The sequence below is a fragment of the Anaeromonas frigoriresistens genome (assembly GCF_016820655.1).
Lineage (GTDB): Bacteria > Bacillota > Clostridia > Tissierellales > SIT17 > Anaeromonas > Anaeromonas frigoriresistens.
This window is the reverse complement of the sequence record NZ_WSFT01000053.1, coordinates 346030-461372: the sequence shown is the minus strand read 5'-3', so window position 1 is coordinate 461372 and position 115343 is coordinate 346030. Positions and strand designations below refer to the sequence as shown.

127 protein-coding genes and 1 other annotated feature (2 of these 128 only partly in view) are annotated in these 115343 nt (G+C 28.8%); of the genes, 121 read left to right on the top strand and 6 right to left on the bottom strand.

Annotated features, from left to right (window positions below; translation table 11 throughout):
* The 16 genes from GOQ27_RS16480 to GOQ27_RS16405 form a co-directional block, all read left to right on the top strand.
* Positions 1–651: the 3' portion of a response regulator gene (locus GOQ27_RS16480; protein ID WP_203367968.1), read on the top strand. It extends 36 nt beyond the left edge of the window; 651 of the gene's 687 nt are visible here — the last part of the coding sequence; its start codon lies off the left edge, out of view; it ends in the stop codon at positions 649–651.
* Positions 652–662: 11 nt separating this feature from the next.
* The gene (gene pnpS / locus GOQ27_RS16475) at positions 663–2423 is read left to right on the top strand and encodes a two-component system histidine kinase PnpS (RefSeq protein WP_203367967.1); all 1761 of its coding nucleotides are present in this window, start codon (positions 663–665) and stop codon (positions 2421–2423) included.
* 91 nt (positions 2424–2514) lie between these two features.
* Entirely contained in the window at positions 2515–3921 is a 1407-nt protein-coding gene (locus tag GOQ27_RS16470) for a sigma-54 interaction domain-containing protein (RefSeq protein WP_203367966.1), read from the top strand.
* Positions 3922–4116: 195 nt separating this feature from the next.
* Complete coding sequence (gene ord, locus GOQ27_RS16465; protein ID WP_203367965.1) at positions 4117–5160, top strand: 2,4-diaminopentanoate dehydrogenase; 1044 nt, start codon at positions 4117–4119, stop codon at positions 5158–5160.
* 8 nt (positions 5161–5168) lie between these two features.
* Positions 5169–5483, top strand: a complete 315-nt coding sequence (gene ortA / locus GOQ27_RS16460) for a 2-amino-4-oxopentanoate thiolase subunit OrtA (protein ID WP_203367964.1) — start codon at positions 5169–5171, stop codon at positions 5481–5483.
* Positions 5476–6894, top strand: coding sequence for a 2-amino-4-oxopentanoate thiolase subunit OrtB (ortB, locus tag GOQ27_RS16455; RefSeq protein ID WP_203367963.1), 1419 nt, complete (start codon positions 5476–5478; stop codon positions 6892–6894). The genes ortA and ortB overlap by 8 nt, the downstream gene beginning before the upstream one ends.
* Before the next feature lie 14 nt (positions 6895–6908).
* A complete protein-coding gene (locus tag GOQ27_RS16450; RefSeq protein WP_203367962.1) occupies positions 6909–7283 on the top strand; it encodes an ornithine aminomutase subunit alpha in 375 nt (124 codons plus the stop codon).
* On the top strand, positions 7273–9483 hold the full coding sequence (gene oraE / locus GOQ27_RS16445; protein WP_203367961.1) for a D-ornithine 4,5-aminomutase subunit OraE: 2211 nt from the start codon (positions 7273–7275) through the stop codon (positions 9481–9483). Before GOQ27_RS16450 ends, oraE begins: the two co-directional genes overlap by 11 nt.
* Positions 9455–10837 carry a GlmL-related ornithine degradation protein gene (locus GOQ27_RS16440; protein WP_350445932.1) on the top strand — a complete coding sequence of 461 codons (1383 nt, stop codon included), beginning with the start codon at positions 9455–9457 and terminating at the stop codon, positions 10835–10837. The genes oraE and GOQ27_RS16440 overlap by 29 nt, the downstream gene beginning before the upstream one ends.
* A gap of 65 nt (positions 10838–10902) precedes the next feature.
* Positions 10903–11967: an ornithine racemase Orr gene (gene orr, locus GOQ27_RS16435; RefSeq protein WP_203367960.1), complete on the top strand. Its 1065-nt coding sequence runs from the start codon at positions 10903–10905 to the stop codon at positions 11965–11967.
* A 57-nt stretch (positions 11968–12024) separates the two neighbouring features.
* A complete protein-coding gene (locus GOQ27_RS16430; RefSeq protein WP_203367959.1) occupies positions 12025–12354 on the top strand; it encodes a DUF4870 domain-containing protein in 330 nt (109 codons plus the stop codon).
* 61 nt (positions 12355–12415) lie between these two features.
* On the top strand, positions 12416–13363 hold the full coding sequence (locus GOQ27_RS16425; protein ID WP_203367958.1) for an NAD-dependent epimerase/dehydratase family protein: 948 nt from the start codon (positions 12416–12418) through the stop codon (positions 13361–13363).
* Positions 13364–13408: 45 nt separating this feature from the next.
* Positions 13409–14440 (top strand): low-specificity L-threonine aldolase, encoded by a 1032-nt coding sequence (ltaE, locus tag GOQ27_RS16420; RefSeq protein ID WP_203367957.1) that lies wholly within the window; start codon positions 13409–13411, stop codon positions 14438–14440.
* A 55-nt stretch (positions 14441–14495) separates the two neighbouring features.
* Complete coding sequence (locus tag GOQ27_RS16415) at positions 14496–15767, top strand: replication-associated recombination protein A (RefSeq protein ID WP_203367956.1); 1272 nt, start codon at positions 14496–14498, stop codon at positions 15765–15767.
* 131 nt (positions 15768–15898) lie between these two features.
* Complete coding sequence (locus GOQ27_RS16410; RefSeq protein WP_203367955.1) at positions 15899–16990, top strand: PfkB family carbohydrate kinase; 1092 nt, start codon at positions 15899–15901, stop codon at positions 16988–16990.
* On the top strand, positions 16984–17898 hold the full coding sequence (locus GOQ27_RS16405; protein ID WP_203367954.1) for a pseudouridine-5'-phosphate glycosidase: 915 nt from the start codon (positions 16984–16986) through the stop codon (positions 17896–17898). Before GOQ27_RS16410 ends, GOQ27_RS16405 begins: the two co-directional genes overlap by 7 nt.
* A gap of 29 nt (positions 17899–17927) precedes the next feature.
* Here the strand turns inward: GOQ27_RS16405 and gdhA are convergent, their stop codons facing one another.
* Positions 17928–19265, bottom strand: coding sequence for an NADP-specific glutamate dehydrogenase (gdhA, locus tag GOQ27_RS16400; RefSeq protein ID WP_203367953.1), 1338 nt, complete (start codon positions 19263–19265; stop codon positions 17928–17930).
* Between the two features lie 246 nt (positions 19266–19511).
* Between gdhA and GOQ27_RS17560 the strand changes: the two genes are divergently transcribed.
* Complete coding sequence (locus GOQ27_RS17560) at positions 19512–21176, top strand: Spo0B domain-containing protein (protein ID WP_203367952.1); 1665 nt, start codon at positions 19512–19514, stop codon at positions 21174–21176.
* 47 nt (positions 21177–21223) lie between these two features.
* Here GOQ27_RS17560 and GOQ27_RS16390 read toward each other — a convergent pair whose 3' ends face one another.
* The gene (locus tag GOQ27_RS16390) at positions 21224–21859 is read right to left on the bottom strand and encodes a hypothetical protein (protein ID WP_203367951.1); all 636 of its coding nucleotides are present in this window, start codon (positions 21857–21859) and stop codon (positions 21224–21226) included.
* A gap of 109 nt (positions 21860–21968) precedes the next feature.
* Here GOQ27_RS16390 and GOQ27_RS16385 point away from each other — a divergent pair, with 109 nt between their 5' ends.
* Positions 21969–23375: a hypothetical protein gene (locus GOQ27_RS16385; RefSeq protein WP_203367950.1), complete on the top strand. Its 1407-nt coding sequence runs from the start codon at positions 21969–21971 to the stop codon at positions 23373–23375.
* Here GOQ27_RS16385 and GOQ27_RS16380 read toward each other — a convergent pair.
* Positions 23368–23661, bottom strand: coding sequence for a putative Se/S carrier protein (locus tag GOQ27_RS16380; protein WP_203367949.1), 294 nt, complete (start codon positions 23659–23661; stop codon positions 23368–23370). The two genes, GOQ27_RS16385 and GOQ27_RS16380, sit on opposite strands and share 8 nt — an antisense overlap.
* 166 nt (positions 23662–23827) lie before the next feature.
* Here GOQ27_RS16380 and GOQ27_RS16375 point away from each other — a divergent pair, with 166 nt between their 5' ends.
* The 31 genes from GOQ27_RS16375 (at position 23828) to GOQ27_RS16225 (ending at position 52879) form a co-directional block, all read left to right on the top strand.
* The gene (locus tag GOQ27_RS16375) at positions 23828–24538 is read left to right on the top strand and encodes a glycosyltransferase family 2 protein (protein ID WP_203367948.1); all 711 of its coding nucleotides are present in this window, start codon (positions 23828–23830) and stop codon (positions 24536–24538) included.
* A 220-nt stretch (positions 24539–24758) separates the two neighbouring features.
* On the top strand, positions 24759–25208 hold the full coding sequence (locus GOQ27_RS16370) for an RrF2 family transcriptional regulator (RefSeq protein WP_203367947.1): 450 nt from the start codon (positions 24759–24761) through the stop codon (positions 25206–25208).
* A 72-nt stretch (positions 25209–25280) separates the two neighbouring features.
* A complete protein-coding gene (gene nifS, locus GOQ27_RS16365) occupies positions 25281–26456 on the top strand; it encodes a cysteine desulfurase NifS (protein WP_203368082.1) in 1176 nt (391 codons plus the stop codon).
* Positions 26456–26875, top strand: coding sequence for a Fe-S cluster assembly scaffold protein NifU (gene nifU / locus GOQ27_RS16360; RefSeq protein ID WP_207751329.1), 420 nt, complete (start codon positions 26456–26458; stop codon positions 26873–26875). Before nifS ends, nifU begins: the two co-directional genes overlap by 1 nt.
* Before the next feature lie 66 nt (positions 26876–26941).
* Positions 26942–28027: a tRNA 2-thiouridine(34) synthase MnmA gene (mnmA, locus tag GOQ27_RS16355; RefSeq protein WP_203367946.1), complete on the top strand. Its 1086-nt coding sequence runs from the start codon at positions 26942–26944 to the stop codon at positions 28025–28027.
* A gap of 61 nt (positions 28028–28088) precedes the next feature.
* Positions 28089–28625, top strand: a complete 537-nt coding sequence (locus tag GOQ27_RS16350) for a PRC-barrel domain-containing protein (RefSeq protein ID WP_203367945.1) — start codon at positions 28089–28091, stop codon at positions 28623–28625.
* Positions 28626–28661: 36 nt separating this feature from the next.
* Positions 28662–28820 carry a hypothetical protein gene (locus tag GOQ27_RS16345; protein ID WP_203367944.1) on the top strand — a complete coding sequence of 53 codons (159 nt, stop codon included), beginning with the start codon at positions 28662–28664 and terminating at the stop codon, positions 28818–28820.
* Between the two features lie 43 nt (positions 28821–28863).
* On the top strand, positions 28864–30039 hold the full coding sequence (locus GOQ27_RS16340) for an AI-2E family transporter (RefSeq protein WP_203367943.1): 1176 nt from the start codon (positions 28864–28866) through the stop codon (positions 30037–30039).
* A 51-nt stretch (positions 30040–30090) separates the two neighbouring features.
* Positions 30091–30292: a binding site (T-box leader), on the top strand.
* 47 nt (positions 30293–30339) lie between these two features.
* Positions 30340–32979, top strand: coding sequence for an alanine--tRNA ligase (gene alaS, locus GOQ27_RS16335; RefSeq protein ID WP_203367942.1), 2640 nt, complete (start codon positions 30340–30342; stop codon positions 32977–32979).
* Positions 32980–33078: 99 nt separating this feature from the next.
* A complete protein-coding gene (locus GOQ27_RS16330) occupies positions 33079–33333 on the top strand; it encodes an IreB family regulatory phosphoprotein (protein ID WP_203367941.1) in 255 nt (84 codons plus the stop codon).
* A 21-nt stretch (positions 33334–33354) separates the two neighbouring features.
* Entirely contained in the window at positions 33355–35400 is a 2046-nt protein-coding gene (locus GOQ27_RS16325; protein ID WP_203367940.1) for a hypothetical protein, read from the top strand.
* Entirely contained in the window at positions 35401–36351 is a 951-nt protein-coding gene (locus GOQ27_RS16320) for an aldo/keto reductase (RefSeq protein WP_203367939.1), read from the top strand.
* Between the two features lie 11 nt (positions 36352–36362).
* Positions 36363–36776, top strand: coding sequence for a Holliday junction resolvase RuvX (gene ruvX / locus GOQ27_RS16315; protein WP_203367938.1), 414 nt, complete (start codon positions 36363–36365; stop codon positions 36774–36776).
* A gap of 11 nt (positions 36777–36787) precedes the next feature.
* Positions 36788–37027 carry a DUF1292 domain-containing protein gene (locus GOQ27_RS17225; RefSeq protein WP_203367937.1) on the top strand — a complete coding sequence of 80 codons (240 nt, stop codon included), beginning with the start codon at positions 36788–36790 and terminating at the stop codon, positions 37025–37027.
* Entirely contained in the window at positions 37027–37731 is a 705-nt protein-coding gene (sfsA, locus tag GOQ27_RS16305) for a DNA/RNA nuclease SfsA (protein WP_203367936.1), read from the top strand. Before GOQ27_RS17225 ends, sfsA begins: the two co-directional genes overlap by 1 nt.
* Before the next feature lie 89 nt (positions 37732–37820).
* A complete protein-coding gene (locus tag GOQ27_RS16300; RefSeq protein ID WP_203367935.1) occupies positions 37821–38261 on the top strand; it encodes a Fur family transcriptional regulator in 441 nt (146 codons plus the stop codon).
* 133 nt (positions 38262–38394) lie between these two features.
* Positions 38395–40059 (top strand): ribonuclease J, encoded by a 1665-nt coding sequence (locus tag GOQ27_RS16295; protein WP_203367934.1) that lies wholly within the window; start codon positions 38395–38397, stop codon positions 40057–40059.
* Between the two features lie 65 nt (positions 40060–40124).
* Positions 40125–40436, top strand: coding sequence for a LysO family transporter (locus tag GOQ27_RS16290; RefSeq protein ID WP_203367933.1), 312 nt, complete (start codon positions 40125–40127; stop codon positions 40434–40436).
* Entirely contained in the window at positions 40426–41019 is a 594-nt protein-coding gene (locus GOQ27_RS16285; protein ID WP_203367932.1) for a LysO family transporter, read from the top strand. The genes GOQ27_RS16290 and GOQ27_RS16285 overlap by 11 nt, the downstream gene beginning before the upstream one ends.
* Before the next feature lie 12 nt (positions 41020–41031).
* Positions 41032–41361: a YlbF/YmcA family competence regulator gene (locus tag GOQ27_RS16280; RefSeq protein ID WP_203367931.1), complete on the top strand. Its 330-nt coding sequence runs from the start codon at positions 41032–41034 to the stop codon at positions 41359–41361.
* Positions 41362–41469: 108 nt separating this feature from the next.
* Positions 41470–42486, top strand: coding sequence for an endolytic transglycosylase MltG (gene mltG, locus GOQ27_RS16275; protein ID WP_203367930.1), 1017 nt, complete (start codon positions 41470–41472; stop codon positions 42484–42486).
* A 91-nt stretch (positions 42487–42577) separates the two neighbouring features.
* On the top strand, positions 42578–43225 hold the full coding sequence (locus tag GOQ27_RS16270; protein ID WP_203367929.1) for an O-methyltransferase: 648 nt from the start codon (positions 42578–42580) through the stop codon (positions 43223–43225).
* Entirely contained in the window at positions 43225–44454 is a 1230-nt protein-coding gene (locus tag GOQ27_RS16265; protein ID WP_203367928.1) for a peptidase U32 family protein, read from the top strand. The genes GOQ27_RS16270 and GOQ27_RS16265 overlap by 1 nt, the downstream gene beginning before the upstream one ends.
* Positions 44455–44459: 5 nt before the next feature.
* On the top strand, positions 44460–45092 hold the full coding sequence (gene udk, locus GOQ27_RS16260; protein WP_203367927.1) for a uridine kinase: 633 nt from the start codon (positions 44460–44462) through the stop codon (positions 45090–45092).
* A 60-nt stretch (positions 45093–45152) separates the two neighbouring features.
* The gene (locus GOQ27_RS16255) at positions 45153–46793 is read left to right on the top strand and encodes a peptidoglycan D,D-transpeptidase FtsI family protein (RefSeq protein ID WP_203367926.1); all 1641 of its coding nucleotides are present in this window, start codon (positions 45153–45155) and stop codon (positions 46791–46793) included.
* A 78-nt stretch (positions 46794–46871) separates the two neighbouring features.
* Positions 46872–47576, top strand: a complete 705-nt coding sequence (gene sigK / locus GOQ27_RS16250; protein WP_203367925.1) for an RNA polymerase sporulation sigma factor SigK — start codon at positions 46872–46874, stop codon at positions 47574–47576.
* 103 nt (positions 47577–47679) lie between these two features.
* A complete protein-coding gene (locus GOQ27_RS16245) occupies positions 47680–47874 on the top strand; it encodes an H-type small acid-soluble spore protein (protein WP_203367924.1) in 195 nt (64 codons plus the stop codon).
* Positions 47875–48081: 207 nt separating this feature from the next.
* The gene (gene typA / locus GOQ27_RS16240; RefSeq protein ID WP_203367923.1) at positions 48082–49905 is read left to right on the top strand and encodes a translational GTPase TypA; all 1824 of its coding nucleotides are present in this window, start codon (positions 48082–48084) and stop codon (positions 49903–49905) included.
* Positions 49906–50011: 106 nt separating this feature from the next.
* A complete protein-coding gene (locus GOQ27_RS16235) occupies positions 50012–51148 on the top strand; it encodes an FAD-dependent oxidoreductase (RefSeq protein ID WP_203367922.1) in 1137 nt (378 codons plus the stop codon).
* A gap of 3 nt (positions 51149–51151) precedes the next feature.
* On the top strand, positions 51152–52054 hold the full coding sequence (locus tag GOQ27_RS16230) for a Gfo/Idh/MocA family protein (protein WP_203367921.1): 903 nt from the start codon (positions 51152–51154) through the stop codon (positions 52052–52054).
* On the top strand, positions 52055–52879 hold the full coding sequence (locus tag GOQ27_RS16225; protein WP_203367920.1) for a glycosyltransferase family 2 protein: 825 nt from the start codon (positions 52055–52057) through the stop codon (positions 52877–52879).
* Positions 52880–52896: 17 nt separating this feature from the next.
* Here the strand turns inward: GOQ27_RS16225 and GOQ27_RS16220 are convergent, their stop codons facing one another.
* Complete coding sequence (locus tag GOQ27_RS16220) at positions 52897–53763, bottom strand: beta-1,6-N-acetylglucosaminyltransferase (RefSeq protein WP_203367919.1); 867 nt, start codon at positions 53761–53763, stop codon at positions 52897–52899.
* 180 nt (positions 53764–53943) lie between these two features.
* Between GOQ27_RS16220 and GOQ27_RS16215 the strand changes: the two genes are divergently transcribed.
* The 50 genes from GOQ27_RS16215 (at position 53944) to GOQ27_RS15970 (ending at position 95836) form a co-directional block, all read left to right on the top strand.
* A complete protein-coding gene (locus GOQ27_RS16215; protein WP_203367918.1) occupies positions 53944–54318 on the top strand; it encodes a hypothetical protein in 375 nt (124 codons plus the stop codon).
* 146 nt (positions 54319–54464) lie between these two features.
* Positions 54465–55628, top strand: a complete 1164-nt coding sequence (locus GOQ27_RS16210) for an MFS transporter (RefSeq protein ID WP_203367917.1) — start codon at positions 54465–54467, stop codon at positions 55626–55628.
* 65 nt (positions 55629–55693) lie between these two features.
* On the top strand, positions 55694–56014 hold the full coding sequence (locus GOQ27_RS16205; protein ID WP_203367916.1) for a hypothetical protein: 321 nt from the start codon (positions 55694–55696) through the stop codon (positions 56012–56014).
* A 128-nt stretch (positions 56015–56142) separates the two neighbouring features.
* Entirely contained in the window at positions 56143–56643 is a 501-nt protein-coding gene (locus GOQ27_RS16200) for a YqeG family HAD IIIA-type phosphatase (RefSeq protein WP_203367915.1), read from the top strand.
* A gap of 1 nt (position 56644) precedes the next feature.
* Positions 56645–57511, top strand: coding sequence for a shikimate dehydrogenase (aroE, locus tag GOQ27_RS16195; protein ID WP_203367914.1), 867 nt, complete (start codon positions 56645–56647; stop codon positions 57509–57511).
* A gap of 14 nt (positions 57512–57525) precedes the next feature.
* Positions 57526–59205 (top strand): type II secretion system ATPase GspE, encoded by a 1680-nt coding sequence (gspE, locus tag GOQ27_RS16190; protein WP_203367913.1) that lies wholly within the window; start codon positions 57526–57528, stop codon positions 59203–59205.
* Positions 59206–59213: 8 nt separating this feature from the next.
* Positions 59214–60269, top strand: coding sequence for a type IV pilus twitching motility protein PilT (locus GOQ27_RS16185; protein ID WP_203367912.1), 1056 nt, complete (start codon positions 59214–59216; stop codon positions 60267–60269).
* A gap of 10 nt (positions 60270–60279) precedes the next feature.
* Positions 60280–61488 (top strand): type II secretion system F family protein, encoded by a 1209-nt coding sequence (locus GOQ27_RS16180; protein WP_203367911.1) that lies wholly within the window; start codon positions 60280–60282, stop codon positions 61486–61488.
* A gap of 27 nt (positions 61489–61515) precedes the next feature.
* Positions 61516–61914 (top strand): prepilin-type N-terminal cleavage/methylation domain-containing protein, encoded by a 399-nt coding sequence (locus GOQ27_RS16175; protein ID WP_203367910.1) that lies wholly within the window; start codon positions 61516–61518, stop codon positions 61912–61914.
* 6 nt (positions 61915–61920) lie between these two features.
* Positions 61921–62664: a prepilin peptidase gene (locus GOQ27_RS16170; protein ID WP_203367909.1), complete on the top strand. Its 744-nt coding sequence runs from the start codon at positions 61921–61923 to the stop codon at positions 62662–62664.
* 51 nt (positions 62665–62715) lie between these two features.
* A complete protein-coding gene (gene pilM / locus GOQ27_RS16165) occupies positions 62716–63765 on the top strand; it encodes a type IV pilus assembly protein PilM (protein ID WP_203367908.1) in 1050 nt (349 codons plus the stop codon).
* A 12-nt stretch (positions 63766–63777) separates the two neighbouring features.
* Positions 63778–64344: a PilN domain-containing protein gene (locus GOQ27_RS16160; RefSeq protein WP_203367907.1), complete on the top strand. Its 567-nt coding sequence runs from the start codon at positions 63778–63780 to the stop codon at positions 64342–64344.
* Positions 64331–65098, top strand: coding sequence for a type II secretion system protein GspM (gspM, locus tag GOQ27_RS16155; RefSeq protein ID WP_203367906.1), 768 nt, complete (start codon positions 64331–64333; stop codon positions 65096–65098). The genes GOQ27_RS16160 and gspM overlap by 14 nt, the downstream gene beginning before the upstream one ends.
* Before the next feature lie 106 nt (positions 65099–65204).
* Positions 65205–65906: a prepilin-type N-terminal cleavage/methylation domain-containing protein gene (locus tag GOQ27_RS16150; protein WP_203367905.1), complete on the top strand. Its 702-nt coding sequence runs from the start codon at positions 65205–65207 to the stop codon at positions 65904–65906.
* Positions 65907–65917: 11 nt separating this feature from the next.
* Complete coding sequence (locus tag GOQ27_RS16145) at positions 65918–67867, top strand: hypothetical protein (protein WP_203367904.1); 1950 nt, start codon at positions 65918–65920, stop codon at positions 67865–67867.
* 13 nt (positions 67868–67880) lie between these two features.
* A complete protein-coding gene (locus tag GOQ27_RS16140) occupies positions 67881–68459 on the top strand; it encodes a PilW family protein (protein WP_203367903.1) in 579 nt (192 codons plus the stop codon).
* Positions 68460–68470: 11 nt separating this feature from the next.
* Positions 68471–69040 (top strand): hypothetical protein, encoded by a 570-nt coding sequence (locus GOQ27_RS16135; RefSeq protein WP_203367902.1) that lies wholly within the window; start codon positions 68471–68473, stop codon positions 69038–69040.
* A gap of 28 nt (positions 69041–69068) precedes the next feature.
* Positions 69069–69545, top strand: coding sequence for a type II secretion system protein (locus GOQ27_RS16130; protein WP_203367901.1), 477 nt, complete (start codon positions 69069–69071; stop codon positions 69543–69545).
* Positions 69546–69556: 11 nt separating this feature from the next.
* Positions 69557–69823 (top strand): late competence development ComFB family protein, encoded by a 267-nt coding sequence (locus GOQ27_RS16125; protein WP_203367900.1) that lies wholly within the window; start codon positions 69557–69559, stop codon positions 69821–69823.
* 53 nt (positions 69824–69876) lie between these two features.
* Positions 69877–70428 carry a shikimate kinase gene (locus tag GOQ27_RS16120; protein ID WP_203367899.1) on the top strand — a complete coding sequence of 184 codons (552 nt, stop codon included), beginning with the start codon at positions 69877–69879 and terminating at the stop codon, positions 70426–70428.
* A gap of 69 nt (positions 70429–70497) precedes the next feature.
* A complete protein-coding gene (gene aroQ / locus GOQ27_RS16115) occupies positions 70498–70935 on the top strand; it encodes a type II 3-dehydroquinate dehydratase (protein WP_203367898.1) in 438 nt (145 codons plus the stop codon).
* Between the two features lies 1 nt (position 70936).
* Positions 70937–72007 carry a M24 family metallopeptidase gene (locus GOQ27_RS16110; RefSeq protein WP_203367897.1) on the top strand — a complete coding sequence of 357 codons (1071 nt, stop codon included), beginning with the start codon at positions 70937–70939 and terminating at the stop codon, positions 72005–72007.
* 12 nt (positions 72008–72019) lie between these two features.
* Positions 72020–72577: an elongation factor P gene (gene efp / locus GOQ27_RS16105; RefSeq protein ID WP_203367896.1), complete on the top strand. Its 558-nt coding sequence runs from the start codon at positions 72020–72022 to the stop codon at positions 72575–72577.
* Positions 72578–72612: 35 nt separating this feature from the next.
* Positions 72613–72912 (top strand): CD1247 N-terminal domain-containing protein, encoded by a 300-nt coding sequence (locus GOQ27_RS16100; protein ID WP_203367895.1) that lies wholly within the window; start codon positions 72613–72615, stop codon positions 72910–72912.
* Between the two features lie 128 nt (positions 72913–73040).
* Positions 73041–74054 carry a stage III sporulation protein AA gene (gene spoIIIAA / locus GOQ27_RS16095; RefSeq protein ID WP_203367894.1) on the top strand — a complete coding sequence of 338 codons (1014 nt, stop codon included), beginning with the start codon at positions 73041–73043 and terminating at the stop codon, positions 74052–74054.
* A complete protein-coding gene (locus GOQ27_RS16090) occupies positions 74055–74579 on the top strand; it encodes a stage III sporulation protein AB (RefSeq protein ID WP_203367893.1) in 525 nt (174 codons plus the stop codon).
* Between the two features lie 14 nt (positions 74580–74593).
* The gene (gene spoIIIAC, locus GOQ27_RS16085) at positions 74594–74791 is read left to right on the top strand and encodes a stage III sporulation protein AC (RefSeq protein WP_203367892.1); all 198 of its coding nucleotides are present in this window, start codon (positions 74594–74596) and stop codon (positions 74789–74791) included.
* 11 nt (positions 74792–74802) lie between these two features.
* Positions 74803–75189: a stage III sporulation protein AD gene (gene spoIIIAD, locus GOQ27_RS16080; protein ID WP_203367891.1), complete on the top strand. Its 387-nt coding sequence runs from the start codon at positions 74803–74805 to the stop codon at positions 75187–75189.
* Between the two features lie 11 nt (positions 75190–75200).
* Positions 75201–76385: a stage III sporulation protein AE gene (spoIIIAE, locus tag GOQ27_RS16075; RefSeq protein ID WP_203367890.1), complete on the top strand. Its 1185-nt coding sequence runs from the start codon at positions 75201–75203 to the stop codon at positions 76383–76385.
* Between the two features lie 8 nt (positions 76386–76393).
* Positions 76394–76984 (top strand): stage III sporulation protein AF, encoded by a 591-nt coding sequence (gene spoIIIAF / locus GOQ27_RS16070; RefSeq protein ID WP_203367889.1) that lies wholly within the window; start codon positions 76394–76396, stop codon positions 76982–76984.
* 10 nt (positions 76985–76994) lie between these two features.
* Positions 76995–77606 (top strand): hypothetical protein, encoded by a 612-nt coding sequence (locus GOQ27_RS16065; protein WP_203367888.1) that lies wholly within the window; start codon positions 76995–76997, stop codon positions 77604–77606.
* Positions 77607–77622: 16 nt separating this feature from the next.
* Positions 77623–78300, top strand: a complete 678-nt coding sequence (locus tag GOQ27_RS16060) for a SpoIIIAH-like family protein (RefSeq protein WP_203367887.1) — start codon at positions 77623–77625, stop codon at positions 78298–78300.
* Between the two features lie 68 nt (positions 78301–78368).
* Positions 78369–78761 (top strand): Asp23/Gls24 family envelope stress response protein, encoded by a 393-nt coding sequence (locus tag GOQ27_RS16055; protein WP_203367886.1) that lies wholly within the window; start codon positions 78369–78371, stop codon positions 78759–78761.
* Between the two features lie 140 nt (positions 78762–78901).
* Entirely contained in the window at positions 78902–79306 is a 405-nt protein-coding gene (nusB, locus tag GOQ27_RS16050; RefSeq protein ID WP_203367885.1) for a transcription antitermination factor NusB, read from the top strand.
* Complete coding sequence (locus GOQ27_RS16045; protein ID WP_203367884.1) at positions 79284–80258, top strand: tRNA (adenosine(37)-N6)-threonylcarbamoyltransferase complex transferase subunit TsaD; 975 nt, start codon at positions 79284–79286, stop codon at positions 80256–80258. Before nusB ends, GOQ27_RS16045 begins: the two co-directional genes overlap by 23 nt.
* 4 nt (positions 80259–80262) lie before the next feature.
* The gene (locus GOQ27_RS16040) at positions 80263–81120 is read left to right on the top strand and encodes a bifunctional 5,10-methylenetetrahydrofolate dehydrogenase/5,10-methenyltetrahydrofolate cyclohydrolase (protein WP_350445931.1); all 858 of its coding nucleotides are present in this window, start codon (positions 80263–80265) and stop codon (positions 81118–81120) included.
* A complete protein-coding gene (gene xseA / locus GOQ27_RS16035; RefSeq protein WP_203367883.1) occupies positions 81101–82324 on the top strand; it encodes an exodeoxyribonuclease VII large subunit in 1224 nt (407 codons plus the stop codon). The genes GOQ27_RS16040 and xseA overlap by 20 nt, the downstream gene beginning before the upstream one ends.
* Positions 82317–82553 carry an exodeoxyribonuclease VII small subunit gene (locus GOQ27_RS16030; RefSeq protein ID WP_203367882.1) on the top strand — a complete coding sequence of 79 codons (237 nt, stop codon included), beginning with the start codon at positions 82317–82319 and terminating at the stop codon, positions 82551–82553. The genes xseA and GOQ27_RS16030 overlap by 8 nt, the downstream gene beginning before the upstream one ends.
* A 9-nt stretch (positions 82554–82562) precedes the next feature.
* Positions 82563–83453: a polyprenyl synthetase family protein gene (locus tag GOQ27_RS16025; RefSeq protein WP_203367881.1), complete on the top strand. Its 891-nt coding sequence runs from the start codon at positions 82563–82565 to the stop codon at positions 83451–83453.
* 691 nt (positions 83454–84144) lie between these two features.
* The gene (locus GOQ27_RS16020; RefSeq protein WP_207751328.1) at positions 84145–84738 is read left to right on the top strand and encodes a hypothetical protein; all 594 of its coding nucleotides are present in this window, start codon (positions 84145–84147) and stop codon (positions 84736–84738) included.
* Between the two features lie 39 nt (positions 84739–84777).
* The gene (gene dxs, locus GOQ27_RS16015) at positions 84778–86649 is read left to right on the top strand and encodes a 1-deoxy-D-xylulose-5-phosphate synthase (RefSeq protein ID WP_203367880.1); all 1872 of its coding nucleotides are present in this window, start codon (positions 84778–84780) and stop codon (positions 86647–86649) included.
* A gap of 12 nt (positions 86650–86661) precedes the next feature.
* Positions 86662–87459 (top strand): TlyA family RNA methyltransferase, encoded by a 798-nt coding sequence (locus tag GOQ27_RS16010; protein ID WP_203367879.1) that lies wholly within the window; start codon positions 86662–86664, stop codon positions 87457–87459.
* Positions 87460–87479: 20 nt separating this feature from the next.
* Positions 87480–87932, top strand: a complete 453-nt coding sequence (locus GOQ27_RS16005; protein WP_203367878.1) for an arginine repressor — start codon at positions 87480–87482, stop codon at positions 87930–87932.
* Between the two features lie 15 nt (positions 87933–87947).
* A complete protein-coding gene (gene recN, locus GOQ27_RS16000) occupies positions 87948–89639 on the top strand; it encodes a DNA repair protein RecN (protein ID WP_203367877.1) in 1692 nt (563 codons plus the stop codon).
* Between the two features lie 227 nt (positions 89640–89866).
* Entirely contained in the window at positions 89867–91219 is a 1353-nt protein-coding gene (spoIVB, locus tag GOQ27_RS15995) for a SpoIVB peptidase (protein WP_252187869.1), read from the top strand.
* A 136-nt stretch (positions 91220–91355) separates the two neighbouring features.
* On the top strand, positions 91356–92168 hold the full coding sequence (spo0A, locus tag GOQ27_RS15990) for a sporulation transcription factor Spo0A (protein ID WP_350445930.1): 813 nt from the start codon (positions 91356–91358) through the stop codon (positions 92166–92168).
* A 123-nt stretch (positions 92169–92291) separates the two neighbouring features.
* Positions 92292–93257 (top strand): putative cytokinetic ring protein SteA, encoded by a 966-nt coding sequence (gene steA / locus GOQ27_RS15985; RefSeq protein WP_203367875.1) that lies wholly within the window; start codon positions 92292–92294, stop codon positions 93255–93257.
* On the top strand, positions 93258–93944 hold the full coding sequence (locus GOQ27_RS15980; RefSeq protein WP_203367874.1) for a glycosyltransferase family 2 protein: 687 nt from the start codon (positions 93258–93260) through the stop codon (positions 93942–93944).
* Positions 93945–93948: 4 nt separating this feature from the next.
* Positions 93949–94749 carry a hypothetical protein gene (locus tag GOQ27_RS15975; protein WP_203367873.1) on the top strand — a complete coding sequence of 267 codons (801 nt, stop codon included), beginning with the start codon at positions 93949–93951 and terminating at the stop codon, positions 94747–94749.
* Positions 94750–94777: 28 nt separating this feature from the next.
* Positions 94778–95836 (top strand): DUF3866 family protein, encoded by a 1059-nt coding sequence (locus GOQ27_RS15970; RefSeq protein ID WP_252187868.1) that lies wholly within the window; start codon positions 94778–94780, stop codon positions 95834–95836.
* On the opposite strand, the gene GOQ27_RS17380 is transcribed toward GOQ27_RS15970, so the two are convergent.
* Positions 95814–95942 carry a hypothetical protein gene (locus GOQ27_RS17380; protein ID WP_286673040.1) on the bottom strand — a complete coding sequence of 43 codons (129 nt, stop codon included), beginning with the start codon at positions 95940–95942 and terminating at the stop codon, positions 95814–95816. The two genes, GOQ27_RS15970 and GOQ27_RS17380, sit on opposite strands and share 23 nt — an antisense overlap.
* Before the next feature lie 104 nt (positions 95943–96046).
* On the opposite strand from GOQ27_RS17380, the gene GOQ27_RS15965 reads away from it, so the two are divergent.
* The 19 genes from GOQ27_RS15965 to GOQ27_RS15875 all read left to right on the top strand — a co-directional run bounded on the left by GOQ27_RS15965 (position 96047) and on the right by GOQ27_RS15875 (position 112406).
* Positions 96047–96592, top strand: coding sequence for an NUDIX hydrolase (locus GOQ27_RS15965; RefSeq protein WP_203367872.1), 546 nt, complete (start codon positions 96047–96049; stop codon positions 96590–96592).
* Positions 96593–96654: 62 nt separating this feature from the next.
* Positions 96655–97272 (top strand): stage II sporulation protein M, encoded by a 618-nt coding sequence (gene spoIIM, locus GOQ27_RS15960; protein WP_203367871.1) that lies wholly within the window; start codon positions 96655–96657, stop codon positions 97270–97272.
* Between the two features lie 19 nt (positions 97273–97291).
* Positions 97292–97504, top strand: a complete 213-nt coding sequence (locus tag GOQ27_RS15955) for a hypothetical protein (RefSeq protein ID WP_203367870.1) — start codon at positions 97292–97294, stop codon at positions 97502–97504.
* Between the two features lie 46 nt (positions 97505–97550).
* Positions 97551–98471 (top strand): site-specific tyrosine recombinase XerD, encoded by a 921-nt coding sequence (xerD, locus tag GOQ27_RS15950; protein WP_484477139.1) that lies wholly within the window; start codon positions 97551–97553, stop codon positions 98469–98471.
* Positions 98472–98607: 136 nt separating this feature from the next.
* The gene (locus tag GOQ27_RS15945; protein WP_203367869.1) at positions 98608–99780 is read left to right on the top strand and encodes a phosphopentomutase; all 1173 of its coding nucleotides are present in this window, start codon (positions 98608–98610) and stop codon (positions 99778–99780) included.
* A 24-nt stretch (positions 99781–99804) separates the two neighbouring features.
* A complete protein-coding gene (locus tag GOQ27_RS15940; RefSeq protein WP_203367868.1) occupies positions 99805–101130 on the top strand; it encodes a pyrimidine-nucleoside phosphorylase in 1326 nt (441 codons plus the stop codon).
* Between the two features lie 108 nt (positions 101131–101238).
* Positions 101239–102396, top strand: coding sequence for a D-alanyl-D-alanine carboxypeptidase family protein (locus tag GOQ27_RS15935; RefSeq protein ID WP_203367867.1), 1158 nt, complete (start codon positions 101239–101241; stop codon positions 102394–102396).
* Between the two features lie 121 nt (positions 102397–102517).
* Positions 102518–103123, top strand: coding sequence for a site-2 protease family protein (locus GOQ27_RS15930; protein ID WP_252187867.1), 606 nt, complete (start codon positions 102518–102520; stop codon positions 103121–103123).
* A gap of 25 nt (positions 103124–103148) precedes the next feature.
* Positions 103149–103886, top strand: a complete 738-nt coding sequence (locus GOQ27_RS15925; RefSeq protein WP_203367866.1) for a segregation and condensation protein A — start codon at positions 103149–103151, stop codon at positions 103884–103886.
* 4 nt (positions 103887–103890) lie between these two features.
* The gene (gene scpB, locus GOQ27_RS15920) at positions 103891–104436 is read left to right on the top strand and encodes an SMC-Scp complex subunit ScpB (RefSeq protein ID WP_203367865.1); all 546 of its coding nucleotides are present in this window, start codon (positions 103891–103893) and stop codon (positions 104434–104436) included.
* 95 nt (positions 104437–104531) lie between these two features.
* On the top strand, positions 104532–105167 hold the full coding sequence (locus GOQ27_RS15915) for a DUF2953 domain-containing protein (RefSeq protein ID WP_203367864.1): 636 nt from the start codon (positions 104532–104534) through the stop codon (positions 105165–105167).
* Positions 105160–105597, top strand: a complete 438-nt coding sequence (ytfJ, locus tag GOQ27_RS15910; protein WP_203367863.1) for a GerW family sporulation protein — start codon at positions 105160–105162, stop codon at positions 105595–105597. The genes GOQ27_RS15915 and ytfJ overlap by 8 nt, the downstream gene beginning before the upstream one ends.
* Before the next feature lie 135 nt (positions 105598–105732).
* Positions 105733–106854 (top strand): D-alanyl-D-alanine carboxypeptidase family protein, encoded by a 1122-nt coding sequence (locus GOQ27_RS15905; protein ID WP_203367862.1) that lies wholly within the window; start codon positions 105733–105735, stop codon positions 106852–106854.
* Between the two features lie 110 nt (positions 106855–106964).
* Positions 106965–107927, top strand: a complete 963-nt coding sequence (locus tag GOQ27_RS15900; RefSeq protein ID WP_207751327.1) for a sulfide/dihydroorotate dehydrogenase-like FAD/NAD-binding protein — start codon at positions 106965–106967, stop codon at positions 107925–107927.
* On the top strand, positions 107920–109200 hold the full coding sequence (locus GOQ27_RS15895) for an FAD-dependent oxidoreductase (RefSeq protein ID WP_203367861.1): 1281 nt from the start codon (positions 107920–107922) through the stop codon (positions 109198–109200). The genes GOQ27_RS15900 and GOQ27_RS15895 overlap by 8 nt, the downstream gene beginning before the upstream one ends.
* 40 nt (positions 109201–109240) lie before the next feature.
* Positions 109241–109948, top strand: coding sequence for a pseudouridine synthase (locus GOQ27_RS15890; protein WP_203367860.1), 708 nt, complete (start codon positions 109241–109243; stop codon positions 109946–109948).
* A gap of 88 nt (positions 109949–110036) precedes the next feature.
* Positions 110037–110417: a GNAT family N-acetyltransferase gene (locus GOQ27_RS15885; RefSeq protein ID WP_203367859.1), complete on the top strand. Its 381-nt coding sequence runs from the start codon at positions 110037–110039 to the stop codon at positions 110415–110417.
* Between the two features lie 2 nt (positions 110418–110419).
* Entirely contained in the window at positions 110420–110989 is a 570-nt protein-coding gene (gene mnmM, locus GOQ27_RS15880) for a tRNA 5-(aminomethyl)-2-thiouridylate-methyltransferase MnmM (protein WP_203367858.1), read from the top strand.
* A 19-nt stretch (positions 110990–111008) separates the two neighbouring features.
* On the top strand, positions 111009–112406 hold the full coding sequence (locus GOQ27_RS15875) for an oxaloacetate decarboxylase subunit alpha (RefSeq protein ID WP_203367857.1): 1398 nt from the start codon (positions 111009–111011) through the stop codon (positions 112404–112406).
* Positions 112407–112451: 45 nt separating this feature from the next.
* On the opposite strand, the gene GOQ27_RS15870 is transcribed toward GOQ27_RS15875, so the two are convergent.
* Complete coding sequence (locus GOQ27_RS15870; RefSeq protein ID WP_203367856.1) at positions 112452–113090, bottom strand: hypothetical protein; 639 nt, start codon at positions 113088–113090, stop codon at positions 112452–112454.
* 70 nt (positions 113091–113160) lie between these two features.
* Here GOQ27_RS15870 and surE point away from each other — a divergent pair, with 70 nt between their 5' ends.
* From surE to GOQ27_RS15855, 3 genes are all read left to right on the top strand, one after another.
* On the top strand, positions 113161–113916 hold the full coding sequence (surE, locus tag GOQ27_RS15865; RefSeq protein WP_203367855.1) for a 5'/3'-nucleotidase SurE: 756 nt from the start codon (positions 113161–113163) through the stop codon (positions 113914–113916).
* Between the two features lie 134 nt (positions 113917–114050).
* Positions 114051–114263 (top strand): 4Fe-4S dicluster domain-containing protein, encoded by a 213-nt coding sequence (locus GOQ27_RS15860; protein ID WP_203367854.1) that lies wholly within the window; start codon positions 114051–114053, stop codon positions 114261–114263.
* Positions 114256–115343, top strand: the 5' portion of a protein-coding gene (locus GOQ27_RS15855; protein WP_203367853.1) for a 2-oxoacid:acceptor oxidoreductase subunit alpha. The gene runs 67 nt beyond the window's last position; 1088 of the gene's 1155 nt are visible here — the first part of the coding sequence; the start codon lies at positions 114256–114258; its stop codon lies off the right edge, out of view. The genes GOQ27_RS15860 and GOQ27_RS15855 overlap by 8 nt, the downstream gene beginning before the upstream one ends.

The following is a 115343-nucleotide window of genomic DNA, read 5'->3' as shown; positions in this document are numbered from 1 at the left end:
GAACATATAGTGGAGCTTATTAAGTATAATTTAGAGAGTAATGGGTATGAGATAATTACAGCATTTGATGGTAATGAAGCTTATAAGAAAGCTTTAGAAGAAACTCCAGATTTAATATTATTAGATATAATGCTTCCCATTTTGGACGGGATGGAAGTTTGTAAGAAACTAAAAAGAAATAAAGATACAGAGGATATTCCAGTCATAATGTTAACCGCTAAAGGAGAAGAAACTGATAAAGTAATAGGCCTTGAATTGGGAGCAGATGACTATATTACAAAGCCTTTTGGGATTAGAGAGTTAGTTGCAAGAATTAAAGCTGTATTAAGAAGATCTAGTAATATTCAAGTTGAAGAAGAAGCCCATATAATAAAAATTGATAATATTATTATAGATATAGAAAGTCACGAGGTGAGCATAGATAATGAAGTTAAAGAACTTACTCTAAAAGAATTTGAATTATTAAAGGTATTGGCAGAAAATAGAGGGAAAGTTCTATCAAGAAATTACCTTTTAGATAAAATATGGGGATATGATTTTTATGGTGAAACACGAACTGTTGATGTTCACATTAGACATCTGAGAAAAAAGCTTAATGATACGAATCATTTAATAGAGACTATTAGAGGTGTAGGATATAAGGTAAAATAAGGGGCAATAAAATGAAGAAAAGAATATTTATTATATTTTCTATATTAATCTTGATCGGAGTGATAACTACAGGATCTTTATCCCTTAGTTTAGTAAGACTTAATTATATAAATAGTGTTGAAGAACAATTAGAATCTAATTCGAGACTAATAAGCCAGTTTCTTAAATCTCAAAATATTGAGGATGATGATTTAAATATTTTTGCAGATACTTACTCCAAGGAAATAGGAGCTAGAATTTCATTTATTAACAAAGAAGGTGAAGTGATAGGAGATTCTGATATAAATATTGATTTATTAGAAAATCATAAAGATAGACCAGAAATATCAAAAGCTTATAAGGATAAAATTGGAGTAAGTCAGAGATATAGCAAATCACTGGATAAAAACATGTATTATGTGGCGGTTCCATTTAAAGATAATAATTCAAGCCTTGCTGTTATAAGATTAGCTGTCCCATTAAAGGATATAGCAGAATATACAAGAAATCTTGTTAGAAACATTTTCATATCTGCTTTAGCAGGACTTTTTATTGCTATAATATTAGCAGTAAGATATATAAATAGGGTAACTTATCCAATAGAAGAACTTTCAAAAGCCACAAAAAGTATTACTCAAGGTAATTATGGTGAAAAAGTGTATTTTCAAAGTGATGATGAATTAGGTTTATTAGCTGAAAACTTTAATATTATGAGTACGGAGTTAAGAGCAAATATACAAGAATTAAGCAATAGTAATACCAATTTAAAAGCCATATTAAAGAGTATGATAAATGGAGTTATAGCTTTGGATAATTATAAAAAAATAATGTTTATTAATCCTACTGCAGAAAAAATGTTTGAGATTAAAGAGAATGAAGTAAAAGGAAAATCTTTACTAGAGGTTATTAGAAATAATAAATTGGACGATGATATAGAAAATTTATTACATGATAATATGGAAAGTAATATAGAAATAGAGATAAATTACCCTATAACAAGAGTTATGAGAGTTTATACTAATCCAATAAAACTTGCAAATGATCCTAATAGAAAAATTGGTGTTCTTATAATACTACAGGATGTAACGGAAATGAGAAGATTAGAAAGAATGAGAAAAGATTTTGTAGCTAATGTAAGCCATGAATTAAAAACTCCTCTTACATCAATAAAAGGATTCGTCGAAACTCTAAAAGCGGGTGCAGCTAACAATATTGAATTAAGAGATAAGTTTTTAAATATCATTGATATAGAAGCATCCAGACTAAACTCATTAATACAAGATTTGTTAGTTTTATCAGATATAGAAAATAATAAAAATATACTTAATGAAGAAGATATAAATGTTAATAATGCAATTAATGAAGTTGTTGATTTTCTATCAGAATTAGCCAAAAAGAAAAATATAGAAATAGTAAACAAGATTAATGGAAACTTGCCTAGTGTTTATGGAAATAGAGGTTGGTTTAAACAAATGATGATTAATTTAGTGGATAATGCCATTAAATATACAACTGAAAATGGAAAGGTAACGATTATAGCCTATACCATAGATAGTGAATTAATAATAAAAATAAAAGATACTGGAATTGGAATTGAAAAAGAACATATTGAGAGATTGTTTGAGAGATTTTATAGAGTTGATAAAGCTCGTTCTAGAAGAGTAGGGGGTACAGGATTAGGATTAGCTATAGTAAAACATATTGTTATTGCATTCAAAGGAAGTATTAAAGTAAAGAGTAAAATAAATGAAGGAACGGAATTCAAAGTAGCTATACCAATTGAAGAAAAATAAAGGGGTACCTTTTATGGTATCCTTTTATTTGGTTTAAAAAAACTAATATTTTTTATATAATGATATTAGAATAATAAAAGGATGATGCTGAATGAAAATTGAAAGCTTAATACTGCCCAATATTTTGCAGTATTTAGATGAAGGTATTCATGTAATAGATAAAGAAGGAAAAACAATAATATATAATGAGGCCATGGAACAATTAGAAGGAATTGAAAGGAAAAATATTATAGGTAAACAATTACTAGAGATTTTTCCATCTCTAGATGAAGAGTCTAGTACATTATTTACTGTAATGAAAACTGGAAGAGCCATTATAAATAGAGGACAAACATATTTAAACTATAAAGGAGAGAAGATATCTTCTGTTAATACTACAATACCAATTTTCTATAAAGAGGACTTAATAGGTGCGGTTGAGATCGGTAGGGATGTTACGAAGATAAAAAAGCTTTCCGAAGAATTATTAGAATTAAGAAGTGAATTAAACAATAAAAGTGTGGACAAAGTTAATGTGAAAAGCAAACAATATACTTTTGATAATATTATCGGAAAAACGGATAACTTTAAAAAAGCAATTAATATAGCAAAAAAAGCCTCTAATTCTTCATCTAGTGTATTGATATATGGTGAAACAGGCACAGGAAAAGAATTATTTGCACAAAGCATACATTATTCGGGCTCAAGAAAAAAATACCCCTTTGTAGCCCAAAATTGTGCAGCTTTACCAGAACAACTCTTAGAAGGTATTCTATTTGGAACTGTAAAAGGTGGGTTTACAGGAGCAATTGATAGACCAGGATTGTTTGAACAAGCTAATGGGGGCACGCTTCTATTAGATGAGATAAACTCAATGGGTATGACATTACAGTCTAAATTATTAAGAGTGCTCCAAGAAGGTTATATTAGAAGGGTTGGAGGCCTTAAGGATATTCCAGTAGATGTGAAAATTATTGCAACTACCAATGAATCGCCTAAAGAAGCAATAGAAAATGGAAGATTAAGAAAGGATTTATACTATAGACTAAATGTTATATATGTAAATATACCTACATTAAGGGAGAGAATTGGAGATTTAAATTTGTTAGTGGAGGCTTTTATAAGAAAATATAATAGAAGGTTAGATAAAGATGTATGGATGATTTCTAGAGATGTTAAACAATTATTTAATAACTATAACTGGCCAGGAAATGTAAGAGAATTAGAGAACATGATTGAAGGAGCAATGAACTTCATAGCAACGGATGAACATGTATTGCAGCTTGAACATTTTCCAGATTATATAAAAGACTTTAATTCAGTCAATAAAGAAATACAGAAAGACATTATGAATATCAATAAGGGTGAATCTTTGAATGATACATTATCTATGATTGAAAAAAGCATTATTAAAGATGAACTAATAAAATGGAATTATAATATATCTGCTACAGCTAGAGGTCTCAATATAAAAAGACAAACTTTACAACATAAGTTAAAAAAATATGAAATAATATAACCGCAAAAAAATTTGCATAAATAACCGCAAATTTTTTTGCGGTTTTGTGTATTTTATATAATTATACATAAAATGTATAAACTTAAGTAGTTGTAATTAAGCCAATTCCTATAATATTCTGACAAATTGGAAACTTGGCAAGCTATTTGCATTAAATATGGGTGTGAATAATATAAATTTTGGAGGTGCTTTTTAATGGAAAATATTAAAGTAGGTATATGGGGATTTGGAGCTATGGGAAGTGGAATGGCTAAAATGTTATTAAAGAAGAAGGGTGTTGAAATAGTAGGTGTATGTGATAGACATGATACTAGAGTAAATAAAAGTATATTTGAAGTTTTAAATGTTGAAAAAGGAGATAGTCCAGAGGTTAAAATAACTCCAGAAATAGATGACGTAATCAATATGAAGCCTGATATAGCATTAGTTGCTACAGATTCTTTCACAAGGAAAACCTTTCCTAAGTTAAAGTTATTATTAGAAAATAAGATAAATATAATTTCAACAGCAGAGGAAATGGCTTATCCTAAAGCTCAAGATCCAGAACTAGCAAAAGAACTTAACGAGATTGCAAAAGCTAATGGAGTGTCTGTATTAGGTACTGGAATAAACCCAGGATTAATTATGGACTTATTGGTTGTTTGTCTAACAGGATGTATGACTGAAGTTGAGCATATAGAGGCAGAAAGAGTAAATAGCTTATCTCCATTTGGTGAAGCAGTTATGGAAGAACAAGGTGTAGGTATAACTGTAGAAGAGTTTGAAAAAGGTGTTGAAGATGGTTCATTAGCAGGACATGTTGGTTTTGCTGAATCTATAAAAATGATTGGAGATGCAATAGGATGGAATGTTGAGAAATTAGATCAACAAATGAAACCAATTGTAACTAGTATAGATAGAAAATCTCCTTATGGATTTGCTAAAGCAGGTAATGTAGCAGGTGTTAATATGACTGGGCAAGGATATGTTGATGGTGAAGTTAAGATAGATATGAAACATCCACAACAAATAGAGCCTGAGATGGAAGGTACTCATACAGGGGATTATATAAGAATCAAAGGAACACCAGAAGTAAATATGTCAATTAAACCAGAGGTTGAAGGTGGTTTAGGTACTATTGCAATGTGTGTAAATATGATACCTCATGTTATAAATGCACCAGCTGGACTTAAAACTATGATAGATCTACCAGTACCAAGAGCAATTATGGGAGATATGAGAGATTTAATTAGAAAGTAGGGATAAATATGAGTTGTGCAAAAAAAGGAGACTGGGTAAGAATATATAATGTAATATTAGAGCCATCTGAAAGAGCTCCTCAAGTTCCTGAAGACACTAAAAAAGTGCCCCTTGAAATGTGGGATAAAGGTTTTTTAATTAATGAGGAAGCTGAAATTGGTGATGTGGTAGAAGTTGAAACATATATAGGAAGAAAAATTAAAGGGAAATTATTAGAAATCAATCCTTATTATGACCATAGTTATGGAAAATGTGTTCCAGAGCTATTGTATGTAGGTAGACAATTGAGAAGCCTTTTAGAAGGTGGTGCTAAAGATGAGTAAAGATATGAGCTATAGTGGGGTTATGGGCCGTAAAAATGAAATTATGAAACAAGCTGTAGGTATTGACTATGGTAACTTTGAGTCAGAGGGTATTGCATTTGGTTATGACGAAATGATGCATAAAACAGGTTATAGTCTTCAAGAGATTCAAAAGACTCAAAAAGAAACTGGGATTGGAAATACTCCAATTTTAGAATTGAAAAATATAACAGAATTAGCTAGAAAGTTTGCTCCAAAAGGTAAAGGGGCAAGAATATTTATAAAGGATGAAGCCTCAAATCCTTCTGGAAGCTATAAAGCTAGAAGAGCTGCAACTAGTGTATACCATGCTAAGAAAAATGGATACAAAGGAGTTATAGCTGCTACAAGTGGTAATTACGGAGCAGCAGTAGCTAGTCAAGCTGCAATGCTAGGTCTTAAATGTATTATTATACAAGAATGTTATGATTCAAGAGGTGTAGGACAACCTGAAATTGTAGAAAAGGCAAGAAAATGTGAAGCTTATGGTGCGGAGGTATTACAACTAACCGTAGGACCTGAACTATTCTATACATTTCTAAAGTTATTAGAAGAAACTGGATACTTTAATGCATCTTTATATACTCCTTTCGGTATAGCTGGAGTTGAAACATTAGGTTATGAATTAGCAATGCAATTTAGGGAATTAGAAGGTAGAGATCCGGATGTTGTAGTTGCTACTAATGCAGGAGGAGGGAATTTAACTGGTACTGCTAGAGGGCTTATTAAGGCAGGAGCAGAAAACGTAGAGATGATAGGTGCTAGTGTTAATCTAAAGGGACTTCACATGGCTAGCGATACTCAATTTAATAAAAAGTCCTTTACTACAGGACATACTGGATTTGGCATTCCTTTTGCAACTTGGCCAGATAGATCAGATGTTCCTAGATCTGCCGCTAGACCTTTAAGATATATGGATAGATATGTAACAGTTAATCAAGGGGAAGTATTTTATATGACAGAAGCTCTAGCACAATTAGAAGGTTTAGAAAGAGGCCCAGCTGGTAATACTTCTTTAGCTGCAGCGTTTTCATTAGCTCAAGAACTTGATGAAGATAAAATTATTGTAGTTCAAGAAACTGAATATACTGGAGCAGGTAAACATATTCAACCTCAACTTTCCTTTGCAAAGGAAAATGGAGTGAAAATAGAAGTTGGTAACCCGACAGATGAAATACCTGGAGAAAATATTATATTACCAAAAGATCCTAGTTATATTAAGGCTAGAGACTTAGACTTAAATAAAATCAAAAAATCCTATATTAAGAATTGTATTAGTAACAATGAAAGTGTAGAGGTTAAAGAAATAGATTTAGAATTCTTAGCTAATGACACAAAGTCGAGTGTAGAATTTGTAAAGAGCGTACTAGACGAATTAAACGTTAAATATTAATGGAGGTGTCGTAAATGAAGAGAGCAGATGATTTCGCCCAAAGAAGAAAACATTTAGCTGACTTAACAGAAGAACAATTAGAAGCAAAGTTTTGGGAATTAGCAGAGAAAATAGTAGATCCGATGGTGGATTTAGCTTCAAAAAATACTAGTCCTTCAATAGAGAGATCAGTAGTTATGAGAATGGGTTTTTCTAGTATAGAAGCAAAAGCAATAGTTGAAGGGGCAATAGATAGAGGATTAATTGGAAAAGGTGTAGGACATGTAATATATAGAGTTGCAAAAGATAATAACTTAAGTATTAGAGAAACAGGTCTAAAACTATTAGATGGTGAATTATGGGATGCAGCAATGAATATATTTTCTGGAGGTGACAACCATGGAGCTTAAACCAAACGAAAAATTAGATATAAAAGAACTATTAAAAGACTTAGATAAATATAGACCAAGAAGAACAGGTTGGACATGGAGAAAAGGTACTGGCCAAAAAAGAAAGATAGGACAATTTGAGTATTATGATACTGCTGAAAACTTAGATCAAAGCCAACCGTTACCATCAGCACATTATTTTAATGATATTGATCCACAGCCAACAAGTGTTATAACTACTGAAATAGCATCTGGAAGATTTGAAGATGATATTAGAAGAATGAGAATGGCAGCATGGCATGGAGCAGATCATATTATGGTTATAAGAACTGCAGGACAAAGTCATTTTGATGGACTTATAGAAGGCACTCCTCAGGGAATAGGTGGTATACCTATTACTAGAAAGCAAGTTAGAGCACAGAGAAAAGCATTGGACATTATAGAGGATGAAGTAGGTAGACCAATTAATTATCATTCTTATGTAAGTGGAGTAGCAGGTCCTGAGATAGCAGTTATGTATGCTGAAGAAGGAGTAAATGGAGCTCATCAAGATCCTCAATATAATGTTTTATATAGAAATATAAATATGATAAGATCTTTCGTTGATGCTGCTAATGCTAAAAAGGTAATGGCTTGGGCTGAAATAGCTCAGATAGATGGAGCACATAATGCAAATGCAACAGCTAGAGAAGCATGGAAAGTTATGCCTGAATTAATGGTACAACACGCGCTAAACTCAATATTCTCTGTAAAAGCAGGAATGAAGAAAGAGAATATTGCATTATCAACAGTACCACCAACAGCTCCTCCAGCACCATGTATGAGGTTAGATTTACCTTATGCAGTAGCTTTAAGAGAACTGTTTAGAGAATATAAGATGAGAGCTCAACAGAATACGAAATATATGGGATCATCTACAAGAGAAGCTACAGTAACCCATACTTTAAACTTATTGATTTCTAAATTAACTAGAGCAGAAATTCAATCTACTATAACTCCTGATGAAGGAAGAAATGTACCGTGGCATATATATAATATAGAAGGTACTGATACAGCTAAACAAGCATTAGTTGGTATGGATGGATTAACTGAAATGGTAGAAATTAAAAGAGATAAAGGAGAACTTGCTGATAAAGTAAGAGAACTTAAAGAAAGATCTATACTATTTATGGAAGAAATCATTGAAGCTGGAGGATATTTTAAAGCTGTAGAAGATGGATTCTTTGTAGATTCTGGGCAATATCCAGAAAGAAATGGAGATGGTATTGCAAGAAAAATAGATGGAGGAATTGGTGAAGGTACTGTATATGAAAGAGATGAAGATTATATGGCACCAGTTACAGCTTTCTTTGGATATAATAACGTAGCTCAATACGATGAATCAGCAGTTAATGACCCATCAACTCTTATAGATGGAGATACATTAAAGAATGCAGATAAAATAGTTTATATTGATGAGTTAGATGAAAATGATAACGTAAATGTTAGACTAGAAGAAACTAAAGAATTTAGAGAATCAACAAAGATCAAACCTGAGATGGAATGGAAAGGTGACGGAATAGTTCAAACGACTCTTTTCTTACCAACTGATGAAAGAACTGCAGAGTTCGCTGCTATAGAAATTGGTAAAAAAATGGGCTTAGTTGATGTTGAAGTTATCCATAAAGAAATTATGCAAACATCTGAAGGTACTAGAGTAGAAATAAAAGGTAAGGTAGCATTCTCTATAGATACTGCTGAGCTAGTTATACCTCCAAGACCTAATATAATGACTGATGATGAGATCAGAGAAGATATAGATAAAAATCCTATGACAATTGTAGCAGGTACTGTTGGAGAAGATGAACATTCAGTTGGTCTTAGAGAAATAATAGATATTAAGCACGGTGGAATAGAAAAATACGGTATTGAATGTAATTATCTAGGTACATCAGTTCCTGTAGAGAAACTAATTGATGCAGCTATAGAACTTAATGCCGATGCAATATTAATGTCTACAATAATAAGTCATGATGATGTACACTATAAAAACATGAGAAAAATTCATGAATTGGCTATAGAAAAAGGTATAAGGGATAAGATAACAATCTTAGCAGGAGGAACTCAGGTTTCACCAGAAATAGCTGTAGAAAGTGGTATGGATGCTGGCTTTGGAAGAGGGACGAAAGGAGTTCATGTTGCTACTAAATTAGTTGAAGAGAGAAGAAAAAATGAAAACTAATATTTTAGTTGCTGAAATAGGGAGTACAACAACAGTAATAAATGCTTTTAATGATATTTATAGCTCTTGTCCTAAATTTATAGGACAGGGGCAAGCTCCCACCAGTGTTAACGAGGGGGATGTTAATATTGGTTTAAACAAAGCAATTGATGATTTAAAAAGGTCATTAGGAGTAGAAGATATTGTATATGATGAATTAATAGCTACCAGTTCAGCAGCTGGAGGTCTTCGGATGACAGTTCATGGATTAGTATATGATATGACCGTAAGAGCTGCTAAAGAAGCTGCATTAGGTGCGGGTGCAAACATTCACCAAGTAACAGCAGGTAGACTAAGAAGAACGGATATAAAACAAATAAAGGAAGTAAATCCGAATATCATACTAATAGCAGGGGGAGTAGATTACGGAGAACGTGATACAGCAATTTATAATGCAGAAAAAATTGCTGAGTTAAATTTAGATGTACCAGTAATATATGCAGGGAATATTGAAAATATAGAAGAAATTAAATTAATATTTGAAGATACACCTTGCAAGCTATATATAGTAGAAAATGTATATCCAAAAATAGATAAATTAAATATAGAGCCTACTAGGAAGGTAATACAAGATGTATTTGAAGAACACATTATACATGCACCGGGAATGATGAAAGTAAGGGAGATGGTGAACGGCCCTATAATACCTACTCCAGGAGCGGTTATGTTAGCATCTAAGCTATTAAAAGAAGAGATAGGTGATCTTATAACCCTAGATGTAGGAGGTGCCACTACTGACCTACATTCAGTTACAGAAGGAAGTGAAGAGGTTAATAGAATATTAATAAGTCCTGAACCAATAGCTAAAAGAACGGTAGAAGGTGACTTAGGTGTATATGTTAATATGAAGAATATTGTTGAAAGAATAGGATTAGAAGAATTAGTAACTAATCTAGATATTTCTTCCCAAAAGCTTGAGGAATTAATTGAAAATCATAAACCTATACCATCAAATGAAATGGAGAAAAGGTTTGTAGAGGAACTTACTAAGGAAGCAGTAATTACTTCTGTTAGAAGGCATGCCGGTAAATTTAGAGATCTATATGGAGCTTCTGGCAAAAAAACTATAGCAGAAGGAAAAGATCTAACAAATATTAAATATATAGTTGGAACTGGCGGAGCATTGACGAGGCTTCCAAGTAGAATAGAAATTATGAAGTCTATTGCTGAAAATAATAAAGGAAATGATTTATTTCCAAATAGAGAAACTCAAATATTAGTTGACAATAATTACATTATGGCTTCATTAGGTGTCTTATCAAAGAAATATCCTGAAGCAGCATTATCTTTACTAAAGAAAAGCTTAAATATATAGTGGTGATTTAATAACAAGTCCAGCCTATGGTTGGGCTTGTTTTGAAAATATGAGGAGGTATATAAATGTCATATCCTAAAATAATTATTAATAAAGATAAATTTAAAAAAAATGTAGAAAGACTTGTTGAAATTTGTGAAAAGAGTAATATAAGTCCTGGAGGAGTAACAAAGGTATTCTGTGGAAATGAAGAATTAGCAAAAATATATGTTGAGGGTGGAATGAGATTTTTAGCCGACTCAAGAATACAAAATATTAAGAGACTATATGATATACCTGTTCCAAAGTTAATGTTAAGATTACCTCAGATATCTGAGGTTGATGAAGTAGTAAAATATGCAGATATATCTTTGAATTCCGAACAAGAAACAATTGAAAGTCTTTCAATTGCTGCAATTAAACAAAAAAAAGTTCATGATATTATTTTGATGATAGATTTAGGAGATTTAAGGGAAGGTATATTTGCAGAAGATAAAATATATGATTTGGTTAAAATAATTCTTAATCTTAAAGGAGTTAGATTAATTGGATTTGGTACTAATCTTACTTGTTATGGAGGAGTCATACCACGAAAAGATAATCTAAACAGATTATCTACAATCAAAAAGAAAGTTGAAGAAGAATTTAATATACAGTTAGAAATACTATCTGGGGGGAACTCCTCTTCATTACATTTAATAGAGACGGGTGAAATGCCTGAGGAAATAAATCAATTAAGACTTGGGGAGGCGCTAGTGTTAGGTAGAGAAACTGCCTTTGGTCATCAAATAAGTGGAACAAATAATGATTGTTTTAAATTAGCAGCTGAAATAATAGAATTAAAAGAAAAGCCATCTTTACCCTTAGGTGAAATAGGAATGGATGCTTTTGGCAGAAAACCAACTTTTATAGATAAAGGGAATAGAAAAAGAGCAATATGCGCTATTGGAAAACAAGATATTGATATTGATGATTTAATACCAGAGGATAATAGTATTTCAATAATAGGAGAAAGTAGTGACCATTTAATAATAGATATAACTGAATCAAATACTATATATAAAGTTGGTGATGAGGTATTATTTAATATTAATTATGGTGGTATATTAAAACTAATGACTTCTGAGTATGTTTCTAAGGAAATAATTTAGCACTTTATTACATCCATTTATAATATTATAATAGTAAATAAGAAATGAGGTGAAGAAATGTTGACTACTGAACAAAAATTATTATCTGCTGCTAGTCATTTAGCAGTATTTGTATCTCTGCCAATAATTATTCCATTGGTGATTTTATTAATTTCAAAAGATGGATATGTAAAAACTCAAGCAATGGAAGCCTTAGGATTTCATATTATACTATTAATTGCTGCAACGATTTCTGGTATTTTAGTTATTATTTTAATTGGCATACCATTATTAATAGCTGTAGGCTTAGTTGCATTAATTTTCCCGATTATTGCAGCGATAAAAGTTTTTAATGATGAAGATTATTCATATCCTATCTCTGGAAAATTTATTCGTAAAAGCATTTAAAACAAAATACCTTTTCATTTCATATATTGATAATAAATAATATTAATGAGGAGGTATTTTTATGATTTTAGTTACTGGAGCTTCTGGCTTTATTGGGAGTAAATTATGTGAGGCTCTTTTACATCATGGACATAAAGTATTAGGGGTTGATAATTTTTATCACAATTATGATAAGTGGATTAAAGAATTTAATATAAAAAATTTGTTAGGAGACCCTGATTTTATTTTTTTAGAAAATAATATATTAGACCCAAGTATGAAACAACTAATTGAAGGTTTAAATATAGAAAGTGTCATTCATTTAGCTGATATCCCTGGAGTTAATTACTGTAGTGAGGTAAATTTTGATGAATATATAAAGTATAATATTGTTGCTACTCAGAGAATTTTAGAAGCTATAAAAAATAAGGGAGTAAAAAAATTCATATATGCATCATCATCCACTGTTTATGGAGAAACTGGAATACTACCTATGTCAGAAATAACTAATCCAAGACCAATATCTTTGTATGGAGTTAGTAAGTTAGCAGGAGAGAGTCTTGCTACTTATTATGGTAATGGATATGATATTGATATTATAAACCTGAGATTTTTTACTACCTATGGACCCCATCAAAGACCTGATATGGCATTTCATAAGTTTATTAAAAGTATTTTACTTGATGAAGATATTATCGTATATGGAGATGGCAAACAGAGAAGAGACTTTGTTTATGTGGAGGATGTAGTAGATTCTATTGTTCATTTACTTCAAAGGGAACTTGTAGATGAAATTATTAATATAGGAGAAGGCTATTCTTTAAGTGTTAATGATTCAATAAGTATTATAGAAAATATGCTTAATAAAAAAGGTAAAATTGTATATACAGAACCATTAATAGAGGAACAAATAAATACTAAAGCATGTACTAATCTTTATGAAAAGATAATGTTTAGAGATAAAAAAACAGATATAGAAAAAGGAATAAATAGAGAAATAAAATACATTAAACAATTATATAACATATAAAAAATGATATAATTATAAGTAATATTAATATGAGGAGGAAAACATATGAGAACAATTGATTTTAGAAGTGACACTTTGACTAAGCCTACAGAAGAAATGAGAAAAGCTATGTATAATGCAGAGGTTGGGGATGACGTATATGGAGAGGACCCTACAATCAACAAATTAGAGAAATTAGCTAGTGAAATAGTAGGTAAAGAATCCGCACTATTTGTTCCTACTGGAACAATGGGTAATCAACTAGCTTTATTGTGCCATACGGATAGAGGTCAGGAGGTTATATTAGAAGATTGGGCTCATATATATCGATATGAAGTAGGTGGATTATCTTTTTTAGCTGGGCTGCAAGCAAGACCAATTAAAAGTGAAAATGGAATCATGAATCCAGAGGATGTTAGAAATGCTATAGTTAAGGATGATGATATACATCACTCCCAGACAGGATTAATATGTATGGAGAATACTCATAATATGGCTGGAGGAGTAGTAGTTCCTCCTAGTAGAATGAAGGAAATATTTGATATAGCTAAAGAAAATAACATTCCAGTACATTTAGATGGAGCAAGAGTATTTAATGCTGCAGTGGCATTAGGTGTAGATGTTAAAGAATTAACTCAATATACAGATTCATTAATGTTCTGTTTATCTAAAGGTCTATGTTCTCCAGTAGGTTCAATCTTAGCAGGTGAGAAGAAATTTATTGATAAAGCAAGACGCTTAAGAAAGATGCTAGGTGGAGGTATGAGACAAGGAGGTATATTAGCAGCGGCAGGTATCATTTCATTAACTAATATGGTAGAGAGATTATCTGAAGATCATACTAGAATAAAGGAATTAGCTGAAGGGTTAAATAAGATAAAAGGCGTTAAAATAAATGATGAAACTGTACAAACAAACATTTTAATGATCAATGTAGAAGATACACCTTATTCATCAAATGAATTAGTAGATAAAATGAAAGAAGAAGGAATTCTTGCATCTTCTATTACTAATGATATAATACGTTTTGTAACCCATTATTATATAACAGATGAAGATATTGAATATACAATTGAAAAGTTAAATCAAATAATATAATTTTAAGGATATAAGATTAATCTTATATCCTTAAAATTACGAAAAAGGTGATAGAATGAAACCGTTAGCAGACATAGTGAGACCTAAAAAACTAGAAGAAGTTGTTGGGCAAAAGCATATATTAGGAAAAGAGAGATTATTGAGGAATATTATAGAGTCTAAGCATATTCCAAACATGATTTTTTATGGTCCTCCTGGTACAGGGAAAACTACTGTGGCTAATATTATAGCTGATTCTACAAATAAAAGGTTATATAAACTTAATGCTACTAATGCTTCAGTCCAAGATATAAAAAATATAATCAGTGAACTAGACACTTTTTTAGCTAAAGATGGTATACTACTTTATTTGGATGAAATTCAAAATTTTAATAAAAAACAGCAACAATCTTTATTAAAATTCATAGAAAATGGACAGATAACATTGATCTCTAGTACAACGGAGAATCCGTATTTTACAATATTTAATGCTATCATTAGTAGATCCACTATTTTTGAATTCAAGAAACTTGAAATTGAAGATATTGTGGAAGGATTAAAACGGGGTATTGACTTAGCTGAAAAAGAAATTATAAATAAAACTATTAATTATGAAGAGGAAGCTCTTAAATATATAGCAACTATGTCCAATGGAGATTTAAGAAGAGGATTGAATGACCTAGAGTCAGCTATATATTATTCTATTAATAAGATACCAATATGTATTGATATAGACACAGCAAAAGAAAGTACTCAAACCTCAGGATTTAATTATGATAAATTTGGGGATAATCACTACGATACTCTCAGTACTTTTCAAAAATCTATCAGAGGTAGTGATGTAGATGCTTCGATACATTATCTTGCTAGACTGATTAAAGCCGGAGATCTGACCTCTATTTGTAGACGACTCTTAGTTATCGCATCAGAAGATATCGGATTGGCTTATCCTAATGCAATTACAATAATACATAGTTGTGTAGAAGCAGCTATTAAATTAGGTTTGCCAGAAGCTAGAATTCCACTTGCTCAGGGAGTTATTTTATTATCTAATTCACCTAAATCAAACTCAGCTATAAATGCCATAGATAAAGCTCTGAAAGATATTGATTTAGGTAATATTGGTGATATACCAATACATCTAAAAGATAGTCATTATAAAGGATCTTCAAAATTAGGGAGAGGAACTGAGTATAAATATCCTCACTCTTATCCTAATCATTATGTTAAGCAACAATATTTACCAGATAATATAAAAGATAAGAAGTACTATGAACCAGCAAACAATAAGCTAGAGTTAAAATTTAAGGAATTCCAAAAAAGTATCAGAGAGAATAAAAAGAGTTAATATAATAAATACTTAGAGAGACGGATATGTCTCTCTTTTTATTTTAAAAAATAATAGTACTTGAAATAATAAAAGAGAACATGTATAATATAAACATAAGCTTATTCAAATAAACAAAAGTTGGTGAAAAAATGACTGATAGAGAAAAAGAAATACTAAATCTAATTAGAGAAAATCCTTTAATAAGCCAACAGGAGTTGGCAGATATCTTGTCAATTAAAAGATCATCTGTAGCAGTTCATATAACCAATCTAATAAAGAAAGGACTTATTAAAGGACGAGGTTATATATTAAATACTGATGACATAGTAGTCATTGGCGGAAGTAATATAGACTTACAAGGCTTCAGTTATGAAAACCTTATACCAAAGGATTCTAATCCGGGAGAAATAAAGCTTTCTGTAGGAGGTGTAGGTAGAAATATTGCCGAAAATCTCTCATTACTAGGGATGAAAGTTAATTTTATTTCAGCAGTTGGTAATGATATTTATGGGAAAAAAATATTAAATGAATTGCAAAGTTCAGGTATATCTACTAACAATATATTAGTAACGGAACAATATCCTACATCAACATATCTATCAATATTAGATAGTGAAGGTGATATGAATGTAGCTATTTCTTCAATGGAGATATTTAATGAAATAACTATTGATTTGTTAAGAGAAAAGTCAAATACTATCAAAAATTCAAAAGGTATAATTTTAGATACTAATTTACCTAAAGAAACTTTGGAGTATATAGTTAACCACTATGGTGAAAAAGATATTTTTATTGATACAGTCTCTACTACTAAATCATTAAAAATAAAAGAGATTATAGATAAGTTTCATACTATTAAACCTAATAAATATGAAGCAGAAATCTTGAGTGGAATAGAAATCAGATCAAAAGAAGATTTAGAAAGAGCAGGGAACTACTTCTTAAGTAAAGGAGTTAAGAATATAATTATAACTTTAGGAGAAGATGGAGTATATTATAAAGACCAATATCATTCTGGTCATATACCAAGCCCGGAAATAGAAGTGATTAATGCTACAGGAGCAGGAGATGCCTTTATGGCGGCTTTAATCTATGGTCACTATAATAATTGGAGTATAAAGGATCAAGTAATATTTTCTATAGGCGGCTCTATCCTTGCTATGAGTGATGAAAATACTGTTAATAGAAATGTCTCAGTAAACAATATAAGTAAATTAATTAAGGAGATGAAAATATGTTAAATAAATATATAGAAATCAAAGATGAAGTTAAAAAGGCACTAGAAAATAATCAACCAGTAGTTGCATTAGAGTCTACTATAATATCCCATGGCATGCCTTATCCACAAAATGTAGAAACTGCTAGGAGAGTGGAGGAAATAATTAGAGAGAATGGAAGTATTCCTGCTACTATTGCAATTTTAAATGGTAAGATCAAAGTTGGATTAACTGATGATGAATTAGAATACTTAGCTAAGGCAAAGGATGTTAAAAAAGCTAGTAGAAGAGATATACCTTTTATCATATCCAAAGGATTAAATGGGGCAACAACAGTGGCATCAACAATGATAATAGCTGACCTAGCCAAAATAAAAGTATTTGCTACAGGAGGAATAGGAGGAGCTCATAGAAATGCACAGGATACCTTCGATATATCAGCAGATCTAATGGAACTTGCTAATACTAATGTGGCAGTAGTATGTGCCGGCGCTAAATCAATCCTTGATATAGGACTAACATTAGAATATCTTGAGACCCATGGAGTACCAGTCATTGGCTTTGGAACAGAGGAATTTCCAGCATTTTACACAAGGAAAAGTGGTTTTAAGGTTGATTATTCTGTAGATAATGAATTAGAATTAGCAAAAGCTATAAAAGTAAAATGGGATTTAGATATAAAAGGCGGTATAGTTATTGGAAATCCAATACCAGAAGAATATCAAATGGATTTTGATGAGATAAATAATGCTATAAGTGATGCTTTAAATGAAGCAGAAGAAAAAAATATTAAGGGAAAAGAAACAACTCCATTTTTATTGTCTAAGATAAAGGAAATAACTAAAGGAGAAAGTCTAAAATCTAATATAGAACTTGTTTATAACAATGCAAGAGTTGGATCAAAACTAGCTAAGGAGTTATCACAAGTATAAAAAAATCTCCCCAAAAAGGGGAGATTTTTTTATACTACTCCTTGAGCTAACATAGCTTCTGAAACTTTTAAGAATCCTGCAATGTTTGCACCGGCTACATAATTTCCTTCCATACCATATTCTTTAGCAGCATCATTAGATACTTTAAAGATATTAGCCATTATAGCTTGTAATTTTTCATCTACTTCTTCAAATGTCCAAGATAATCTCATACTATTTTGAGACATTTCTAACGCTGAAGTAGAAACACCACCAGCATTTGCAGCTTTAGCAGGAGCAACTAATACTCCTTTTTCTAAGAATAAGTTAACTGCTTCATTCGTACAAGGCATATTAGCACCTTCACCCATAACTTGAACTCCGTTATTAATTAATTGCTCAGCATGTTCAACATGAATATCATTTTGTGTAGCACAAGGTAATGCTATATCACATTTTATTGACCAAATACCTTTTTGTCCATCATGATATTCTGCGTTTGGATGGTGCTTAACGTATTCACTAATTCTTTTTCTTTCTACTTCTTTTATTTGTTTAACAGTATCAAGGTTGATACCATCTTTATCATATATGTAACCCTTAGAATCACACATAGCAACAATTTTAGCACCAAACTGTTCAGCTTTCTCACATGCATAAATAGCCACGTTTCCTGCTCCTGATATAACAACAGTTTTACCTGCTAAAGTGGAATCGTTTGCTTCTAGCATTTCCTTAACGAAATATATTAAACCATAGCCTGTAGCTTCTTTTCTTGCTAAAGATCCACCATAAGTCAATCCTTTACCTGTAAGAACTCCACCTTCATAACCATTTCTTATTCTCTTATATTGACCAAATAAATAACCTATTTCTCTTCCGCCTACTCCGATATCTCCAGCTGGAACATCAATATCTGGACCAATATGTCTATATAGCTCAGTCATAAAACTCTGACAGAATCTCATGATTTCACCATCTGATTTACCTTTAGGATCAAAGTCAGAACCACCTTTACCTCCACCAATTGGTAAACCTGATAAAGAATTTTTAAATACTTGTTCAAATCCTAAGAACTTAATTATTCCCAAATAAACAGATGGATGGAATCTTAATCCGCCTTTATAAGGTCCTATAGCACTATTAAATTGAACTCTAAATCCTCTATTTACTTGAACATTTCCTTCATCATCTACCCATGGTACTCTAAACATTATTTGTCTTTCTGGCTCAACTAATCTCTCAATAATTCCTGCTTTTGCATATTGAGGATTTTTTTCTAAAACAGGCTGTAAAGATAATAAGACCTCTTCTACAGCTTGATGAAACTCTGATTCACCAGGATTTCTTTCTTTTACTATCTGTAAAACGTTTTCAACAACTGACATTTAATCAGCTCCTTTCATAATTTGTAACCCCTCCAACTATAGATTATATCTCTTCTTATAAAATTTTCAACATTAATTTAATATTCTTAACATTTTATTTTCATGAATTATTTGGTATAATCTTATCAATGCATTATGCGACATATTTCAACTGTACTTATTATTATTATACTATATATGACAATAATCGCTACAACTCAGTGATAATCAATTTCCTGGGCAATATAAAACATAGAGGTGAACATAGTGAGAAAAATTTTAACAAATGTAATAAAGGATAAAAAAATAAGAACTAGATTTCTTGTATTGATGTTATTGTTAATTTACATACCGATAATTCTAAATATTTTTATAATCTATAGAAGTACCATATCAACTATAAAAACAGAAAGAATTGAATCATTAGAGCAAGTATTATATAAAACCACTCAGTCGATAGATTATAATTTAAGTAACTTAAAAGAAATTGTAACTGAAATAGCGGATGATAATGGATCGAATGCTTCTCTAAATAAATATGATGAAGTAGATGAAAAATATCAACAAAGAATAGATATATATTTACAAAACAGGTTAACTGATTTTAATAATAAAAGTTATTTTATTAATCAATTGACATATGTAAGTAATGCAGGAAACTTTTTTTCAAGTGAAGGGAATCGTCAGATAAATGAGAATGAATTATTAAAGTCAAAGTTTTATAAAGATTTTTTAAATGGTGATAAAGATCAAATTTGGGATTATAGTGATACAACAAGGGACTTTTTAGCGGAGGAGAATAAGGAAAGTCTTATTATACTTCAAAAACTATACTATGTATTACCTCAAGATATTATAGATAAAAAAGGATTGCAAGGAAGAGATAAAACAACTCAGACTGGAATACTAGTTACTATATTAAACATTGATGCAATTAACGCCTTATATAAAGATATACCAATAAATGATATAGATGATATTTCTATTTATAATAAGGATGGAAAAATATTATTTAGTAATGAAGAGAAACTAGGTGTTTCTTCTAAAGTTAAAGAAATGATTAATGATAGCAAAGATATTCAAACAAAAGAGATAAAATATAATAATGGCACTGCATTATTAGATGTTTCTAAAATTAATTCTATGGATGGATGGTATTTATCGACACTACAATCACTAGATGATGTTTTAGGAGAGACAAAGAAATCTTTATTTAATAGCTTTTTAATATTAGGGTTTGTAGGATTAGTGATATCTTTATGGATAATATTTGAGTTGTTATTCTTTTCTAGACTTATAACGGAGAAAGAAATGTCTAGTTATAGGTTAGAAGTAATGGAAGACATGAATAGTAAACTTAGAATGTATAAGCATGATTTTTTCAATCATTTACAAATCATCCAAGGGTTGCTGGAATTGAAACAACCAGAACGAGCAAAAAAATATTTAACAGATGTAGTTAAGGAAGGAAGAACAATAACATCAAGATATGAAATTGGTATTCCTGAAATTGAAGCAACTATATACTCTGCTATAAATAAGGCTAAAAACTCTGGAATCGATGTGGAAATAAATTCTACAGAACTATCAGAAGAGATTGGTGTTAATTTATACGATCTATCAAAAATACTAACAAACTTATTGAAAAATGCTATACAAGCCTTAGAGACTTCAGAAGAAGATCATAAGTTGTTAAAAATAAATATATATGAAGATTTAGGAGAGTACGTTTTTAGTATATACAATAATACACCTATAATCAGTGAAGAAATTAGAGAAAATATTTTTAATAAAGGGTTTTCAACTAAAGGGAAAAAAGATAGGGGATTAGGATTATATATTGTAAAGAAATTAATTGAAAAGAACGGTGGAAATATAGAATTAGATATAGATGAAGGGAACTATTTCATTGTAAGATTTCCTAATAATTAATAATAGTAGTAAATAATAAAGACGTGGCTAGCCACGTCTTTATTATTTTAATACTCAGGGTAAAGGTCTTCAAACTGAGGTGGGAAGAAGTCAGGGAATGGTAAATAATCAAATGATTCACATATATCTGCTTCTGGACTAAACTCCTCACATTCAGGTGGTTCTGGGCAGAAACCAAATGCAGGAATAAGCAACTGTACTCTACCTACTACTTTAACGATAATAAAAACTCCTACTGCAAAGTTTAATTTATCATCACATTTATCTACGTCTCCTAAAACTTTGGAGCTAGTTTCTACAACTATTCTAAAATCAAATTCATCTCTTACATCGTCTGGAATGAATAAAACAATGTCTTTTAAAATATCTGGAAGAAAATCTTCGAAAGTTTCACCCTTAGTATTTTTAATTACATATGGTATTCTTAATGTAAATCTAACTCTTTTAAAATTGTCTCTATTCGGTAAGGAACTTACTATTAGAGTATTAGGAACAATAAATCCTGAACCAAATTTAATTGATTCAAATTTACCTTCAATTTTTTGTTCAATATCTGGGAAGCATTCTCTTTGCTGGCAGTGGGCATATACCTTATCGGTAATAATACATACATGTTCTTTCACGTAATTTAAGTCATTATCCACGAAATTTTCCCCAGGATCGGAATCATAACCATTAGCCATAATATATCCTCCTTTATTATAATAATTTTAATAAAATCATCTTTAGTTTCATATTATGAATTATAGGAATATTGGTGCATGAATTTATAATTTTTAAGGTGGTGATTTTATGATAAATAGTTCAATTGGGAGTGTGTTTTTAACAAAAAAGAAAGAGTATATAATAATATTCATATCAAAGAAAAATGAATTACTATACAAAGTATTTAATGAAGAAAATCAAAATATAAAATCTGATACATTAATCAAAAAGAATGTAATAGATTTTAGTGCTGATTTAGATCAAAATGATAATATTCATATAACCCATCTAGATAAGGAAGGTAACTTTCTTTATTCAATACTCAAAGAAGATAATATAAAAAATAATATCCTTAAAAAGTTTAATTTAAATTCAAACAAGTATAAAGAATTTAAGATAAAAGCTACAGAAAATAATATAGATATATTATATTTATCAAATGATGTCCTTAATCCTAATCTGTGGACAATAAATCATTTAAAAGTAAATAGAGAAGGTTGGTTAAAAAACAATGTTATAACTTTTGTAGCTCACAATAAAACTAAAACTTATTCAATAGCACAGGATAAATATTTAAATATACATGTAATCTATCTGCATAAATATGAATCAAAACATCACGTGAATTATATTAGTTATAATAGTATTTTAGGTAAATGGATTAATCGACCCACAAAATTATCTGAAGAAGACGAAGATAATTATAGTCCTGAAATTCATGTAGATTCTAAAGATAATTTACATGCCCTTTGGATAAGCAATGAAACAATAGTACATAAAGTTCTTCCCTTAGTTAATTCTTATAAAAAGAACTGGAAGTTTATATCAACTGATAATTCAAGAGTAGAAGGATTACCAATTATTACTGAGAGTAAAGACGGTATATATATAGCTGGCATAAACAATGAAACAAACTCCATTGCTATATTTAAAAATGAAAATAAAAATAATATACATAATAAGGATATATCCTTAAATAGTTTTCAATATTATAACTACCTGCATAATTTTAATAACTCTAGCTATATATCCGGAAATTATATATTAGGTGATATAACAAATCATATTAATATTATATATCCTAATATTTTGATGTTTTCTAATAATATAAGTAAAAAAGAACTAAAGGAAATAAAAACAACAAAAAAGGAAGATATAATTATTGAAGAAGAGCTTAATAACATTGATGTGAACTTTAATACTATAGATATAAAAAAAATTAATGAAGAACTTGATTCAAAATTAGTTCCTTTAGAAGAAGAATTATTTAATGAAGATATAAACATCTATGTCGAAAAACTAAATGAAATTATTAATAGAGAAATAGAGGAGAAACTAGCTATATCTCAAACTTTAATCAAATTAAATGGAATCAATGAAGATACATTATTAAAGCTAGAAAAATTATCTGCTGAAATATATGAAACAAATAAATATATTGAGAATATCAAGAACAGATCATTTTGGCAGAAAATAGTTGATATATTTAAATAGGAGTTTCTATTTTTGTAATTTCTTTTCTGCCATTTTTTCTAATGATTTCATATAATTCAACCCCAATATTATTGTTGGGAATTAAATTTTGAATTGTTTTATAATCATCTAAATTCTCAAATTTAATAGAGTAATTACAACCTTCTTTTAATTGACATGGAGCGGATACAAGATTGAATTTCTTAATACCTTTCTTTTGTAATGAATAGTATAATCCTATAGCATGGTTTTTTGAATCAAATATTGCTAGATAATATTTCTGATTGTTTATATATGTAGCATTCATTTAATCAATCCTTTCATATATACTTATTATTAATATATTAAAATTAATAGAATTAGTTGCATATAAGAAAGGATATTCTTATTATTCTTTAAATCTAATACTTAATAATGCTACTATATACATATGAATAAGCATAAACTAAAATAAATGTATTTGGTGGTGAGTTATGGAAACTAATAAGGTCTCAATGGATGGAGTATCTGTTATTACTATCACCAACAAAGGAAGAATGTTAGATAATATATTTAGTAACTATACAACTCAAAGATATGAAAACAAAGAGTTAATAATTGTTATAAATAATAATCATATTGGAAAAGAAATGTATATAAATAAGTTCAAAAATCATGAAAATATTTATATATATGTATTAGATGAGAAAATATCATTAGGTAAATGTTTAAATTTTGCAGTAGAAAAAAGTAATTACAATATCATTGCAAAATTTGATGATGATGATTACTATGGCATGAATTATTTAATGAACTCTATAAATACTATGAAGAAAAAAGATACATTAGTTATTGGTAAATCCACAAATTATGTTTATTTTGAAGATGCTAAGATATTAGCACTTAGGAATGTGAATAGAGAAAATACTTTTGTAAGAAGGGTAGAAGGACCTACATTAATATTTAAGAAGAGTGTATTTGATATTGTTAGATTTGTCGATAAATCATTAGGTGAAGATGTTCAATTTTGCAAGGATTGTATAAAGAATAAAATACCAATATATTCGTCAGATAAGGAGGATTTTGTATATATAAGACATACATTTAAAAACGACCATACTTGGAAGATAGACAATGAATATTATATAAAATTATGTAAAATAATAGGGAAATATGAGGATTTTAAAGAATATATTAATTTTTAAATTGTATATAATAAAGGATGAGCATTAATGCTCATCCTTTATTATATACAAGGATAATTATTAATTAATAATAACTAGGAGTATTGAACTTTTTGTACACTATATTCTAAACAAAATGTAATAAAAATAACTTTGACTGAATCTTGACAAAGATAGTCGGATATAATATACTAAAACCATAATTCCAGGCGATATACTAGGGATTTGAAAGGGTGATAGAATGAAACTATCTACAAAAGGTAGGTATGGGCTTAAGGCTATGTTTGAATTAGCTTTACACTTTGGAGAAGGACCTATCCCTCTTAAAGATATTGCAGAAAAACAAAACATATCAGAACATTACTTAGAACAATTAATTGCTACATTAAGAAAAGATGGGTTAGTGAATAGTGTAAGAGGTGCTCAAGGAGGATATCTTTTATCTAGCGAACCAAAAGAAATTACTGTAGGTGATGTTATTAGATCATTAGAAGGTAATATTGCTCCTTCAGACTGTGTAATAGAAGGAGAACCTCTTGACTGTGATAGAGGAGAATACTGTGTAACTAGAGGAGTATGGAAGAAGATTAGAGATAGCATAAATCAAGTTATTGATACTGTTACTTTACAAGACATGGTTGATGAACAAGATGAAATTAATAAAAATAAGAGTTATATGTTTTATATATAACAATAAAAATTAAATTACTATTTGCTTGGAAAATGGGTAGACAATATGATGAATGAGGAGGAGATACATTTGATGAGAGATGTATACATGGATAATGCGGCCACAACACCTGTAAAAAAAGAAATAGTTGAAAGTATGATACCATATTTTACTGAAAATTATGGCAATCCTTCAAGTATATATAGAAGAGGAAGAGATTCAAAAAAAGCTATTGATGAATCAAGGGATCTTGTAGCTAAGATATTAGGAGCAAGTTCTAGAGAAATCTACTTTACTAGTGGAGGATCTGAATCAGATAACTGGGCAATAAAAGGGGTAGCTCTAGGAAATAAGAATAAGGGTAATCATATTATAACAACAAAAATTGAACATCATGCAGTACTTCATACTTGTCAATATCTAGAAAGAAATGGGTTTGAAGTTACTTATTTGGATGTTGACGAATATGGAATGATAAGCTTAGATGATTTAAAAAAAGCAATAAATAAAAATACAATATTAATTAGTATAATATATGCAAATAATGAAGTTGGAACTATACAGCCTATTAAAGAAATAGGTAAAATTGCTAAGGATAATGACATTTATTTTCATACAGATGCTGTTCAGGCAGTTGGAAATATAGAAATTGATGTAGATGAATTAGGAGTTGATCTTTTATCTTTATCAGCTCATAAATTTTATGGACCTAAAGGGGTAGGAGCATTATACATCAGAAAAGGTGTAAAACTTAATCCTTATATACATGGCGGAGCACAAGAGAGAAATAGAAGGGCTGGTACTGAGAATATAGCAGCCATTGTGGGTCTAGCTAAAGCATTAGAATTAGCATATAATAATTTAGAATCTCACAATGAAAATTTAATATATTTAAGAAATAAATTAATAAAAGGTATAATGAATGAGATTAGTTATGTAAAATTAAACGGTCATCCAGAAAAAAGATTACCTGGTAATGTAAATGTATCAATCGAGTTTATAGAAGGTGAAGCCTTGTTACTAAGTTTAGACATGGTTGGCATAGCAGCATCCAGTGGATCAGCATGTACTTCGGGGTCATTAGATCCTTCTCATGTACTATTAGCTATGGGGTTACCTCATGAAATAGCTCATGGTTCTTTAAGATTATCTCTAGGAGATTTTAATACTGAAGAAGAAGTAGATTATGTAATAGAAAATTTAGCAAAGATAGTACAGAGGTTAAGAGATATGTCACCGTTGTATGAAAGAGTAAAGGAGGACAAATAATGTATTCAGAGAAGGTAATGGAACATTTTACTAATCCAAGAAATGTTGGAGAAATTGAAGATGCTGATGGTGTAGGAGAAGTAGGAAATGCTAAATGTGGGGATATAATGAAAATGTATCTTAAGATAGAAAATAATATAATAGTAGATGTTAAATTTAAAACATTTGGATGTGGATCTGCTATTGCATCATCAAGTATGGCTACAGAACTTATTAAAGGAAAATCAATAGAAGAGGTATTAAAGATAACTAACAAAGCTGTAGCTGAAGCTTTAGACGGTTTACCACCTGTTAAGATGCATTGTTCTGTATTAGCAGAGGAAGCTATAAAATCAGCACTTAAAGATTATTCAGAAAAAAGTGGTGTTGAAATAGAAGAATTAAAAGATTTTGAACCGAAAGAAGACCATCATCACTAAGCTACTGTTGACACAGTAGCTTTTTTTTTGAAATAATATATTGGATAATAAAGTGGGGTGAAAGAAATGGATAAGAAAAAAGTAGTTATTGGAATGAGTGGTGGAGTTGATAGCTCTGTTGCAGCATATCTATTAAAAGAACAAGGGTATAATGTAATAGGAGTTACTATGCAGATATGGCAAGATAATGGTATTGAAAAAGAAGGAGGGTGTTGTTCGTTATCAGCAGTGGAAGATGCTAGAATGGTAGCAAATAAATTAGACATACCTTTTTATGTAATGAATTTTAAAGATATATTCAAAAAAAGAGTGATTGATTATTTTATAGATGAATATGGAAAGGGCAGAACACCAAATCCATGTATTGCATGTAATAGATATATAAAATTTGAAGAATTATTAAAACGATCAAATCAACTAGGAGCCTATTATGTTGCAACAGGACATTATGGTAAAATTGAATATGATACTAACAAAGATAGATATATACTTAAAAAATCAGATTCTGATGCTAAAGATCAATCTTATGCATTATATAATATGACTCAAGAACAATTAAAGCATACATTAATGCCATTAGGAAATTTTGATAATAAAGAAAAAGTAAGAGATATAGCTAGAGAACTAGGTTTAATAGTAGCTGATAAAAAAGACAGCCAAGAAATTTGTTTTGTTGAAGATGATAACTACAGTAAATTTATACAAGAAAATGCTGATTACAAAATAAAATCAGGTAATTTTATTGATATTAATGGAAATACTATCGGTAAGCATAAAGGAATTACTAATTATACTATTGGACAAAGAAAAGGTTTAGGACTAGCTTTAGGAAAGCCTGCATATGTAACTGATATTGATGCAGAAAAAAATCAAGTTATTATTGGTGATAATAGTGATGTATATGGTAAAGAATTAATTGCTGAAGATATAAATCTGATATCCATTGATAGTCTTGAATCTCCATTAAAAGTAAAAGCAAAAATAAGGTATAACTCTCAATCGAGTGATGCATACTTGATTCCTATAGATGATGATAAAGTAAAAATAATTTTTGATGAATCAGTAAGAGCAATCACTTCTGGACAGTCTGTTGTATTTTATGACAATGATGTAATTGTGGGTGGAGGAACAATTTTAAAGAAATTAAAATAAAAGTGTTTTTTCTTGCAATAATAAGTATATAAATAAAAAAAGAATGAAAAGAGGTGTTATATTGAAAAGAACCAAAAAAATAATGAGATTTGACATTATTGATAATCAGACTGGCGATAAATTAGGTACAGTAAAAGACTTTATTTTTTCAAGACAAAAACTTAGAATAGTTGCCATATTAGTATCAGAGGGTGGATTATTTAAAGAAGAAAAAATTATAAGATATAAAAACATCTCTAGCATAGGTAAAGACTTTATTACTGTAGAAAAGAAAAATATAGTAGAAAAATTAAAAGATTTTCCGGAAATAGAAAAGGAATCTGAATCAGATAATGATATAATAGGATTACCAGTACTCATAGAAGATGGAGAAAATATAGGATATATTGATGATATAGTATTTGAAGAAAAAAATGGAACTGTTATGGGTTTTTTATTAACAGATGGAATAATACAAGATATTTTAGATGGCAGGAACATGTTACCATTTCTAGAAGTAATGAGTATTACTAAAAAAGCATTAATAATTGATAAACAATTTAAGGATGATTATGAAAAGAATAAGGAAAAATTCAAAAAACTTCTTGTGTTAGATTGAAATAATAGAGCAAACTAATATTGAGGAGATGATAATATGAATAACAAATTAGTGAATGGTATTATCACTGGGACGATTATTAGTGCGGTAGGTATGTATGCATCCTCTAAAATGAGTCCTAGACAAAAAAGAAAAATGATGAAAAGAAGTAAAAAGATGTTTACGAATGCAATGGACAATATGAATATGTTTTAAATTAAGGCAGCTTTGCTGCCTTAATAATTGATGGGGGGATAATATGATAGGTTTATTAGATGCATTAAATTACATAAGAGAGATTTCGATAATAGTATTATTAATATTATTATCATATTTTATAGTGAAATTTGGGAACAAGTATTTGGGACATGATAGAGAGTTACATATAAGTAAAAAACAAATAATTATATCATTGTTGTTACTTATTTTTATAATAACTACATATTATGTATTTAGCGATAATGGATTAAGAGAAATAATTTTTACAATATTCATTTCTATTATCATTGCATATGTAATAAATCCTTTAGTAAATATTTTAGAAGATAAAAAAGTAAATAGAGTATACGGTGTTTTATTAGTATATTTAGTAATTTTAGGAACTATATATTTAATGTCAGTATTAATATTCCCAGCAATATTTAATGAAATAAAAAACTTAGTCAACTTATTACCTAAATATTCCAACAATGTAAGTAACTTTGTGAATGACTTATATAATGATTATTATAAAAATATTAAAGATTTACCATTTGGTTTAGATGAAGTCAAGGGTAGTATTGAAGAGAATATTACAAAAGTACAAAATATACTAATCGATGGAATAAAAGGTTCAATGGATTTTATAATATCATTTTTCTCTAAAGCAATAAATATATTTTTAATTCCTATTATTGCATTCTATCTAGTAAAAGATAAAGATTATTTCAAGAAAAATATAGAAATGACAATTCCGAAAAAATCTAGATCAGAAATTATAAATTTATCTAGAAAAATAGATTATTCCCTAGGGAATTTTGTGAGAGGACAATTTATTATTGCGCTGTTTGTGGGAACATTTACTGCAATAGGGCTTTTAGTATTAGGAGTAAATTATGCTCTAACAATTGGACTTATATCAGGGGTAATGAATATTATTCCTTACTTTGGCCCAATAATAGGAGGAGCAATAGCTATGTTATTTGCTCTTTTGGAATCACCATTAAAAGCAGTTTGGGTATTAATTCTTTTTATAATTATTCAACAATTAGAGGGAAATATACTACAACCTAAAATTATGGGAGATAAAGTAGGGTTACATCCTGTGATTATTATAATTGCTTTATTAATAGGTGGTAATTTAATGGGGATATTAGGTATGTTATTGGCAATACCTGTAACTACTACTTTAAAAATAGTTTTATCTCATATATTACAAAAAACAAGTGAAATGTAGTGTTGACAAATTTAGATTTAATTTTTATAATCTTTATAAGAATAGAATAATGAAATAGCTATGATAGGGAGTAGTATTTACATGATTACTTACAGAGAGGATGTTCAAGGCTGGAAAATATCTAGTATAGTGTAGAGAAGCAACCCTTAAGCTGAATTCTTGAAATTAGTAGAGAATTTCGGATGAGACCGTTATATGATTAAGTGACACTTTTGTAACTAGGGTGGTACCGCGGGCAAAGCTCGTCCCTAATAGGGATGGAGCTTTATTTTTTTACAAAAAATAAGAGGAGTGAAAATAATGAATAATTATAGTCTACATAAAATTAGAGAAGAATATCTAAATTTTTTCAAAGAAAAAAACCATTTAGTAAGAGAGAGTTTTTCTTTGGTGCCTAAAAATGATAAGAGTTTATTACTTATAAATGCAGGAATGGCACCATTAAAACCATATTTTATAGGAACATTAGAACCTCCAAATAAGAGAATGAGCACTTGTCAAAAATGTGTTAGAACAGGTGATATTGAAAATGTTGGTAAGACTGATAGACATGGTACTTTTTTCGAAATGTTAGGAAATTTTTCTTTTGGAGATTACTTTAAGACTGAAGCAATTGATTGGGCTTGGGAGTTTATGACAGAGGTGTTAAAGATATCAAAAGACAAATTATGGGTGTCTGTATATTTAGATGACGATGATGCTTATAAAATATGGAATGAAAAGATAGGAGTATCTAAGGATAGAATAGTTAGACTAGGAAAAGAAGATAATTTTTGGGAAATGGAAGTAGGCCCATGTGGTCCATGCTCAGAAATATATATTGATAGAGGGGAAAAGTATAGTTGTGGAGATGAAGATTGTAAACCTGGATGTGAATGTGATAGATACGTTGAGGTTTGGAATTTAGTATTTTCTCAATACGATAAAGATGAAAAAGGTAACTATAATCCATTACCTAATCCAAATATAGATACTGGTATGGGATTAGAAAGAATAACAGCAGTTCTGAACGATGCTAATAATATTTTTGAGATAGAGCCTATAATTACAATTATTAATGAAGTTGAAAAAACAGCTAATGTTAAATATGGTGAAGATAAAAAAACTGATGTATCAATTAGAGTTATAACAGATCATATTCGAGCAATGACTTTCTTAGTTTGTGATGGTGTAATTCCTAGTAATGAAGGCAGAGGCTATGTTTTAAGAAGAGTAATAAGAAGAGCTTCTAGACATGGAAAATTATTAGGAATAAAAGGTAATTTTTTGAACCGATTAGTAGATTCGGTTATTGATAATTGGAAAGAATTCTATAATGAATTAGATGATATGAAAGGTCAAATCAAAAAAATTATTAAAATAGAGGAAGAAAAATTTGAAGAAACTATTGACCAGGGAATAGAGATATTAAAATCCTATATAAATGAAATGAAATCAAATAATGAGACTACTTTAAAAGGGGAAAAAGCTTTTAAATTGTATGATACTTATGGTTTTCCACTGGATTTAACTAAAGAAATATTAGAAGATGAAGATTTGAAGGTTGATGAAGAACAGTTCAATAAAGAGATGGAGTCTCAAAGAAATAGAGCTAGAAGTGCTAGAAGTAGTGATGGTATAGAAGCTTGGGATGCAAATAAGAGCTTGGATTTAGATGTAGGTATAAAAACAGAGTTTGAAGGATATGACAAGTTATCTAGTCAATCTAAAGTATTGGCAATTATTAAAGAAAGCCAATCTATAGAAAAATTATCTGAGAATGAAGAAGGATATATAATATTAGATAATACTCCTTTTTATGGTGAAAGTGGAGGACAAATTGGAGATAAAGGAACAATAGAGAATAAATATTTTACAGGATCAGTATATGATACTAAGCGTAATAATGATAGATTTTTACATTTAGTTAAAGTAAATTCAGGAGAAATAAGAGTAGGAGATCAAGTAAATGCTTTAGTTGATAAATCAATAAGATCTGATATAGCAAGGAATCATTCAGCTACTCATCTTCTTCATAAAGCATTAAAAGAAGTAATAGGAGAACATGTAAATCAAGCAGGATCATTAGTAACTGAAGATAGACTTAGATTCGACTTTACTCATTTTGAAGCCTTAACAAAAGAACAAGTGAATGAGATAGAAAAAGTAGTTAATAAACAAATTTTTGATTCTCTACAAGTAGAAGTATTGGAAACAAGTATAGATGAAGCAAAACAAATGGGAGCAACTGCATTATTTGATGAGAAGTATGGTGAAAAGGTAAGGTTGGTTAAAATAGGGGATTACAGCATGGAACTTTGTGGAGGTACTCACATAAATAATGTTAGTCAAATAGGAATGTTTAAAATAATAGGAGAATCAGGAATTGCATCTGGTGTTAGAAGAATTGAAGCAGTAACTGGTAGAAAATTATACAATATGATTAATGAAATGGAAAATGAAATAAATAGTATTGCTACTATACTGAAAACTAATAAAGATAATTTTATTGAGAAAGCTAAAAGTACTATAAATGAAGTGAAAACTCTAGAAAAAGAAATTGATATGCTTAAATCAAAATTAGCAAATTCAAAAATAGATGATTTATTAAAAGAAGTATATAAAGTAGATGGAATAAACATAATAACTAAGAAAATTGATGGAATGGATATTGATGGATTAAGACAATTAGGAGATAAATTAAAGGATAAAACTGATAATATAGTAGTAGTATTAGGTACAGAAAAAGACAATAAAGTAAATTTCATTGCAACAGCTACACAGGATGCAGTAAAAGAAGGCATTCATTGTGGGAATATTATAAGAGAAGTTGCAAAGACTACTGGTGGAGGCGGCGGTGGAAGACCAAATATGGCACAAGCTGGCGGTAAAGACCCTGCTAAAATTCAGGAGGCTTTAAATAAAGTTAAGGAATTAGTTAAAGAACAATTAAATAAATAATCAAAACTCCATTGAAGAGAATACTAATATCCTATATAATAAGGTATATAGAGATTATTCCAATTTGTGAGGAATCGTTATAAAAAGAGGGGTGTTCTTATGAGTGATATAAATAAAACAATGATGTTTGATGTTTCAAAGATTGAGGAGAATAAAGCTGAAGATATACTTTTATCCGTGTATCATGCTTTAGAAGAAAAAGGTTATAATCCTATCAACCAAATGGTAGGTTATATTTTATCTGGTGATCCTACTTATATAACAAGTTATAATAATGCAAGAAGTATGATAAGAAAATTAGAACGAGATGATTTATTAGAGGAATTGCTAAAAAGTTATTTAAAAGATAGATAATTCATAAAAGAAGGGTAAGTTTTGAAAAGATATAGGTATATCTTATTCATAATATTAGTATTTACAATATTATTAAACAATACAATATGTTTAGGTTATAATGATAGTAGAGTTTCTAACTTTTATATAGTAGTAATTAATAGATTAACTTTAGAAGATATTGATGAATTAGAGTCCTTAAAAAAGATAATCTCTGAAGGTAGCATTGGTTTAATGAATCCAAAAGGTGCTTCTAGCTACACAAATTATGAAGGTTTTGGAACACTTAATTCTACTAATAAGATATTAGCTAAAGTAGAAAATTACTATCCTATAGATATATCGAAAGAGCAAGGCTTATTAGGACAAGACACAATTGTTGATAGCAACAATTCAATGATAGAACAGATTATAGATACAAATAAGAATAGTCTTTATAATCCAGATATAGGGATTATAGGGAAAATACTTCATTTAAATAATATAAAGACAGCAGTATTTGATTATTCAGATACTGCTGATACTTTTGTAGGAAAAACAAAACTAATTGCAATGGATAAGGAAGGTGAAGTAGACTATACATCAATATATTACAGTAATTATAATAATGAAGATGATATTAGTAATTATTATAATAACATTTTTAACAACTTAAGCAGAGTTAAAGATTCATCAGATTTTATTGTAATTGACACTGAGAATTTAAACAATACTCTATCATCAAGAATAGATACTTTAAATAGAATTGATAATTTTTTAAATGTTATGATAAATAATATTGATAAATCTAAAGACAAAATGATTATTATTAGCCCTAATATTCAGGAAGAGCTTTCTAAAGGATTAACTCCTATTGTTATTTGGGGTAAAGATATAAAAAGAGGTATATTATATAGTGATTCAACAAAAAGAGAAGGAATACTAACGAATTTAGATGTAGCACCCTATATAATAGAAAGCTTTGGTATCAGCAGTGAATATCTTGATAGTAGTGGAGTAGTCAATATAGAACGGGAATCAAATTTTGATTACATCAAAAATATAAATAACATAATTAATAGGACTTCAAATATAAGAGAGGAAACATTTAAAATAGTAACAATATTAGGATTTATATTTTTATTTCTATATTTAATTCTGAATATTTTTAGGATTAAGAATTTATACATAAGTATTTTATTAGAACACACAACTTATATATTTATTTTAGTCCCCTTTGTATTATTAATTAGTTCAATATTTGATAATAACATATACTTTACAATGATTTTTTTAGCTGTTTTATTAGTATTGTTTAAGGTTAGGGGTATAAATCCAAAGTATATATGTGGACTTACTTTTATTACTATAGTTATTGATCTTTTAAATGGGAGCAAACTTATAGCATCTTCTGTGTTAGGATATGATCCCTTGATTGGTGCAAGGTACTATGGGTTAGGAAATGAAATGGCTGGTATATTGATATTTAATATGATTTATTTCACTAAAATTATGATTAAAAATAATGAAGGATTAAAAATACTATTTATTTACTTTTTCACTTTTATTATCGTAATATCTCCCAGTTGGGGATCAAATTTAGGGGCCGGTTTATCTATTCTTAGTATGCTATTATATATTATCTACCAGGGGCTAAAGGAAAAAAATCACCATAGAATTATTATGAAAATTATTAGTTTTGGAATAATTATTATATCAATGGTTATAGTCTATATTATGTTTTTCTCTATTGAAGAAAGTCATATAAGTGAGTTTCTTAATAAGATCTCCTCTCATGGGGTAGTAAGTGTTTTAGATATATTTAAAAGAAAGATTTTAGTAAATATAAGATTACTAGGAGATAGCATGTGGAACAAAATACTATTTATCACAATACCTACCATTTGTATTCTTTTAAATCAACTAACAAAAAACAATATAGTAGAAAAACAGGAGTTATTATTAATCAACAGTCTTATAGTTGGAAGTATAGTTGGTTTTTTAGTAAATGACTCTGGACTCTTATTATCAGCTCTAGCTAATCTTTATCTTTCTATTTTTTTAATATATGTTACAATAATTAAAGGAAAGTATAAAGGGAGTGAATAGATGAAATCTATTAAATTAGGAAATACTAATATAGATGTTTCTAGATTATGCTTTGGGTCTCTCACTATAAGTCCATTACAAAGAAATCTCTCTTATGAAAAAGGTGCGGAATTATTAAAATATGCTTTTAATAAAGGTATAAAATTTTTAGATACTGCAGAATTATATAATAATTATAAACATATAAATTTATTTCTCAAAGGAATAAATAGAAAAGATTATGTAATTGCTACAAAGTCTTATTCTTACTCTACAAAGACTGCAGAAGATAGCTTAATGAAAGCATTAAAAGAAATGGGTACTGATTACATAGATATATTTTTATTACACGAACAAGAAAGTGATAATACAATAAGAGGACATTATGAAGCAATTGAATATTTTTTAAAGGCTAAGGAAAAAGGGATTATTAGAAGTATAGGTATATCAACCCATAGAGTAGAAGGGGTTTTGGCAGCATCTAAATATAATGAGATAGAAGTAATTCATCCTATAATAAATAAATTAGGAATAGGAATTCAAGATGGTAATGCTAAAGATATGTTAGAAGCAATAAAAAAGTGTCATATGATGGGCAAAGGAATATATGGTATGAAACCTTTAGGAGGCGGACATCTTTTAAACAATGTAGAAGAAGCTTTTAATTATGTCCAAGATATTGAGGAGATACATTCCATTGCTATAGGTATGCAATCAAAGGAAGAAATAGATGCTAATGTAAGCTTAATTCAAAGTAGAACTATAGATAAACATACAAAGGAAAAACTCCGAAAAACTAATAGAAAACTTCATATTGCAGAATGGTGTGTTGGATGTGGAAAGTGTAAAGATATATGTCAACATAGCGCATTAGAAATTATTGGTAAAAAAGCTCAAGTAGATATGAATAAATGTGTATTATGTGGTTATTGTGGTAAATATTGCAGTGAATTCTGTATTAAAATAATATAGTGGAGGATAAGATGGAAAGATTATTAGGTTTAGATGTGGGAGATAAGACTATTGGAGTAGCAGTAAGTGATCCATTAGGCTTAACTGCTCAAGGTGTAACAACTATTAGAAGAATTGGTATTAAAAAGGACATAAAAGAGATGATACAAATTATTGAGGAGTATAAAGTATCAAAATTAGTAGTAGGTTTACCGAAGAATATGAATAATACTTTAGGGCCTCAGGGAGAAAAAGTATTGAAGTTCGTAGATAAACTAAAGGAAAAAATTGATGTAGAAATAATATATCAAGATGAGAGATTAACAACAGTATCTGCTCAACGGACATTAATTCAAGCAGATATAAGTAGAAAAAAAAGAAAAGAAGTAGTAGATAAGTTGGCAGCAGTTTATATATTACAAACTTATCTAGATACAAATAAATAGGAGGAATTATTGTGGAAGAAAAATTTGTATTTATTGATGAAAATGGAAAAGAGCATAATTTTGAAATCATTCATTTATTTGAAGTTGAAGAATCAGAATATGCAGTTGTACAGCCCGATGATATGGAAGAAGGATTACTATTGAAGGTAGAATATGATGAAAATGGAGATGCCTTTCTAATGGAGATTGAAGAACAGAAAGAATTTGATGAAGTTAGTGAGTTATATATGCAACTTGTTGATGAAGAGTAATGTCAAAATTAGCTCAAGTAGATATAACTGGAGAATTAATAGAAGCTAAATTCATAAAACGTTTGAATAGATTTGTTGCAGAAATCTCTATTGATAATGAAATTCATTTATCCCATGTACCAAATACAGGAAGAATGATAGAATTATTAGTTCCTGGGGCAAACATTATAGTTAGACGAATTTATAGTATAGAAAGAAAAACTAAATTTGACTTATTGATGGTTAACCATAATGGTATTCTAGTGCTAATAGATTCAGCTATGCCAAATAAAATATTATTTCATTCCTTAAAAAATTATCAATTACCGTTTTTTAAGGATTATATCGAAGTAGTTAAAGAAGTGAAGTATAAAAATAGTAGATTTGATATAGCTCTCAAGGGCAATATAAATACATTAATAGAGGCTAAGTGTGTAACTTATGTAGACAAAGATGTAGCTAGATTTCCTGATGCTCCTACCGAGAGGGGCACAAAGCATGTTTTAGAACTTATAGAATCTATTGAAGATGGATTTGAGGCTGCTGTCATTTTTGTTATTCAAAGAGAAGATGCACAAGTGTTTATGCCTAATCATTCAATGGATCCAAAGTTTAGTAAGGCATTAAAATTAGCAGCTAAAAATAATGTAAAGATAAAAGCAATTAAATGCAATGTTACAGATGCAAATATACAACTTTTGGAAGAAATAGAAGTTAAATTATGATTATCAATTGAGTTTTATTTGCAATCAATATTGACATTTCCATAATATAGATATATTCTATTAATAGAATAAAAAAAGCAGGTGATTTAATGGAGTCATTATTTGACATGTTAAGAACTAAACTTAAGGAAAAAGGTTATAAATTGACGACTCAACGAAGAGTAATTTATGATATCTTTATAGAAAATCAAGGAAGTCATCTTAGTCCTGAAGAAGTTTATGATATGGTGAAGGATAAGTATCCTGAGATAGGATTAGCAACTGTATACAGAACTCTTCAATTGCTGGAAGAGTTAGACGTTATATATAAATTGAATTTTAATGATGGATGTAATAGATATGAGCTTAATACCAATGCTAATCATCATCAGCATCACCATTTGATATGTATGGATTGTGGTAAAGTACTTGAAGTAGAGATCGATTTATTAGACAAATTAGAAGATAAAATTGAAAAAGAAGGTAAATTTAAAATAGTAGATCATAACGTTAAATTTTTTGGATATTGTGAAGATTGTCAAAGCGAATAATGCAGGATTACATATACCAACTATAAAATTTGTTAAGGCTATATGATTAAGGGAAGAATATTGGGCATAATAAAGGTAGCGATAAAACGTGGAATGAGATACGATAGTGGATCAGTTAAAGGAGAGTGATTAGGTGGGAAAACAAACACCAAATGTTAAAATAATCCCATTAGGTGGATTAAATGAAATTGGAAAAAACATTACAGTTATTGAATATAAAAATGATATTATAGTGATAGATTGTGGAATTATATTCCCAGAAGACGAGATGTTAGGTATTGATGTAGTTATACCTGATATAACATATTTAGAAAAAAATAAAGAAAAAATAAGAGCTATTGTATTGACCCACGGACACGAAGATCATATTGGAGCGCTACCATATGTATTAAAGAAAATAAATGTACCAGTTTACGGAACTAAATTAACCTTAGGCTTAGTAGAAAACAAACTTATTGAAAAAGGTATAAAAAATGCTACATTAAATGTAGTTAAGCCAGGACAAAAAACGAAATTAGGATCAATGGTAGTTGAGTATATAACTGCTAATCATAGTATTCCTGATGCAGTTTCTTTAGCTATTCATACTCCAGAAGGAGCAATAGTTCATACAGGAGACTTTAAAATTGATTATACTCCTATAAACGGAGACATGATGGACTTAAATAGATTCGCAGATTTAGGTAGTAGAGGAGTATTAGCTTTATTAGCAGATAGTACAAATGTTGAGAGACCTGGATCTACTATGTCTGAAAAAACGGTAGGAAATACATTCAATGATATCTTTAAAACGGCTGAAGGAAGAATAATCGTAGCAACCTTTGCATCGAATGTGCATAGAGTTCAACAAATTATTAATGCAGCGGTTATGTTTAATAGGAAAGTTGTAGTTTCTGGAAGAAGCATGATAAATGTAGTTAGAGTTTCAACAGAATTAGGATATTTAGATGCTCCTGAAGGTACTATAATAGATATTAATGATATGAATAAGTATCCAGATAACGAAATCACTATAATTACAACAGGTAGTCAAGGAGAACCGATGGCAGCATTATCTAGATTAGCTTCTTCCGATCATAGAAAAATGGAATTAATACCTGGAGATTTAGTAATCATCTCTGCAACTCCAATACCAGGTAATGAAAAGACAGTATCAAGAGTAATAAACCAGTTGTTCAAAAAAGGTGCTAAGGTTATTTATGAAGCATTAGCTGATGTTCATGTTTCTGGTCATGCTTGTCAAGAAGAATTGAAGTTAATACATTCACTAGTGAAACCTAAGTACTTTATTCCTGTTCATGGAGAGTATAGACACTTGAATCAACATGCACAATTAGCTGAAGACCTTGGAATGAAAAGAGATAATATATTCATAATGGAGAATGGATCTGTTTTAGAATTAGGTAGAAGCTATGCTAAAGTTAATGGAAGTATTCCATCAGGAAATATATTAGTTGACGGATTAGGTATCGGTGATGTTGGAAATATTGTATTAAGAGATAGAAAACATTTATCCGAAGATGGACTTATAGTAGTAGTTGTAACCATAAAGAAAGAAAATGGGAAGGTAGTTTCTGGTCCCGATATTGTATCAAGAGGTTTTGTATATGTTAGAGAATCAGAAGATTTAATGGATGAAGCTAGAAGAGTAGTAAGAGACGTATTAAAAGAATGTGAAAAGAATCAAATAACTGATTGGTCAACACTTAAATCTAGTGTTAGAGATGCTCTAAGGAATTTCTTATATCAAAAGATTAAGAGAAATCCTATGATATTACCAATAATAATGGAAGTTTAAAAATAATAGTCACAGCTCCTCGCTGTGGCTATTATTTTCAATTATAAATACATGGGGGGGATATTATGGGTATAAGATTAATACTATATTTAGCAATTATTTTTTTGGGTGGAATAGTAGGATATAAAGATCTTGTACATAAAACTGTAGTAAGTAAAATGAATCTTATACAATCACTATGCTTATTATCTTTACTTTTTATTATGGGGATAAAAATTGGTGGAGATAAAAAGGTTATTTCTTCTTTCTTTAAGCTAGGGTATCAGGCTGTTATAATCTCAGTATTCTCAATAGCTTTAAGTGTATTATTTGTTATGGCTATTAAGAAGTTTGTAATCGATAAAGATGAAGAAGAGGGGGATGAAAATGAGTGTTAGAATAATCCTATCAGTATTAGGTGGAATATTATTAGGATATTACTTTTCTCCAGAATATATTTTAACTAATACAGATATCATTATAGATATTGGATTATGTATTCTTTTGTTTTTTGTAGGAATTGATATAGGTAAAAATAAAGAGGTATTATCAAGAATAAAAAAGATGGGATTTAAAATTTTATTAATACCTTTAATGATTATTATAGGTAGTATAACTGGAAGTATGTTGGCAGGATTAATAATAGACTTGCCTATAAATGAATCAGGTGCTGTAGGAGCTGGATTAGGGTGGTATACTTTATCGGCTATGATGCTTGCAAATTATTCCTCTGAACTTAGCACATTAGCTTTTTTAACAAATGTAGTTAGAGAAATAATAGCACTAATAACTATACCTTTAATAGCAAAATACATAGGAGATTTAGAAAGTATCGCTCCTGCAGGAGCCACAGCAATGGATACTGCCTTACCAATGATATCTAGATCTACTAATCCTAAAACAGCAATCATATCATTTATTACAGGAGTAATTCTATCAACTTCTGTACCTATATTAGTACCAATAATTATCAATATATAAGGAGTGATTAATGTGAATATATATGATTCTGCTCATAATCTAGCAAATGCATTAAAAGAGTCTGATGAATATAAGGAATATATAAAGTTGAAAGAAAAAGTTTATTCTGATCCTAATAGTAAGAAAGTATTTGAAAATTTCAAGTCAAAGGTTATGGAAATCCAAATGGCGCAAATGGCTGGACAAGAATTGGAAGAAGAAAAAATTAATGATATTAAAGAACTAGAAGAAGCAGTAATGAAACACGATACTATAAGTGATTTGTTTGCTGCTGAAATGAGATTTACACAAGTAATGAATGATATATATATAATATTAAATGATAAACTAGATATAAATTAAAGATAAGAAGCCAATATATATTGGCTTCTTATCTTTTGTTTTACTTGTAATAAGAGTGACAAAATTATATAATTAGGAATATATAAATTTTGTCGGAGTGTGATGAAAATGAAGGTATTATTAAAGGGGTTTATAGGATTACTAATTATTATCCTAATAGGAGGAATAGGGGCTAAATATTATTATGAAGTTAATACAAAGCCTGTTTCTACAGATAATGATATTGAATCAGTTGAGGTCGAAATTCCTAGTGGTAGTTCCACTAGTAAAATAGCATCTTTACTAGAGGAAAATAAGCTAATAAGAAATACTAACGTATTTAGAGTCGTTTCAAAATTAAAAGGAACTGACGGAAAATTAAAAGCGGGTTTTTATAATTTAAATACGGGAATGTCTCCAGGAGAAATATTAGATGAATTAGTAGAAGGTGGGAGAAGTGGTAAAACCATAAAATTTACTATTCCAGAAGGATATACTATAGAGGAGATGGCAGATAAATTATCTAAGGAAGAGATTATAAATAGAGAGACCTTTATAAACTTAACCAATAATATAGATAAATTCTCGGAGGATTATGAATTTTTAAACGAAATTCCTGAAGGCAATAATATGGAAGGTTATTTATTCCCAGAAACTTATGAGGTGTATGCTGATTCTTCTGAGGAAGAAATTATTAGAAAAATGCTAGATCAATTCAATTCTGTTTATGTTGAAAAGTTAAAGGGTAAAAAGTTTAAACAAGGTTTGAATATTAATCAATTAATAACTTTAGCTTCAATAGTTGAAAGGGAAAGTATGGTTGATGAAGAGAGATCAAAAGTTGCAGAAGTATTTTATAATAGACTTGAAATAGGTATGAAACTACAATCCTGTGCTACAGTTCAATATATATTAGGTGAAAGAAAGCCGAATCTCTCTATTGCTGATACACAGATAGATTCCGTTTATAATACTTATTTGAATACCGGATTACCTCCAGCGCCAATAGCTACACCAGGGTTAGAAGCTATTGAAGCTACGATTAATCCTGAAGAACATGATTTCCTATACTTTGTATTAAAAGATGATGGAAGCAGCACTCATACATTTAGTACAAATTATTCAGACCATTTAAAGGCGAAATAACATATAACGAATCTAAATAACTTTTTTGGAAAGAATAATACGTGGTATAATAAACCACGTATTATTCTTTGTATGTAAGGAGAGATATAATTTGAGTAATATAAATAAAGAATATATTGAAGAGTATATCAGAGAGATAATACCAAAAAGAACAGAGTTAATCCAATCTCTAGAAGAATATGCTAAAGAGAATCATGTACCAATTATTCACTTAGAAGTGGCAGAGTTTTTAAAGGTATTAATAAAAATAAAAAAAGCTAAAAATATATTAGAAATTGGATCTGCCATTGGTTATTCAGCTATAATAATGGCATCTAGTATGGACAATGGTAGCCTAACATCTATAGAGAGAAGAGAAGATATGGTTAATTTAGCAAAATCAAATATAGAGAAATCTGGACTAGAAAGAGTAAATATAATTCATGGAGAAGCTCAAGAAGTATTACCAAATATTAAACAAAAGTTTGACTTTATATTTATAGATGCAGCTAAAGGTAAGTACATGGAATTTTTACCTTTTTGTATTGATATGTTGGAAGAAAATGGCGTTATAGTATCAGATAATGTACTCTTTAAAGGAATGGTAGCAAATGATGATTTAGTTGTAAGACGAAAAAAGACAATCGTAAGAAGAATGAGAGAATATCTTGATTATATATCGAACCATCCAAGATTAACAACAAGTGTAATACCAATTGGAGATGGTATGGCTATTTCATATAAGGAGGATGACAAGTAATGAGGGATGTTGAATTATTGGCTCCAGCGGGAGATCTAGAGAAACTAAAGATGGCTATAACCTATGGTGCAGATGCAGTATATTTAGGTGGGGAAGAGTTTGGATTAAGAGCTCAAGCAAAAAACTTCACTATAGACCAAATAAAAGAAGGTTTAGAATTTGCTCATCAAAGAGGTAAAAAAGTGTATGTAACATTGAATATTATACCTCATAATGATGATTTATCAGGATTAGATGAATATGTACTTAAATTAAATGATATAGGAGTAGATGCAGTAATAGTATCAGACCCTGGAGTGTTCTCTATCGTAAAAGAGCTTGTACCGGATATGGAGATGCATTTAAGTACCCAAGCAAACACAACTAATTATGGGACAGCTAATTTTTGGTTTAAACAAGGGGTTCAAAGAATAGTAGTTGCACGAGAATTGTCATTAGAAGAAATAAAAAATATCAAAGATAATACACCAAAGGAATTAGAAATAGAAGCCTTTGTACATGGGGCTATGTGTATATCATATTCTGGAAGATGTTTGCTTAGCAATTATATGACTGGTAGAGATGCTAATAGGGGCGAATGTGCTCAAGCCTGCAGGTGGAAATATAATTTAGTTGAAGAGAAAAGACCAGGAGAGTATTATCCAGTATATGAAGATGAGAATGGAACATACATCTACAATTCTAAGGATTTATGTATGATTAAGCATATACCACAAGTTATTGAAGCAGGAGTAAAAAGTTTGAAAATTGAAGGCCGTATGAAAAGTTCATATTATGTTGCAACTATAATAAGATCTTATAGAATGGCAATAGATACTTATCTTGCTAATCCAGAAAAATATGTTTATAATGATATATGGTTAGAAGAAATAAAAAAAGCCAGTTATAGAGATTTCACTACAGGTTTTTACTTTAATAAACCTACTGAAGAAGATCAATTATATGGAAGTAGCTCATATATAAGAAATTATGATTTCTTGGGTCTTGTTTTAGATTATAATGAAGAAACTAAAATTGCCACTGTGGAACAAAGAAATAGAATCTTTGATGAAGATACAGTAGAAATTTTTGGACCAAACAAAGAATATTTTGTACAGCAGATAGTTAGAATGTGGGATAAAGATGATAATCCTATTGATGTAGCCCCCCATGCTAAACAGATAATAAAAATTAAAGTAGACAAACCTGTAGAGAAATGGGATATGATAAGAAAAGCAAGAGAGGAATGATATTTTTGAGTAAACCAGTATTAATAGGAATAACAGGAGGTACTGGCTCCGGTAAAAGTACTGTAGCACAAGCAATATTTAAGTCATTACCCCAAGAAAATATTTTAATAATAGAACAAGACTCTTATTATAAAGATCAAAGCCATTTAAGCTTTGATGAGCGAACTAAGACTAATTATGATCATCCACTAGCTTTTGATAATGATTTGTTCATTGAACACTTGAAACAATTAATAAATAAAGAAACTATACAAAAACCTATCTATGACTTTGAAAAGCATAATAGAAAAGAAGAAACAATTAATGTAGTAAGTAAAGATATAATAATTGTTGAAGGAATAATGATTTTAGAAAATGAAAGAATAAGGGACTTATTAGATATAAAAATATATGTGGATACTGATTCAGATGTTAGAATAATAAGAAGAATACTTAGAGATATCAGAGATAGAGGCAGAACATTAGATTCAGTAATAGATCAATATCTTACTACTGTAAGACCAGCTCATTTACAATTCATTGAACCTGCAAAAAGATATGCGGATTTAATTATACCAGAAGGAGGATTTAATAAAGTTGCTATAGACCTGATGGTTACTAAAGTTAAATCTATTGTAAGAGAAAAGCAATCAAAATAACTATTATACCTTCGGGATGTTTTGGAAATACTTATATTAAAACATCTCGGAGGTATCTTTATGTCCTTATTGAATAAAAGACTAAAACTATTATATAAATTTTCATTAGTATTATTTTGTGTGTTAATTCTAAGAATATCTTGGATACAGTTAATGCTAGGTCCCAAATATAAAGAAAAAGTACAAAATCAATGGTATTATCCTATAACAAATTCTTCTGTTGGGACCATATATGATAGGAATATGGTGCCATTAACGAATAAGGTAACTCAAAAATATTTATATGTACCTAAATCTAATCTGATGAATGATATGGAATATTATGAAGAATTATTAAAGAGATTAAACTATTCTGAAAAAGAACTTAATAAATACATAAATGATGAATACACTAAGGTTATTAAAATTCCTATAAGTGAAGATTTTAATAATGAAGATCTTGAAAATACTTTTATATTAGAAGAGAGCGAAGAATATAATGATGAAAATATTTTAGCTCATGTAATAGGATATATAAATCAAAATGGAGAAGGTATAGGAATAAGGAAAATGTATAATGAAACTTTATCAAAAGGGAATAAGAGTAAAGTACTACTAACTTTTGATGGAAGAAATAGACTCCTATATGATAAGGAAGATTATCTAAATGTTAGTGAAAACAAATCAACTATTAGAAATTCTATTCAATTAACTATAGATTATGATATACAAAAAATAGTTGAAGAAACAATGGAATCAAGAGGATATGAAGGAGTAGTGATTGTTACAGAAGTAGAAACTGGAGAAATATTAGCTCTAACTAGTCAACCGGATTTCAATTTAAATGATATAGGAAGTAGCAATAAATCAAATGATAATTCTCAAATAAATAAAGCAATAAAATTCCATTATGATCCTGCTTCTATATTTAAGACAATAGTTCTTTTAAGTGCATTAGAAAATAATATTGATTTAGATGAGAAGTTCTTATGTGAAGGTAGTATAGATATTGGAGGAATAAAACCTTATAGTTGTTATAATGAGAAGGTCCATGGTGAGCTTACAATCAAAGAAGCCTATTCTTATTCTTGTAATACCATATTTATTCAATTAGCTCAGAAAATCGGAGGAGAAAAAATCATTGAAACTGCAAAAAAAATGGGTTTAGATGAAAAGGTAGATATAGGTTTAGCTGGTGAAATAAAAGGTAAGTTTGCTCCAATAGATAACGTAAAAGGCCCTGGGATAGGTAATCTCGCAATGGGTCAGGCATATGTTAGATTGACTCCTATTCAAATTAATAATTTGACAATGATAATAGCTAATGATGGTATTAAGAAAGATATATCAATAATAAAGGGCTATGCAACGAATACAGGAAAAGAATCCCAGAGATTTACTAAGAAAGAAGACCAATGGGTAATAGATAGTAGTTACACCAATGTTATAAAAGAATATATGGAATCAGTTGTAAAGGAAGGTACAGGTAGTTTAAAAATCAAACTAGAGGAATATGGAGGAGCTGCAGGTAAGACAGGAACGTCAGAAAAGTCTAAAGGAAATAGTAATGGTTTATTCACAGGATATTCTCCTTCAGATAATTCTAAATATGCTATAACTATAGTTGTAGAAAATATAGCTAGAAATGAGACTAGTTCTAATACAGCAGCAGTTGTATTTAATGAGATAATTCAAAAAATAAATCAAATAAAAAACAAATAAATTAATGAGACTTGCACACTTACATATATATAAGCATAACCTATAATGTGGCTTAATATATTGGAGGTGTGCGTTTTAATGTTGGCTTCACTTCTATTCTCAATTTTTAATTTAATCAAACCAGTTTCTATATTTTTAGGGTATATTTCCAATAATAACTCTTTTCCTCAACCTTTAAATAAAGATGAAGAGAGAAAGTATTTAATACTTTATGAACAAGGAGATGAAGAAGCAAAAAACATCTTGATAGAGCGTAATTTACGCCTAGTAGCACATATAGTGAAGAAATATCATAATACAGGGAGAGAAGTAGATGATCTAATATCAATTGGTACAATAGGATTAATAAAAGCTATATCAACTTTTGACAGAACAAAAGGAACTAGATTAGCTACTTATGCTGCTAGATGTATTGATAATGAAATACTAATGTGTATAAGATCAGATAAGAAAACAAAGTCAGAAGTTTATCTACAGGATCCAATAGGAGTAGATAAAGAAGGTAACGAAATATCATTATTAGATATACTTGGAACAAATCCAGATGATGTTATTGATGAAGTACATCTTAAAATACAAGTAAAAAAACTATATGAGAAAATAAATTTAGTATTAAAAGGAAGAGAAAAGAAAATAATAGAACTTAGATATGGTTTATTACAATGTGGTAGTAAAACTCAAAGAGAAATAGCAAAAACATTAGGTATATCAAGATCTTATGTTTCAAGAATAGAGAAAAGAGCAGTAACTAAATTAAATAAAGCTATGGAGATGGGAAAATAAATTCTTGCAAGTAGGCAAGAATTTATTTTTTTATAAAACTAAGATAGAATAAGAATATTTTTTAATAGTATAAAACACAATAAGTATTATGGAGGTGTATTATTTGGATAAGAAAAGAGCAAAAGAAATAATTCATTCACCACAGGATGTAGAAGTGTTATATAACAATTTTCCAGTTTGGTTACAAAAAGTCATGGATAAGGAAGATTTAGTACAAGTAGAAGACATGATTAATAATAAAATTATGCAAGTTCCATCAAAGGACCTAAAGGAAAGTGACTTTAAATTAGAAATGTAATTAAGAATCAAGATATAAAAAAATTATGGTGTTTGATTTTTTGCCATAATTTTTTTATATATGTAATCATAAGTAATCTTATCATAAATGATAATCAATCTATATATTAATAAGAAAAACACATATATTGGATTAATCAACCATTATATGATATTATAATACAGTTGAACAAAAAACGATGAAAATTTATAGAGAGAAGGAAATTTATTGAATACTAAAAGAGAAGATATTAGAAATATAGCGATTATAGCCCATGTAGACCATGGTAAAACCACATTAGTTGATGAACTTTTAAAGCAAAGTGGAATATTTAGAACTAATGAATCAGTTAAAGAAAGAATGATGGACTCTAATGATTTAGAAAGAGAAAGAGGAATAACCATCCTTTCTAAAAACACAGCGATTAATTATAAGGATACAAAGATAAATATAATTGATACACCAGGACATGCTGACTTTGGAGGAGAAGTAGAAAGAGTTCTTAAAATGGTAAGTGGTGTTATACTAGTGGTGGATGCCTTTGAAGGACCTATGCCTCAAACTAAATTTGTTTTAAAAAAAGCTCTAGAGCTACAATTACCAGTAATTGTTGCAATAAACAAAATTGATAGACCTGAAGCTAGACCGGAAAAGGTTATTGATGAAGTGTTAGACTTGTTTATTGAATTAGATGCTAGTGAAGAACAAATTGAATTCCCAGTAGTATTTACTTCTGCAAAAGAAGGTACATCTTCTATAGATATGAGTAAACAGGAAGATAATATGGAACCATTATTTGAAAGTATAATCAAACATACTCCAGCTCCTGATGTAGATGCAGAAGGAGATCTTCAAGTTCTTATATCTACTATTGACTATAATGAATATCTAGGCCGTATAGGTATAGGTAAAGTTGAAAGAGGTAATATAAAAACTAATCAAGATGCAATAATAGTTAACAAAGAAGAAGAAAGTAAAAATAAAAAAATCAGAATTACTAAATTATATGAGTTCGAAGGATTAAGTAGAGTAGAAGTAAAAGAAGCAAAAGCTGGAAGTATCATAGCTATTGCTGGAGTAGAAGATATCAGTATAGGTGATACAATATGCAGTATTGATAATCCAGAGCCTCTATCCTTTGTTACAATATCTGAGCCTACTATATCCATGGTTTTCTCAGTAAATAATGGACCATTTGCAGGAAGAGAAGGAAAGTTTGTAACATCAAGACAACTTAGAGAAAGATTATTTAAAGAATTGCATACTGATGTAAGTTTAAAAGTTGAAGAGACTGAATCTGCAGATTCATTTATAGTATCCGGTAGAGGAGAACTACACTTATCTATTTTAATAGAAACTATGAGAAGACAAGGTTATGAATTTATGGTATCTAAACCTAAAGTTCTATTTAAAACAGTTGAAAATAAGAAATATGAACCAATGGAAAGAGTAACTATAGATGTTCCTGAAGAGTTCATGGGATCTGTAATTGAAAAACTAGGAACAAGAAAAGGCGAGATGGTAAATATGGTGCCTAGTGAAGGCGGATATACTAGATTAGAATTCTCTATACCTGCCCGTGGACTTATTGGATATAGATCTGAGTTCATGACAGATACAAAAGGAAATGGAATAATGAATTCAATATTTGATGGATATGAGCCTTTTAAAGGAGATATACCTACAAGATCTAGGGGATCATTGGTTTCTTCTGAACAAGGTACTTCTGTAACTTATGGTATGTATCATGTACAAGATAGAGGTAATCTATTTATCCATCCGGGAGTGGAAGTATATGAAGGAATGATAGTTGGAATGAATTCAAAAACTCAAGATATAGATTTAAATGTTTGTAAGAAAAAACATCTTACAAGTATGCGTGCATCAGGGTCAGAAGAAGCACTAAGGTTAGTTCCTCCTATTATATTTAGTTTAGAGGAAGCCTTAGAATTTATTGAGGATGATGAATTAGTTGAAATTACTCCTGAAAATATTAGATTAAGAAAGAAAATTTTAGATAAAACTGAAAGAAAAAGAGCTAACAGAAAATAATAATATAGAATATTTTAAAAAGAGAATGCTTAAAGCATTCTCTTTTTTTCACCAATTATAGCTTTCATCATATTATGTACTGAAAAAAAGAGGAAAGGTGATTTGGGTGAAAGTAGGAATAATAGGTGGAGGAGTATTTGGGTTATATTGTGCCAAAGTGCTACTTGATGATGGCCATAGGGTAGATGTATATGAACAAGGTGCAGAATTAGGACAATGTGCAACAAAAGTAAATCAAGCTAGGTTGCATAATGGATATCATTATCCTAGATCAGATAAAACTGCAAAACAATGTATTGAAGGATTTAATAAATTCAGATTAGAATTTAAAGATGCAATAAATGAAAATTTTAAGCAATATTATGCAATTGCTAAAGAAGGTTCAAAAGTTAGTAGTGTGGAATATTTAAATTTTTTAGAAAGACTAAATATACCTTCTAAAATAGTTAATTTGAATAGTGATATTATTAATTCAGAATTAATAGATTTAACTATTGAGGCCATTGAATATTCTTTTGATTGGAAAAAAATTGTAGATAAATTAAGACAGGATGTAATAGATCGAAGAGGTTATATCTATCTTGGGCATAAAGTATTATCTGGAGAAGTTAAGGATGAAAATAAAAAATTAAAAGTATTATACAATGGAGATATCTTAGAAAGAGAATATGATATTGTACTAAACATTGCATATTCCAATATAAATGGTTTAAATGAAAAATTTGGTCTATCTAAACTACCTTTAGAATTTGAAATGTGTGAAGTTTGCTTAATTGAATTACCACATCCTTATAAAAATTATGGTATAACAATAATGGATGGGGACTTTACTTCAGTTATGCCTTTTGGATTGACTGGTTTTCATAGTATTACTAATGTAAGAAGAACACCCCACGAAAGATCATGTAATGGTTTGCCGCTATTTTCTTGTAATAAGAAGGAAAATGAATGTAGACCAGACAATATAGAGATTTGTATTGATTGTCCCTATAGGCTTCAAAGTGGTTATGAGGGTATGAAAAATTTTGCTATTGATTATATTCCTTTTATGAAATATGCAAATGTTATAGATTCAATGTTTACTGTTAAAACAATATTGAGTGATGTAGATGACACTGATGAAAGACCTAGTGTTATATTTGAGTATCCAGAAGCTAAAGGATATTATGTGATATTTGCTGGGAAAGTAAATACAATTATGGATATAGGATTAGAACTTATCAGTAAAATCAAGGAGGTTTAAGATATGAAGGTGGGATTAGTTGGTTATGGATATTGGGGAAGAATTTTATCTGAATATATTCAAAAAGATAAGAAGTTTGATTTGATTAGCATTTATTGCCCTTCAACAGAAAGGAATGGATTATTTACTAATGATATAAATGACTTGTTTGATAATACAGATATCCAAACAATATTCATAGCATCCCCCACTAAAACCCATTATGAACTCGGGAAGAAAGGACTTTTAAAGGATAAAAATATATTTTGTGAAAAGCCTTTAACTTTAAGTTTTAAAGAAACAAAAGAATTAGCTAAAATATCAAAAGAAAAAAACTTAATAATACAGACTGATTATGTATATACATTTTCTCCTTCCATAAACAAGATTAAGGAAATAATAGATGGTAAAAAAATAAACTATATCGAAATGAATATGAGTCAATTAGGTAAATATTATCAAGAGGATATATATTATACCTTAAGTTGTCATCAGCTATCTATATTAGATTATTTATTTGGATTAGATAATTTTGAATTTAACTTTAATGATATTATGAAAAATGATTTTGTAAGAATGGGAGAAATTCTATTTTATAATGATGACTTTCAAGGAAGGATAATAAATTCATTATATTCACCTATAAAAGAAAGATATATCAAAATATACGGTAATGATTTTTATGTAGAATATACACCTTTAAAATCTGAGACTTTGAAATATTTTAAAATAGAAAAAGAGAGACCTATAGTATTATGTAAAAAAAGTTTTGAATTCGATGAAAATAATAATATAGAGTTAATGTTAGAAGATTTTTGGAAATGTCTAAAAAATAAAAAAAATTCTAATATAGTTTCTAGTCTGAAAATATCTGAGATATTAGATTCTAGAAGGAAATCACAATTTTATAAGAGGGAGGTGAAGTGAATGAATAAAGAAATAAAATCTCCCGTTAATAAATCACTAGATAAATTCTTTAAGAAAGTAAAAGCAAAACAGGAAATTATATCTTCAAATAAAATTAAAATATCTGAAGAATTTGATTCTCTCCCTATTAAAGAACAGGGAATAACAGTAATAACATGTACTAACAAACATCAATATTTTGATAATATCTTTGAAAATTATAATAGACAAAATCATAATGTTAAAGAATTAATATTAGTAATAAATAAGAATGATATTGATATAAATTTAGTTGAAAAAAAAGCTAGAGAATACCCATATGTACGAGTATATCAATTAGACGAAGATTTAAGTTGGGGATCTTGTTTGAATTTTTGTGTAGAAAATTCATTATATAATTATATTGCACATTTTGATGATGATGATTTCTATGCATCGAATTATTTGAATGATTGTATTCACACCTATCATCATTGCAAGACAGACCTCTTAGGTAAAGCAGCTCATTATGTATATTTTGAAGAAAAGAAATTATTAGGAATCAGAACGCCAGAGCATGAGAATAAGTATACTGGTTTTGTAAATGGATCTACATTTTTTTATCACAAAAATCTAATAAATAAAGTAAGGTTTAAAGATATTAGTTTAGGAGCAGATTTAGAGTTTTGTTACGATGTAGTTAGAAGGGGATTAAAAATATATTCTAGCAACAGATACAATCATGTATACATCAGAAAAAATCCAAAGAATCATACTTGGAAAATATCTGATTCAAAAATGATGAGTTGGTGCGATGGATTTCAAACTATTCATGATTTTACTAAATTTACAGGTATCTATAATTAATTATAGATACCTGCTTTTTATAATATGTGTTCATCTAGTTTATCTAATATCTGAGAGTCTACGCTGATATCAAATTTTCTTGCAAATAATTTATCAGAGGTTAGTAATTTATCAATATCTTGTATTGTTAAAATCTTAGGATGAGATATGCCTAATATCCATTCGATATATCTAAGGTTAATATTTACTACATTTTTATTAAAGGGAGAGTTCATTACAATAGTATTAAATATCATTTCATCAGGATGTTTGGAATACTTGAAGAAATTTAAAAATTTATAATTATTATCAATATATTTAACAATATATTCTATACATTCATAGCTTAATGTCCACCAAGCTGACCCTCCATAAAAATTAGTATTATCTAAGAGCTTTCTTTTGATATTATTATTCTTCATTAAGTTTAAATAATAATCCCATTCTAAATTTTTATTATCAAAGTCATAATAGTATTCTAATCTCTCAATACCACCTTTTTCATGAGACCATTCTAATGGCGAAGGTATTTTAAAAGAATCTATATATTGGACATCATTACTAACAGAAAAATATTTTAATATATATTCGCTAGATTTAATAGGATAATCTTGACCACTTAATAAAGTGAGATAGTCAAAATTGGTATTCGAATGGTAAATTTCTTTTAAGGCATTAAATGTAGATCTCACTACGGTAAAACCACCCCAATAAACTTCTATATTATTTTTTATAAATTTTACATCAGTATCAGTAGATTTTAATATTTTTTCTTTATTAAAATTAGTTTCGAACTTCTTATCTATATTTACAAATATAATAACTAAATCGTTTTTTAATGCATTTATAAGTCTAATCAACTGATTTTCATTTTTATATGTATTTATTAAATAAACTAGTTTCATAATTAATATTCACCTTTCTTTAAGTTTAACTTTAGAAAAATATGAAAACATACCGTCTCTATACTTTATAATTATTATTTAAATTATATATCGGTTACAATTCTCATAAAATAAAGGAGTCTGAGGTTTTATGTAGAATTAATTAAATAAGGTAGATAGGTTTTAGAAAGGATGATATATATGAGTAATAATAATTTTGGTGTGAGAGATAAAACCCAAATCAAGATACTTGGTGTTTTTATGATTATAGTAAGTGTGGTTATTTTCTTTTTTTTACTTACTCCGAACCTTAATGATATTTTAAGCTGGGTTTTATTAATCTATTGTTTTTTATTAATTCCTGGAGGAATTGGATTATTGAGATTCAAAAATTGGGGTAGACTCCTTGCTATTGGATTAGATATAGGTGCAATAGTCTTTATTGTATTTATGGGAGTATTATCTCTTAGAGTTTCAGGGATGGATAAACTGTTAGATTTATTACTAAGTCTTATATTGCCATTATTAATATATAGTTTATTAGTAGATAGCAAAATTAAAAAATTATTTAGATAAAAATATCTCTACTATACGTAGAGATATTTTTATGATTTTCAACTATATTTTATTACTAAAACTTATAAAAGATTAGCTATAAACTAATATTAAGGATATTATATATTATGATATAATTAGTTGATATAATAAATGAGGTGATACCAATGACAAATAAAAGTAATAAAATAACAATAATATTTCTCTTTGCATTAATGGTTCTAATATCTATGGGAGACAATGTAAGGGGAGTGTTTATACCAGTATTTAAGAGAGAATTTAATGTTGAAGATACTTCTATGGGACTTATGCTGATAATTAGTTCTCTAGGATATATGACATTCACTTTTCTAGGGGGAATACTATGTGACAAAATTGGGCAAGGTAAAGTTCTTAAATTGGGAATTTTTTCAGCTTTAATAGCTTTGATAATTCTGTTTTTCTCTCCTAATTTTACAGTTTTGTTAGTAGGAATGTTTGTCATTAATATGGGGATATCCTTAATAGGTATTGGTATCAATACTCTAATACCACTGTTAGGTGTAGCGTTTCAAGCAATTTTAATGAATATGATCCATTCCTTTTATGGAGTAGGAGCTACTATCACCCAAAGAACTGCTGGCTTACTTCTATATGAAGGATTCAGTTGGAGAACTATATATTTATACTTAATAATATTATATTCTTTAGCTTTCATTATCTCTTTTTTTGTGAAAATACCTGAAAGAGAAAAATATGAAGAAGATAAAAGGATACAATGGGGATATATATTAAAAAATAAGCTTACATACTTTTATATGATAGCCCTAGGACTATATGTAGCTGCCGAAATGAGTACAGGAAATTGGTTTATTAATTTTATGCAAAATTCTCATGGTTTCAATGAAAATAAAAGTGCCTTTTATTCCTCATTATTTTTGGGAATTTTTACTGTAGGTAGACTAACTGGTGGATTTGTTGTTGAGAAGGTAGGACATTTTAAGAGTATTATGATTTCCTTGTTTTTTGCCACATCAATATACACATTGGGTCTAGTATTAGGAAATAAAGGGTTAATAATTGTCTCTATATCTGGTGTTTTCTTCTCTATAGTATTTCCTACTTTAGTAGTGACAATTAGCAAAGTATTTCCTAGAAATAGTTCTTTTGTTACAGGAATCGTCATTACATCTGCTTCAGGTATAAGTATGATAGTTAATTTTCTAATAGGATATTTTAATGATTTAGTAGGCACAACTAATTCCTTCTTCATAATACCTTTATCATTGTTTATAAGTACTATTTTTAGTGTAATAATCTTTTTAAATACTAAAGATGTGAGATTAGATTAATTATTCAATAATAATTCTTTAAATGGGTAACTATAATATATAGATTATTCTTAAGGAGTGATATTATGGCAGATAAACAATCTAAAAAGAGAGAGTATTTACATCTTTATAGTTTTATTTCAGATAAGGGTGATGCAATATCATTTAGATTAAACCCTGATGAAGAAATTACAGAAGAACTTTTTCATAAATATGAGAATTCCCATGAATTATCAGAAGAAGAATTAAATAAGTATCTTATATCTGAACTAGAGAATACCATTTATATTAACTATGAGGAAGACAAAGAAAAATTTGATAAAAAAGAGATTGAAGAATTAAGCAAGAATGAAAAAGCTCAGTTACTTAACAAAGTAGCAAAAATAAGAGAAGCTGATATAAAATAGCAGGCTTAGAGGCCTGTTATTCTTTTGTAGAATAAAGTAATAGAAAAATTCTATATATTGATGAAAATTTGTTATACTTATATTTGTTACTAAAATACATAATACTATTATTAAGCGGAGGTGTAATTATGAGAAATTTATTAGTACCAAAATTATATGTTGATTCTATATTTGAAATTGATTTACAAAAACTAGTGGATGATGGAATAAAAGGGTTAATAGTGGACATTGACAATACTTTAGTGGCTTGGGACAAAAAGACTGCTCCTGTAAGTGTCATAAAATGGTTTGATGAAATAAGAGAGCATGGGTTAGAGATATGTTTAGTTTCTAATAATACTGAGGATAGAGTGGTTAAGTTTACAGAGAAAATTAAAATTCATGCAGTTCATTCTGCTAAAAAACCAACTAAAGCACCTTTTTATAAAGCAATGAAAACTTTAGGAACGGATAAAACTAATACAGCAATTATTGGAGATCAAATTTTTACAGATGTTTTAGGTGGTAATAGAATGGGTATATATACAATCCTTGTTGTACCTATTAGAAGCAAAGAGTTTTGGTGGACTACTATAGTTAGAAGGTTTGAAAGGTTTGTATTAAGAAAAATTAAAAAAGGAGAGAATTAATTTGAAAATTGATTCTGATACCAGTCTCTTTTGTCTTATAGGAAATCCTGTATCAAAGAGTTTGTCACCTTTAATTCACAATATTAGCTTTGAATGGAATAAGATCAACTCTACATATTTAACCTTCAATGTGGAAGATTTAGAAAAGTCTATAGATGGAATAAAAGCTCTAGGTATAAAAGGATTTAATGTTACCATTCCATATAAAGAAAAGATTATGATCTATCTAGATGAAATAGATAAATTAGCTAAAGATATAGGTGCTGTAAATACTGTTAAGAATATAGATGGAAAGCTAGTAGGCTACAACACCGATGGTCTAGGGTTTATTAAATCTCTAGAGGAAAGAAATATCAACCTAAATAACAAGAATGTCCTTATACTTGGAGCAGGTGGAGCAAGTAGAGCTATAGCTATGACTTTAGCTAATGAAGGTATTCATAAATTACATATAACTAACAGAACAATTAAAAGAGCAAAAAATCTAGTCTCAGATATAAATAATACTTATGAGAATTTAGATGTTAAATTTATTGAAAAAAATAATATAGTGGATTGCTATGATATAGTAATCAATACTACATCTATAGGTATGTTTCCAAATATTATAGACATGCCTATAGATCCTTCAATTTTTGATGACGATACTATTATTTATGACATTATATATAAACCTAGGCCTACTAAATTCTTAAAAGAATCTAAAAAACAAAATAAAATTACAATAGATGGATTAGATATGTTGATACATCAAGCCCTATTAAGTGAGAATATATGGTTGTCTGAAAATTTAGATTATTTTTTGATGAAAAACAACATAAAAAAAAGGATTATGAAAAATAACATAGAAATTAATACTAATAAGTAGATGTAGGTGATGAGATGAGTAAATCCATTAAAAGATTGGGTGATTTGCTAGTATCAGTAAATAAAATTACTGAAGAGCAATTAAGTGAAGCCTTAAAGATTCAAAAATCTTCTGGCAAAAAGTTAGGGGAAATCCTGGTAGATAATGGGTATGTTACAGAGGCAGATATAATAGAAGTTTTAGAGTTTCAAATGGGAATACCCCATGTTGATTTACAAAAATATTTTATTGAGCCAGAAGTAGTAAACCTTATATCAGAAACTATTGCTAGAAAATATGTCTTAATTCCTATAAAAAAGGATAGAGGTAAATTAGTAGTGGCAATGTCAGATCCACTGAACCTATTTGCAATAGATGATGTTAAGATTTCATCTGGACTAGATGTAGAGCCTGTTATTTCAACTAAACAAAATATCATAACTTCAATTGAGCAATATTATGGGAAAAAGAGTGCAGAAAAGGCTATAGAGGATTTAAAAGAACAATATGATATTGACAATTTACCGGATTTAGATGATGAAATGCTAAATGAGATAAATAATGCACCAGTAGTTAGACTAGTTAATTCATTTATAAAACAAGCTATTACATCAAAGGCTAGTGACATACATATAGAGCCCTTTGAAAATAGAGTAAGGATTAGATTTAGAATAGATGGAACTCTACAAGAAATAATGAGTCCTTCTAAAAATACTCATTCAGCAATAATAACCAGGATAAAAATAATGGCAAAGATGAATATTGCAGAGAGAAGGATTCCGCAAGATGGCAGGGTAGAGTTAAATATTGATGGTAGAGAAGTTGATCTAAGGGTATCTAGTTTGCCCACAGTATTTGGTGAAAAGATAGTTATAAGACTATTAGATAGATCAAATGTTATATTATCTAAGACAGAGCTTGGATTCACAGAAGATAATCTATCAAGGTTTGATAGCTTACTAAGTAAACCCAATGGTATAATCCTAGTGACTGGTCCAACCGGGAGTGGGAAAACTACTACATTATATACTGCATTAAAGGAACTAAATAATATTGGTAAGAATATTATCACCCTAGAAGATCCAGTGGAATATAGGTTAGATGGAATAAACCAAGTTCAGATTAATCCTAAGGCTGGCTTGACATTTTCAGCAGGACTTAGATCTATTTTAAGACAAGACCCGGATATAATAATGATTGGTGAGATAAGGGATGAAGAAACAGCCCGGCTTGCTGTAAGAGCCTCCATAACAGGACATCTTGTGATAAGTACTATGCATACTAATGATGCTCCTTCTACAGTATCTAGATTAGTAGATATGGGGATAGAACCCTATTTAGTATCTTCATCAGTAATAGGGGTACTAGCTCAACGGTTAGTAAGAAGAATATGTGATAATTGTAAAATTCATTATACTATTACTGAGGAAGAAAAAGAAATTTTAAATACAGCTGAAGATATTTCTTTACATAAAGGCAAAGGGTGCAATAAATGCTATCAGTCTGGTTACAAAGGCAGAATTGCTATTCATGAAATATTAGATGTGGACAAGGATATTAGGATCAGCATCAATAATAATGATTCGATAGATGAGATAAGAGATAGAGCTAAGAGTAATGGTATGACTTCATTGTGGTCAAACAATAAATCATTAGTAGTAAAAGGTATAACATCAATTGATGAATTATTAAAAGTAACATATACGACGGAGTAGGTGATTATATGAATATAAAAGAACTTTTAAACAAGGCAATTAATATGAAGGCTTCAGATTTACACATTACTGTAGGTTATCCACCAGTATTAAGGATTAATGGCCATCTTGAAAAGATGGAGGGTGAGTCATTAACACCAGAAGATAATCATAATCTAGTGAAACAAATATTAGATGAAAAGGAATTAAATATTTTAGAAGAAAAGGGACAACTAGATAAATCCCATTCTATACAGGGAATAGGCAGATTTAGAGTAAATGTATATAAACAAAGGGGTACATATGGAGTTGCTATAAGGACTGTCTCCCTTAGTATACCAACAATAGAAGAATTGCAATTACCATCTCTAATTAAAGAGCTTACTACCAAAAGAAGGGGACTAGTATTAGTTACTGGACCAACTGGTAGTGGTAAATCTACTACATTAGCATCAATGATTAATGAGATAAATAATACTAGAAAAGATCATATATTGACTTTAGAGGACCCTATTGAATACTTACATAAGCATAATAAGAGTATTGTTAATCAAAGGGAAATAGGAACAGATTCATATTCCTTTGCAGAAGCTTTAAGGTCTGCTCTAAGACAGGATCCAGATGTTATATTGGTAGGTGAAATGAGAGACCTAGAAACCATATCAACAGCCCTTATAGCTGCAGAGACTGGACATTTAGTTCTATCTACATTGCATACAATAGGTGCAGCAAAGACTATTGATAGGATAATTGATGTATTTCCTTCTGAACAACAACAACAAATAAGAGTACAATTATCCAACGTTTTAGAGGGAATAATATCTCAACAATTATTACCTAATAAAGATAACACAGGAAGGGCATTGGCTATTGAAACAATGGTAGCTACTCCTGCTATTAAGAACTTGATAAGAGAAGGAAAAGCTCATCAGATTCAGACTGCAATAGTTACTGGAAAGAAATATGGAATGGATAGTATGGATAATAGCCTTATGAATCTTTATAAAAGAGGAATAATTTCAAAGGATGATTTGGAAAATCATTCTATTGATAAGGATATGGTGAAGAGGTATATTGGAATATAAGGGGGAGAACATGGCTGAGTTTGAATATAGTGCTATTAAACAGGATGGTAAGAAGGTACAAGGATTCTATGATGTAGATACTAAAGAAGAAGTCATAGCTATACTTAGAAGTAATGGATACTATCCTGTTTCAATTAAAGCTGTACAGGGAAGTAAGGAGATAAAATTAACACCCTTTAGTAAAGTTAAATCTAAGGATATATCAATATTTGCAAGGCAATTTTATGCTATGTTAAACTCGGGAATTACTATACTAACTATTGTAGACATATTAAGGAAACAAACCACAAATAAAAAGCTAAGAAAAGCTGTAGCAGAGATTCATGAAGATTTACAAAAGGGATTAACCTTCTCTGAGTCTATGTTAAAACAAAAAGATACTTTTCCAGATTTATTTATTAACATGGTAATGGCAGGAGAAAACACAGGAAACCTTGATATTATGATGGAAAAGATGGCAGATCATTACGAAAAGGAAAATAAAATAAACAATAAAGTAAGAAGTGCAATGATATATCCTATTATATTATCAGTAGTGTCAATATTTGTTGTTATATTCTTACTAACCGTAGTGATGCCCACCTTTGTAAGCATGTTTGAAGGAAGCGGTGTACCCTTACCTGGACCTACTAAAGCTCTATTAGCTGTAAGCTATACTATAAGAGACTTATGGTATATATTAGTCATACTTCTTCTAATATTAGCTTTTTCATTAAAAAAATATAAGAGTACTGATAGAGGTAGATATGTATTAGATAAATTAAAACTAAGAATACCAGTACTTAATAATACATTAAAAATGATAATGACATCTAGATTCACAAGAACTTTAGCTCTACTACAAACTAGTGGTATATCTCTTATGGAATCTTTAGATTTGGTAAGCAATGTATTAGGGAATAAAGTTGGAAGTGAATTTATTGGACATGCTCAAGATGAGATAAAAAAGGGTAATACACTAGGTAACGTAATGGAGGGGACAAACCTCTTTCCTCCAATGGTATCTGTGATGGTAAATGTCGGAGAAGAGTCAGGGGCATTAGATGATATATTGAACAAAACAGCTGATTTTTATGACGAAGAAGTCGAATCAGCCATAGAGAAGTTCACATCATTACTTGAACCTATTATGATAATAGTGATGGCTATAATCATAGGTTCAATTGTAATAGCTATGGTTCTTCCTATGTTTGATATGATAAATACAATATCCTATTAGGATAAAATTTTAAGGAGGTATGTAAAAATGATAAAAGCAATTCAAAAGAGAATTAAAAACAACAAAGGATTTACATTAGTAGAACTTATAGTAGTATTAGCTATATTAGGTATTATTGCGGCGATAGCAGTGCCAAAGTTTCTAGATTTTCAAGATGATGCAGCTTGGAAAGCTGATATAGCATCAGCGGCTAATATTGGAAAAACTGCTGAATTAGCATATGCTAATGGAGATATTGATGACACAACAACAGATATATTAACCGAATTAGAGTCAAAATATCTTGATAATAATCAAACAACTCCTCAATATGGAACAAACACTTTTGATGTAACTATTACTGATGGTAAAGCTGAAATTAAGTATGGATCAGGAGGTACTGTGTTATATCCTAATCCACCAGACGATAAGCCTGAAAAGAAATAACAACCAATGCCAATACTCATAACTATACTCGGCATAATAATAGGTTCATTCCTTAACGTATGCATATATCGTATACCTAGGCAGAAATCTATATCCTATCCACCTTCTAAATGCTCAAGCTGTGGAGAGGAACTTAAACCATGGGACTTAATACCAATACTAAGCTATATCTTCTTGCGGGGAAGATGTAGACAGTGTAATGATAAAATATCTTTACAATATCCAATAGTTGAGGTATTAAATGGACTATTATATTTAAGTATATATTTAAAACTGGGTTTAAGCGTCCTTTCAATTATGTACATGCTTATATCAAGTATATTGATAGTGATAAGTTTTATAGATTATCGCTATCAGATTATACCAGATAAGATACTTATAGTTGGATTTATTATAGTTTCCCTTACACATTTATTATATAATTTTCCAACATCACTATTAAATGGTCTTTTAGGACTATTAATAGGGGGAGGATTATTTTTACTTATTGCAATAGCATCAAAGGGGGGAATGGGTGGAGGAGATATTAAATTAATAGCCCTATTAGGATATATCTTTGGATTAAAGGTATTTATGGTAATGATATTATCCTTTATTTTAGGGGCTATTATCTCCCTTATCCTCTTAGCTACAAAGATAAAATCCAGAAAGGATGCTATACCTTTTGGGCCCTTTTTAGCTATTGCAGGATTAATAGTAATGCTGTTTTCAGAAGAAATATTAAATATTTATTTAAAAATTATATTTTAAGGGTTTATTAAATATTTAATAAACCCTTAAAATTAAAAATAGGAGGAAGCTATGTTTAGTAAAAAGATCATTTCATTAGATATAGGTAATGAAAACATAAAGATGTTAGAAGTCAAACAATTAAATAAGAATATAACATTAGAAAATGCTATCACTATAAATACTCCAAAGAATTCTATAGATGATGGAAATATAATGAATATTCATACACTATCCTCCTATATTAAAGAAAATTTAGATAAGCATGGATTTAAAGGAAGTAAAGGTGTTATTACTTTAGATTATCCCAATGTAATATCTCGAGAGATAATGCTTCCTTTTGCTAAAGAAGATGAATTAGAGGAAATGGTTAGGTATGAAATAGAACAATTCCTACCTATCATGTTAGATGACTATGTCATTGACTATAGAAAACGAGAAGAATTTGAAGAGGATAGTGTAAAGAAACTAAGACTATTAGTAGTAGCAATTCCTAAAAAGATAGTTGAAGGATATATGGAACTATTAGAAGTGTTAGATTTAGATCCTTATGCGCTAGATCTGAATTCTAATGCTGTATCTAAACTTATCCATAAGAAATCAAGAATAAATACTAAGATTATAAATGAAAACGATACATTAGCTTTTATAGATATTGGATATAAAAATATAAATATAAATATTATTTCTAATTACACCTCTGTATTTAATAGGGTAATTGAAAGGGGAAGTAGAGACATAGACATAGGTCTTGCTAATGCTTTTAATCTGGAATTATCAGAAGCTAAGTCAAAAAAGGAAGATTTCGATTTATATGAAGATAATATGAATTCTTATGATATTATTCATACATTGATTACTGCTGGATTAGATGAATGGATATCAGATATAGAAAAGATATTCACATATTATAGAAATATAAATAGAGGTAATAAAATAGATGGAATATACATTTATGGTGGTGGCTCAAGATTAAAAGGATTAGATAAATATCTAGAAGAAAAACTTAATATTCAAACCTGGCAACTAAAGGATATATATCCATTAAGACTAGGTAAAAAAATGAAAGCCATAGATACAATGGAGTACCTAAATAATATTGGATCAATAATAAGGTTATAAGAAGGTGAAATCATGGTAGATATAAATTTATTTTCCCCCTATATTGAAGAAGAAAGAGAATCGAAGTATAAAAATTTATACATAATTATAGGAATAGCTTCTTTTATAGTAATTAGTTCTTTGTATACCGGTTGGTATTTTCATTCGGTCAATAAACTAGAGAAGAATATTGCAGAAATGAACAGCTACCTTAGTTCTGAAGGGATCAAAACCCAATTATCAGAATTGAAACAGAAGCAAACTCAAATTAAAATATTAGATGAGTACTCCACATCAGTATCAGGAATCAATAATAAAATAACTCAAATAGATGTAATAAATACTGATATAATTGAAGAGATAAACTTCAGTATTCCGAGCTCTATATATTTTGATTCTATGAGTATCGCTGATAGAATAGTAGAAATACATGGTACTACAAAAGACAGGTCTTCCTTGGCACAATTTCAGCAAACATTAAATAATAAAATAATTTTTTCTAATGTTTATATTACTTCTATGACCAAGGATACATTAAATGATAATTATGTTTTTGTTCTTACTTCTATAATAGAAGGTGATAAAAATGAAATTGAGTAAAAGAGAAAAGATATTGATAATTATAAGTGGGGTTTTATTAGTATGCTTTTTGATATACAATTTCATATTATCCCCCCAAATCACACGATTAAATCAACTTAAAGCAGAAAATTTAAAGCTTGAAAAAGACACAACTGATTCGAAAGATAGTATAAATTCTATAAAGACATTAGAGAAGAATATTGAATCAAAAACTACTGAAATAGCTCAATCCACTGACAAGTTGTTTCCTCAATTAAAACAAAATGAAATAATACTTCTATTAGATAGATTTATTAATGACTCAAATATAACTATCGAAGGAATAAACTTTTCTGATATAGAACTAAAACCCATAGAGTATAGTCAGAGGGACATATCGGAAAAAGAAGATACAAGATTTAGAAATATAGTAAATCAGTATAATAATATAGTTAAATATAATAAAGATTTAGTTGAAGAGAGTGATAATGACCAAAATAACGAAGAAGATAATTCAAATTCGGAGGAAGAAATAAAGGTGGAGAATCTTTCTGCCACGATGGTATATTCAGGGGATTATTTTGAAATGATTGATTTTTTATCTTTAATAGATAATTATGATAAAAGTATCATAATAAGAGGTCTTACTATAATAGAAAATGAAGGCAGAGTAACAGGAAATATTTTATTAGATTTTTATGGAATACCAAAATTTGAAGATTTAGAAGATGATTTTGTAAATACTCCATCTGAAGATAGAAAGGGAAAAGATAATCCTTTTCAAATACAATAATATTATCATAACAGCTTATGTCAGTAGGATCTATATTTAATATTAGCAGTTTAAGTATATAGACTGCTGGCTTTCTATTTTGGATTTGATAGAATAGGAGAATTATATGAAAAAAACAATTTATAATAATAAAGGTTTTACATTACTAGAATTGATAATCACCCTTGCCATACTTAGTATAATAATCATACCAATAAGTTCTCTTTTCATAGGATCAGCTAAGGCAACCAATGCATCAAATGATAAAATGGTAGCCTCTTATATAGCACAAAGGGAAATGGAAAAGGTTAAGTCTACAGAGGAAATTACTGTTACTACTGACGAGAAAGAAATAGATGATACGGAACATAATGGCTTTTCTTATGCAGTAGAAATTTCTGAGGTAGAGGGATATTTAAGAGAAGAAGAAGGATATATTAATGAAATTCCTAATAATGTAGAATTAGATATGGATGAATATAGTAATTACTCTTTAGAGGTAAATACAGGAGGAAGTTATACATTAACAGGATACTCCAATGGTACCTTTCAAATCGATAATAACGAGATTATTTTATTGTTAAATATTTCAGGAGAAGATAAAGGAACTCTTACAGTTTCTATAGACAGTCCTATTTCTTTGAAGATTTATATCAAAAAAGAACAAGATATTACTATTGAAAATAAGTTAGGAAATATCCAAGTATATAGAAACTTTAGTGATAATTCAGAGCTTAAATCAGGTTCTAAAATTTATGAAGTAATAATTAAAGTGTATAAAGATAGTAACCTACTAAAAGAATTCAAAGGATATAAAAATATGGTTTAATAGGTGATTTTATGGATAAAAGAGCAATAAATAATAAAGGATCAGTACTAATAATGCTATTAATAGTTTTTAGTATTCTAACTGTATTAGGTACTACAATCTATTCTGTAGCAGTCACTAACTATAAAATAGAGACAGTGAGTGGAAAGAGAAAAGAAAATTTATATTTAGCTGAGGCAGGAATAGAAGAGGCTCATTTAATATTAACCAATGTAATCGAAGAAGCAATAGATATAGGTAATCAGGCAGCTACAGAAATTGTAAATAATATTAAAATTGCGGATAAAGAAAGTGACTATATTTTGGATGATGGAAGTATAGATTGGGATAAAGTTTATGAAAAACAAGAAACTGTTTTTAAGGCTTCTTATAAGAAACATATTGAGGAAAATTTAGAAGATACAATTAATGATATGACCAAGTATAGTTTGATAAAAAAAGAAAATTATATTATCACTTCAGAATATGATAAAGACCAGAATACAATTGGAATAAGATCTAAGTTTAGTAAGGATGACATAAAAAGAGAGGTATTTGCTTCATATAAATTATTAGAACCTCCATATAATCAAAGTTATTATTATCATAGCAATATAGTTGAAGTACCAAAGGATATATTATTTACTAAAGGATTATATACAGAAAAGAATTTGAAAAATGATTCAAATGAATTAAAAATTAAAGGTGATATTTATGTTAAAGGAGATATCTTTATAGGAACATCTACTAATAGTAATATCGAAGAGTTTTCAGTAAAAGAAGGAGACACTATTGCTTATGGAGATATAAGGGTAAATTCAAATAATGGAAAAACTATCGACTTTTCTGGAGATACCCATGCTAATAATTTTATTATTGATAAAGAATCAAAAAACTCTACTGTTGATATAACAACTCTCTATACAAAAGATGACTTAGAAATTGAGGGAAGTAAAACTAATATTACAATAGATAACTATTATGGTTATACATACGGTGAACATGGTCATATGGATGGTAGAGATGTTGCTGGGCCTGCTGATTCTAGTAGTATTAACATAGAATCAAGTGATTTAGGAAATGGGACTTCTCTTAAAATTACCAATGAAATGAGAGTTCTTGGAACTTCCTTTGTAGAAAAAATAGAACTTGAAGATAAAGAACTAAAGTACGATAATGGTCAATATCAAACGGGGGAATCTATTTCTATAAAAGGTAATTATAGAGCATATACAAAGATATTAAATCTTACAGATGTGGTTTCCTATTATCCACCTTTTATGTTTGTTAATAAATCTATTAATGGAAAAGCTAATCATTTTATAGAATATAAAAATGAGACTACCCCTCATAATTTAATTCTTGGTAATGAGAGTATTGATATTCCAGCTTCAAATATAACTAGTTTAGGAATTACATTAGATAATGGAGAAATAAAAGAGCCAAAGGTCTCCCAGTACAATTTTTATTGGAAGAAGTTACAAGGGGAAGTAGAAAACTTAAAAGGAAAATTAAAGAATGGGACAATTAAAAATAGGCTCGATATCGAAAACAATAAAAATGATAATTTTTTAAGTAATGAGAAGAATGAGATCATTTGTATAACTGATAAAGATGTGTATATCTCAGGAAAAAATGATACTCACACAGGTGAGAATGTTATTGATGCTGATGATGCAATAAAAGGAATTATTATTACTAGTGGAAAAGTTATATTGTCTGGAAAAATAGATTTTACAGGAACTATTATAGCAGGGGATGATATAGAGATAAAAAATGGCAGTAAAGTAGAGTTAACCTATGACGAGGACTATCTACTAAAATTATTGGGACAAAATCTAGTAGCATTTAAAGATTTATTTACTAAAGATCCTGAGGAAACTATTCCTACTCTAATACATGAAGAGTTAGGAGTAGAAAATAATAGTAGAAACGATATGGACAAGTTTATTAAGATAATAGAATGGAAATTAAATTTATAATTAGGATGATAGTATGAGAGTTAATAATAAAGGTTTTACATTAATTGAATTATTATTAAGTATTGGATTAATAAGTGTGATTGTCACAGCGCTCTTCACTTTCTTTATTTCTAATTTTAGGAATTTTGATAGGAATGAAGGGAGCATCACTCTTCAGCAGAATGCTAGAAGTTCAATAGAATTGATGACAGAAAAAATAATTGAATCTAAAGGTATATTTAAGGTTTGGGATGAGAATAAAGTTGATGTCACTGAAAACTATAATAATGGAGAAGAAATATCTATATCAGCCTTTGTATTAGATACTTTAGAATATAAAGTAAAGACTAATGTCTATGACAAATCTGTTTTTTTTATTACTAAAGCTCCAACTGAAGATTATAAAAAAATAGAATTTGGATGGGTTAAGGATAATCATGGATTAGGATATAGTCAGACTACTAATCAAGCTAATATGGAAGTTGCTTATTATATTGAAAATATAAAAATAAAGAAGTTAAATTCTAATGGAGTGACTATAACCCTTGATTTTAAAAAAGATAAAAATTCAACCAAACCTTTGGATACAAATATATATTTCCGTAATGAATAGGAGGAAAGGCTATGAAGATAAGTAAAAAAACAATAATTTTATTAATTATATTACTTTTAATTCCCATGATAGTTGCTTATGCAAATCCAGGAAACGGAAACAACGGTAATGGAAATGGTCAAGGATATGTTGATATAATTAAGACAGGACTTTTCACCCCTGTAGAAAGTGCTACTAGCCCAGAAGATTATATTCTAGATGTAAACGAAGAAATTTTGATGGTTAAAGATACTTATTATACTATAGGTATATTATTAGATGCATCAGAGGCTAAGAATAATACAAAATTTAATTTTAAATTTACGGACAATATGTTAGTCGACTCAATTAATTTATATTTTTACGATGAAAATAATAAAGCTATATTATATGATGAAGTAGATATCGAAAATCCTAATAATTATCATTTGAAATTTAAGTTTCTTAATGAAGAATATCCTTCCGATTTTTATATATTAACCTATGATGTGAAACCTACTGAAACAGGGGAGTTTCCAACTAATATTGAAATTCATAAAGATAATCCTATAGATTTAAACTTTAATCCCACATTAATTGATTTTCTCCCGGGAGTTGACTAATAAAATAAATCATTAGTAGGTGTATACTATGAATAATAAGGGTATTACTATAATTGAACTGATATTTGTGTTATTGATTGTTGGAATTATTATAGCTATTACTTTACCAAGACTGGACTTTAGTGATCAAGAGCTTAGGTCCTGTGGTAGACAATTGGTCAGTGATTTAAACCATATAAAAACTAAAAGTCAAGTAGCAGGAAATAGTACTGATAATCTGATAATTCTTGATGAAAAATACTATTTTATTAAATTAAATGGGAAGTCCCATAAAAACGTAAATTTTAAATCCAATTATAAAATCACAAATAACATGTATAATGAGGTGAAATTTTATGCAAGTGGATCACCTGTAAGGGCTGGAACAATACTTATATTTAACAACAATAATAATAAATATATTGAAATAACTATAACCCCGGGGACCGGTAGGATTCATATGTATGATAAAATAAGACAAGGGTATAAAAAAGATTGGAAAAATGGTTGGAAAAACAAATATTAGGGGGAATTAACATGACTTTATATAATTTTATGGAGATTGGGGTAAAGAATCATATAAAGGTAGTATTAAATAAACAATCAGATATGTGTAAATGTCAGCAATGTGTGGATGACATTTCTGCTATAGCATTAAATAATCTTCCACCTAAATATATTGCTAGAGATACTGGGGAGATTTACTCTAAATTATCTCAAATGGAAAATCAATTTACTGTTGATATTATAAAAGAAATTACAAAAGCTATAAATATAGTATCTAAAAATCCTAGACATGAGTAAAAAATAAAACAGTTGGTGATAAAATGAAAAGTAATATAGTTTTAATAGGATTTATGGGAACAGGTAAAACTACAAATGGTAGAAGGGTAGCGAGAAAACTCCATAAAGAGTTTATAGATACAGATTTTTTAATAGAATCAAAAGAAGGTATGTCAATTGATGAGATATTTAAAAAACATGGAGAAGGATATTTTAGGAAGTTAGAATCAAGAATTGTCAAGGAAGTTAGTACTAAAAAAAACAAAGTAATATCGACAGGTGGAGGAACAATCTTAAATCCCAAAAATGTACAATTATTAAAGCGGAACGGATATATATTTTTATTAGAAAGTTCTATTGATAATATTATATATAATTTAAAGAACTCCTATAAAAAAAGACCTTTACTTGAAAAAAAGGATTGGACAAATGAAGTTGTTAATATATTAAATCGTAGACATGAGTTATACTATAATAGTGCTGATTTTATAATCAGAGTGGATAATAAAAATCATTTTCACATAGTTAATGAAATAAGTAAGATATATTTTAGGAATATTAATAAAGAAATTAATTATAAGCATAAAAAACATAGAAATCATAAAAATAATATAAAAAATAGATAACACAAACTATCTATTCAATAGTTAAAAACTATGTTAATATATAATAGAGATATTTAGAAAGGAAATATAATGAAAAAAATACTCATAATTAATGGTCCAAATCTAAATTTACTAGGTAAAAGAGACAAAAAAATGTATGGATCAAAAACATTAGAAAACATAGAAAAGAAGTGCTTTGATAAATGTAAAGAGTTGAATTATAGTCTTCAAACTTTTCAATCAAATCATGAGGGCGATATTATTGATATACTACATAAATCAGATGATGATGTAGATTTTATTATATTAAATCCAGGAGCTTTTACTCATTATAGTATTGCAATAAGAGATGCTATTGAAGGTATTGAGACTCCAGTAATTGAAGTTCATATGACCAATATTTATTCAAGAGAAGAGTTTAGACGAAAGTCAGTAATATCCCCTGTAAGTTATGGGCAAATAAGTGGATTTGGATATAATGTTTATCTAATTGCATTAGAAGCTATAAGAAATATTTTGGAGGGATAATATGAATAGAGTAAACAAATTATTAGATAATATCAAAAAATATAATACAGATGGAGTACTGATTTTCAAACCAGAAAATAGAAAATATTTTAGCGGTTTCACAGGTACTACTGGGTACATAATAATAACTGAAGAAGAAAGAATATTTGCCACTGACTTTAGATACATGGAACAAGCAAAAGAACAGTGTAAAGGCTATACAATAAAAGAAGTAGATCAGAAGTATACAATATATCATCTTTTGAAAGAATTAAAAATAGAAAATCTTGCAGTAGAAGATGATTTTATTACATATGAATTTGTACTTAATCTAGAAAATAATGTAAAAGGTTTGAAACTTATTCCTTTAAAAGGACTTTTAACTAAGATAAGAATGATTAAAGATGATGAAGAAGTAGAATTAATCTCTAAAGCAGCTAAGATTACTGATGATGCTTTTACTCATATCTTGAATTTTGTCCGTCCGGGAGTTAAAGAGATTGAGATATCTAATGAATTAGAAGCATATATGAAGAAACAAGGTGCTACAGGAGCTTCCTTTAGTTTTATAGTGGCTTCAGGATTAAGATCTTCTATGCCTCATGGAGTTGCAAGTGAAAAGGTAATAGAACAAGGAGATTTTGTAACGATTGATATGGGATGTATATATAAAGGGTATTGCTCTGATATGACCCGTACTATAGTAGTAGGAAAAGCTACTGAAGAACAAAAAAAGATATATAATATCGTTTTAAAGGCACAAGAGGAAGTTTTAAAGGCTATAAAACCAGGAATAACAGGTTATGAATTAGATAGCATTGCAAGAGACATAATCACTAAAGAGGGTTATGGAGATAATTTTGGTCATGGATTAGGTCATGGAGTTGGATTAGAAGTCCACGAGTTACCAAGGCTAGCTAATAATGATAAATCCAAAACACCTATGGAATCCGGTATGGTAATTACTGATGAACCAGGAATTTATATATCTGGATTTGGTGGAGTAAGAATTGAGGATTTAATACTAGTAACAGAGGATGGATATAAAGTTTTATCCAATTCAACAAAGGACCTATTAGAAATAAACATTTAGGAGGATACAATTATGATTATGGCAGGAGATTTTAGAAAAGGTATAACAATTGAAATCAATGGAGATATTTATCAGATAATTGACTTTCAACACGTAAAGCCAGGAAAAGGAGCAGCATTTGTAAGAGCAAAAATAAAGAATTTAAAAACAGGAGCTATTAAAGAGGATACTTTTAACCCTAGTGAAAAATATCCAAAAGCTCATATTGAAACAAAAGAAATGCAATACTTATATAGTGATGGAGAATTATATCACTTTATGGACACTTCTACATATGAGCAAATGGCTCTTAATTATGATAATGTAGAAGATGCAATAAAATATATAAAAGAGAATGATGTTGCTGTTATGAAATTCTATGAAGGTAAGCCTTTCCAAGTTGATGCTCCCAATTTTGTTGAGTTAGTAATTACTCATACTGAGCCAGGAGTAAAAGGTGATACTGCAACAGGAGCAACTAAACCAGCAGAAGTGGAGACAGGAGCTGTAATTAATGTTCCTTTATTCGTTAACATTGGTGATAAAATTAAAGTAGATACTCGAACTGGTGAGTATTTATCTAGAGTTTAGGTTATAATATATAAAAAAATAAAGGAGGTATTTTAATGGATTATTTATATGAAAAAATATCGTATTTAAAAGGTTTAGCTGATGGGTTAGGTATTGATGAAAGTAGTAAAGAAGGAAAGTTATTACTAAATATAGTAGATGTATTAGATGATTTTGCAGGTGCTATAGAAGATTTAGTTGTAGAGCAAGAAGAAATTGGTGAATATGTTGACTATATTGATGAGGACTTAGCAGATGTTGAAGAAGATATATATGGTGAGTTCGATGAATTTGATGAGTTCGACGAAGATTATGAAGATGAGTACTATGATGAAGAGGAATACATAGAAGAATAATTCTAAGGGAAACACCCTAAGTGATTTAAATCACTTAGGGTGTTTTTTATTGTAAAAAAAATTATATAAATTAGGTAATAATATCAAAAGTATTTTAATACTAATATATATAAAAGGAGGGACATGTTATGGAGCAACTAAAGACTAAAAAATATTCAAATTATGATTTAGAGAGATTTAGAAATGTTATATCAAGATTAGATATGGAGTTAGAACATATATTAAGAAATATTCCTACTAGATATAAGGAGTCTATAGAAGAAATTAGATTAAGGGTTAATCAGCCCTTAATGATAGAAGCCAGAGGTAATGATTATTTTGTATCAGAAAAGGGACAAATATCGAGAGAGAATAGAAACAACTTTATTATTAGTAAAAACAATATAATAAAAACTTTTGAAAGATTATGTGAATATTCTATATATGCGGTAGAAGATGAGATTAGAAATGGTTTTCTTACTATAAAAGGAGGCCATAGAATTGGTATCTCTGGGAGAGTAGTATATAAGAATAGAAGTATATCTACTATCAAAGACATATCTTCTATTAATATTAGAATAGCCAGGCAAAAGATTGGTATAGCAAAAGAGGTTATTGAATATTTAGTGGACAAGGGTAGTATATATAACACTCTTATTGTTTCTCCGCCCCAATGTGGAAAAACTACTCTATTAAGAGATATTATAAGAACTTTAAGTAATGGTATCCCTGAATATGATATGACAGGTCTTAAAGTGGCTGTAATAGATGAGAGATCAGAGATAGGTGGTATATATCAAGGTGTTCCTCAAAATGATCTAGGTATAAGGACAGACATTCTAGATAGGGTTAATAAATATGATGGTACTTTAATGATGTTAAGATCATTATCACCTAATATAATTGCCACAGATGAGCTTGGAGATAAACTTGATATTGATGCCATTCATAATTCTCTTAAAGCAGGAGTTAAAATTCTTACTACTATTCATGGAGAAAGTATAGAAGATGTTCAATCTAAACCTAATATTGCATCTATAATTAAAGAAAAAATATTTGAAAGAATAATTATTTTAGATAATTCAGAAGGTGTAGGTACTATAAAGGATATTATAGATGGAAAAACAAATAATTCAGTAATCAATAAACAAAGGAGGGATTAGATGTTTTTCATAAAAATAATAGCCTGTGGAATGATCTTTATACCTAGTGCGGCTATTGGTATTATGATGGGAAAAAGATTCACAAATAGGGTTAATAATATTACTTCAATTATAAATTGTTTACTGGTATTGGAAACAGAAATAATTCATTTATCAAATCCTATTAATTTAGCTTTTGAAAATGTAGATGAGAGAACAAATAACAAAGTGTCAAATATATTTTCAAATATAATAGAAAAATTAAATTCTAATAGAGATATGAATCTATATAGTGCTTTTAAAAATGAATTAATTCTTACTAGATCAAAATATAATTTTACTAAAGAAGATGAGGAGATAATCTTATCATTAGCTAAAGTAATAGGAGTAACAGATAAGGACGAACAAGGAAAACACTTTTCTACTGCCATCCAACAATTAAAAATACAGAGAGATCAGGCAATAGAACAAAGTAAAAAAAATGAGAACTTATATAAGAAACTTGGTATAGTGTTCGGATTATTATTGATTTTAATATTAATTTAAAGGGGAGCTGAAACATGAGTATAGATATTATTTTTAAGATAGCAGGAATTGGGTTACTTGTTTCTGTGACAAATCAAGTTTTAATACGGGCAGAAAGAGAAGAAATGGCTACGATGGTTACTTTAGTAGGTATCGTGATGGTATTAACTATAGTGATAGATTTAGTAAGCAATCTATTTGATAATGTAAAAACAATATTCCAGTTATATTAAGAGGGATTAATATGAATATTATACAAGTAGTAGCCATTGGACTAGTAGCAACTGTACTCATTGTAACATTAAGAGAAGAGAGACCAGAAATTTCAATACTGATGAGTATTGTGACGGGAGTTTTAATATTTATATTTATTATTGATAAAGTAGCCTATGTGATAGAAGTACTTAAGGACCTGTCAAACAAAGCAAACTTAGACTTTATTTATTTCACTACTATAGTAAAAGTAATTGGAATTGCTTATGTTTGTGAGTTTGGAGCTCAAATTGCAAAAGATGCAGGAGAAGGTGCAATTGCCACAAAAATAGAGTTAGCTGGAAAAGTAATGATCTTAGTAATCTCTATTCCTATATTACTGGCTCTTTTAGAGCTAATTATAAAAATAATGCCTTAAAGGTGTGGATTATGAAAAAAACAAAGAGTTTAATTTTATTAATTATTTTGATAATGGTTTCTTCAACAGCCCATGGAGAACCAGAAGAGGAGACTAGCAATATACCCTATGAAGTTATAGAAAATCAATTGGATAGCTTAAATATAAGGGAATTAACAAATATAATAAAAGAAATAAACTATGATACTGAAGAATACTTTGGAGAAGTAGATTTTAAGTCGGTGATAGAGAAAGTAGTTAAGGGAGAAAAAATATTTGAACAAGATAAAATACTAAATGGTCTATTGAAACTAGTATTAAATGAATTAATGAAGAATATGGACTTAATAGTACAACTTCTTTTATTAGCTATAATATCAGCAATATTGATGAATCTTCAAAAAGCCTTTGACAATGAATCTATATCGAATATAGCCCAATTTATTACTTATATAATACTTATTTCTATTGTAATTAAGAGTTTTGTACTAGCTATGGATATAGGGAAATCTACTATAGACAGTATGGTGGTGTTTATGCAGGCTTTAATACCTATCTTAATGGCTTTATTGATGGCTGTGGGGGGACTAGCTTCTTCAGCATTACTACATCCATTAATATTAGGTTCTTTAGGTTTATTTAGCACTTTAATTAAGGATTTAATAATACCATTAATTTTTTTCTCTACAATTTTGGGTTTAGTTAGTAAGGTTTCAGATAAAGTTCAAGTAAATAGAATATCAAGTTTGTTAAGAGAAATATCTATTGTGATTATAGGAGTTTCATTGACCATATTTATGGGAATCATGTCTATCCAAGGGGTAACAGCATCACAAGTAGATGGTATTACTATTAGAACAGCTAAGTTCGCTATTGACAATTTTATACCGGTAGTAGGAGGTTTCCTCTCTGATGCAATGGATACTGTCGTTGGATGTTCATTATTATTAAAGAATGCAGTTGGAGTTATAGGTATTATAGTATTATTTCTTATTACTATAATACCTGCTATTAAATTGATATCTTTAATTTTTGTATATAGGATAACAGCTGCAGTTATAGAGCCAATATCTGATGGACGGATAGTAGATGGATTAAATGATATAAGTAAATCTCTTATTATACTATTAGGATTGCTATTAACAGTAACTGTAATGTTTATTATCTCTATAACTATAATAGTTGGAGCAGGAAATATAACTTTGATGATGAGGTAGGTGGAATAATGATTGAATTCTTAAGACAATGGATCATAAATATTGTAATTTTATCTATTTTTATTGCTTTATTAGAAGCAATTTTACCTAATAATAGTTTTAAAGGTTATATAAAAATGATAGGTGGATTTTTAATGATAATTGTTTTATTAAATCCATTCATAAAATTGTTATCAAATAACATAAGTATAGATAAGGAAGTTTTTGCGACCATGGACAAATATAGTAGTATGGAAAGCTCGGAGATGAATATCTCTATGACAAATGAGGATCAAATAGAAAATTTATATATCGATAAGTTGAAAAATAATATAAGAAGTTCTATTGAAACAAATTTTAATTATATTATAGATAACATAAATATTGAGCTATCAGATGAAAAAGAGTCCTATGGTGAAATTAATGGCCTAAGTATTAGTATAAGTAAAAAACAGGAAACTAAAGTATCTAATGATGAAATTTTGGTAGAAGAAATTAGAATATCTAAGGATGAAAATAAAGATAAACAGGTAGAAAATGATAGTTATAAGGAAATACAAAACTATATTCATGATGAGTATAAAATACCATTAGAGAATATTAGTATTATGGAAAATTAGGAGGGATAAAATGAATAATGATAATAAAGATACAACCCAAAAAGAAAATTATTTAAATAGACTAATAAAAAAAATATCAGAAAATAAAAAATACACAAATTTAGTTATGGTAATATCAATTGGTATAATGATACTTTTGGCAATAACTGTATTTTTTGATGAAGGAGATGAAGTGATCAATAATGCAAATAAAGACAATGATGATATACAAGAAGAAGTTAGGAACAACATGAATAATTACTCTAATGAGTTAGAGATAAAATTAGAAAATATTTTAAGTCAAATGAAGGGAGTTGGTGAAGTAGATGTGATGATAACGCTGGTAGAGACGGTTGAAAGTATTCCAGCAATAAATAAAACAAATAATAAAGAGATTACTACAGAAAATGATGCTCAAGGGGGAAATAGAAATGTTACCCGGGAGGAATCCACAGAACAAGTAGTAGTAAGTGGGAGTGAAAATTCTATGATGACTATAAAAGAAATAAAGCCCGAGATAAAAGGTGTGATAGTTTCAGCTCAGGGTGCATCAGATATAAGAATAAAAGAAACAATCTATGGAGCTGTTAAAACGGTTCTAGGATTAAGTGGAAATAAGGTGAGTATTCATGTTAAAAAATAAAAATGGGGGAATAATAATGATAATAAGAAAAAAAACTATCTATCTAGTATCATTAATATTAATGTTAGTAATGTTAGGTTTTATAAATCATCAGCTGTCAAAAGAATCTGTAACTGATTCTTCAGTAGATTATCAAAGTTATGAAGAGGGATTAACAGAAATTGCTAACCCAAACAGTGATTTAGTTGAGGTAGTAAATGATTTAGAAGATACTGAAGAAACTTCAGCTGAAGGAGAAGATATAGAAGTGGTGGATAGTATTGATACAGAAGTTGGCGATATTACATCAGAAGTTAATGCTCAAATAGGAACTGCTATTACCAGTGAAGAAAATATAGAAAAGACTAATTATTTTGTTGAGTATCGATTATCAAGAGATAAAATGAGAGCAGAATTAATAGATAGATTAAATGATATCGTGAAAAATGATAGTACTAGTCAAGGTGTCAGAGATAGTGCTCAAAAGGAAATTATCGAAGTGGGTCAGTTAACTGAGAAGGAACTTCTAGTTGAAGGAATAATTAAGTCAAAAGGATTTGAAGATGCATTAGTATTTATTGGTGACAGTGGAGCAAGGATAGTAGTATCTACAAATGAACTATCAGAAAATGAAGTTATGCAAATACTAGAAATAGTAACATCTGAAACTGAATTAAAAACTTCTGATATAAAAATAATGAAGAAGCAAAGTTAATGTTTGTAAAGATACTTTTAATTTGATATAATTACTTTATAATTTATAGGTAAGCTGGAGGTGTAAAGATGGCTGATATTAAGCATAATGAAGAGTTCGAAAATGGTCAGGTTAAAATTTCCGATGATGTGGTAGCAACTATAGCAGGATTAGCAGCTACAGAAATAGAAGGTGTTGCCGGAATGAGTGGTGGATTTACTGGTGGAATAGCTGATATGCTAGGAAGAAAAAATCTATCAAAAGGTGTAAAGGTCCAGGTAGGAGATAAAGATGCATCAATTGATCTATACATAATAGTAAAATATGGAGCAAAAATACCAGATGTTGCATGGAAAATCCAGGAGAGTGTTAAAGATGCAATAATAAATATGACTGGATTAAAAGTTGTTGAAGTTAATATTCATGTTCAAGGAGTGGAACTTGAGCAAGAACAACCATCAGATGATGAGGAATCTGAATAATATTATAAATATAGAAAATTAACCCTCTGGAAATCAGAGGGTTAATTTAAAGTTAAGGACAATAATATGAGAAAAATCTGTATATTAAATATAACAAAAGGTAAATTTAGAATTATATAGATAAACGAGGAGGAAGAAAGATGGGAAGAAGAAATGCGAGAGAATCAGCAATGAAGTTATTATATCAATTAGAATTAAATAAATCTTATGATGAAGAAATAATCGAGGTGTTTTTTGAAAATGAAAAATTCAATGATGATGAGAAAGAATATATAATCGATTCTATTAATACGGTAAATGAAAACTTAGATATTATAGATCAAAAAATTGAGAAACATATAGAAGGATGGAAAAAAGATAGACTCTCAAGGATTGATTTAGCTACATTGAGGATAGCAATTTATGAGATAATGTATAGAGATGATATACCTACAGAAGTATCTATAAATGAATCCATAGAGATAAGTAAAAAATTCAGTTCTGATGAAGCGAGTAAATTTATAAATGGAGTTCTAGGTAGTTTTGTTAGATCAAAAGATGAGTAAGTATTATTTAGGTATAGATACTAGTGCATATACAACATCTCTAGGGGTAATAGATGATAACAATAATATTGTAGCTAATTATAGAAAGATACTCAAAGTTAATAAAGGTAGTAGAGGATTAAGACAGCAAGAAGCTGTCTTTCAACATATAAAAAACCTTCCAGAAATGATAGCTAATATAAAAAAGGATGTAGATTTCAAAAGTATACAAGCTATAGGATATAGTGATAAGCCAAGGAATATAAGTGAATCTTATATGCCTGTTTTTAAAGTAGCCCAGAGTTATGGAATATCATTAGCAGAGGTGTTAGGAATAAAGAGTTATAATTTTAGCCATCAGGAAGGACATATTGCTGCTGGCTTATGCAACAATTATTTAGATAAAAGAAAACCTTTTATTAGTATCCATCTTTCAGGAGGTACAACTGAAATATTATTGACTCACTATAATAATTTTAGATATGTAACAGACATAATAGGAGGAACTAAAGACATAAGTGCAGGACAATTGATTGATAGAATTGGTGTAAAAATGGAATTAGACTTTCCTAGCGGTAAACATTTAGATGAACTATCTAAAGATGGAGAACTTTTAGAACATATACCTGTCAGCACTAATGGAAATTGGATTAATTTTTCTGGTCCTGAAACGTATTTTACTAGGTTAATAGAAGAAGAGAAATTTTCTAATTCGGATATTGCAAGGTCAGTATTACATTGTATAAATACTTCTATAGAGAGAATTTTAGTGAATATTTTTAGAGAATTAAATGATGTAAATTCTGCCTTATTAGTAGGGGGAGTTGCTTCAAATAAATATTTAAGGAAAAATCTATTTTGTAGAGTTAGTAATAGAGCACATAAAAATATTATATTTGCAGAAAAAAATTTATGCACAGATAATGGGGTAGGAATAGCTATATTAGCATGTGAGTATTTAAAGGGGGAGTGATATAGTGAATAAGATTATAGATGGGAAGAAAATATCAGGTGAAATTTTTAAAGGTATTAAAGTAACTATTGAGGATAGAATAAACAAAGGTTTTAGAAGACCGTCTTTATCTGTAATTTATGTAGGGAATGATAAAGGTTCTTTAGCTTATATAAAAATGATAAAGAAAAAATCAGAAAATGTAGGTTTAGAATGCAATATACATAAATTTGATAAGGATATAACTGAAGATCAATTATTAGAAGAAATAAATTCTATAAATAATAATCCATTGATTGATGGAATATTATTGCAATTACCTTTGCCAAAGAAGTTCAATACGAATCTTATTGTTTCTCATATTAGTCCGAATAAAGATGTAGATGGGGTTCATTTTTCGAATGCCGGAAAGCTATATCTCGGGGAGGAGAATGTTATTCCATGTACGCCTAAAGGAATTATTAGGCTTTTAGAAGAATATGCTGTGAATATTGAAGGAAAGAAAGTCGTGGTTTTAGGTAGAAGCAATATATTAGGTAAACCTATTAGCCTTCTTATGTTAAATAGGAATGCAACTGTAGAAGTTTGCCATTCGAGAACGAAAAACTTAAAAGAATCGACGATTAATGCTGATATCGTAATAAGTTGTGTTGGCAAGCCTGAGTTAATAAAGGAAGATATGATTAAGGAGGGGTGCATAGTCATAGATGCCGGTATCAGTAATATTAATGGTAAGATAGTTGGAGATGTGAAATTTGAAGAAGTATTGAAAAAATCATCTTTAATAACTCCTGTTCCAGGAGGAGTAGGACCTATGACAATTGCTATGTTATTAGAAAATGTTATGGAGGGTTATTTAAAATATGGAATTAAAACCACTTAGAGTTTCTGAACTAAATTCCTATATAAAAAAAGTACTTGGAAGTGATCCAATATTAAATAGTATAAAGATAGAAGGAGAAATATCTAATTTTAAACATCATTATAGTGGACATATGTACTTTACATTAAAGGATGAAAAAAGCAGAATTAAATGTGTTATGTTTAATGGTGATAATAGATCAATAGATTTTTCTTTAGAAGATGGAATGAAAATAGTAGCTGAAGGTTATGTATCGGTATATGAAAGAGATGGATGTTATCAATTATACGTAAAAAACATAAAAAAAGATGGCGTTGGAGATCTTTATATTAAATATGAAAAGTTAAAAAAACAATTAGAGCAAGAAGGCTTATTTAATGAAATTAATAAAAAGAGCATAAATAAATATCCAAAGAGAATTGGTGTTGTTACATCATCTACAGGTGCAGCAGTAAGAGATATAATAAATGTAATAACAAGAAGAAATCCTACTGTAGATATTTTGATATATTCAGTACATGTTCAAGGAATATATGCCAAAAATGAAATCTGTAAAGGTATTAATCACTTTAATAATAGAGAGGATATAGATACTATAATTATTGGAAGAGGCGGAGGTTCAATAGAAGAACTTTGGTCCTTCAATGAAGAAGAAGTAGCACGGGAGATATACAATTCTAAGATACCTATTATATCAGCGGTAGGGCACGAAACTGATTTCACTATAGTAGATTTTGTATCGGACTTAAGGGCGCCTACTCCCTCAGCTGCTGGAGAACTAGCAGTAGAGGACATTGAATTTATGAAAGAGAGATTAACTAATGTAAATGGCTTATTAATTGACTCCATGAATAGATTAATTCAAAATCAAAAAGAAATATTATATAGTTATAGAAGATCAAGATTATTTACTGAACCAATTTATTATATAAATCAATACAAACAGAGATTGGATTTTCAGTTTAAGGAACTAATAACTGCAAAGAATACCTTACTAAATAATAAAAAAAATAAATTGGAAAATGTACGAGATAAATTAACTGGGTTAAATCCTTTATCTATATTAGAGCGAGGTTTTACATATGTAGAAGATAATAGTAAAACTATAGTTAAATCTGTCTTGAATATTAATGAGGGAAATGAATTATTAATTCACTTTAAGGATGGGAATGTAAAAGCTATTGTATCTGAAATTCAAAAAAAGGAGGAAGATTATAATGGGTAAGGAAAAGGAAGTAAAGTTTGAAGAAGCAATTTCACAATTAGAAGATATTGTTGATCGTTTAGAAACTGGTGATTTAACAATAGATAGTGCTATTGATGAATTTAAAAAAGGTATTCAATTATATAATAAATGTTATAAAAAAATAGAAGAAACTGAAGGAAAAATAAAATTAATACTTGAAGATGGAGAAGGTATAGTTAAAGAGAGTGACTTTACAAATATTGACTAGGAGGATCCTATGAATTTACAACAAGATTTAAAAAGGTATAAAATATTAATAGAAGAAGAATTAAAAAAGGTATTTCCTAAAGACAATATACCTCAAGAAATAATATTAGAATCGATGGAATACAGCCTATTAGCTGGAGGTAAAAGATTGAGACCAATACTTCTATTAAAAAGCTGTGAATTAGTTAATGGAAATGTACAAGAAGCCATACCTTTTGCTATTGCAATGGAAATGATACATACTTATTCTTTAATTCATGATGACCTTCCAGCAATGGATGATGATGATTATAGAAGAGGAAATCTTACGAATCATAAAGTGTATGGTGATGGATTGGCTATACTAGCTGGTGATGGATTATTGAATTATGCTTATGAAATTATGTTAAAAACAGTAATTGAAAATAAATACTCAAATAAATTCATAGATGCTATGAATGAGATTGCTAATTCTGCTGGATTTAATGGCATGATTGGAGGACAAGTTGTTGATATAATATCTGAAAACAAGGAGATTAGTCCAAAAATTTTAGATTTCATTCATTTAAATAAGACATCTGCATTGATAGAAGCTTCTTTAGTAGCTGGAGGAATTATTGGGGAAGCAAATTCACAAGAAATTCAATTATTAAGAGATTATGGAAAGTATATAGGGGTATCATTTCAAATAAGGGATGATATATTGGATATCGTTGGAGATCAAAAAATATTAGGTAAAGATATCGGTAGCGATATTGATAAAGAAAAATCTACTTATGTGTCTATTCATGGAATGGATAAATCTATTATTGATCTAGAGACTTATAGAGATAAAGCAATAAAAATAATGAGTAAATTTGATAAAAATAAAGCAACTTTTTTTGTTGAATTAGCTGATTATTTAACAGTGAGAGATAATTAGAGAACTATGTTGTCAGTTTGAATAATAATAATTCATATGATATAATTATCCTGCTAAGGATGGTGCAGTATTCTAGTCAGTACAGCCAATTTTGAAGGCGGGGCTAAAAATCCGTCAAAGGGCATATCGATGAAGTTCCTGGTTATGGCTTGTGACGCCCAGTCAGGGGTCATTTCTGGGAGTAAGGAGGATGGGGCGATCTGCAACGGCATGCGGGCGATGACCCTACCTCCGTGGAGACCTACTTATTTTGTAGGATAACCTGCTATGTGGTGCAAGCTACATGCAGTGTAGCCTGCCTTGAGTGAAATAGGTGGATAACAGTTGTGACTGTGAATTTTAGGGGCCCTATAAATGACCGGTTTTGCTGTTGAAACCTACTTTGCAAAAGAGGCTAAGGATTGGCATGACTGTAGAGGAAAACTCCTAGACTGTTCATATAAGAAGTATATTGGGGATTGCAGTGCGGACTAAATGGCAATCTGGCTCTATTTTAATAGGGATAGGATTAAAGGGAAACCGCTGCTATGGCGACAGGCAGTTCTTATTTGGGAAATCCTGCCAGACCTCAAGCCGCAAAATTTACTCAATATGCTACCATTCTAACGCTGATAGCTTTTTGTGCTATCAGCTTTATTTAAATATTAATATTTAAATAAAGCTGATAGTATAAAAGAAGTGGAGGTATATTTTGTCGAAATATAAAAAGACTATTAAGAAAAGAAAAAATAATAAAAAGAAAACTAATTATAAATGGATAATAATTATATCTATCTGGACATTTTTTTTAGCAATATTAGTTAGTATATTAGCAGAAAATATAATGAGAAATTTTGATCTTCTTTTTGCTTTTATAACTTTAATATTAATTATATTTGTAGGAGTGTTTTTCGATACAATAGGTATTGCTGTGGCTGCGGTTCAAGAAAAGCCCTTTCACTCTATGGCAGCAAAAAAGAATACAGCGGCTAGATATTCTATTAAACTAATTAAAAATGCTGGACCTGTTTCGAATTTTTGTAATGATGTTATAGGAGATATCTGTGGAATTATAAGTGGTGCAGCTGGAGCAATAATTATTTCAAAAATATCTAGTATGTACGAAATAAAAGAATTAACTATAATAAGTGTTGTAATGAGTGGATTTATTGCATCTTTAACGGTAGGTGGAAAGGCTCTTGGAAAAGAAATTGCAATAAAGCATTCTAAAACAATAATTTATTATACTGGTAAAGTTGTTATGATATTAGATAATAAATTTAAGATAAAATTACTGGATAGATAAAATTAAAACAATAAATATTAGAAGGTGAGTGACCTTTATATGAAAACATTAGATAAAGTAAATTGTATTTCAGATGTTAAAAAACTTGATATAACTGAATTAAATAAATTAAGTGGTGAAATAAGAAAATTCCTCTTAGATAACGTATCAAAGACTGGAGGGCATGTTGCTTCAAATCTTGGAGTTGTGGAATTGACAATAGCTATTCATAAAGTCTTTAACAGTCCAGAAGATAAAATTATATGGGATGTGGGACATCAATCATATATACATAAAATTCTGACAGGTAGAAAAGATAGGATGCATACAATTAGACAATATGAAGGTTTAAGTGGTTTTCCAAAGAGATGTGAAAGCTTCCATGACACATTTGAAACCGGGCATAGTTCTACCTCAATATCTGCTGGCTTAGGTATGGCTATTGCAAGAGATATAAAAGGGGAAAAGAATGAAGTTGTTTCTATAATAGGAGATGGATCAATGACTGCCGGTATGGCATTCGAAGCTTTAAATCATGCTGGAGATATCAAAAGTAAAATGATAGTAATATTGAATGATAACGAAATGTCTATATCTAAGAATGTAGGTGGACTATCTAAATATCTTGATAGAATAAGAACGGCACCAACTTATGGGAAAATGAAAGATGATGTAGAAACTTTATTAAATAGTATACCTGCTATAGGTAAAACAATGTATAGGACTGCAGAAAGAGCTAAGGATAGTCTAAAATATTTTTTATTGCCAGGGATACTATTTGAAGAACTAGGCTTTAAATATCTAGGACCAGTAGATGGACATAATATACCATTATTAATAAAGACTCTTAATAGAGCTAAATTAGTAAATGGTCCCGTAATTGTTCATGTATTAACTAAAAAAGGTAAGGGATATAAGCATGCAGAAGAAAATCCAGATAAGTTTCATGGGGCTTCAGCCTTTGATTTAAAAACAGGTAAAGCACTTAGTAAAACTAAAGGAGTTAAATATTCTAAAGTTTTTGGAGATAAATTATATGATCTAGCTAAAAATCATAAGGATATTGTAGCTATTACTGCAGCTATGCCATCAGGAACGGGGTTAGAAAATTTTAAGAATAAACTTCCTAAAAGATTCATTGATGTAGGTATAGCTGAGCAACACGCTGTTACTTTTGCAGCGGGATTAGCATCTCAAGGTCTAAAATCATATTTTGCAGTTTATTCTACTTTTCTTCAGAGGGGATATGATCAAGTTTTACATGATGTCTGCTTACAAAACCTGCCAGTAGTTTTTGCTATTGATAGGGCTGGATTAGTAGGAAATGATGGAGAAACTCATCATGGTGTATTTGACTTTTCTTATCTTAGTCATATACCCAATTTAATAATTATGGCTCCTAAAGATAAGAAAGAACTTGAAGAAATGGTAGAATTCACTTATAAATATAATGATGGACCAATTGCCATAAGATATCCTAGAGGAGTAAGTGTTGAAAAAGATGAATTAATAACTAATAATGAAATAGTCTTAGGAAAAGGTGAAATGATTAAAGAAGGAAAAAATGTTGCAATTATAGCTATAGGTAAAATGGTAGATATAGGCTATGAGGCATCTTTAAAATTAGAAGAAAGTGGATTGAATCCTACATTAATTAATATTAGATTTCTAAAACCTATTGATAATGATTTAATAAAGAAAGTATCAAATGAGTATAATATGGTTGTAACACTAGAGGACAATGTAATTTCCGGGGGATTAGCTACCTCTGTAAATAATGAATTATTTAAATACAAATATAAAGGAAACCTTATAAATATTGGGTTACCTGATGAATTTATTGAACATGGAAATACTAGTGAGTTATTTAAGAAACATAAACTAGATGCAGATGGTATCTATGATACTATTATAAATAGTATTAAAGCCTAGGAGAGTTGTTTAATGGAATATATACGTATTGATATATTGATGAATGATAAAGGAATAGTAGAAAGTAGAGAATTAGCCCAAAAAGCTATTAAAAAAGGCCTAGTAAAATATAATGATAAAATAGTAAAAAAATCATCATTAAAAGTACCACAGGATGCTAATGTTGAATTAATAGAACCTCCTTTATCTTATGTAGGAAGAGGGGGATATAAGCTAGAGAAAGCAATTAAAGTCTTTAATATAGATTTAACTGATAAAATAGCAATGGATATTGGAGCATCAACTGGGGGATTTACTGATTGCATGCTACAGAATGATATAAAAAAAGTTTTCGCAGTAGATGTAGGTTATAATCAGTTAGCTGAGAAACTGATTAAAAATAATAAAGTAATAAACATGGAAAAGACAAATATTAGGAATTTAGAAGTAGAAGATATAGGAGAAAAAGTAGATTTTATATCAATTGATGTCTCCTTTATATCTTTAACTAAAGTTCTTCCTATAGCTAAAAAATTAATTAAAACACAAGGGGAAATAGTAGCACTTATAAAACCACAATTTGAAGCAGGCAAAGATAATATAGGGAAAAAAGGTGTAGTGAAAAATCCGAATATACATCTTGAAGTAATTGATAATATTAATAGTTTTATTACTTCATTAGGATACTTTTTAACTAATATTGATTATTCACCAATAAAAGGTGGTACGGGTAATATTGAATATATTGCTTATATTACTCAAGAGATATCTAATATAAATATAGATAATAAAATTCAAGAAGTAGTAAGAGACTCTCATAATAAGTTATAAAAAATCCAAGGGGGCAACAAATGAAAAAATACGTGAGACAAAGCAAGATAATAGATTTAATTAATCATAATGAAATAGAGACACAAGAGGAACTAGCTCATTATCTAAAATCAGCTGGAATTGATGTAACTCAAGCAACTGTATCAAGAGATATAAAAGAATTAAGGTTAGTTAAAGTTATGTCTAAATCTGGCAAGTATAAATATGCTGCTATAGGACAAAATCAAGATGGAATAACTGATAGATTGATAAATATTTTTAAGAATTCCATCGTATCAATTCATGCAGCTGGACATTTGCTGGTATTAAAAACTATACCAGGAGCTGCTCAAATATCAGGATCAGCTATTGATAACCTAGGGGTAAAAGAAGTGGTAGGTACTATTGCTGGTGATGACACGGTATTTGTTGCAATTAGTGATGCAGAAAAAATAGATGAAATATTGGATATATTTTATAAATTATTGGAGTAATGGGGGAGATATAAGATGCTTCTTGAATTGAATATTAAAAATTTTGCTATAATAGATGATTTAAATATATCTTTTACAAAAGGGTTTAACGTATTAACAGGAGAAACTGGGGCGGGAAAGTCAATAATAATTGATGCTGTTAGCATGATTTTAGGAGAAAGATCCAATAAAGATTTTATAAAAACTGGAAAAGATAAAGCAATAATAGAAGCTTTATTTCACTTGGACAACCCTAGAAATATCAATTCTATTCTAAAGGAATATGGAATAGATTGTGAACCAGACAATACATTACTTATTAGCAGAGAAATTCATTTAAATGGAAGAAGCTTTTCTAGAGTAAATGGTCATACAATAACTTTAACAATGTTAAAGCAGTTAACCCATTATCTAGTTGACATTCATGGACAGCATGAGCATCAATCCCTTTTATCCTCTGAAAACCATATTGAACTGATAGATTCATTAGGAGGTAAAGATTTAAATTCTTATAAAGATGAAATTTATAATAAATATTTAGAGTTAAATGATTTAAAGAAAAGATTATCCAGTATAGTGATAGATGAAATGGAACGGGAAAGAAAAATCGATTTATTAAAGTTTCAAGTAGATGAAATAAATACTGCAGAGTTAAAGTCTAATGAAGAAGATATGTTAATGAATGAATATAGCAAACTATCAAATCAAGAAGAAATATCAAAAATTTTAAACCAAAGTTATAATGCACTAGATTATAATGATTATAATGATATTTCAATAATAGATAGATTAAATGTAATCTCTCATGATTTAAATAAAATATCAAAGTTTGATGATACTCTAAACAATTACTATGATAATATTAATGATATAATATATCAAATGCAAGACTTTGCAAGAGATATTAGAAGTTATTCTGAAAACATAGAGTATGATCCAGAAAGACTAGAGTTTCTTGATGGAAGAATTGAATTAATAAATAAATTAAAAAGAAAATATGGGTCTAATATATCTGAAGTTTTAAATTATAGAGATGATATCACCGAAGAGCTAGATAAAATTATTAATGATGAAAAGGAAATCAATGAATTACATAAAAAAATAGAAAATAAAGAGATGGAGTTATTAAAATTATCAAAGAATTTATCAAAGATAAGAAAAAATATAATTGATAAATTTGAAAAGGATATAATAAATGAATTATATGAACTTAATATGAAAAATGTAAATTTTAAAGTTAATCATGAAATTTTACTATCTCCAAATATTAAAGGTATAGATAAAATAGAGTTTTTAATTTCTACAAATCTTGGTGAGCCATTAAGAAAACTCTCTAAAATAGTTTCAGGTGGAGAGATGTCTAGGATAATGTTAGCAATAAAATCTATTACAGCTGAAACAGACAATATTTCAACAATGATATTTGATGAAATTGATACAGGTATTAGTGGTCGAACAGCTCAGATAGTAGGAGAGAAGATAACAAATATTTCTAGAAACCATCAAGTGCTTTGTATAACCCATCTTCCACAGATAGCAGCAATGGCAGATTCCCATTTCTTAATTTTAAAAAATACCAAAATAAATGAAACTAGAACCCATGTCAGAAACTTAGGTTATGAAGATCGTATTGATGAGCTTTCTCGATTATTAGGAGGAGTAGATCTTACTAGCACGACAAGACTCCATGCAAAAGAAATGATAGAACTTTCAAAAAAACTTAAATAAAAATAGAAGTATTATCTTATACTTCTATTTTTTTATGCATAAAGCTAAATATTAACTCTTTTTTTATTAAACATTATTTATTTTGGAAATTGAGAGTCTACTTTACATTTCACTTAATTATTATATAGAATATTTGGACATTAATAAGCGAAAATTAAATATATAAACAAACACTTTCTTTGGAGGTGAAGGATACAAAAAAGGGGAATTTGGAGAGTGATAATTCTTTGAATTCAAATTTCAATAAAAATAAAAAGAGAAAAGCTATGTCTTATGTCTTTTTAGTAGTTGTTTTTGTATATATTATTCAAATAGTAAATATATTTCAACTACCTTCAAATATAAATCTTTTCAAAGGAGATAAAAAGAATATAGATATATTATTTCCCTTTACTCTAGATGTATTACAAACAAAAGATAAAATATTACAAATAGAAAATAATAATGATCAGTTAAATCTAATGGCTAGAAATTCATATAAGTTGAACACAGAAAAAGAAGGTAAAACTAATATAAAAATAAAGTTACTTGGTTTAGTTCCAGTAAAAACTATGGAAGTGAATATAGTAAATAGAATTAAATTATATCCTGGTGGACATTCTATTGGTGTCAAAATCAATACTGATGGAGTATTAATTGTAGCAATATCAAAGATAGAAGGCAAAGATGGTAAAACATATATTCCATCAAAGGAAGCTGGCATTGAAGTTGGAGATTCAATTTTAGAAATAAATGATATAAAAATTAAAGACTCATATCATGTTATTGAATTGTTGAATAATATAGGTAATAATGAAGTTAAATTAAAGATTAGAAGAGATGGGAAAGAGTTCACTACTAATATTAAACCTATAAAAAGTAAAGAAGATGATAGTTATAGAATTGGGCTATGGGTAAGAGATAAAACTGCTGGTATAGGAACGCTAACATTTTATCATCCTGAGACAAAAAAGTTTGCAGCGTTAGGACATGGAATATCAGACATTGATACTGGCAAATTAATGAGTATAAGCGATGGGGAAATATTAGAGGCAACTATATCTTCAATAGAACAAGGAAAGAAAGGACATCCAGGAGAATTAAGAGGAATGTTTTTTGAATCACAAAATCTATTGGGGAAAATTGATAAAAATACGACTTTTGGTATTTATGGTAAAATGACAAAAGAATTTAAAAATCCATTTTTTGAAGAACCAATTCCTATTGCATTACAACATGAAATTAAAGAAGGAAAAGCATATATATTAAGTACAATAGATGGTAAAGAAATAAAAAAATTCGACGTTGAAATTGTAAAACTTGAAAGTCAGTTAAATATAGAATCTAAAAGTATGGTTATAAAAGTAACAGATAAAGAATTATTATCAAAAACTGGTGGTATTGTCCAAGGAATGAGTGGAAGTCCAATTATACAAGATGGGAAAATTGTAGGTGCAATAACGCATGTTTTTGTTAATGAACCAACTAAAGGTTATGGTTTGTATATAGAATGGATGCTAGAACAAGCAGAATTGATTAATAATGAAATTGGAAAAGAAAAAATGAGGAAGTCTCCTTGTTTTTTCTTTTTTATGTTGTAAAACAAGGATTTTTTAAAGTATTTAAGAAAAATGAAAAAAAATTACTTAAAAATAGGAAATTAAGAAGGAAATATATCATTTTTGTCGAATTAGTATTATGGGAATATATAGAAAGTATAAATTAGGGGGTAATCAAGTGAGTAATAAACCAATTAGTATTTTAATCGCTGATGACAACAAAGACTTTTGTAACATACTTAATGAGTATTTATCTACACAAGATGATGTAGAGGTTATAGGAATGGCAAAGGACGGATTAGAAGCCGTAGATATGATTTCAAATGAAGTCCCGGATGTATTAGTACTAGATATCATTATGCCACACCTAGATGGATTGGGAGTTTTAGAAAAAATAAATTCGATGAATTTAAATACATATCCTAAAACTATAGTTTTATCAGCAGTGGGACAAGATAAGATAACTCAAAGAGCGATTAGCTTAGGAGCAGATTACTATGTAGTAAAACCTTTTGATTTTGAAGTCTTTATGAAAAGAATAAGACAATTAACAGGTGGAGAAACAGAAATCAGAGAAAGAAGTATGTCATCAAACAGAGGAAGTAGTAGTATTATAAATAGATCAAATAATGATAATACTAAATCTTTGGAAGCAAAAATTACTAATATAATTCATGAGATAGGTGTGCCAGCCCATATTAAAGGTTATTTGTACCTAAGAGAAGCAATAGGAATGGTAGTAGATAATATAGAACTATTAAGTGCAGTAACAAAAGAGTTATATCCTTCAATAGCTAAGAAATTCAACACGACACCTAGTAGAGTAGAAAGAGCAATTAGACATGCAATAGAAGTAGCTTGGAGTAGGGGTAAAGTAGATACTATTAATAATTTATTTGGATATACAGTACATAATGATAAAGGTAAGCCAACTAATAGTGAATTTATTGCTATGGTTGCAGATAAATTAAGATTAGAAAGAAATATGTAAGAAAAAAAGAACCTTTTAGGTTCTTTTTTTTATAATAAGTATCATAATAAATGTTATCATAAATGATACTTATGTATTAAAATAAGAAAATAACTAATAATAAGATAAAATGATTAATTAGGAGTGACTGATATTAAAGGGTTAATCATAAAAAACAAAAGAACAAAGTCTCTTATAAATAAAGCACAAAAAGGAAATATTGCATTAATTGCCCATTCTGATTTGGATGAACTGGCTGCCTATTCTTTAGTAGAATGTAAAGTTTCAGCTGTTATAAATACTAGGAAATCTTGTACAGGATCATATCCTAATAGAGGACCTGGAGTTTTATCTAGCTTTAATATCCCATTATATGACATAGAATCTTGTTTTTACTCTTTTATCAATAATGGTGATACATGTGAAATAATCAATAATAAATTATTTATTAATGGTGCATACTTATGTGAATTGTCTCCAGTAATAAATAATATTGATAACAACACATTTATAGAAACTATTAAGGAATTTATGACTAATACTTGGAAATATATTGATAAGGAAAAGGACTTATTATTTAGAGACATACATTTGCCATATTTAAATACTAAAATTACTAATAAAGATGTTTTATTAGTATCAAGAGGTCATTCTTTTAAAGAAGATTTACATAGTTTAATAAATTATATCAAAATAAATGAGCCTATTATTATAGGTATAGATGGTGGAGGAGATGCCTTAATTAAAGAAGATATTATACCAGATATAATTATAGGAGATATGGATAGTGTATCTGATAGTTGTTTACTTAAGTCAAAGGAAATAATTGTCCATGGCTATTTAGATGGTACTGCACCTGGTAGGTATAGAATAGATAAACTGGGATTAGAATATAAAATGTTTAATTTTTTTGGAACTAGTGAAGATGCTGCAATAATAATAGCTTACTTAAGTAATTGTAAAAATATAGTATTGGTAGGTTCACATAATAATATTATTGACTTTTTAGAAAAAGGAAGAAAAGGCATGTCTAGCACTACATTAATTAGATCTTTTATTGGAGATAAGATTATAGATGTCAAAGGAATAAATAATATAATAGGTGATTAAATGGATACTCAAGAATATCATAGGTTATCTGTCATAATACCAGTTTATAATGAAGGAGATAAAATATCTTCTACAATAAATGGGTTAAAACAAATTGATGATATTGAAAAGATTATTGTAATAGACGATGGTTCATCAGACAATACCTTTGAAGAAGTAAAAAAAAATAATGTTGACTGTATCAAAATAGATAAAAATAGAGGTAAAGGATATGCTATAAAAGAAGGGTTAAATAAAATTAAATCCGAATACTATATTTTCATTGATGGGGATTTAGGTCATACTTCTCAAGAAATAGAAAGTCTTATAAATCCAGTTTTAAGAGATGGATATGATATTGCAATATCAAGATTTAAAGAGTTAGATAAAAAGACTGGTATAGGATTAGTAAAAAAACTGGCCAAATTTGGAGTTGAATTTTACACGGGAAATTCTTTGGATTCTGTACTATCAGGACAAAGAATATATTCAAAAAAAGCATTAGAGTCAATTGAGTATATTCCAGATAGATATGGAATAGAAGTGGCAATGACAATTCAAGCTATAGAAAATGGTCTTAGCATAAAAGAAGTAAATGTAGATATGAGTCATAGAGTTACAGGGAGAGATATAAAAGGTTTTTTCCATAGAGGTAAACAATTTAAAGATATTTTTTTTACTCTTTTTTTTATGTATAAACGAAGGTGACAAAATGTTAGAAATATATTTATTCTTACTATCTTATATAATTAATTTAGTTTTATGTGATAAGATTTTACATTTAATTTATGAATCTCAACATATTCAAATAAATTACTTAGGATTAAGCATACCAAATAGTATGGGGTTAAGCATTTCTATTACTCAACTAATTTTAGCACCTATAGTTCTCATTTATTATAATGATTACAATGTATTCATGATTATTTTGATTGGTGAGTTGGTAGCATTCATGGGAATTATAGATGACTTTTTTGGTAATAGTAGTAAAGGATTTAAAGGACATGTTATGGAGTTGATAAATGGTCGACTGACATCAGGGATTTTGAAAATTATTATAGGATCATTATCATCCCTATTCACTGCATATATACTCTATACAAATTTATATATATTTGTTTTGGATAGTCTTATTATAGTACTTAGTATTAATACACTAAATCTTTTTGATATGCGACCAGGAAGAGTAATGAAAATTTTTTACATAAGTTTAGGGATAATACTAATATTTACTGCTTATAACCGATATGACTTATTGTCTATAATTATTATTGGTTCATCATTAGCTTATTTTCCTATTGATATTAAAGGCAGAGCTATGCTAGGTGATATAGGGTCAAATGTATTAGGGTATTATTTAGGTGTAAGTATAGTAACTAATGATATCAATAAACCTATTATTCTATTAATATTACTAGTTATAAATTTAATATCTGAAAAAGTATCTTTAAGCAAAATTATCAGTAATAATAAAATACTGAATTATTTTGATTATTTAGGACGAAAAATATAATGGGGGTGAAATTCTGATAGAAATAAAATTGGGTAAAATAACTAATATAATATCTGAAGATAAGAATACTACAATAGTAGAAGTGAAAATAGGAGATGAGATTAATAAAGCAATAAATTATACAAATATAACAGGAATAATTAAGGTTGATGATTATGTTATTGTAAATACCACAGCTGTTAGATTGAATTTAGGTACTGGAGGATATCATTTTATTATATCTATATTAAATAATATTGAAAAAGAAATCTCTGATACAGATGGACACATTATGAAAATGAGATATACACCACAACAAATAAGATGTTCAACTTTGGAAGAGAAAAGTGAGTATAATAAACTTTTTAACAAAAATATATCATTGAAAGAATCTATTTATGCTGTAGGGGAACTTCATAGCATGATAGAACCTTTGGCTGCTAGTATCAAATTTAAGAGACCTAGAGTTAGGATCTGTTATATTATGACTGATGGAGGAGCCCTTCCAATAAATTTTAGTAATTCAGTAAAAAGGTTAAAGGAAAAATCTTTAATTGATAAAACTATTACTATAAATCATGCTTTTGGTGGTGATTATGAATGTATAAATATATATAGCGCCCTTATAGCAGCGAAGGAAATTGTTAAGGCAGATGTAACTCTAATTGCAATGGGACCAGGTATAGTAGGTACTAATACAAAATATGGTTTTAGTGGAATTGAGCAAGCCTATATATTAGATGGAATAATAAAACTAGGAGGTAATGGCATTTGTATTCCTAGGATTAGTTTTGAGGATGATAGGTTAAGACATATAGGAATAAGTCATCATACTATAACTATACTATCTGAGATAGTAAATAATAGGGTTAATGTAGTCATACCTATGTTGGATATTGACAAAAATCATATAATTGAAAAACAATTAAAGAACAACCACTTATATGATAAACATAATATTTATCATATTTCTGGAGAGGGAATAGAAGATGTTATAAAATCATTTAATATAACTCCAACCTCTATGGGTAAAAATTTCGAGCAGAATAAAGACTATTATTATGCTCTAAATGCTGTAGGGAATTTTATTTGTTCAAACTATCTATAAGTTCTTTTAAAGTAGTATATTTAAAGGAATAATCCGTTAATAAATCGCAGATATCGTTTATATTTCCTATTAACACCATTTGGTTTTTAGATAATATTCTATACATGTTAATACCTCCATTTACTTTACAAATTTTAAAAAGAATATATAATATAATTAAAGTGTATGTTTTATCCTATAAAATATTCTTATTATTTTAGGAGGTTTTTGATGAGTTATATAGAAAAGACTATGAAGTCTGAAAAAGTTTATGAAGGAAAGATGCTAAATCTAAGAATAGATACAGTTGAACTTCCAGATAAAAAGTATTCAAAAAGAGAAATTGTAGAACATCCTGGTGCAGTTTGTATTGTTCCAATAACTGATAAAAATGAGATATATTTAGTTAACCAATATAGGAAAGCTATAGACAAAGAAATACTAGAATTACCTGCAGGAAAAATAGAGATTGGTGAAGAACCTAAGGATTGTGCTATTAGAGAACTGAAAGAAGAAACAGGATTAGAAGCAGATGATTATGAATATATGTTAGAATTTTATACTTCTCCAGGTTTTTGTAATGAAAAGATGTATCTTTTTATTGCAAGAGATTTAGAAGAAGGTGAAGCTACACCTGATACTGATGAATATATAGATGTTAAAAAAATTCCAATAGAAAAACTAATTCATATGATAGAAATAGGGGAAATATGTGATAGTAAAACAATAATCGGTATTCAAATGGTAGAAAGATTACTTAAAACTAAAAGTGAATAAAGTAATAATATCCTCTTTTCAGGCATAATATTTTGTATAGCTTGTATGAAAGGAGGATATTATTGTTTAATTTAAAATCTGGTTTTATAAAACATTTTAAAAATAATTTATTTATATATTTCTTAGTTACTGTTATTCTAATGATTGGGATTTCAGCAGGTGTTATCACTATAAAAATTTTGAGTGAAAGTCAGAGGGGTGAATTACATAGTTTTATAAGTAACTTTTTTTCTAATATAGATTCACAGAAAATTGATAATGTATCTTTACTAAAGTATTCTATATTTAATAATTTAAAAACCACTTTAGTAATTTGGATATTAGGACTTATAATTTTAGGAGTACCAATTACTTTAGGAATTGTACTTTTTAGAGGGTTTACTATAGGATTTACTATAGGTTTTATGATAAATGATTTTGGTTTTAAAGGCCTAATGTTAGCTCTGTTAACATTAATACCTCAAAATATATTTATTATACCTGGAATAATAATAATCTCTTCTTCATCCATTTCTTATAGTATAAACTTCATAAAGAGAAGAAAGAAAAATAAAAAAGAAAGCTTATTTAAAGAAACCTTTGGATTTTCTTTTTTTATATTAATTACTTGTTTATGTTTTATAATAGGAGGAATTGTGGAAGCCTATATTACACCTTATTTAATGAAGATCATACTATAGACCCTGGAGTGAATAAATAATGAAAAATTCTTTATTTACTATCTGTAAAATTATATTTATAATAGTACTGTTACTTATAATTATTCAAGTTTCAATAGAAGAATATAAGTATAGAAATGAAATATCAGAACCACCAAAATCTAATTCTATCTTAGTTATGTCATATAGTTATGTGAGAAACACTTCTATATATAACTTTAAAAAAATTCTTGGATTTTATTTTGATCTTTAAAAATTAAAAAAAGGATTTTGTAAATGTTTTGTAGAATACACTACTTATGAAGAAAATGGGATTAAAGGGGATTAAAATGGAAAACTTAACAGAAAAATTTATTGACTATATTAGATGGGACAGGGAATTATCAGCAAATACAATCGAGTCATATAATCGTGACTTAAAACAATTTAATGAGTATTTAAATAATAGTGATATAGAGGACAATATTTTTGATATATCAAAAACAACAATTATTACATATATGATTGATTTACAAAAAAAAGGTAGAGCTCCTTCAACTATATCAAGAAATTTAGCATCTTTAAGAGCCTTTTATCAATATTTATTGAATGAAGGTTTAACAAGAAAAGATCCCACTGCTAATTTAAAGTCACCGAAACAAGAAAAAAAACTTCCTAGCATACTCAGTTTAGAAGAAGTTGACATTTTATTAAAGCAACCAGATATTTTAACACCTAAAGGTACAAGAGACAAGGCAATGTTAGAATTGTTGTATGCAGCTGGTATTAGAGTAAGTGAGTTGATCTCTCTGAATGTGGAAGATGTTAATTTAGACTTGGGTATAATTGTATCATCAAAAGATTATTCTAATGAAAGAGTTATACCAATAGGAAAACTTTGTATTGAGTCTTTAGATATATATATTAAATTGATGCGGCATAAATTAATAAAGAATACAGAGGAAAAATCATTATTTGTTAATTATCATGGTAGAAGATTAACTAGACAAGGTTTTTGGAAAATAATAAAAACTTATACTAAAAAAGCAAATATCGATAAAAAAATAACTCCTCATACTCTTCGACACTCTTTTGCTGCTCACTTATTACAAAATGGTGCTGATTTAAAATCAGTTCAAGAAATGCTTGGACATGCTGATATTTCTACAACGCAAATATACACAAAAGTAAATAAAAGACGTATAAATGACGTCTATAAAAAGGCTCATCCTAGAGCTTAATCCATTATATTATATGATATAATGGATTTTTACATTGTATTATAATATAAGAACTTACATAAGCTATACTCTAATAATTAATAATATTTTTATATAAACTAATTAAATGGGTACAAATTAAAGGAAGGTGAAAAAAATGATAAATAGAGTAACATTAATAGTATTAGATAGCGTAGGTATAGGAGCTTTACCTGATGCCGATGAATACGGAGATGTAAATAGTAATACATTGGGTAATATAATAAAGAAGATAGGAAGTTTAAATATACCTAATTTGAGAAAGTTGGGGATAGGTAATATTAATGGAGTTGATTATTTAGAGAGTGCCAGTGATCCCATAGGTGCTTTTGGGAAAAGTCTCGAAAAATCTAAAGGTAAAGATACAACCACTGGACACTGGGAGATTGGGGGTATAATCTTAGAAGAACCTTTTCCTACTTATCCAAATGGTTTTCCAAAGAGTATTATGGATAAATTTGAAGAAATGATAGGGCGAAAGACTATAGGTAATAAACCTGCCTCTGGTACTGAAATTATAAAAGAATTAGGTAATGAACATGTAAGAACTGGATATCCTATAGTATATACTTCTGCGGATAGTGTGTTTCAAATTGCAGCCCATGAAGATATAATACCATTAAGTGAGTTATATGGTATGTGTGAGAAAGCGAGAGGTTTTTTACAAGGTGAAAATGGTGTTGGTAGGGTAATAGCTAGACCATTTGTAGGCAAAGGTGGAGAATATGTCAGAACATCTCATAGACATGATTACTCATTAAAACCTATTCATGAAACTTTCCTTGATATTATAAAAGAATCAGGTATGGAAGTAAAGGCTGTAGGTAAAATTGTTGATATATATAGTGGTGCAGGTATAACTGAAAGTGTACATACAGAAAGTAATATGGATGGAGTCAATAAAACACTTGAGTATATGCAAGAAGACTTTAGAGGGCTAATTTTCACTAATCTTGTTGATTTTGATATGAAATACGGACATAGAAATAATGTTGCTGGGTACGCTAATGCATTGGAAGAATTTGACAAAAGACTACCTGAAATTTTTGACAATATGAGTGATAAGGAAGTTTTAATAATCACTGCTGATCATGGATGTGATCCAACTACAGATAGTACTGATCATTCAAGAGAATATATACCTATTTTAGTATATGGAGAAAATATCAAACCTACTAATATAGGTGTAAGAGATAGCTTTTCTGATATTGGAGCTACTGTATTAGAGCTGCTTAACTTAAAAAGCATGAGAAATGGCAATAGTTTCTATGATATTATTAGAACAAAATAGGCGGTATAGGAGGTATCAATATAAATGAATATGTATGAAATAATCAAGAAAAAAAGAGAAGGAAATGAATTAAGTAAGGAAGAAATAAATTTCTTTATAGAAAACTACACAAATGGAAGTATTCCTGATTATCAAGCATCAGCTTTATTAATGGCAATATTCTTTAAAAAGATGTCTAAAGAAGAGACTGTTAATTTAACAGAAGCAATGTTGCGTTCTGGAGAAGAGATTGATTTAACTTCTATTGAAGGTATAAAAGTAGATAAGCACAGTACAGGTGGTGTGGGTGACAAAACTACTTTAGTATTAGGACCAATGGTAGCAGCCTGTGGCTTACCTGTTGCAAAAATGTCTGGTAGAGGTTTAGGTCATACAGGAGGAACATTAGACAAATTAGAATCTATTGAAGGATTAGATATTAGTCTTTCTAAGGAAAAATTCATATCTAATGTAAATAGAATTAAATTAGCTGTTGCAGGACAAACAGCTAATATAGCACCAGCTGATAAGAAATTATATTCTTTAAGAGATGTAACTGCTACAGTAGATAATACATCTCTTATTGCTAGTAGTATAATGAGTAAAAAATTAGCTTCAGGGTCCGATGCTATTGTTTTAGATGTAAAAGTTGGAAGCGGAGCTTTTATGAAAGATTTAGATAGTGCATTTGAATTAGCAAAGGAAATGGTTGATATAGGTATTGGTATGGATAGAGATACAATAGCAATTATTTCAGATATGGATGAACCACTTGGATATGCTATAGGTAATTCACTAGAAGTAAAAGAAGCGATTAATACCTTAAAAGGTCGCGGACCTAAAGATTTATTAGAATTAACTCTTGCCTTAGGATCAAGATTGTTATTATTAGGCAAAAGGGTTGAATCTATAGAAGAAGGATATCAATTATTAAATAAAGTAATTGACGATGGAAGTGCATTTGATAAGTTTAAAGAATTTATAACTGCTCAAGGTGGAAATTCACATCAGGTAGATAACCCTAATTTATTGCCAAAAGCTGAACAAATTTTAGAATTAAAAGCTGATGAGGCAGGCTATATAAGTGAAATGAATGCAGAAGAAATAGGTAGATGTGCATTGATTTTAGGTGCAGGAAGAGAAACAAAAGAAAGTCAAATAGATATGTCTGCAGGTATTATATTAAACAAGAAGAAATATGATAAAGTATCCACGGGTGAAACAATAGCTTTCTTACACGGAAATAGTGATAAAAAGTTAAAGGAAGCAGCAAAAAGAATGAAAAATATAGTGAAAATATCTGAAAAAAGTAATGATAATAAACAACTTATTTATGGAATAGTCGATAAAGATGGTATCAAGAGAATATAACATGAAAAAACTGCTAAAAATATTTTTAGCAGTTTTTTCATGTTATGCTAGACTCGTATAATTATATAAACTATGGAAAATATAATTATATAAGAAAGGAGGTCTGGTATGTTTAAGAAAATCACTACAATTATATTGATAGTACTGATATCACTATCTATAGTACCGAAAAGTATATATGCTGATCAACCTTTTGAAGTAGAAGGTAAAGCAGCTTTGTTGATGGATTTTGATTCGGGAAGAGTTCTATATGATAAAAACATAAATGAAAAATTAGAACCAGCAAGTATAACAAAAATTATGGTGTTAATATTAATGATGGAAGCTTTAGAAGAAGGAAGAATTGATCTTAATGATAATGTTTCCATAAGTAAAAATGCTGCTAGTATGGGTGGAAGTCAAGTTTATCTCGAGCCTGGCGGAACAAACACTGTAGAAGAATTACTTAAAGCTATATGCTTAAGATCTGCTAATGATGCTTCTGTAGCTATAGGAGAACATATAGCAGGTAGTGAAGAATTATTTTTAGAGATGATGAATTCCAAAGCTAAAGAGCTTAATATGAAAAATACAAATTTTAAAAACTTGACAGGATTACCTGATGAGAAACATTATACTACGGCTTATGATATTGCACTTATGGGGAGAGAATTATTAACTCATAAATCAATAAATAAGTGGCTTTCAATGTGGATGACTACAATACTGGTAGGGAAAGATAAAGATGTAGAGCAAGAATTAGTAAATACTAATAAGTTAATCAGGTTTTATGAAGGAGCAAACGGAATAAAAACAGGTTTTACACAAAATGCAGGATACTGTCTTGCAGCATCTGCTACTCGAAATAATACTACATTTATTAGTGTTATTTTAGGGTCAAAATCATCTGGTATAAGAAATGAAGATTCAAAAAAATTATTAGATTATGGATTTGCAAACTATGAATCAGTAAAAGTATATAATAAAGGCGATATAGTTGGCAAAACAATAGTTGAAAAAGGTAAGAAACAAGAAGTTCAAGTTAAAGTGGAAAAAGATATTAGTGTTTTAATAAAAAAAGGTCAGAGTAAGGAAATAACAAAAGAAATAAAAATAGACGATTCTATAAAAGCTCCTATTTCCAAAGGACAAAAAGTTGGAGAAGTAGTAGTTAAGATGAAAAATGAAACATTAATAAATGAGAAATTGATTATTGATGAGAATATCAAAAAGGCTAATGTTATAAACATGTTTAACAAGCTACTAAATAATTTGGTATCTAAATAATTAAATGACTAAATGACTATTAAAATGCTAAATGTATTTGTAATTTTTATATAAAAATTATAAAATATATTTAGCATTTTATTTTTTATAGATTTCTTTTCTATAGTATAGGGGGTATATATTGAATATTACTAACTACTTTTTATCTAAAGCAATAATTTTACCAGCATTATTTTTCGCTATTACATTTCATGAGTTAGCTCATGGTCTAGCCGCTTATATTATGGGAGATGATACTGCCAAAGATAGTGGGAGACTAACATTAAATCCTATAGCACATATTGATATAGCTGGATTTCTAATGTTATTAATTGTAGGTTTTGGATGGGCTAAACCAGTACCTATTAATCCATTTAAATTTAAGAATAGAAGATTAGGAACTATATTAGTTTCAATAGCAGGACCAGCTACTAATATACTACTTGCAATTATATCCGCTATCGTATTAACAAATGTTCAAGTAACAAATAATATTATTTATTCAATATTGGTCTCTTCTATATGGTATAATGTGGTGTTAGCATTATTTAATCTACTACCATTACCCCCATTAGATGGGTCTAAGGTCTTGGCTAGCTTGTTACCTCAAAAATTAGAATATAAGTTTTATAAACATGAGCGAAAATTATATGGATTACTAATTATATTTATTTTAATCAATGGTGTTGACGGAGTATTAACGCCGATTATATATAGAGTTGTAAATATAATAGTTTTAACTGTTTAATTAAAAAATATTAGGAGTAGTAGACATGAAGTATACGATTAGTTTAGAAAGTTTTGAAGGTCCCTTCGACCTCTTGTATCACTTAATAGAAAAAGCGGAAGTAGATATATATGATATACCAATAGCTAGGATTGCAGAACAATATATTGAATATTTGTCCCATATGGAAGAATTAGATTTAGAAATTACCAGTGAGTTTTTAATAATGGCTGCCACATTATTAGAAATAAAGTCTAGAATGCTTCTTCCCAATACTGAGGTAGAAGGGGAACAGATTGAAATGGAAGAGGCTGATCCTAGGGAGGAACTTATAAGAAGGTTAATTGAGTATAAAAGGTACAAGAATGCAGCTGAAGATCTAAAAAGTAGGCAAGATATTCATGGTAAAGTATTCTACAAACCTAAAGAAGAAATCAATATTAATGATGAAGATGATAGTACTAATTTAGATGGGTTAGAACTATCTCACTTAATAAAAGCTTTTGATAACTTAATTCATAAAAAGTTTAAAGAAAAAAATAATAAAAAATTTCATGAAATAAAAAGAGAAGAAATTTCAATTGATGAAGCAATGAATCTAATACGAAATAAATTGATTTCTAATAAAGAAGTTGGTTTTGAAGAACTATTTGAGAATAGGCTAACAAGGTCAAGTATAGTAACTATATTTATTGGAATTTTAGAATTAATAAAAATGAAAGAAGTTAATATCTATCAAGATAATAATTTCTCAAATATTAAACTAAGTAAAAAGCATAGGTGATAATATGGACACAAGAGAATTAAAGTCAATTATTGAAGGAGTTTTATACATATGGGGTGAACCTTTATCAATAGGGTCTTTATCAGAAGTATTAGAAATAGACAAAGATACTATTATTGAGATAATGGAAGAGATGATCAATGAGTTTAATTATAATAGAAGAGGTCTTCAAATCATTCAAATAAAAGACAGCTATCAATTATGCACCCGATCAGAGCATTATGAGTATATTAAAAAGTTAGTAGTACAAAAAAACAGTAAAGGATTATCTAATGCTGCATTGGAAACTTTATCTATAATTTCTTATAAACAACCAATCACAAGAGTAGAAATTGAAAGTATTAGAGGCGTTAAATGTGATAAGTCTATCAATACATTGATAGAAAAAGGCTTGGTCGAAGAAAAAGGAAGATTAGATAGAACAGGTAAACCTATTATCTATGGAACTACTGATAATTTTTTAAAACATTTTGGATTAAAAGATATTAGTGAGCTTCCTAAACTTAAAGAATTAAAAGATATTGATTTAGATGAAAATAACACAGATTGATGTGTTATTTTTTTTATTATGGAGATAATAAAGAAAATATAGTATTTGTGATATTTACATAAACTTACCTAGACAATAAAAATGGAGTGAATTAATTGTATATTCTGATAGTATTTTTAATAGCAATAATGATTTTTATAAATATACCTTTCTTTATACAATTTAAAATGTCTAGAAAACATGATGATGATAATTTACATATATATGTAAAATTAACTGAAAGAATAAAAATAATACAATTAGAAATACCTTATATAGATATGTTAATATCTAATGAAGATATTAATTTTAATATTACAAGAGATATAGAAACTAAGAAGAGATCATTAAATAAAAAACGAAAAAAAATATCATTAAGGAAGATTATAGATTTATTTAAAAAATTATATCATCATCAAATAATTTTTAATAGTATGAAAAGTTTTAAAAATTATTTGTTAAAAAAGATAAAAATACAAGAGTTATATTGGGAGACTAAGATAGGATATAATGATGCAGCAGTATGTGCTATTTCATCAGGAATTTTATGGTCTATTAAATCTATGATATTTTCTTATGTTTATTCAAAATATAAATTAATAAAATTCAAGTATGACGTAAACACTATTTATAATGAAAATGTTTTTGAAATTGACTTTAATTGTATAATTCAGATTAAAATTATCTATATAATTAAAGCTATTTTATTTTCTATATTATCAATAGTGAAGGGGGGTGAATTAGATGCCTAATCATCCTATAGAGGGTTTAATGAATACTACAATGGAGTCTTTAAAAGAAATGGTAGATGTTAATACTATAGTAGGGGACCCTGTGGAAACACCTGATGGATTAGTTATAATACCTATATCTAAAGTATCACTTGGATTTGCATCTGGAGGTACAGAATTTAATGGTAAAGAGAAATCTAAAGAGAATAATGAAGAAAACTCTTCCAAACTACCTTTTGGGGGAGGATCAGGAGCAGGTATTTCGGTTCAACCAGTAGCTTTTATAGTAGTAGGCAATGGTCAGATGAAACTATTACCTGTAGACCAAGGATCTAACATATTAAATAATATATTAGATTTTATACCTAAAGTAAGTCAAAATTTACAACATAAATTTAAAAATAATAAAGATATAAAGGTAGATGTAGAAAAAGATAATGGTAATTGTTAATTATTATAAAAAGTCTTCTATAGAAGACTTTTTATTTTACTATTGTAAACAATATATAGATTTTAAAGTAAAACTTAGCATCTCAATATTGAATTTTTAAATTAAATATACAAATAATAATTTTGAGGTGATTTTTTGTTTAAGAAAAATATCATAATATCTATAATTACTCTCTTTTTTATAGCTGTACTTCCGGTTACCCATTCATTTTCAATAGCAATGGCGCCTAATGAAAGTGCAAGAGGTGCTATTCTTATAGAACGAGATAGCGGTAGGATATTGTATTCTAAAAATATTAATCAAAAGCTACCTATGGCTAGTACTACAAAAATAATGACAGCATTAATAGCTATTGAAAAAGGTGATTTAGATGAAACAGTTATAGTAAAAGAAGAATGGACAAATGTTGAAGGATCTAGTATTTATCTTAAACCAAATGAAAAGGTAAAATTAAAAGATTTAGTATATGGATTGATACTTAGATCAGGAAATGATGCTGCAACAGCTATAGCATGTCATATAGCAGGGAGCATTGATAATTTTTCTGTTTTAATGAATGAAAGAGCTAAAGAGATTGGTGCAATTAATACTAATTTTACTAATCCTCATGGATTACACTCTGAAAATCATTATACTACTGCATATGACTTAGCATTAATTTCACAAGTAGCTTTAAAAAATGAAACCTTTAGAAAAATATCTAAAACAGTTGATTATGTTTCAGATAGAGATTTGAATTCTCATTTTTATAATAAAAATAAAACTTTATGGCAGTATGATGGAGGCGATGGAGTTAAGATTGGTTATACCCAAGCAGCAGGAAGATGTTTGGTTTCTAGTGCTACTAGAGATGATATACAACTGATTGCTGTAGTTTTAAATGATAATAATTGGTTTAATGATTGCTATAACTTATTTGACTATGGTTTTAATAATTATAAAAACACCCACATATTGCGCAAGGGTAATTTTATAAAAAATATATCAATTAATAACGGAAAAATTGATAAGTTACCCATAGTTATAAATAAAGACTTCTATTATCCTTTATTAAAAGATGAAGTAAAGGATATAAAGATTTCAGTAAAAATTCCTAAAACATTAACAGCCCCGGTAAAAAAAGGAACTGTAGTAGGGGAAGTTAATATTACTTTAAAGGACCAAAATATATATAAAGGTGATATTAAGTTATCAGAAAGTATAAATGAAAAAACTTTAAAAGATAAAATGGTTAATTTTATAGATAGTATATTCTAAAAGACTTCTAATCAAATAAGAAGTCTTTTTTTATTTTCTTTGTAACAGATATTAGTAAAAATAATATCTTAATAATATAGGCAAAAAGCTAAAATAAGGGGGGGAAGATATTGAATAAAAGATTACTGTGCATTGATGCAGGTAGTGAATATTGTCCATGCTATTTGGCTGAAACAGGGGATTGTATAACTTGTTCTATTCTTAGAGGTCAAGATTTTTGTGATTGTAACTGGAGAGGTAGTTGTATCTATAGTGAATTTGTTTGGAATGATTACGTTAAAAAAAATAGTAGGAAATTTTATTCAAGCAAAATATTAAAGAAAGAGTCACTAGGGAATGAAGTGTATTTACTTAAAATTGAAACGACTAAAACTCTAGCGAGACAATTAAAACAACCAGGAGCTTATATTTTTATTAGAGGTGAAGGATTACCTCAATTTTTTGATGTTCCGATGTCTATTATGCAGGCTAATGAAAAAGAAGGATATGTATATATTGTATACAAAGTATTAGGTACTAAAACAAAAAGACTTAATGAATCGGATAATATTTTAATAAGAGGTCCTTATTGGAATGGAATATACGGATTAAATAATATTAAGACCTTAAAAAATAACAACTGTTTATTGATAGCTCGAGGTGTAGCTCAAGCCCCTACTTTGTTATTGATTAATAAGATCGTAAAAAATAATAATATAACACTTATTTTGGATAAAGGTAAGCTAGAAGATAACTTTATATTAAATTATTTATCACACAAAAATATTGAAATTATTTTTATTGATACTATGAAATATAAAGAACAAGAATATATAAAAGAAATTATGATTGATAAAAAAATAGATTTTGTATTTTCTGCAGGTTCAGATATATTTCACAAAAAGATTATCGAACTTATTGATGAGATAGATCCAAGTATAAATATTTCAGCAACTAATAATAGTGAAATATGTTGTGGAGAAGGTGTTTGTGGCGCATGCTCGGCTCATTTAGAAAATGAAGGATCTGTTAAAGGATGTAAAACTCAAATAGATATAAGAGAGTTAATTAAAAGGAGGGTTAATATTGACTAAAGTAATTATTATAGGCGGTGGATGGGCAGGATGTGCTGCAGCTATAAGTGCAAAGAAAGCTGGAGGAGATGTAACTATAATTGAAAAAACAGATATGCTCTTAGGCTTAGGTAACGTAGGAGGTATCATGAGAAACAATGGTAGATATACTGCTGCTGAAGAGTCTATACATTTAGGAGCGGGAGAACTATTCAATATATGTGATAAGGTTTCACGACATGTAGATATTGATTTTCCTGGACATAATCATGCCTCATTATATGATGTAAATAAAATTGAACCATTAGTGAAAAAGCAATTAGAAGATCTGGGAATAAGCATATTGACATGTAGGAGAGTAACTGATGTTGTGAAGGTTAAAAATAAAATAACAAAAGTGGTATTATCGGATAAATCACATATAGAAGGAGATGTATTCATAGAAACTACTGGCTCCACTGGACCTATGGGGAATTGCTTAAAATATGGTAATGGCTGTGCTATGTGTATTTTAAGATGTCCTTCCTATGGACCAAGAGTAAGCATAACTGAGAGATGTGGAATAGAAGATGTTTTGGGACAAAGAAATAATGGATCTTATGGTGCATTTAGTGGTTCATGTAAATTAAACAAAGAAACCCTAAGTAAAGATTTACAAAAAGAATTAAATGATAAAGGAGTAGTAATATTAACAGTACCTAAAGAAGACGTAAATTTAGAAAAGTTAGATTTGAAAGTATGTCAACAGTATTCATTAAAAGAATTTGCTGAAAAGATAATACTATTAGATACTGGACATGCAAAATTAATGACACCATTTTATCCATTAGATAAATTAAGAAAAATAAAGGGATTAGAAAATGTTAAATTTGAAGATCCATATTCAGGAGGACTAGGAAATTCAATAAGGTACTTATCAATTGCTCCAAGATATAATAACATGAAAGTAGAAGGTATAGATAATCTTCTTTGTGGTGGTGAAAAATCAGGCTTCTTTGTAGGTCATACTGAAGCAATAGTAACAGGGTCATTAGCTGGTCATAATAGCATAAGATTAAGTTTAGGTATGCCATTATTAGAGCTTCCAAGAAACTTGGCTAGTGGTGATATAATTGCTTATGCGAATGAAGAGACTAAGAGTATAGAGGGTTTAAAGAAAAGATTTACTTTTGCAGGTTCAATATATTTTAATAGAATGAAAGAATTAGGTTTATATACAATAGATAAGGAAAAAATAAAAGATAAAATTATAAGGCTAGGTTTACTAAATATTTATGAAGATAAAATAGTGTGATATTATAAAAGTAAAGAATTTAGAGAAGAGGTAGTTTTTTATGAGATTACAAAAGTTTATGGCAAAGGCAGGAGTAGCTTCTAGAAGAAAATCTGAAGAAATTATTAAAGCAGGGAATGTAAAAGTTAATGATGAGATTATTGATGAGTTAGGATATAAAGTAGACGTGGATAAAGATATTATTAAAGTAAATGGAAAAATAATAAAAATAGAAGTTAAAAAAATATATATACTAATAAATAAACCAACAGAGTATATAACTAGTGTATCTGATCAGTTTAATAGAAAAACAGTTATGAGTTTAATACCCAATATAGATCAGAGAGTATATCCAGTAGGAAGATTAGATTATGATACATCTGGTTTATTATTATTAACTAATGATGGAGATTTAACATATAAATTAACACATCCTAGTCATGAAATAAACAAAACTTATATTTCAAAAGTGAAAGGGATACCAACAAAAGAAGAGTTATTGAAATTTAGAAAAGGTTTAAGAATCGAAGATTATATAACATCAAAAGCTGAGATAGAGATATTAAATAAAAGTAAAGATTCATCAATATTGAAAATAATAATACATGAAGGTAAAAACAGACAAGTTAGAAAGATGTGTGATGCAATAGGTCATCCTGTCTTAGAATTAAAGAGAATAGCCATGGGCAATATAGAATTAGAAGATTTAAAGGAAGGACAATTTAGGTACTTAGATGAGGATGAAATAAATTATCTGAAAAAAATATAGTAAGGATTTAAATCCTTACTATATTTTTTTACTTTAAATATATATAGATATCTATTATAATGTAATTGTTTCATCAAAGGAGGTAAAAATGATAATAATAAACAAACATGACTATAAAAATTGTAAAGCCTTTTTAGATAATTATTATTTGGGTAGAATTGAATATGATAAGGATATTATATTCATAGTAGAAGAAGATAATAAAAAGTTAGGTTATATAATTGTAACTAAGAATAATAAAATAGCCTCTATAAAAGATTTATTCGTTTTAGAAAATTATAGAAACATGAATTTTGGTGATGGTTTAATAAGAACAGCTTTAAATTCATTAAGGTTAGACAACATTAATAAAGTATTTTATAAAAATAATTGTGATTATCTTCTAAGAAAAGGATTTATTAAAAATGACGATAATCTTGAATGTATTATTGAAGATTTCTTTTCTAAACATAATTGTAAAAGGAGATAAGCATGAGTAAAAGACTATTAACAAAAGCTACAGACTTAGCAAAACATGTTATAGATATTAAATTACAAAAAGGCATGACTGCAGTAGATGCTACTATAGGTAATGGCAATGATACTTTAGAACTAGCTAAAAGAGTTGGTAGTAACGGAAAAGTATATGGTTTTGATATACAGAAAGTTGCTATAGATAGTAGTAAAGAGTTATTAGAAAAAAATAATTTATTAGATAGAGTGGAACTGATATGTGACTCCCATGAAAGAATATCTGAATATATTAATGATAAAATTGATTTAGCTATTTTTAACCTAGGATATTTACCAAGTGGAGATCATTCTATAATAACAAAACCTAATACCACTTTAAAAGGTATAGAAAGTGTATTGTATAGTCTAAAGGAAAACGGTATACTAATTGTAGTGGTTTACTATGGACACTCCGGAGGAAAAGAAGAAAAGATAGCAGTAGAAAAATATTTAAATAAGTTAGACCAGCGGAAGTTCACAGTGATGAAGATGGATTTTATTAACCAAATAAATAATCCACCTTTCATATTTTGTATAGAAAAAATATAACTTCTAGAGGAGGTTTATTATGTCAAAAGTAAAATTTACAGAAACTATTCTTAGAGATGCTCATCAGTCTCTTATGGCTACAAGAATGACAACTGAAGAAATGTTACCTATCGCTAAAAAATTAGATGAGGCTGGATATCATTCATTAGAAGTATGGGGAGGAGCTACATTCGATGCTTCTTTGAGATTTTTAAATGAAGATCCATGGGAAAGACTTAGAAAATTAAGAAAAGCTATTAAAAACACTAAATTACAAATGTTATTAAGAGGTCAGAATCTGTTAGGCTATAAAAACTATCCAGATGATGTTGTAGAAGAATTTGTAAAGAAGTCTATCTACAATGGAATTGATATAGTACGTATATTTGATGCTTTAAATGATACAAGGAATTTAAGAACAGCATTAAAAGCCACAAAGGAAGCTGGGGGACACGCTCAAACTGCAATATCTTTTACTACGAGTCCTGTACATAACACTGAATACTATTTAAAACTAGCTAAAGAAATGGAAGAAATGGGTGCAGATTCAATATGTATTAAAGATATGTCTGGTATATTATTACCTTATAATGCTTATGATTTAATCAAAAAATTAAAAGAAACTGTGAGTATACCAATTCAACTTCATTCTCATTTTACTAGTGGAATAGCAAATCAAACTTATATGAAAGCAGTAGAAGCTGGAGTAGATGTAATTGATACTGCCTTATCTCCTTTAGGAAATGGAACAAGTCAACCTGCTACAGAACCTATGGTTGCATCTTTAGATGGATCTGGAAGAGAACCAGGATTCGATTTAAATAATTTGAATGAAATCGCTGAATATTTTAGAGATATTCGAGATAAGTATCAAGAGAAAGGAATTTTGAAAACTAAAGTATTAGGGGTTGATCCTAAGACTCTTGTATATCAAGTACCTGGTGGTATGCTATCTAATCTTGTCTCACAATTAGAACAACAAGGATCAATAGATAAATTTCAAGAAGTATTAGAAGAAGTACCTAAAGTACGAGAAGATTTAGGATACCCTCCATTAGTTACTCCTATGAGTCAGATGGTAGGTACTCAAGCAGTATTTAATGTGATTTTAGGTGAAAGATATAAGATGGTACCTTCAGAGATTAAAAATTATGTAAAAGGATTGTATGGTAAACCTACGATAGAGATAAAAGAAGATATAAAGAAGAAAATAATAGGCGATGAGAAAATATATACAGGAAGGCCAGCTGATTTATTAGAACCTCAATTAGAAAATTATAAAGATGAAATCAAAGAATATATAGAACAAGAAGAAGATGTATTATCTTATGCTTTATTCCCACAAGTAGCACTAAAATACTTTCAATATCGTCAAGCTGAAAAATACAGTATTGATAACGATTTGTTAAATAAAGAAGATAAAACATATCCTGTTTAAAATAAATATCAGGCTTTAAAACATTAATGTTTTAAAGCCTGATATTTAACATTTGTGATGTAGTATTATTCTATCGGGGCGATTACTAGTATAGTTGATTATTTTTACTTTACTGTTTTTATCTATAACTTTATTGCATTTTAAACATAGATAATTGGATTTCTTTATTTCCTCATAAGTTATCTCTAAGTTAAGGTTTTTATATTTTTGCCAACTTTTCCATCCTACTTTACATAACTTTTTTCTCTTATCATAGTCTGAATAAACCCATTTTAAAATTCTATGAAAATGAAATGGATACTTAGTATAACTTATTATCTCTTTTGGAAAGCCTAAAGATAAAGTGTAATCTTCAAAAGATTTTTCAATTATATTTTGTAATGGATCATAAATTTTTGTGCTTGTAAAATTATAATTATTATCTTTTAACCATTTCCTTAAATTATCAAACATGTATCCTCTACAAACTAATATTTTTTCTTCTTTGGATACATTAAGGGAATTGAATAGATCCACTGTTATATCAACTACGTAATCTAGGTATTTTTTTTGCTTGAAATTTTCAAAATTATATAGTTCTAAAGGGATAATTTTATAATAGTACTCTTTAGTATCACATCTCATAGCTCCAATAATAGTACCACCGATTAGACTACCACTACCTGCATCATCTATTTGTATCATTATTTCACCTCAAAATCTATTTGTACTATATTATTTACGAATAATTGATATTATATTAGGGAGGAAGAAAATGAATATATTATTGACTAATGATGATGGCATAAATGCTATCGGAATAAGAGATTTAGCAAAAGAACTATCAAAAATTGGAAAGGTGACAGTTGTAGCTCCTGATAGGGAAAGAAGTGCTTCAGGTCACTCTATTACTCTTCATGCACCATTAAGAGTAGTAAGAACTGATATACATGAAGGGATTGAAGGCTATATGATTTCAGGTACACCTAGTGATTGTGTTAAAATTGCCTTAGAATCTATATTAACAGAAAAACCTGACTTGGTAGTATCTGGAATTAATAATGGACCTAATTTAGGAACTGATGTTTTATATTCTGGGACAGTTTCTGCTGCTATAGAAGGAGCTATTCATAATATTAAATCTATTGCTATTTCAGTTTCTTACGGTGAAGACAAAATTAACTATGAAGGAGCTAAGCATTTTTCTTGCAATTTGATAGAAATTATTTCAACTTTAGAAGATGGATTGATATTCAATATTAATGTACCATCATTAAATAAAGAAGATATAAAAGGGACTATAATTACAGAATTAGGGATAAGAAGGTATAATAATAAATATATAAAAAGAGAAGATCCAATGGGTAAAAGCTACTACTGGTTAGCGGGAGAATTGATAGATATTGAAAATAAAAACACTAGTGATATAAAGGCTATAGAAGACAAGTATATATCCATTACACCATTACATTTTGATTTAACAGACTATAAAAGTTTAGAAACTTTGAAAAATAGTAAAATCGAAATATAAAATTATAAATTTTGCATAAAATGAAATATAACTTGCAAAATAATAAAATTTCTTTAAAATAATGAAATATAAATTGCAAAATGTCTATTATTTTGGTATTATTTAGTTAGAAAAAATTAAAAGGGGGCTTTATAGTGGCCACAAAAAAAGACAAGAAATTGATTGTGGATAAAGACTGGTGTAAGGGATGTGGAATTTGTGTCGAATTTTGTCCCAAGGATGTTTTAGAGATGGAAAACGATATCATAAATATAAAGGATTTGGATTCATGCATAAAATGTGGACTTTGTGAACTAAGATGTCCTGACTATGCTATTTATTTAGAAGGAGATGAGTCGGATGAATAAAAACATAAAGCTTATGCAAGGGAATGAAGCATGCGTAGAAGGAGCTTTAGCAGCAGGTATGAAGTTTTATGCAGGTTATCCTATAACTCCATCTACAGAGATAGCAGAAATCTCATCACTAAAGTTACCAAGAGTTGGTGGGAAATTCATTCAAATGGAAGATGAAATTGCAGGTATGGCGGCAGTTATTGGAGGATCATTGGCTGGTCTTAAATCTATGACCGCTACTAGTGGCCCAGGATTTTCTTTAAAACAAGAGAATATCGGGTATGCAGCAATAACAGAGATTCCATGTGTTATAGTGAATGTACAAAGAGGAGGTCCTAGTACAGGACTACCAACTTCTCCAGCACAAGGTGATATTATGCAAGCGAGATGGGGAACTCACGGAGATCATCCAGTAATTGCTCTAACTCCATCATCAGTAAAAGAGACTTTTGATTTGACTGTTAAAGCCTTTAACTATGCTGAAAAATATAGAATGCCTGTTATGTTAATGTTAGATGAAGTTATTGGGCATATGAGAGAAAAGATAGAAATACCAAATAGAGAAGAAATTGAAATTATAGATAGAGTTAAGCCTACATGTGATCCTGATGAGTATAAAGCTTATGAAGTGAAAGATGGAGATATAGTTCCTAAAATGGCTTCTTTTGGAGATGGTTATAGGTATCATGTTACAGGTCTAGTGCATGACGAGACTGGCTTCCCAAGTAATGACTCTGTCATAGCTGAAAACCTAATTAATAGACTTATGAACAAAATAGAAGATAATATTGATGATATAACAAACTATGAAGAGTATATGTTAGAAGATGCTGATGTTGCTATAATAGCCTATGGTGGTACTGCTAGATCTGCTAAAAGTGCTATTGAATTAGCTAAAGAAGAAGGGATAAAAGTAGGACTATTTAGACCTATAACTATATGGCCTTTCTTAGAGAAGGAAATAAAAGAACTAACAAAAAAAGTTAAAAAAGTTATAGTTGTAGAAATGAATCTTGGACAATATGTGTTAGAGGTTGAACGGGCAGCTGATAAGGATTGTGAAGTCTTTAAATATGGTAGAGTAAATGGACA

What these genes read in the sequence shown, in the direction of transcription:
- mnmA (WP_203367946.1), top strand. Translation starts at nt 26,942, where the DNA reads ATGGATAAGAAAAAAGTAGTTATTGGAATGAGTGGTGGAGTTGATAGC.
- GOQ27_RS16065 (WP_203367888.1), top strand. Translation starts at nt 76,995, where the DNA reads ATGAATAATGATAATAAAGATACAACCCAAAAAGAAAATTATTTAAAT.
- GOQ27_RS15890 (WP_203367860.1), top strand. Translation starts at nt 109,241, where the DNA reads ATGAGATTACAAAAGTTTATGGCAAAGGCAGGAGTAGCTTCTAGAAGA.
- scpB (WP_203367865.1), top strand. Translation starts at nt 103,891, where the DNA reads ATGGACACAAGAGAATTAAAGTCAATTATTGAAGGAGTTTTATACATA.
- GOQ27_RS15925 (WP_203367866.1), top strand. Translation starts at nt 103,149, where the DNA reads ATGAAGTATACGATTAGTTTAGAAAGTTTTGAAGGTCCCTTCGACCTC.
- gdhA (WP_203367953.1), bottom strand. Translation starts at nt 19,265, where the DNA reads ATGTCAGTTGTTGAAAACGTTTTACAGATAGTAAAAGAAAGAAATCCT.
- GOQ27_RS16005 (WP_203367878.1), top strand. Translation starts at nt 87,480, where the DNA reads ATGAAAAAATACGTGAGACAAAGCAAGATAATAGATTTAATTAATCAT.
- GOQ27_RS16340 (WP_203367943.1), top strand. Translation starts at nt 28,864, where the DNA reads ATGATAGGTTTATTAGATGCATTAAATTACATAAGAGAGATTTCGATA.
- GOQ27_RS16470 (WP_203367966.1), top strand. Translation starts at nt 2,515, where the DNA reads ATGAAAATTGAAAGCTTAATACTGCCCAATATTTTGCAGTATTTAGAT.
- spoIIIAE (WP_203367890.1), top strand. Translation starts at nt 75,201, where the DNA reads ATGAAAAAAACAAAGAGTTTAATTTTATTAATTATTTTGATAATGGTT.
- mnmM (WP_203367858.1), top strand. Translation starts at nt 110,420, where the DNA reads ATGAGTAAAAGACTATTAACAAAAGCTACAGACTTAGCAAAACATGTT.
- GOQ27_RS16100 (WP_203367895.1), top strand. Translation starts at nt 72,613, where the DNA reads ATGGATTATTTATATGAAAAAATATCGTATTTAAAAGGTTTAGCTGAT.
- GOQ27_RS15945 (WP_203367869.1), top strand. Translation starts at nt 98,608, where the DNA reads ATGATAAATAGAGTAACATTAATAGTATTAGATAGCGTAGGTATAGGA.
- GOQ27_RS16180 (WP_203367911.1), top strand. Translation starts at nt 60,280, where the DNA reads ATGGCTGAGTTTGAATATAGTGCTATTAAACAGGATGGTAAGAAGGTA.
- GOQ27_RS16130 (WP_203367901.1), top strand. Translation starts at nt 69,069, where the DNA reads ATGAATAATAAGGGTATTACTATAATTGAACTGATATTTGTGTTATTG.
- GOQ27_RS15980 (WP_203367874.1), top strand. Translation starts at nt 93,258, where the DNA reads ATGGATACTCAAGAATATCATAGGTTATCTGTCATAATACCAGTTTAT.
- GOQ27_RS16220 (WP_203367919.1), bottom strand. Translation starts at nt 53,763, where the DNA reads ATGAAACTAGTTTATTTAATAAATACATATAAAAATGAAAATCAGTTG.
- GOQ27_RS16425 (WP_203367958.1), top strand. Translation starts at nt 12,416, where the DNA reads ATGATTTTAGTTACTGGAGCTTCTGGCTTTATTGGGAGTAAATTATGT.
- dxs (WP_203367880.1), top strand. Translation starts at nt 84,778, where the DNA reads ATGAAAACATTAGATAAAGTAAATTGTATTTCAGATGTTAAAAAACTT.
- GOQ27_RS16160 (WP_203367907.1), top strand. Translation starts at nt 63,778, where the DNA reads ATGGTAGATATAAATTTATTTTCCCCCTATATTGAAGAAGAAAGAGAA.
- GOQ27_RS16055 (WP_203367886.1), top strand. Translation starts at nt 78,369, where the DNA reads ATGGCTGATATTAAGCATAATGAAGAGTTCGAAAATGGTCAGGTTAAA.
- surE (WP_203367855.1), top strand. Translation starts at nt 113,161, where the DNA reads ATGAATATATTATTGACTAATGATGATGGCATAAATGCTATCGGAATA.
- GOQ27_RS15940 (WP_203367868.1), top strand. Translation starts at nt 99,805, where the DNA reads ATGAATATGTATGAAATAATCAAGAAAAAAAGAGAAGGAAATGAATTA.
- GOQ27_RS16290 (WP_203367933.1), top strand. Translation starts at nt 40,125, where the DNA reads ATGGGTATAAGATTAATACTATATTTAGCAATTATTTTTTTGGGTGGA.
- ortB (WP_203367963.1), top strand. Translation starts at nt 5,476, where the DNA reads ATGAGTAAAGATATGAGCTATAGTGGGGTTATGGGCCGTAAAAATGAA.
- mltG (WP_203367930.1), top strand. Translation starts at nt 41,470, where the DNA reads ATGAAGGTATTATTAAAGGGGTTTATAGGATTACTAATTATTATCCTA.
- GOQ27_RS16410 (WP_203367955.1), top strand. Translation starts at nt 15,899, where the DNA reads ATGACTGATAGAGAAAAAGAAATACTAAATCTAATTAGAGAAAATCCT.
- GOQ27_RS16230 (WP_203367921.1), top strand. Translation starts at nt 51,152, where the DNA reads ATGAAGGTGGGATTAGTTGGTTATGGATATTGGGGAAGAATTTTATCT.
- GOQ27_RS16415 (WP_203367956.1), top strand. Translation starts at nt 14,496, where the DNA reads ATGAAACCGTTAGCAGACATAGTGAGACCTAAAAAACTAGAAGAAGTT.
- GOQ27_RS16450 (WP_203367962.1), top strand. Translation starts at nt 6,909, where the DNA reads ATGAAGAGAGCAGATGATTTCGCCCAAAGAAGAAAACATTTAGCTGAC.
- GOQ27_RS15935 (WP_203367867.1), top strand. Translation starts at nt 101,239, where the DNA reads ATGTTTAAGAAAATCACTACAATTATATTGATAGTACTGATATCACTA.
- xseA (WP_203367883.1), top strand. Translation starts at nt 81,101, where the DNA reads ATGGAATTAAAACCACTTAGAGTTTCTGAACTAAATTCCTATATAAAA.
- ortA (WP_203367964.1), top strand. Translation starts at nt 5,169, where the DNA reads ATGAGTTGTGCAAAAAAAGGAGACTGGGTAAGAATATATAATGTAATA.
- nifS (WP_203368082.1), top strand. Translation starts at nt 25,281, where the DNA reads ATGAGAGATGTATACATGGATAATGCGGCCACAACACCTGTAAAAAAA.
- GOQ27_RS16285 (WP_203367932.1), top strand. Translation starts at nt 40,426, where the DNA reads ATGAGTGTTAGAATAATCCTATCAGTATTAGGTGGAATATTATTAGGA.
- nifU (WP_207751329.1), top strand. Translation starts at nt 26,456, where the DNA reads ATGTATTCAGAGAAGGTAATGGAACATTTTACTAATCCAAGAAATGTT.
- GOQ27_RS16200 (WP_203367915.1), top strand. Translation starts at nt 56,143, where the DNA reads ATGAGAAATTTATTAGTACCAAAATTATATGTTGATTCTATATTTGAA.
- nusB (WP_203367885.1), top strand. Translation starts at nt 78,902, where the DNA reads ATGGGAAGAAGAAATGCGAGAGAATCAGCAATGAAGTTATTATATCAA.
- GOQ27_RS16405 (WP_203367954.1), top strand. Translation starts at nt 16,984, where the DNA reads ATGTTAAATAAATATATAGAAATCAAAGATGAAGTTAAAAAGGCACTA.
- GOQ27_RS16110 (WP_203367897.1), top strand. Translation starts at nt 70,937, where the DNA reads ATGAATAGAGTAAACAAATTATTAGATAATATCAAAAAATATAATACA.
- GOQ27_RS16300 (WP_203367935.1), top strand. Translation starts at nt 37,821, where the DNA reads ATGGAGTCATTATTTGACATGTTAAGAACTAAACTTAAGGAAAAAGGT.
- GOQ27_RS16345 (WP_203367944.1), top strand. Translation starts at nt 28,662, where the DNA reads ATGAATAACAAATTAGTGAATGGTATTATCACTGGGACGATTATTAGT.
- GOQ27_RS16135 (WP_203367902.1), top strand. Translation starts at nt 68,471, where the DNA reads ATGAAGATAAGTAAAAAAACAATAATTTTATTAATTATATTACTTTTA.
- GOQ27_RS16320 (WP_203367939.1), top strand. Translation starts at nt 35,401, where the DNA reads ATGAAATCTATTAAATTAGGAAATACTAATATAGATGTTTCTAGATTA.
- gspM (WP_203367906.1), top strand. Translation starts at nt 64,331, where the DNA reads ATGAAATTGAGTAAAAGAGAAAAGATATTGATAATTATAAGTGGGGTT.
- GOQ27_RS16330 (WP_203367941.1), top strand. Translation starts at nt 33,079, where the DNA reads ATGAGTGATATAAATAAAACAATGATGTTTGATGTTTCAAAGATTGAG.
- orr (WP_203367960.1), top strand. Translation starts at nt 10,903, where the DNA reads ATGTCATATCCTAAAATAATTATTAATAAAGATAAATTTAAAAAAAAT.
- GOQ27_RS16215 (WP_203367918.1), top strand. Translation starts at nt 53,944, where the DNA reads ATGAGTAATAATAATTTTGGTGTGAGAGATAAAACCCAAATCAAGATA.
- GOQ27_RS16380 (WP_203367949.1), bottom strand. Translation starts at nt 23,661, where the DNA reads ATGAATGCTACATATATAAACAATCAGAAATATTATCTAGCAATATTT.
- GOQ27_RS15955 (WP_203367870.1), top strand. Translation starts at nt 97,292, where the DNA reads ATGAAAAATTCTTTATTTACTATCTGTAAAATTATATTTATAATAGTA.
- spoIIIAD (WP_203367891.1), top strand. Translation starts at nt 74,803, where the DNA reads ATGAATATTATACAAGTAGTAGCCATTGGACTAGTAGCAACTGTACTC.
- GOQ27_RS16090 (WP_203367893.1), top strand. Translation starts at nt 74,055, where the DNA reads ATGTTTTTCATAAAAATAATAGCCTGTGGAATGATCTTTATACCTAGT.
- GOQ27_RS16205 (WP_203367916.1), top strand. Translation starts at nt 55,694, where the DNA reads ATGGCAGATAAACAATCTAAAAAGAGAGAGTATTTACATCTTTATAGT.
- GOQ27_RS16175 (WP_203367910.1), top strand. Translation starts at nt 61,516, where the DNA reads ATGATAAAAGCAATTCAAAAGAGAATTAAAAACAACAAAGGATTTACA.
- GOQ27_RS16025 (WP_203367881.1), top strand. Translation starts at nt 82,563, where the DNA reads ATGAATTTACAACAAGATTTAAAAAGGTATAAAATATTAATAGAAGAA.
- GOQ27_RS16385 (WP_203367950.1), top strand. Translation starts at nt 21,969, where the DNA reads ATGATAAATAGTTCAATTGGGAGTGTGTTTTTAACAAAAAAGAAAGAG.
- ruvX (WP_203367938.1), top strand. Translation starts at nt 36,363, where the DNA reads ATGGAAAGATTATTAGGTTTAGATGTGGGAGATAAGACTATTGGAGTA.
- efp (WP_203367896.1), top strand. Translation starts at nt 72,020, where the DNA reads ATGATTATGGCAGGAGATTTTAGAAAAGGTATAACAATTGAAATCAAT.
- GOQ27_RS16370 (WP_203367947.1), top strand. Translation starts at nt 24,759, where the DNA reads ATGAAACTATCTACAAAAGGTAGGTATGGGCTTAAGGCTATGTTTGAA.
- GOQ27_RS16170 (WP_203367909.1), top strand. Translation starts at nt 61,921, where the DNA reads ATGCCAATACTCATAACTATACTCGGCATAATAATAGGTTCATTCCTT.
- GOQ27_RS16255 (WP_203367926.1), top strand. Translation starts at nt 45,153, where the DNA reads ATGTCCTTATTGAATAAAAGACTAAAACTATTATATAAATTTTCATTA.
- recN (WP_203367877.1), top strand. Translation starts at nt 87,948, where the DNA reads ATGCTTCTTGAATTGAATATTAAAAATTTTGCTATAATAGATGATTTA.
- GOQ27_RS16150 (WP_203367905.1), top strand. Translation starts at nt 65,205, where the DNA reads ATGAAAAAAACAATTTATAATAATAAAGGTTTTACATTACTAGAATTG.
- GOQ27_RS16010 (WP_203367879.1), top strand. Translation starts at nt 86,662, where the DNA reads ATGGAATATATACGTATTGATATATTGATGAATGATAAAGGAATAGTA.
- GOQ27_RS16210 (WP_203367917.1), top strand. Translation starts at nt 54,465, where the DNA reads ATGACAAATAAAAGTAATAAAATAACAATAATATTTCTCTTTGCATTA.
- GOQ27_RS15870 (WP_203367856.1), bottom strand. Translation starts at nt 113,090, where the DNA reads ATGATACAAATAGATGATGCAGGTAGTGGTAGTCTAATCGGTGGTACT.
- GOQ27_RS16120 (WP_203367899.1), top strand. Translation starts at nt 69,877, where the DNA reads ATGGGAACAGGTAAAACTACAAATGGTAGAAGGGTAGCGAGAAAACTC.
- GOQ27_RS15885 (WP_203367859.1), top strand. Translation starts at nt 110,037, where the DNA reads ATGATAATAATAAACAAACATGACTATAAAAATTGTAAAGCCTTTTTA.
- GOQ27_RS15965 (WP_203367872.1), top strand. Translation starts at nt 96,047, where the DNA reads ATGAGTTATATAGAAAAGACTATGAAGTCTGAAAAAGTTTATGAAGGA.
- GOQ27_RS16225 (WP_203367920.1), top strand. Translation starts at nt 52,055, where the DNA reads ATGAATAAAGAAATAAAATCTCCCGTTAATAAATCACTAGATAAATTC.
- GOQ27_RS15875 (WP_203367857.1), top strand. Translation starts at nt 111,009, where the DNA reads ATGTCAAAAGTAAAATTTACAGAAACTATTCTTAGAGATGCTCATCAG.
- gspE (WP_203367913.1), top strand. Translation starts at nt 57,526, where the DNA reads ATGAGTAAATCCATTAAAAGATTGGGTGATTTGCTAGTATCAGTAAAT.
- pilM (WP_203367908.1), top strand. Translation starts at nt 62,716, where the DNA reads ATGTTTAGTAAAAAGATCATTTCATTAGATATAGGTAATGAAAACATA.
- aroQ (WP_203367898.1), top strand. Translation starts at nt 70,498, where the DNA reads ATGAAAAAAATACTCATAATTAATGGTCCAAATCTAAATTTACTAGGT.
- ltaE (WP_203367957.1), top strand. Translation starts at nt 13,409, where the DNA reads ATGAGAACAATTGATTTTAGAAGTGACACTTTGACTAAGCCTACAGAA.
- alaS (WP_203367942.1), top strand. Translation starts at nt 30,340, where the DNA reads ATGAATAATTATAGTCTACATAAAATTAGAGAAGAATATCTAAATTTT.
- GOQ27_RS16430 (WP_203367959.1), top strand. Translation starts at nt 12,025, where the DNA reads ATGTTGACTACTGAACAAAAATTATTATCTGCTGCTAGTCATTTAGCA.
- GOQ27_RS16030 (WP_203367882.1), top strand. Translation starts at nt 82,317, where the DNA reads ATGGGTAAGGAAAAGGAAGTAAAGTTTGAAGAAGCAATTTCACAATTA.
- spoIIIAA (WP_203367894.1), top strand. Translation starts at nt 73,041, where the DNA reads ATGGAGCAACTAAAGACTAAAAAATATTCAAATTATGATTTAGAGAGA.
- GOQ27_RS16390 (WP_203367951.1), bottom strand. Translation starts at nt 21,859, where the DNA reads ATGGCTAATGGTTATGATTCCGATCCTGGGGAAAATTTCGTGGATAAT.
- sigK (WP_203367925.1), top strand. Translation starts at nt 46,872, where the DNA reads ATGTTGGCTTCACTTCTATTCTCAATTTTTAATTTAATCAAACCAGTT.
- GOQ27_RS16125 (WP_203367900.1), top strand. Translation starts at nt 69,557, where the DNA reads ATGACTTTATATAATTTTATGGAGATTGGGGTAAAGAATCATATAAAG.
- GOQ27_RS16185 (WP_203367912.1), top strand. Translation starts at nt 59,214, where the DNA reads ATGAATATAAAAGAACTTTTAAACAAGGCAATTAATATGAAGGCTTCA.
- GOQ27_RS16060 (WP_203367887.1), top strand. Translation starts at nt 77,623, where the DNA reads ATGATAATAAGAAAAAAAACTATCTATCTAGTATCATTAATATTAATG.
- xerD (WP_484477139.1), top strand. Translation starts at nt 97,551, where the DNA reads ATGAAGAAAATGGGATTAAAGGGGATTAAAATGGAAAACTTAACAGAA.
- ytfJ (WP_203367863.1), top strand. Translation starts at nt 105,160, where the DNA reads ATGCCTAATCATCCTATAGAGGGTTTAATGAATACTACAATGGAGTCT.
- ord (WP_203367965.1), top strand. Translation starts at nt 4,117, where the DNA reads ATGGAAAATATTAAAGTAGGTATATGGGGATTTGGAGCTATGGGAAGT.
- pnpS (WP_203367967.1), top strand. Translation starts at nt 663, where the DNA reads ATGAAGAAAAGAATATTTATTATATTTTCTATATTAATCTTGATCGGA.
- spoIIIAF (WP_203367889.1), top strand. Translation starts at nt 76,394, where the DNA reads ATGATTGAATTCTTAAGACAATGGATCATAAATATTGTAATTTTATCT.
- spoIIIAC (WP_203367892.1), top strand. Translation starts at nt 74,594, where the DNA reads ATGAGTATAGATATTATTTTTAAGATAGCAGGAATTGGGTTACTTGTT.
- oraE (WP_203367961.1), top strand. Translation starts at nt 7,273, where the DNA reads ATGGAGCTTAAACCAAACGAAAAATTAGATATAAAAGAACTATTAAAA.
- GOQ27_RS16145 (WP_203367904.1), top strand. Translation starts at nt 65,918, where the DNA reads ATGGATAAAAGAGCAATAAATAATAAAGGATCAGTACTAATAATGCTA.
- GOQ27_RS16140 (WP_203367903.1), top strand. Translation starts at nt 67,881, where the DNA reads ATGAGAGTTAATAATAAAGGTTTTACATTAATTGAATTATTATTAAGT.
- GOQ27_RS16265 (WP_203367928.1), top strand. Translation starts at nt 43,225, where the DNA reads ATGAGGGATGTTGAATTATTGGCTCCAGCGGGAGATCTAGAGAAACTA.
- GOQ27_RS15975 (WP_203367873.1), top strand. Translation starts at nt 93,949, where the DNA reads ATGTTAGAAATATATTTATTCTTACTATCTTATATAATTAATTTAGTT.
- GOQ27_RS16375 (WP_203367948.1), top strand. Translation starts at nt 23,828, where the DNA reads ATGGAAACTAATAAGGTCTCAATGGATGGAGTATCTGTTATTACTATC.
- sfsA (WP_203367936.1), top strand. Translation starts at nt 37,027, where the DNA reads ATGTCAAAATTAGCTCAAGTAGATATAACTGGAGAATTAATAGAAGCT.
- GOQ27_RS17380 (WP_286673040.1), bottom strand. Translation starts at nt 95,942, where the DNA reads ATGTATAGAATATTATCTAAAAACCAAATGGTGTTAATAGGAAATATA.